Raw genomic sequence first — 113,026 nt, 5'->3', positions numbered from 1 at the left:
CAGTTCGGGGATGCGCAGGCTGCCGCTGCGCCGGGGCAGCAGGGTGATGATCCAGCGGGTGCTGGCGCGGGTTTCGCCGTCGAGGCTGTGCAGGCTGTTGAGCTGGCGTGTGCCGCGCACTTCGAAGTCTTCGTCGAGGGCGCGCAGGTCGGGCTTGCCGAACTGGGTGACGTCCTGGCTTTCCAGGGTCAGCTCCAGGGTTTCGCCGGCCTCCACGCGGGTGCGGTCGACGCTGGCTTGCAGCGCTGGCTGGGCCAGGGCCTGGGTGAGCCAGAGAAGGCTCAGGAGAAAGACGCCGAGGCGACTCATCGTGGGGTTTCCTGATGCAATTGCTGTTCATACCAGAATTTGCGCCGCAGCAGCTGCGCGGGGTTGTCGGGAATCTCCCGCAACCATTGCTCCAGGGCCTGGCGCTGTTCGGCGTCGAGGCCGGTGGAGACCGGTCGCTGTGGCGGCTGGGTGACGCCGTCGTCGTTGCCGGGTTGGTTGCTGGCCTGGGCCTGGTCGTTGCCGGTGTGCTCGCCGGAAGGCTGGGCCTGGGCCGGGTCCTCGTTGCCGGGCGAGCCTTGCACCGGGCTGTTGGCCGAGCTGCTGTTGCCGTCGTTGTCATTGCCGGGCGTGCCCTGGGCCTGGTCGGCGGCCGCTTGCGCCTCGGCCTGGCCCTGGCGCTCCTGCAGCAACTGCTGGACCAGCGCCTGGTTCTGCAACGCCGCTTGCAGGTCGGGCTGGCGCTCCAGCGCTTGCTCATAGGCGTCCAGCGCGGCGTCCAATTCGCCAGCGCGGGCCAGGGCATTGCCACGATTGTAGTGCGCCGCGGCGTCGTTGCCCTGGGCGAACGCCTGGGCGGCGCCTTCGTAGTCGCCGGCCTGGTACAGCGCCAAGCCGCGCCACTGTGGGTCTTCGAAGCGCTTGGCCGCTTCGGCCGGGTGCTGGCGTTGTAACAGGTGTTGGCCTTGCTGGTCGGGGCGGCGCCATAGGTCCTGGAATTCGAAGGCCTGGCTCGGTTGCGGCAGGGCCAGCAGCAGCGGCAGGCAGAACAGCCAACCCCGGCGCCCGGCGCAGGCGGCCAATAGCAGCAGGGGCAGCAGCAACCAGTAGCCCTGGTCGGCCCAGCTGTCCAGTTGCAGGGTCTGGCCGTCGTTGCGCAGGAGTCGCGGGTTGTCGAACAGGCCCAGGCCGCGCAGGTCGAGGTCGTCGATGCGCGCGTGGCGATAGCGCCCGCCGGTCTCGGCGACGAAGCGCTTGAGCCCGGGGCTGTCCAGACGTGGCACGAGGATGCCGCCCTGGGCGTCCTTGAGGAATTCGCCGTTGGCCTGGCGCACGGGCGCGCCGTCGGCACTGCCGATGCCGAGCATCAGCAGCGGCGGGCCCTGGCGGCCCATGGCCTGGGTGATGCCTTGCTGCTCCTGGGGGCTCAGCGACGAGCCGATCAGCAGCAGGCGGCCCTGGCCCAAGCCGCTCTGTGCCAGCAGGGCCAGGCCTTTCTGCACGGCCAGGTCGGCACGCTGGCCAGGCTGCGGCATGATCGACGGGTCGAGTGCCTCGAGCAGGTTGCGCGTGGTTCCCAGGTCGTCCGACAGCGGCACCAGGGTGTGTGCGCTGCCCGCGTAGACCACCAGTGCGGTCTGGCTGTCGCGGCGCTGTTCGAGCAGGTCTAGGACCTTGCGCCGCGCCTGTTCCAGGCGGTTGGGCGGGCTGTCCTCGGCGAGCATCTGCGGGGTCAGCTCGAGCAGGATCACCAGCGGGTCGGCCGGGCGTTGACGGGTTTCTTCAAGGCGCTGCCAACTGGGGCCGAGCAGGGCCAGCACCACCAGCAGCCAGGCCAGGCCCAGGGCGACCCAGGGCAGCTTGCTGGTGCTGCCGCTGCCGCCACCGAGCAGCACGGCGTGGAACTGCGGCGGCAGGATCAATTGCCAGCGCCCGGCGCGCTTGCGCCGGTGCCAGAGCGTGTACAGCAGCCAGCCCAGCAGCGGTAAGACCAGCAGCCAGAGCGGGCGCAGCCATTGTGGCCAGAGGTCGATCATCGCCGCCTCCTCAGGCGCAGACGCTTGAGGCGCTCGCGCCACTGCGGGTGGGGTTGCAGGAAGCGTGGCCGGCGCAGCAGGCGTTGCAGCAGGTTGTCCGGCCACTGCACGGCCACCACCAGCAGCACGCTGAGCAACAGCGCCAGGGCCAGTGGCCAGGCGTACAGGGCCTTGGCGGTGCGCGCCTGGGTCGGCTGCTGGGCCACCGGTTCGAGCTGGTCGAGGGTGTCGCCGATGGCGTTCAACTCCGCGCCGTCATGGGCACGGAAATAGGCGCCATGCGTCAGCTCGGCGATTTCCTTGAGCGAGGCTTCGTCCAGGTCCAGGCTCGGGTTCAGCCCGAGCAGGCCCGGTGTGCCGCTGGCCTCGGGGTCGGCGCCGATGCCGATGGTGTAGATGCGCACGCCTTCCTGGGCGGCCAGGCGCGCGGCGGTCAGCGGGTGGATCTGCCCGCCGTTGTTGGCGCCGTCGGTGACCAGCACCAGCACCCGGCTCTGCGCCGGGCGCTGGCGCAGGCGCTTGACCGCCAGGCCCATGGCGTCGCCGATCGCCGTGTTGCGCCCGGCGATGCCTATTTGCGCTTCGTCGAGGAAGGTGCGCACGGTGCGCCGGTCGAAGGTCAGTGGCGCCTGCAGGTAGGCCTCGCTGCCGAACAGGATCAAGCCCACCCGGTCACCCTCGCGGTCCTGGAGGAAGTCGCCGAGCAGCGCCTTGACCAGTTCCAGGCGGCTGAGTTCGTCGCCGTTCCACTGCATGTCGGGGTAGTCCATCGAGCCCGACACGTCCACCGCCACCAGCAAGTCGCGGCCGCTGGCCGCCACCGGCACCGGCTCGCCCAGCCACTGCGGGCGCGCGGCGGCCAACAGCAGGAGCAGCCAGATCACCACGAACGGCGCTTGCTGGCGCCAGGTCGGCAGGTTCAGCCGCGCGCGACGCCCGGCCAGGCCTTCGAGTTCGTTGAGGAAGCCCACCTTGAGCACCGGCTCGCCGCTGTCGGCTGCCGGCAGCAGCAGGCGCATCAGCCAGGGCAGCGGCAGCACCAGGAAGATCCACGGCCAGGCCAGTTCAAACATGCTTGCGGATCCAGGTTTCGACCGCCTGGGCGAGTCCGGCGATGGCCTTGTCGTCGAGCTTGCACTCGGGTTTGTAGGCACCTTCGACCAGCACCATCCAACGCGTGAGGCCCGCGGCCGGGCAGCGGTTGTCGAGGAAAGCCAGCCATTGGCGGCCATTGAGGGTGTGGCTGTTGGCGCCGGGGTAGTGGCTGCGGCACAGACGCTTGAGCAGGGCGTTGATCTGCTGCAGCCAGGCACCGGCCGGGGCGCCGTCGTAGGGGCGTGGCAGGCGGGCAAGCTCGGCCAGGGCCTCCACGCGCACCGAATCCAACGGCTGCTCGGCGCGCACCACGCGACGCTTGCCGGGGCGCCAGCGACGCAGTCGCCAAAGACCCCAGCCGAGCAGCGGCAGCAGGGCGAGCAGCACCCACCAGCCCGGCGCCGGCGGCCACAGGCCAATGGCCGGCGGGGCGATCAGCGGTTGCAGTTGGTCCAGCGGGTTCATGGGGTGCTTCCCGGGCGCTGGTTGAGGTACTCGCGCAGTTGCTCGATCATTTCGCTCTGGGTGCTCAGTGGCATCAGCAGCACGCGCAACTTTTGCGCCAGCAGCTCCCAGCGCTCGATGCGCGCCTCGGCCTGTTGGTGGTAGAGCTGGCGCAGGTTGGCGTCGAGGGTGTCGAGCTCCAGCTGCGCGCCGCGCTGGGCGAAGCGCAGCAGGCCGGCGGCGGGCAGGGCGTGGTCGAGCGGGTCGCTGATCGGCATCAGCAGCAGGTCGCAGTGGCGCGAGAGCATCGCCAGGTGCTGCTCGACCGATGGCCCCAGGGCGCGTTCATCGCAAATGACGATCGCCAGGCTGCCTGGGCGCAGCACCTCGCGGGCGCGGCGCAGGGCCAGGCCCAGGCTGTCGGGTTGCGGCACGGCCTCGGTGTGCAGCGACTGGTTGACCTTGGCCAGGCGGTTGAGCAGTTGCAGCAGGCTCTGCTTGCTGCGCCGCGGCTTGATTTCGTGGTGCTCGTTGTCGCCGAACACCAGGCCGCCGATGCGGTCGTTGTGCCCCAGCGCGGCCCAGCCGAACAGCGCGGCGGCCTGGGCGGCGAGCACCGACTTGAACATCAGCCCGGAACTGAAGAACAGGCGCTGGCTCTGCTCGACCAGGATGAAGATCGGCCGCTCGCGCTCTTCGTGGAACAGCTTGGTGTGCGGCTCCTGGGTGCGTGCGGTGACCCGCCAGTCGATGTTGCGCACGTCGTCGCCGGCCTGGTACACGCGCACCTGGTCGAAATCCACGCCGCGCCCGCGCAGCTTGGAATGGTGCAGGCCAACCAGCGGGCTGCGTTGGCCGGGCCGGGAGAACAGCTGGATCTCGCGCACGCGATGGCGCATGTCGATCAGCTCGGCCAGGCCGATGCGGATGCCGGGTTCGGCCAGTGGCGCGGTGGGCATGCGGTCAGGCGACGGCGACGACGTCGAGGATGCGCTGGACCACACGGTCCTGGTCGATCCCCGCCGCCTCCGCCTCGAAGGAGAGAATGATGCGGTGGCGCAGCACGTCGAACAGCACCGCCTGGATGTCCTCGGGGCTGACGAAGTCGCGCCCCGCCAACCAGGCGTGGGCCCGGGCGCAGCGGTCCAGGGCGATCGAGCCACGGGGGCTGGCGCCGTAGGCGATCCAGTCGGCCAGCTCGGCGTCGAACTTGGCCGGGGTGCGGGTGGCCATCACCAGTTGCACCAGGTATTCCTCCACCGCATCGGCCATGTACAGGCCGAGGATTTCCTTGCGCGCGGCGAAGATCGCCTGCTGGCTGACCTGGCGCTCGGGCTTGGTCTCGCCATGCAGCGCCTCGCCACGGGCCTGCTGGAGGATGCGTCGCTCCACGGCGGCGTCGGGGAAGCCGATCTTCACGTGCATCAGGAAGCGGTCGAGCTGGGCCTCGGGCAGCGGGTAGGTGCCTTCCTGCTCGATCGGGTTCTGCGTGGCCATGACCAGGAACAGCGGCGACAGCTCGTAGGTGCTGCGGCCCACGCTGACCTGGCGCTCGGCCATGGCCTCGAGCAGCGCCGATTGCACCTTGGCCGGCGCGCGGTTGATTTCGTCGGCCAGTACCAGGTTGTGGAAGATCGGCCCCTGCTGGAACACGAAGCTGCCGGTTTCCGGGCGATAGATCTCGGTGCCGGTGATGTCGGCCGGCAACAGGTCGGGGGTGAACTGGATACGGTGGAACTGCGCCTCGATGCCCTCGGCCAGCTCCTTGATCGCCTTGGTCTTGGCCAGGCCCGGCGCGCCCTCGACCAGCATGTGGCCATCGGCGAGCAGGACGATCAGCAGGCGTTCGACCAGTTTCTCCTGGCCGAGGATCTGGGAAGAGAGAAAAGTGCGCAGCGCGATCAGCGCGTCACGGTGTTCCATCGTAGGCGGTTCCTGGAAATGGGCCGGGCGGGCGCGAAACGGTGCCGGGCGAGGGCTGATACTTTAATCCATCCGGGCCCGTGGCGACCAATGGCGCGGTGGAAAAATCTCCCGGCGCCAACCGTTCAGCGCTCGCTGACGAACGTTCCGGTGCCGTCGAGGATGTTGCGCAGCGTCAGCGCCACTTCGTCCAGGTCGCTGCCGTCGGTGGTCAGGAGAATCTCCAGCTGCGCGTCGCCCTTGAGCGCATCGCGGTCGCCGGGCGCCACTTCGATCAGCAGGCGTGAGGCGCTCAGCGTCACGGTCAGGCCGTCTAGGGTCGAGGGCTCGTCGTCCAGGGTCAGGTCGACGGTGTCTTCGTCCGGGTAGCGGGTGAGCAGGAACATCTGGCCCTTGTCGCTGTGGCAGCACAGGGTCGCCATGTTGTCTTCCTCGTCATCGCAAGGGGTGGCGAAGAGCAGGGCGGTTTTCAGTTGCATGGGCGGCTCGGGTCAGGGAAAGAAGCGGCAAGCTTCGAGCCTGGAGCTTTGGGAGGTCAAGGGGTGTGGTGGAAATACTCGATTGCCTCGCAGCTTTTGGCTTGAAGCTTGCTAATGGCGCTTCAGCGCCATCATTGACCGAATATGTCGCAGCGCTGCAAGCCGCGATGGCCGCACAGTCGTTAAGCTGCCCAGTCGATGGACACCCGTAAAGACACAGCCGCCGGCAGTCGTCTTTGCAGATGCCCATCCCTGGAACGCTGGGCGTGCCGATCACGTCCGACGCCTGGTTTTACCGCCCTGTCGCCACGGGTTGGCTATCGTTGACCCTTGGACGGCGGACGCACGCGACGCTTCACCTATAACAAAGCCCAAGCGGAGTACCACAGATGGCGTTCTTCACCGCAGCCAGCAAAGCCGACTTCCAGCATCAACTGCAAGCGGCCCTGGCGCAGCACATCAGCGAGCAGTCCCTGCCACAAGTGACGCTGTTCGCCGAACAGTTCTTCGGCATCATCTCTCTGGACGAACTCACCCAGCGCAGGCTCTCCGACCTGGCCGGCTGCACCCTCTCTGCCTGGCGCATCATCGAGCGCTTCGACCCCGAGCAGCCGCAGGTGCGCGTCTACAACCCCGACTACGAGCGCAATGGCTGGCAGTCGACCCACACTGTGGTCGAAGTGCTGCACCACGACCTGCCGTTCCTGGTCGACTCGGTGCGCACCGAACTGAACCGTCGCGGCTACAGCATTCACACCCTGCAAACCACCGTGCTCAGCGTGCGTCGCGGCGCCAAGGGCGAGCTGCTCGAACTGCTGCCCAAGGGCACCCAGGGCGAAGGCGTGCGCCATGAGTCGCTGATGTACCTGGAGATCGACCGCTGCGCCAATGCCGCCGAGCTGAACGTGCTGGCCCGGGAGATCGAGCAGGTGCTGGCCGAGGTGCGGGTCACCGTCGCCGATTTCGAGCCGATGAAGGCCAAGCTGCGCGAGGTCGTGGCGCTGGTCGAACAGACCCCGTACGCGCCGTCGCAGCACGACAAGGCGGAGGTCACGGCGTTCTTGGAGTGGCTGCTGGACAACCACTTCACCTTCCTCGGCTATGAGGAGTTCACCGTCCAGGCCGATGCCGACGGTGGCCAGATGGTCTACGACGAGCAGTCGTTCCTCGGCCTGCCGCGCCGCCTGCGCGTGGGCCTGACCGCCGAGGAGCTGCGCATCGAGGACTACGCGGTGGCGTACCTCAACGAGCCGCTGCTGCTGTCGTTCGCCAAGGCCGCGCTGCCCAGCCGCGTGCACCGCCCGGCCTACCCGGACTACGTGTCGATCCGCCAGTTGGACGCCGACGGCAAGGTCATCAAGGAACACCGCTTCATGGGCCTGTACACCTCGTCGGTGTATGGCGAAAGCGTGCATGCCATCCCCTACATCCGCCTCAAGGTCGCCGAGGTCGAGCGCCGCTCCGGCTTCGATCCGAAGGCCCACCTGGGCAAGGAACTGGCCCAGGTGCTCGAAGTGCTGCCGCGCGACGACCTGTTCCAGACCCCGATCGACGAGCTGTTCAGCACCGCCATGTCGATCGTGCAGATCCAGGAGCGCAACAAGATCCGCGTGTTCCTGCGCAAGGACCCGTACGGCCGCTTCTGCTACTGCCTGGCCTACGTGCCGCGCGAGATCTACTCCACCGAGGTGCGCCAGAAGATCCAGCAGGTGCTGATGGAGCGTCTGAAGGCCACCGACTGCGAGTTCTGGACCTTCTTCTCCGAGTCCGTGCTGGCGCGCGTGCAGCTGATTCTGCGGGTCGACCCGAAGAACCGCATCGACATCGACCCGCAGCAGCTGGAAAACGAAGTGATCCAGGCCTGCCGCTCGTGGCAGGACGACTACTCCACCCTGGTGGTGGAGAACTTCGGCGAGGCCCAGGGCACCAACATCCTCGCCGACTTCCCCAAGGGCTTCCCAGCCGGTTACCGCGAGCGCTTCGCCGCGCACTCGGCGGTGGTCGACATGCAGCATGTGCTGGCACTGTCGGAAAGCAAGCCGCTGGCGATGAGCTTCTACCAGCCGCTGACCCAGCTGGGTGAGCGCCAGCTGCATTGCAAGCTGTACCACGCCGATACCCCGCTGGCCCTGTCGGACGTGCTGCCGATCCTGGAAAACCTCGGCCTGCGCGTGCTCGGCGAGTTCCCCTACCGCCTGCGCCACGCCAACGGCCGCGAGTACTGGATCCACGACTTCGCCTTCACCTACAGCGAAGGCCTGAGCCTGGACATCCAGCAGCTCAACGACACCCTGCAGGATGCCTTCATCCACATCGTCAAGGGCGACGCCGAGAACGACGCCTTCAACCGCCTGGTGCTGACCGCCGGCCTGCCGTGGCGCGACGTGGCGCTGCTGCGTGCCTACGCGCGCTACCTCAAGCAGATCCGCCTGGGCTTCGACCTGGGCTACATCGCCAGCACCCTGAACAACCACACCGACATCGCCCGCGAACTGACCCGGTTGTTCAAGACCCGCTTCTACCTGGCGCGCAAGCTCACCCAGGAAGACCTCGACGACAAGCAGCAGCGCCTGGAGCAAGCCATCCTCAGCGCCCTGGACGAGGTCCAGGTGCTCAACGAGGACCGCATCCTGCGTCGCTACCTGGACCTGATCAAGGCCACCCTGCGCACCAACTTCTACCAGCCGGACGCGAACGGGCAGAACAAGTCGTACTTCAGCTTCAAGTTCAACCCGAAACTGATCCCCGAGCTGCCCAAGCCGGTGCCGAAGTTCGAGATCTTCGTCTATTCGCCACGGGTCGAGGGCGTGCACCTGCGCTTCGGCAATGTCGCCCGCGGCGGCCTGCGCTGGTCGGACCGCGAGGAAGACTTCCGCACCGAGGTGCTGGGCCTGGTCAAGGCGCAGCAGGTGAAGAACTCGGTGATCGTCCCGGTCGGCGCCAAGGGCGGCTTCCTGCCGCGCCGCCTGCCGCTGGGCGGCAGCCGCGACGAGATCGCCGCCGAGGGCATCGCCTGCTACCGCATCTTCATCTCGGGTTTGCTCGACATCACCGACAACCTCAAGGACGGCGGCGTGGTGCCACCGGCCAACGTGGTGCGTCACGATGACGACGACCCGTACCTGGTGGTGGCGGCGGACAAAGGCACCGCGACCTTCTCCGACATCGCCAACGGCATCGCCATCGACTACGGCTTCTGGCTGGGCGATGCGTTCGCCTCCGGTGGTTCGGCCGGCTACGACCACAAGAAGATGGGCATCACCGCGCGTGGCGCCTGGGTCGGCGTGCAGCGTCACTTCCGCGAGCGCGGCATCAACGTGCAGGAAGACCCGATCACCGTGGTCGGCATTGGCGACATGGCCGGCGACGTGTTCGGCAACGGCCTGCTGATGTCCGACAAGCTCAAGCTGGTGGCGGCGTTCAACCACCTGCACATCTTCATCGACCCGAACCCGGACCCGGCCACCAGCTTCGCCGAGCGCCAGCGCCTGTTCGACCTGCCGCGTTCGGCGTGGAGCGACTACGACGCCAGCATCATGTCCGAAGGCGGCGGGATCTTCCCGCGCAGCGCCAAGAGCATCGCCATCACCCCGCAGATGAAGGAACGCTTCGCCATCGAAGCCGACCGCCTGACCCCGACCGAGCTGTTGCACGCACTGCTGCAGGCGCCGGTGGACCTGCTGTGGAACGGCGGCATCGGCACCTACGTCAAGGCCAGCAGCGAAAGCCATGCCGACGTCGGCGACAAGGCCAACGACGCCCTGCGCGTGAATGGCAACGAGCTGCGCTGCAAGGTGGTGGGCGAGGGCGGCAACCTGGGCATGACCCAGCTCGGCCGGGTAGAGTTCGGCCTGAACGGCGGCGCCACCAACACCGACTTCATCGACAACGCCGGCGGCGTGGACTGCTCCGACCACGAGGTCAACATCAAGATCCTGCTCAACGAAGTGGTGCAGGGTGGCGACATGACCGAGAAGCAGCGCAACCAGTTGCTGGGCAGCATGACCGATGAAGTCGCCTCGCTGGTGCTGGGCAACAACTACAAGCAGACCCAGGCCCTGTCGCTGGCCGCCCGCCGCGCCCGCGAGCGGATCGCCGAATACAAGCGCCTGATGGCCGACCTTGAGTCGCGTGGCAAGCTCGATCGCGCCATCGAGTTCCTGCCCACCGAGGAGCAACTGGCCGAGCGCCTGGCAGCAGGCCAGGGCCTGACCCGCGCCGAACTGTCGGTGCTGATCTCCTACAGCAAGATCGACCTCAAGGAGCAACTGCTCAAGTCGCTGGTGCCGGACGACGACTACCTGACCCGCGACATGGAGACGGCGTTCCCGCCGTCGCTGGTCAGCAAGTTCGCCGAGGCCATGCGTCGCCACCGCCTGAAGCGCGAGATCGTCAGCAACCAGATCGCCAACGACCTGGTCAACAACATGGGCATCACCTTCGTGCAGCGCCTGAAGGAGTCCACCGGCATGAGCCCGGCCAACGTCGCCGGCGCCTACGTGATCGTGCGTGACATCTTCCACCTGCCGCACTGGTTCCGCCAGATCGAGGCCCTGGACTACCAGGTCCCGGCCGAGATCCAGCTGACCCTGATGGACGAGCTGATGCGCCTGGGGCGCCGCGCCACCCGCTGGTTCCTGCGCAGCCGTCGCAACGAGCAGGATGCCGGGCGCGACAGCGCGCACTTCGGGCCTAAGATCGCCCAGTTGGGGTTGAAGCTCGACGAGTTGCTCGAAGGCCCGACCCGCGAGCGTTGGCAGCAACGCTACCAGGGCTTCGTCGAGGCCGGCGTGCCGGAGCTGTTGGCACGCATGGTCGCCGGCACCACGCACCTGTACACGCTGCTGCCAATCATCGAGGCCTCGGACGTCACCGGCCACGACCCGGCGCAGGTGGCCAAGGCGTTCTTCGCCGTGGGCAGTGCGCTGGACCTGACCTGGTACCTGCAGGAAATCAGCAACCTGCCGGTGGAGAACAACTGGCAGGCCCTGGCCCGCGAGGCGTTCCGCGACGATATCGACCTGCAGCAGCGCGCGATCACCATTTCCGTGCTGCAGATGGCCGACGCGCCGGAGGACATGGACGCTCGCGTGGCGCTGTGGGCCGAGCAGCACCGAGTGATGGTCGAGCGCTGGCGCGCTATGCTCGACGACCTGCGCAATGCCACGGGCACTGACTATGCGATGTACGCGGTGGCCAACCGCGAGCTGGTCGACCTGGCGTTGAGCGGGCAGTCGGTGGTGATTCCGTCCTGAGCCAGCTGAAATGAAAAAGCCCCGCCAGTTCGCACTGGCGGGGCTTTTTCATTCAGCCGTAGCGGCCCCCTCGCGGGCTTCCCCCGCGAGGGGGCCGCTGCAGGCGTTACTTGAACCGCCGCTCCACCCCTTTCTCCACCAGGATCTTCGCGGAAATCTCCTCCACCGAGAAATGCGTGGAGTTGATGTTCGGAATGTTCTCTCGGCGGAACAGGTTCTCCACCTCGCGCACCTCGAACTCGCACTGGGCAAAGCTCGAATAGCGGCTGTTGGGCTTGCGCTCGTGGCGGATGGCCGTCAGGCGGTCGGGGTCGATGGTCAGGCCAAACAGCTTGTTGTGGTGCTTCTTGAGCACCGCTGGCAATTGCAGGCGCTCCATGTCGTCCTCGGTCAGCGGGTAGTTGGCCGCGCGAATGCCGAATTGCATGGCCATGTACAGGCAGGTCGGGGTCTTGCCGCAACGTGACACGCCTACCAGGATGAGGTCGGCCTTGTCGTAGTAGTGGGTGCGTGCGCCATCGTCGTTGTCCAGGGCGAAGTTGACCGCCTCGATGCGCTCCATGTAGTTGGAGTTGCCGCCAATCGAATGGGATTTACCCACGGAATACGACGAATGGGCGGTCAATTCCTGCTCGAGCGGGGATAAAAACGTCGAGAAGATGTCGATCATGAAGCCATTGGACGTGGCCAGGACCTCACGGATGTCTTGGTTGACGATGGTGTCGAAGATGATCGGGCGCACCCCGTCGCGTTCGGCCGCAGTGTTGATTTGCTGGACCATCGTGCGTGCCTTGTCCAGGGTGTCGATGTACGGCCGGGTGAATTTGTTGAAGGGGATGCTATCGAACTGAGCCAGCAGGCTTTGCCCCAGCGTTTCCGCCGTGATGCCGGTACCATCGGAGATGAAGAACGCGGTTCGTTTCATTTGCACCCTGGGCCTTAAGCTGCCGAATGTTTCTGGATATGATAGGTTCGGTTTGCCGAACGCGGTCGTTCGGCATTCTCACTTATTTTCCAGGTCCAGGCCACAAGCGTCCGGCCCAGTCGGCAGAGCCGGCAGGCGGGCGCCCTTGAGCTTTTCCAATACAGTTAGTGGAGAGATCACCTTGGTAGAGTACGTAGTTTCCCTCGATAAGCTCGGCGTCCATGATGTGGAGCATGTGGGGGGCAAGAACGCATCCCTGGGCGAGATGATCAGTAACCTCGCAGGCGCCGGCGTCTCTGTGCCAGGCGGCTTTGCCACTACGGCTCAGGCGTACCGCGACTTTCTCGAACAGAGTGGCCTGAACGACCGCATCCACGCCGCGCTCGACGCGCTGGACGTGGATGACATCAACGCCCTGACCAAGACCGGCGCGCAGATCCGCCAGTGGGTCATGGAGGCCGACTTCCCGGCGCGCCTGGATGCGGAAATCCGCACCGCGTTCGCCGCAATGTCCCAGGGCAACCCGAACATGGCTGTCGCCGTGCGCTCCTCGGCCACCGCCGAAGACCTGCCCGACGCCTCGTTCGCCGGCCAGCAGGAGACTTTCCTGAACATCCGTGGCGTGGACAACGTGATCCGCGCCGCCAAGGAAGTCTTCGCCTCGCTCTTCAACGACCGCGCCATCGCCTACCGCGTGCACCAGGGCTTCGACCACAAGCTGGTCGCCCTGTCCGCCGGCGTGCAGCGCATGGTCCGCTCGGAAACCGGCACGGCCGGCGTGATGTTCACCCTCGACACCGAGTCGGGTTTCCGCGACGTGGTGTTCATCACCGGTGCCTACGGCCTGGGTGAGACCGTGGTGCAGGGTGCGGTCAACCCTGACGAATTCTACGTGCACAAGCACACCCTGCAGGCCGGCCGCCCGGCGATCCTGCGCCGCAACCTGGGCAGCAAGGCGATCAAGATGGTCTACGGCGACGAGGCCAAGGCCGGTCGTTCGGTCAAGACCGTCGAGGTCGACCGTGCCGAGCGTGCGCGTTTCTGCCTGTCCGACGTCGAGGTGGCCGAGTTGGCCAAGCAGGCGATGATCATCGAGCAGCACTACCAGCGCCCGATGGACATCGAATGGGCCAAGGACGGTGACGACGGCAAACTGTACATCGTCCAGGCGCGCCCTGAGACCGTGAAGAGCCGCGCCAGCGCCAACGTCATGGAGCGCTACCTGCTGAAGGAAAAAGGCACCGTATTGGTCGAAGGCCGCGCCATCGGCCAGCGTATCGGCGCTGGCAAGGTCCGCGTGATCCACGATGTGTCCGAGATGGACAAGGTGCAGCCGGGCGACGTGCTGGTCTCCGACATGACCGACCCGGACTGGGAGCCCGTGATGAAGCGCGCCAGCGCCATCGTCACCAACCGCGGCGGGCGTACTTGCCACGCGGCGATCATCGCCCGTGAACTGGGCATCCCGGCAGTGGTCGGTTGCGGCAACGCCACCCAGATCCTCAAGGATGGCCAGGGCGTGACCGTCTCCTGCGCCGAAGGCGACACCGGCTTCATCTTCGAGGGCGAGCTGGGCTTCGACGTGCGCCAGAACTCGGTCGATGCCATGCCCGAGCTGCCGTTCAAGATCATGATGAACGTCGGCAACCCCGACCGCGCCTTCGACTTCGCCCAACTGCCGAACGCCGGCGTGGGCCTGGCGCGCCTGGAGTTCATCATCAACCGCATGATCGGCGTGCACCCCAAGGCGCTGCTCAACTACGCGGGCCTGCCGGCGGACCTGAAAGAGAGCGTCGACAAGCGCGTGGCCGGCTATGCCGACCCCGTCGGCTTCTACGTCGAGAAGCTGGTCGAGGGCATCAGCACCCTGGCTGCGGCCTTCTACCCGAAAAAGGTCATCGTGCGGCTGTCGGACTTCAAGTCCAACGAGTACGCCAACCTGATCGGCGGCAAGCTGTACGAGCCGGAAGAAGAGAACCCGATGCTGGGCTTCCGCGGCGCCTCGCGCTACATCAGCGAGTCGTTCCGCGACTGCTTCGAGCTCGAATGCCGCGCCCTCAAGCGCGTGCGTAACGAGATGGGCCTGACCAACGTCGAGATCATGGTGCCGTTCGTGCGTACCCTGGGCGAGGCCAGCCAGGTCGTCGACCTGCTCGCCGAAAATGGCCTGGCCCGCGGCGACAACGGCCTGCGCGTGATCATGATGTGCGAACTGCCGTCCAACGCCCTGCTGGCCGACGAGTTCCTCGAGTACTTCGATGGCTTCTCCATCGGCTCCAACGACCTGACCCAGCTGACCCTGGGCCTGGACCGCGACTCGGGGATCATCGCCCACCTGTTCGACGAGCGTAACCCAGCGGTCAAGAAGCTGCTGGCCAACGCCATCCAGGCGTGCAACAAGGCCGGCAAGTACATCGGCATCTGCGGCCAAGGCCCGTCGGACCACCCTGACCTGGCCAAGTGGCTGATGGAGCAAGGCATCGAGAGTGTGTCGCTGAACCCGGACTCGGTACTCGAAACCTGGTTCTTCCTGGCCGAGGGCCAGGGCGCGGCCTGATGCGCTGAGCGCGGGGGCGTGCCCCCGCATCGGACCTTGTAGGAGCGGGCTTGCCCCGCGATAGCGCCCGCCGGGCCACCTTGGTTGCCTGGCATGACGCTATCGCGAGGCAAGCCCGCTCCTGCATTTTTTTGTATCCCTGTTCGTTCGTGAATCCATGCAAAGCAGCAGCACCCTTTTTCCCGTGGCCCTGCTCAGTGCCGAGCGCCGCGGTGACCTCAGTGAAGACGTATACCGGATCAAGGCCGGCAACAGCCCCGATGCCAGCGTAGAGCTGGCCGTGACCCGCCTGGGCCCGGCCGACCAGGCGGGCGCCCTGGGCGTGCCGGTGATCCTCCTGCATGGCAGTTTTTCCAACCGGCGCTTCTGGTATTCGCCCAAGGGCGTCGGCTTGGGGGCCTACTTGGCGCGCGCCGGTTTCGATGTGTGGATCCCGGAAATGCGCGGCCATGGCCTGTCGCCGCGCAACCGCCAGTGGCGGCAGAACCGCGTGGCCGACTATGCCCGCTACGACTTGCCAGTGATCGCCGCATTCGTTCAGGAGCAGGCCGGGCGCGCACCGCACTGGCTTGGCCATTCCCTGGGCGGCACCACCCTGGCCGCAGCGCTGGGCGGCGGCTACTTGGACGTCGCGCAGGTGGCCAGCGCGGCATTCTTCGGCACCCAGGTCAGTCGGGTGTACTGGCCGCTGAAGGTGCCGCCGGTGGAATGGGGCGCGCGGCTGCTGCTCAAGCGCTTCGCGCAGCTGTCCGGCCCACGCTTCAAGCGCGGGCCGGAAGACGAGCCGATTGGCCTGGCCTTGGAGAGCCTGCGCTGGCATGGCTTGTTCGGGCGTTTCGGGGTCAGGGAGCGCGACTGGTGGGCTGGGCTGGCCGAGGTGGACGTACCGGTGCTGGCGGTGGCCGGGGCTGGAGATTTCCAGGACCCGGTATGGGCCTGCCGCAAGCTCTACGAGCAATTGGGTGGCAGCCGCAAGCAGTTCCTGCGCCTGGGGCGTGAGGAGGGCTATGACGCCTTCGGGCATGTCGACATGCTGGTCAGCAAGGCTGCGCAAACGCAGGTGTGGCCGGTGGTGGAACGCTGGCTGCGGGATCCGTTGGCGCCGGTGCAAGGGGCCGAGGTGATGGCCGAGTGGGTGGCGGTCGGGTGAGGGGGCCGTAGGCGCGGGCTTGCCCCGCGAGAGGGCCATCACAGGTGACTGCTCAGTCCCAGATGACTGCGATGCTCCCCAGGGTGTAGCCTTGCCCTCAACCCCGCCTTCGTTGTGACTGACAGGAGTTTCCCATGCAGCATTACGTAACCCCCGACCTGTGCGACGCCTACCCGGAGCTGGTGCAGGTCCTCGAACCGATGTTCAGCAATTTCGGCGGCCGCGACTCCTTCGGTGGCCAGATCGTCACCATCAAGTGCTTCGAGGACAACTCCCTGGTCAAGGAGCAGGTCGAGCTCGACGGCAAGGGCAAGGTGCTGGTGGTTGACGGCGGTGGTTCGCTGCGCCGCGCGCTGCTCGGCGACATGCTCGCCGAAAAAGCCGCCAAGAACGGTTGGGAAGGCCTGGTGATCTACGGCTGCGTGCGTGACGTGGACGTACTGGTGCAGACTGACGTCGGCGTGCAGGCCTTGGCCAGCCACCCGCTGAAGACCGACAAGCGCGGCATCGGCGACCTCAACGTGGCCGTGACCTTCGCTGGCGTGACCTTCCGCCCGGGTGAATACGTGTATGCCGACAACAACGGCGTGATCGTTTCGCCAAGCCCGCTGAAAATGCCGGAGTGACGCGCTGCGCGCTGATGGAGCTTTGATGTTCGAGGAAGACAACGCGCAGTGGGGGCTGGTCCACGCCCTGGTGCTCGATGGCAAGGGTGGCGCACGCTCGATTGCCCGCACCGAACTGGACGACCTGCAACTGCAACCCCAGGAGAGCCTCTGGCTGCACTGGGATCGCAGCCATCCCCAGACCCGCTCCTGGCTGCTGCGCGACAGCGGCCTGAGCGCGTTCGCCTGCGAGCTGCTGCTGGAGGAAAACACCCGCCCACGCCTGCTGCCGATGGCCAGCGAGCAATTGTTGCTGTTCCTGCGCGGGGTCAACCTCAACCCGGGCGCCGAGCCCGAGGACATGGTCTCGGTGCGTATCTTCGCCGAGGCGCAGCGGGTCATTTCCCTGCGCCTGCGGCCATTGCGCGCCAGTGACGAGATCCTCCAGCAGTTGGATGAGGGCAGGGGGCCGAAGTCGGCCTCCGAGCTGTTGCTGTTGATGGGGGAGTTGCTCACCGAAAAGGTCCAGGCATTGATCAGCGACCTTTCGGAAGTGGTCGACCTGGAGGAGGAGAAGGTCGAATCCGACGAGCGGTATACCCCGGCCCAGGGCAGCTTGCAGCAGATTCGCCGGCGTGCCGCCGGCCTGCGGCGTTTCCTCGCGCCGCAGCGCGACATCTATGCCCAGCTGTCGCGCCACAAATGGAGCTGGTTCGCGGATGCCGACGCCGACTACTGGAACGAGCTGAACAACAGCCTGATCCGCTACCTCGAAGAGCTGGAACTGACCCGCGAACGCGCCGCGCTGCTGCTGGAGAACGAAGACCGCCGCCGTAGCGAGCGGATGAACCGCACCATGTACCGGTTCGGCATCATTACCTGCATCTTCCTGCCCATGAGCTTCGTCACCGGCCTGCTGGGTATCAATGTCGGCGGCATTCCTGGCTCCGACAGCCCCTACGGTTTCCTCTTCGCCAGCCTGCTGGTGCTGGGCCTGGCCGCCGGGCAATGGTGGCTGTTCCGCCGCCTGCGTTGGGTCTGACCATGTGCCTTTTAGGCGCGGGCTCGCCCCGCGATAGCGCCGGCACAGCCACCCCCTGGGGGGAGCGTGCGAGGCATTTTGAAACACTCGTCCCAGCTCCCGGTGTGACCCGTCGTGCATCACCCTCGTCTTTGACTGACATTGCGCGAGGTGCCCATGCACGATCCGTTTGAAGAATCCCTGCGTGACCTGCTCAAAGCGTCGCCGTCCGGCCAGGACCGCGACGACGCCGCTTGCCTGGGTCGCGTGCTGAAAACCGCCAACCGCCAGGTTGGCGCGGGCGATCTGTTCAGCCTGCTGGGCCGTTGGAGCCAGGCGCTGCTGATCGCTGTGAACAATGGCTCGGCGCATGTCGCGCCGGTGCGTCGCAACCCTGCCGCTGGCAGAACGAAAGCTGATAAGGCCGATTGAATATGGAACTCGATCTCTGGACCCAGAGCCTGGTCACCGCCATGACCGCCCTTTGGACGAAGGTTGCCAACTTCATCCCCAACCTGTTCGGCGCGCTGGTGGTGGTGCTGCTCGGTTTCGTGGTGGCCAAGCTGCTCGACACCCTGTTGTCCAAGCTGCTCGCCAAGCTCGGCCTGGACCGCCTGATGAGCGGCACCGGGCTGACCAAGATGCTTGCCCGGGTCGGCATCCAGGTGCCGATCTCGACGCTGATCGGCAAGATCGTCTACTGGTTCGTGCTGTTGATCTTCCTCGTCTCTGCCGCTGAATCCCTCGGCCTCGAGCGGGTTTCGGCGACGCTCGACATGCTCGCCCTGTACCTGCCCAAGGTGTTCGGTGCCGCACTGGTGTTACTGGCCGGTGTGCTCCTGGCGCAACTGGTCAATGGCCTGGTGCGGGGGGCCGCCGAGGGTATTGGCCTGGAATACGCCGCTGGCGTCGGGCGCATTGCCCAAGGCTTGGTGATCATCATCAGTATCTCGGTGGCCATCAGCCAGCTGGAGGTCAAGACCGACCTGCTCAACCACGTGATCGTCATTGGCCTGATTACCGTTGGTCTGGCCGTGGCCCTTGCGATGGGCCTGGGCAGCCGCGAAATCGCCGGGCAGATCCTGGCCGGCATCTATGTGCGCGAACTCTACCAGGTCGGCCAGCAGGTGCGGATTGGAGAGGTCGAAGGGCACATCGAAGAGATCGGCACGGTGAAAACCACCCTGCTGACCGATGATGGCGAACTAGTGTCGCTGTCTAACCGGGTATTGCTCGAGCAGCGAGTCAATAGCCGCTAACCGCACAAAAGCTGTTAATGTATGCCGCCGCAAAATCGGCCCACGGGGCCGAGCGGCGACATTGACCTGACTGTCGGCCAGATCCGTTTTGAATAAAGTCCACTCGCCGCCCATGCGCTATGACCCACGCGAGCTCACCGACGAGGAGTTGGTGGCGCGTTCGCATGAGGAGCTTTTTCACGTCACCCGCGCCTATGAGGAGCTCATGCGGCGCTACCAGCGGACCTTGTTCAACGTCTGCGCACGTTACCTGGGGAACGATCGAGACGCTGACGATGTCTGTCAGGAGGTGATGTTGAAGGTGCTGTACGGTCTGAAGAACTTCGAGGGTAAATCCAAGTTCAAGACCTGGCTCTACAGCATCACCTACAACGAGTGCATTACCCAGTACCGCAAGGAGCGCCGCAAGCGGCGGTTGATGGATGCCTTGAGCCTGGACCCTGTCGAAGAGGCGTCCGAGGAGAAGGCACCGAAAGCCGAAGAAAAAGGCGGGCTGGACAAATGGTTGGTGCATGTGAACCCGATCGACCGGGAAATCCTGGTGCTTCGATTTGTCGCAGAGCTGGAATTCCAAGAGATCGCAGACATCATGCACATGGGCTTGAGCGCCACGAAAATGCGGTACAAACGTGCGCTCGACAAGCTCAAGGAGAAATTTGCAGGCATGACTGAAACTTAGTCGATTGCAAATTGCTCTAACGAACCGGTGAGTTCTGCTAGACTTGCCGTCGAGTTGTCCCCCGGATTTTGGTGGGACTGCTTAATTATCACCAGATGGGGATTTAACGGATGAAATTGAAAAACACCTTGGGCTTGGCCATTGGCTCGCTCGTAGCTGCTACTTCGTTCGGCGTTCTGGCACAAGGCCAAGGCGCTGTCGAAATCGAAGGTAACGTCACCAAGCAGTACTACGACAGTGAGCGTAACTTCAAGAACGACGGCACCAATCCTGGTGTTCGCCTCGGTTACTTCCTGACCGACGACGTCTCCCTGGACCTGGGCTACAACGAGACCCACAACGCTCGTGGCGAAGTCTTCAACAAAGACATCAAAGGTTCCAAGACCAAGCTGGACGCCACCTACCACTTCGGTACCGTTGGCGACGCGCTGCGTCCTTACGTCTCCGCCGGCTTCGCCCACGAGAGCCTGGGCCAGGCCACCCGTAGCGGTCGTGACCACTCCACCTTCGCCAACGTTGGCGCTGGCGCCAAGTGGTACATCACCGACATGTTCTTCGCCCGTGCTGGCGTCGAAGCCATGTACAACATCGACAACGGCAACACCGAGTGGGGTCCGACCGTTGGTCTGGGTCTGAACTTCGGTGGTAGCGGCGGCAAGCAGCCAGCTCCGGCTCCTGCTCCGGTTGCTGAAGTCTGCTCCGACAGCGACAACGACGGCGTCTGCGACAACGTCGACAAGTGCCCTGACACCCCGGCCAACGTTACCGTTGACGCCGATGGCTGCCCGGCTGTTGCCGAAGTCGTTCGCGTTGAGCTGGACGTCAAGTTCGACTTCGACAAGTCGGTCGTCAAGCCTAACAGCTACGGCGACATCAAGAACCTGGCTGACTTCATGAAGCAGTACCCGCAAACCACCACCGTGGTTGAAGGTCACACTGACTCCGTAGGTCCAGACGCTTACAACCAGAAGCTGTCCGAGCGTCGTGCCAACGCTGTCAAGCAGGTCCTGACCCAGCAGTACGGCATCGAGTCCACCCGTGTTGACTCGGTTGGCTACGGCGAGACCCGTCCGGTCGCCGACAACGCCACTGAAGCTGGCCGCGCCGTTAACCGTCGCGTAGAAGCTCAGGTAGAAGCCCAGGCCAAGTAATTGGTTTGAAGCTTCACGAAAAACCCGGCCTCGGCCGGGTTTTTCTTTTTTTGGGTTTCTGTGACGGCCCAATAACCCTTAGCCCTTCAAGCGAGCCAGCAACACCACCAGGTTGATCAACAGCGACACCAATGCCACCGCCCGCCACACCTTCAGCGGCTCGCGCTCCAGCAGCGGTCGCGCACGCAGCGGCAACTCCTGCCGATCGCCCCGTTCCAGCAACAACAGCCACTGTTCCGCCGTCTCGAAACGCAGTGCGGGCTCCGCTGCCACTGCCTGTTCCAGGTTGCGTTGCAACCATTCCGGCAGGTCGGGGCGATAGCGCGCGGGATTGACCGGGTGGCCGAAGCGCGGGCGCTGGAATGCCTCGACCTCGCCATACGGGTAATGCCCGGTCAGCAGGTGATAGAGCGTCACACCCACCGCGTAGAGGTCTTGGCGCGGGCTCGGCGCCTGGCTCTCGAAGGCTTCCGGAGCGATGAACGATGGTGTGCCGGGCAACTCATGCGGTGCGTCCTCGGACAACCCCGGGCAGTAGGCCAGGCCGAAATCCAGCAGGCGCAGTTGACCGTCGTCGCCCAGGTGCAGGTTTTCCGGCTTGATGTCACGGTGAAGCAGGTTGCGCCGATGCAGCACGCCGACCGCTTGCAACAGCTGGCGTGCCACTTCCAGCCACTGGGGCAGAGGCAATGGGCCGTGCTCGGCCAGTAGGCTGGCCAGCGTGCGGCCCGGGTACTGTCGCATCACGTAGTAAAGGTGCTGGCGCTGGCTGGCGGCATGCACTTCTGGGAAGTGCCGCCCGGCCACACGGCGCAAGAACCACTCCTCCAGCAGCAGGCGCTGCACCGCTTCCGAGTCTGTCTCGCGGGTCTGCGGCAGGGTCTTGAGCAGCCAAGGCTGGCCTTGGCTGTCCGTGACCCGGTACAGCAACGACTGGCGACTCTGCGCCAGCACCCCTTCGACCTGCCAGCCGTCGATGCGCTGGCCGGCGCGCAGGGGAGGGGGTGCCGGCCAGTGTTGCAACTGCGCCAAGGTGTCACCGAGGTTCGCCGGCCCGGGCTGCTCGACCCGCACCAGCAGGGCGCTGGCGTTGTCCTGGCTGCCGCAGTGGTGAGCGGTGGCCACCAGGGTATCAGCCGCCACCTGCAGGTCAGGCTGTTCGCGCAGGATCGAGCGGATCTGCTGCTCGCCCAGGCTGGCCCAGACTCCGTCGCTGAGCAGCACGAAGCACTCGCCGTGCTGCAATTCACCTTCCAGGTAGTCCACCAGCAGATGTTGGTCCAGCCCCAGGGCCCGCTTGAGCACATGCTGCATGCCCGGTTGGTCCCAGACGTGATCCTCACTCAAGCATTGCAAGCGACCGTCGTGCCAGCGATAGGCACGGCAGTCGCCCACGTGCGCCAGGGTGAAGCGCTGCCCGCGCAGCACCAGCGCGGTGAGGGTGGTCAGCAGCGGCTGGCCGCCACCTTGGGCGCGCAGCCAGCGGTTCTGCGCCAGTAGCAGCCGATCCAGGGCCTGGGCCACACCCCAGGTGGCGGGCGTGGCGTAGTAGTCCAAGGCCAGCGCCTGCAGGCTGGCCCGTGCCGCCAGGCCGCCGTCTGCGCATTGGCTGACGCCGTCGGCGAGGGCGAACAGGTAGCCCTTGCTGGCCGCCAGCTCCGGCGCCGGGGTGACCAGGCGCAGGGCGTCCTGGTTTTCCGCGCGCGGGCCGGTGGCGCTGGCCTGGGCGAAACTCAGTCGCAGGCTCATCGTGGTGCTCAGACCCGCGCCGCGGTGACCGCCGCCGAGCCCCAGGTGGTGCGCCAGCGCAGCTTGACGCCGTGCAGGCCGAACCAGGCCAGCAGGCCAAGGCTGGCGAACAGCCACAGGCCCAGCTGGTAGTCTCCGGTGTGCTGCTTGATCGCCCCAAGGCCCGCCGCCAACAGGAAGCCACCGATACCGCCGGCCATGCCGATCAACCCGGTCATCACGCCGATCTCCTGACGGAAGCGCTGCGGCACCAGTTGGAACACCGCGCCGTTGCCAGCGCCCAGGCCGAGCATGGCGCTGACGAACAGGGCCAGGGCCGCTGCGGCACTGGGCAGGTTAAAGCCGACCGCAGCGATGCAGATCGCCGCCACGGTATACATGCCCAGCAGGGTGCGGATACCGCCGAAGCGGTCGGCCAGGGCGCCGCCCAGCGGGCGCATCAGGCTGCCGGCGAACACGCAGGCGGCGGTGTAGTAACCGGCGGTCACCGGGCTCAGGCCGTACTGGTCGTTGAAGTAGCCGGGCAGGGCGCTGGCCAGGCCGATGAAGCCGCCGAAGGTCACGCTGTAGAAGAACATGAACCACCAGCTGTCACGGTCGCCGAGGGCCTTGAAGTAGTCGGCCATGGCCTTGGGCTTGGGGCGCTCGGGGGCGTTGCGCGCCAGCAGGGCGAACAGCACCAGGGTCAGCACCAGTGGGATCACCGCGAAGCCGAACACGTTGTTCCAGCCGAAGCCGGCGGCCAGGGCCGGTGCCAGCAGGGCGGCGAACACCGTGCCGGAGTTGCCGGCGCCGGCGATACCCATGGCTTTGCCCTGGTGTTGCGGCGGGTACCATTGCGAGGCCAGGGGTAGCGACACGGCGAACGAGGCGCCGGCGAAACCGAGGAACACGCCCAGCAGCAGGGCCTGTTCGTAGGTGCGTACGCCCAGGTGCCAGGCACAGGCCAGGGCGACGATCACCACCACCTGGCCGATCAGCCCGGCGGTCTTGGGTGACAGGCGGTCGACCAGCATGCCCATGGCGAAGCGCAGCAGCGCGCCGGCGAGGATGGGTGTGGCGACCATCAGGCCGCGTTGTTGCGCGCTCAGTTGCAGGTCGGTGGCGATCTGCACCGCCAGGGGGCCGAGCAGGTACCAGACCATGAAGCTCAGGTCGAAGTACAGGAAGGCGGCGAACAGCGTGGGCACATGCCCGGATTTCCAGAAGCTCGTATTCATTGAACACCTCGCTCGGCTTGCAACGGTTGTCAGGCCCTTGCCTGTGCAGGGGCGGAAACGAAAAAGACGCCGCTACCCGGTCCATCAGCGTGGAGGGGAGAGCGACGTCTTTGTCGGGGATATGGGGCAACCGCCGTTGGCTACCTGGGAATTGTCGAGCAAGAGGCGGGCCAAGTTCGAGGGGCTGTGTTGGCCACGGCACCGATGCCGTGCCTAGCCCAGCATCTCGTGCATGGCGATGATCTGCTCGGCCACCTGGATCAGCTTCTGCTGGCGGCTCATGGCCTGGCGGCGCATCAGCGTGTAGGCCTGCTCCTCGTTGCAGTCTTTCATCTTCATCAACAGCCCCTTGGCCTGCTCGATGCGCTTGCGCTCGGCCAACTGCTGGTCGCGGGCCAGCAACTGCGCGCGCAGCGCCTGGTCGCTCTCGAAGCGCGCCATGGCCACGTCGAGGATCGGCTGCAAGCGCGCGGCATGGATGCCCTCGACGATATAGGCGCTGACCCCGGCGTGGATCGCCTGGCGCATCACCCCTGGGTCGTGTTCGTCGGTGAACAGCACGATCGGCCGTGGCCGGTCGCGGCTGACCAGCACCACCTGTTCCATCACATCGCGGCCCGGTGACTCGGTATCGATCAGCACCACGTCCGGGCGCACCGTTTCGACGCAGGCGGGCAGGTCGATGGTCAGCCCTGGGGCTTCGATGACCTCGAAGCCGGCTTCGCTCAGCGCGGCCTTCAGGCGGCCGACCTTTTTCTCGGTGTCGTCGATCAGCAGGATGCGCAGCATGGTGGCCTCCTCACGAACCGACGCGCACGCCGGGCGCGTCGCCCAGGGCATGCAGGCGGAAACTACGGGCGTAGGCGTGCGGATCGCTGCCGTCCCAGCGGCTGCCGTCGATCAACAGGCTGCTGCGCATCGGCAGGTCGGCGCACGGCACCCCCACCGCCTCGGCGGCCTCGCGATACAGGGCCAGTTGTTGCACGCGGGTGGCCACGGCCAGGTAGTCGGGGTCGTCGCGCAGCAGGCCCCAGCGGCGGAACTGGGTCATGAACCACATGCCGTCGGAGAGGTAGGGCAGGTTGGCGCGGCCGTGGTCGAACAGGCGTAGGGCGTGGCGATCCTGCCAATGGTGGCCGAGACCGTCGTGGTAGTCGCCGAGCAGGCGCGGCTCGATGCTGCTGGCCGGGGTGTCCAGGTAGGCCTTGCCGCTGAGCAACAGGGCGGTGCTGCGGCGGTTCTCCGGGCTCTGTTCGATGAAGCGGCTGGCGGCGAGCACCGCCTTGACCAGCGCGCGTGCGCTGTTGGGGTATTGTTCGACGAACGCGCGGGCGCAGGCGAGTACCTTCTCCGGGTGATCCGGCCAGATCGACTGGCTGGTGGCCAGCGTGAAGCCCTGGCCTTGCGCCACGGCGTCCGCCGACCAGGGCTCGCCGACGCAGAAGCCGTCGATGCGTCCGGCCTGGAGGTGCGCGAGCATCTGCGCCGGTGGCACCACCACGCTGTCGACGTCGCGCAGGGGGTGGATGCCCTGGCTGGCCAGCCAGTAATACAGCCACATGGCGTGGGTGCCGGTGGGGAAGGTCTGGGCGAAGGTCAGCCGTGCGCCGTTATGGTGCACCAGGTGCGCCAATGCTTCAGGGCTGGTCACACCCTTGCGATGCAGGGCAGGGGACAGGTTGATGGCCTGGGCGTTCTGGTTCAGGCCCATGAGCACGGCCATGTCCTTGGCCGGTACGCCGCCCAGGCCCAGGTGCACGGCGTACACCAGGCCGTACAGGCTATGGGCCGCGTCCAACTCACCGCTGACCAGCTTGTCGCGCAGGCCGGCCCAGGAGGCCTGGCGGCGCAGGTTGAGGGTCAGGCCGTAGGTTTGGGCGAAGCCCTGGGTGGCGGCGACCACGACCGAGGCGCAGTCGGTGAGGGCCATGAAGCCGATGTCGAGGCTGGGTTTTTCCGGCGCGTCGCTGCCGTTGACCCAGGCCAGGGGTGTTGCGGGAGGTGCTGTATCCACGAAAAATCCTCGCCCGTACCGATCGGGCCGTCATCGAGGCGAAGCAACCCATATGCCAAGGCCCTGTCGCCCGGGCGGCGCGCTGGCTATAATCGCGCCCTCACTCACCCCGAGCCTTGCCGACCATGTATACCCTGGCCCGCCAGTTGCTGTTCAAGCTTTCCCCGGAAACCTCCCACGACCTGTCCCTGGACCTGATCGGCGCCGGTGGCCGCCTCGGGCTCAACGGCCTGCTGTGCAAGCGCGCCGCCGCACTGCCAGTGACGGTGATGGGCTTGAACTTCGCCAACCCGGTGGGCCTGGCCGCCGGCCTGGACAAGAACGGCGCGGCGATCGACGGCTTCGCCCAGCTGGGCTTCGGCTTCGTCGAGATCGGCACCATCACCCCGCGCCCGCAGCCGGGCAACCCCAAGCCACGCCTGTTCCGCTTGCCCGAGGCCACGGCGATCATCAACCGCATGGGCTTCAACAACCTCGGCGTGGACCACCTGCTGGCGCGGGTGCGTGCCTCGCGTTATGACGGCGTGCTGGGTATCAACATCGGCAAGAATTTCGACACCCCGGTCGAGCGCGCCCAGGACGACTACCTGATCTGCCTGGAAAAGGTCTACAACGACGCCAGCTACATCACCGTCAACGTCAGCTCGCCCAACACCCCCGGCCTGCGCACCCTGCAGTTCGGCGACTCGCTCAAGCAACTGCTCGATGCCCTGGCCGAGCGCCGCGAGCAACTGACGGGCGAATATGGCAAGCGCGTGCCGTTGGCGATCAAGATCGCCCCGGACATGAGCGACGAGGAAACCGCGCTGGTGGCCTCGGCGCTGGTCGAGTCGGGCATGGATGCGGTGATCGCCACCAACACCACCCTCGGCCGCGAAGGCGTCGAAGGCCTGCCGCATGGTGGCGAGGCCGGTGGCTTGTCGGGGGCGCCAGTGCTGGAGAAAAGCACCCACATCGTCAAGGTGCTGGCAGGCGAGCTGGGCGGCAAGCTGCCGATCATCGCCGCGGGTGGTATCACCGAGGGCCGTCACGCGGCCGAGAAGATCGCCGCCGGCGCCAGCCTGGTGCAGATCTACTCCGGCTTCATCTACAAGGGCCCGGCACTGATCCGCGAGGCGGTCGACGCCATCGCGGCCATGCCCCGGTAACAAACGACGGGCATAAAAAAGGGCCCCGCGAAGGGGGCCCCTGGGCCGTAGCCCGCCGCCCGGATGGGGCGTGCATGGTGACTCGAATTCAGTGTCCTCGTTCAGCCAACGGCGTGATTTTCGTTGAGTCTCTGGATGCCAGCGGTGCCGGTCATACCGTCCCAGTTGTCGCCGCGACCTTCACGCCAGCCGTTGATCCAGGCCTGGCGAACGGATGGCAGGTTGAAGGGGCAAAGTTCGCGGGATTTTCCGGTGACCCCATATTGGTAGCCACGTGAATATGCTCTTTCCAACGGATCACGCTTAAGTCTTCTCATAGGGTGTTGCCCTCACTTGTTGACTGTAATGTCCCGTCGGCCTCTCCGAGGCCGGGCAGAATCTTTCTGCCGGTTTGCGCTCGCTGCCGGCGTCGCGAGCCGAAAGTGCCACTTCATTGCGAGGTGGCCTGAGAGGAGTTCTAACGAATGCGCGTCACAGTGTGAATGATCGATTTGTCATAAGGACGTAACGTTTCCAAGGGTCACAGGATAAGTAAATAAATGCGACTCGACGCGATTCGCCCTTCAGCCCGCTATGATCAGGGTTTGGCCGCACTTGACGTCATTTGGCCATTGGTCGGACTACACCATTTGAAATAACCGGTAATGCGACGAAGGGTCGCTGATGGCCCTTCGATAGACGAAATTTTCACACTGCTCGACGATCAAAGCCTTTTCATGGTTCGCCATGAAAGGCCTGTCGGTCGGGCGGCCCGGCGCTCCCGAGGTTGGGGAGGCCACCCGGATGCCTGCTGGAAGGGTGTCCGGCTAACAGCGGCAGGCACGATGCGTCGGCTTGCCACCGCACAGCCCCTAGGCCCTGGAATACTCATGTCGGACCGTTTCGAACTCTACCTCACCTGCCCCAAGGGCCTCGAAGGCCTGCTCGCCGAAGAGGCACGGAGCCTTGGCCTGCTCGATGTACGCGAGCACACCGCAGCCATTCGCGGCGCGGCCGACATGGAAACCGCCTACCGCCTGTGCCTCTGGTCGCGCCTGGCCAACCGCGTGCTGCTGGTGGTCAAGCGCTTCGCCATGAAGAACGCCGATGACCTCTACGACGGCGTGCATGCCGTCGACTGGGCCGACCACCTGGCCGCCGACGGCACCCTGGCGGTGGAGTTCAGCGGCCATGGCTCGGGCATCGACAACACGCACTTCGGCGCGCTCAAGGTCAAGGACGCCATCGTCGACAAGCTGCGCAACCGTGAAGGCCAGCGCCCGTCGGTGGACAAGCTCGACCCGGACCTGCGCGTGCACCTGCGCCTGGACCGTGGCGAGGCGATCCTGTCCCTCGACCTCTCCGGCCACAGCCTGCACCAGCGTGGCTACCGCCTGCAGCAGGGCGCCGCACCGCTCAAGGAAAACCTCGCCGCCGCCGTGCTGATCCGTGCCGGTTGGCCGCGCATCGCCGCCGAGGGCGGCGCCCTGGCCGACCCGATGTGCGGCGTGGGCACCTTCCTGGTCGAGGCGGCGATGATCGCTGCCGACATCGCACCGAACCTCAAGCGCGAACGCTGGGGCTTCAGCGCCTGGCAGGGCCACGTGCCGGCGCTGTGGCGCAAGGTGCATGACGAAGCCCTGGCCCGCGCCCAGGCGGGGCTGGCCAGGCCGCCGCTGTGGATCCGTGGCTACGAGGCCGACCCGCGGTTGATCCAGCCGGGGCGCAACAACGTCGAGCGTGCAGGCCTGGGCGATTGGGTGAAGATCTACCAGGGCGAGGTCGCCAGCTTCGAACCGCGTCCGGACCAGAACCAGAAGGGCCTGGTGATCAGCAACCCGCCCTATGGCGAGCGCTTGGGCGACGAAGCAAGCCTTCTGTACCTCTACCAGAACCTCGGCGAGCGTCTGCGCCAAGCCTGCATGGGCTGGGAAGCGGCGGTGTTCACCGGCGCGCCGGAGCTGGGCAAGCGCATGGGCGTGCGCAGCCACAAGCAATACGCCTTCTGGAACGGTGCGTTGCCTTGCAAGCTACTGCTGTTCAAGGTCCAACCCGACCAGTTCGTCACCGGCGAGCGTCGCGCGGGCACCGACGACGGCGAAAGCCGCCCGCAGGCCGCCATGGCCGCTGAGCCTGCGCGCCTGTCCGAAGGCGCGCAGATGTTCGCCAACCGCCTGCAGAAGAACCTGCGCCAGTTGGGCAAGTGGGCGCGGCGAGACAATGTGTCGTGCTACCGCCTGTACGATGCCGACATGCCGGAGTACGCCCTGGCGGTCGACCTGTACGAGGAGTGGGTCCACGTGCAGGAGTACGCCGCGCCGCGCTCGGTCGACCCGGACAAGGCCCAGGCGCGTCTGCTCGACGCCCTGGCGGCGATCCCCCAGGCGCTGGGCATCGACCCCCAGCGTGTGGTGCTCAAGCGCCGCGAGCGGCAGAGCGGCACCCGTCAGTACGAGCGCCAGGCCACCGAAGGGCGCTTCCAGGAAGTCAGCGAGGGCGGCGTCAAACTGTTGGTCAACCTCACCGACTACCTGGACACCGGCCTGTTCCTCGACCACCGCCCGATGCGCCTGCGTATCCAGCGCGAAGCGGCCGGCAAGCGCTTCCTCAACCTGTTCTGCTATACCGCCACGGCCACCGTGCACGCGGCCAAGGGCGGCGCGCGCAGCACCACCAGCGTCGACCTGTCGAAGACCTACCTGGACTGGGCGCGTCGCAACCTCTCGCTCAACGGCTTCTCCGAGCGCAATCGCCTGGAACAGGGCGACGTGATGGCCTGGCTGGAAGGTGCTCAGGACAGCTACGACCTGATCTTCATCGACCCGCCGACCTTCTCCAACTCCAAACGCATGGAAGGGGTGTTCGACGTGCAGCGCGACCATGTGCAGTTGCTCGACCTGGCCATGGCGCGCCTGGCGCCGGGCGGGGTGCTGTATTTCTCCAACAACTTCCGCAAGTTCCAGCTCGACGAGCACCTGCAGGCGCGCTACGCCGTGGAGGAAATCAGCGCCCAGACCCTGGACCCGGACTTCGCCCGCAATGGCCGCATCCACCGGGCCTGGCGCCTGCAGCTACGCTGAAACGACGAGGTACGTTGCGGCGCTAATGGCCAATGGCTATAAAACAGCAAAGGGCCGGTAAATTCGCAGGACGCTGACGTGATGAGAATGCTCTATGTCGAGGTATGGCGTGCGCGCGAAGATGTTCGGCCTGATCAGCGAGGAGCTGTCGGCCTGGGTGGTGGCATTGGTGGCGCTGGTCGCGGGCGGTCTGCTGACCGCCGCGCTGGGTTTTGCCGCCCATGCCTTCTACAAGCAGCAGTTGCGCCAGCGCTTCGAGCTGCTGGCCAGTGAGCGCTATAGCCGCATCGCCGAGCGTTTCGAGGACCAGACCCAGCGTCTGGATGGCCTGAGGCGCTTCTTCAGCTACTCCAACGAAATCACCCCTGAGGAATTCGACGGTTACGCCCGCCCACTGCTGCATCGCACCCAGGCGTATTCCTGGGCGCCGCGGGTCGAGGCAGCGCAGCGCGAGGCCTTCGAGCGCCGGGCCAGCGCCTGGCTCGGCCAGCCCTACCAGATCCGTGACCATGATGCGCAGGGCGGCTGGCACCCGGCTGCGCCGCGCGCGTACTACTACCCGGTGCTCTACACCCAGGCCACGCACCAGGAGGAGCAACCCTTCGGTTTGGACCTGGTCGGCCAGGCGCAACGCGCCGACACCCTGGCGCGCGCCGCGACCCCAGGCAGCATGGCGGTCTCGGCGCCGCTGGACATGATCAACGTCGAGCCGGCCTACAGCCGTGGGGTGCTGATCGTTGCCCCGGTGTTCGCCGAGTCGGTCAAGGCCGGCCCGGCCGGTTACGTGATGGCGCTGCTGAGCATGCGTCAGCTGATCGCCGAAGGCCTGCCGACGGCCGCCGACGATAACCTTGCGGTGCGCATCGTCGATCTTTCCAGTCTTCAGGGCCATGAGGTGCTGTACGACTCCGGCAACCCGGCCGCGCCGATCGCGCTGGGGAGCAGCCAACTGCTGAGCCTGGCCGATCATCACTATCAGCTCGAAATCCGCGCCAGCCAGGCGTTCCTGCTGGCGAATCGGTCCTCGGTGGTGCCGACCGTGACTTTGCTGGGCGGGCTGCTGAGCCTGCTGCTCAGTGCCTTGCTCTACAGCTTGTTCAGCCAGCGCCAGCGAGCGCTCACGCTGGTCGAGCAGCGCACTGCGGAACTGCGGGTCAGCGAGCAGTCCTTGCGCGAGACGCACAACCAGTTGCGCAGCGTGCTCGATGCGGCGACCCAGGTGGCGATCATCGCCACCAGTCTGCGCGGGGTCATCACTACCTTCAACGCCGGTGCCGAGCGTTTGCTCGGCTACAACGCCAACGAGGCGATCGGCCGGCTGACCCTCGAAGACCTGGTTGAGCCCGAGGACCTGCGCCAGCGCGCCCATGCCCTGAGCGTGCGCTACGGCCGGGAGATTGCCGGGGGCCAGGCGATGTTCGCCGAAACCGTGCAGGAAGGGGGTGGCGAGCCCGGCGAGTGGACCTTGGTGCGCAAGGATGGCAGTCATCTGCTGGCCAACATGCTGGTCACTGCGGTACTTGACGAGCAGGGGCTGTGGGTGGGCTACCTGGCGATCTGCATCGACGTCACTGAACGCCGGCGCGTGCACGAGGCCCTTGCGGCTCGCGACCGGTTGCTGGAGAAACTCAGCGCCGAGGTGCCCGGCGGCATCTACCAGTACCGCCTGGATGTCGACGGGCACTCCTGCTTCCCCTACGCCAGCCAGGGCCTGCACGACATCTACGAGGTCGACCTGCAGGTGTTGCGCGAGGACGCCTCGGCGGTGTTCGAGCGCATCCACCCCGACGATCTGGAGCGCGTGCGCCGCTCGGTGCGCCAGTCGGCCGAGCGCCTGACACCGTGGCGCGAGGAGTACCGGGTGTGTTTGCCGCGGGCCGGGCTGCGCTGGGTGCGCGGCGAGGCGACGCCGGAGATCGGCGAGGACGGCTGCACCCTCTGGCACGGCTACCTGACCGACATCTCCGACCTCAAGCGTGTGGAGGAGGAGCTGCGCGCGCTGTCGATCACCGATGCCCTGACCGGTATCCACAACCGCCGTTATTTCCAGGAACGCCTGCGCACCGAGCTGGAGCGGGCCCAGCGCGACGGTTGCGACCTGGCGGTGATCATGCTCGACATCGACCACTTCAAGTGCATCAACGACCAGTTCGGCCATGCCGTGGGTGACCATGTGCTGCGCAGCCTGTGCCAGCGCATTGGCCACAGGTTGCGGCGTACCGACGTGTTCTGCCGGTTGGGCGGCGAGGAGTTCATGGTGCTGTGCCCGGGCAGCAATGCCGAGCAGGCGCGCTCGTTGGCGCTGGAATTGTGGCAGGGGGTGCGCAGTGTGCCGGTCGATGGGGTTGGCCGGGTCACGGCGAGTTTCGGGGTGGCCGGCTGGCGATCGGGGGAGGGGGCCGATGCTTTGTTGTTACGGGCCGATGCGGGGGTCTATGTGGCCAAGCAGGCCGGGCGGGATCGGGTGGAGGCGGAGTTGCCCTGAGCCGTGTGGGTGTTGCTGACGGCCCTATCGTGGGGCAAGCCCGCTCTACAGGTACCCCGCCGTTCCTGGACTCAGTGCGGTACCTGTGGGAGCGGGCTTGCCCCGCGATAGGGCTGTGTCATGCCCTCAGGGCACGACGCCGATGGTACCTGCCCCCACTTTCGGCTGCTTGTACAGGTCCAGCAATACCTGGTCCAGTACCTGGGAAGCCCCCCATGGCTTCGGATCGTTGAGGATCGCCGCCACTGCCCAGGTATTGCCGTTGCTGTCGCGGCTGAACCCTGCGATCGCCCGCACGGTGTTCAATGTGCCGGTCTTGATGTGCGCCTCGCCGGTCATGGCGGTGCGCTTGAGGCGCTTGCGCATGGTGCCGTCCATGCCCACCAGCGGCATCGAGCTGATGAACTCGGCCGCATACGGGCTCTTCCACGCCGCCTGCAGCAGTGCCGCCATCTCACGGGTGCTGACCCGCTCGGCGCGCGACAGCCCGGAGCCGTTCTCCATCACCAGGTGCGGCGAGGTGATGCCTTTCTTGGCCATCCACTGGCGCACCACGCGCTGGGCGGCGCGGGCGTCGTCACCGTCGGCATCGGTGCGGAACTGCGCGCCGAGGCTGAGGAACAACTGTTGGGCCATGGTGTTGTTGCTGTACTTGTTGATGTCGCGGATCACCTCGACCAGGTCGGGCGAGAAGGCGCGGGCCAGCAGGCGCGCGCTCTTGGGCACGTTCTCGACGCGGTCGCGGCCCTGGATGCTGCCGCCGAGTTCGTTCCAGATCGCCCGCACGGCGCCGGCGGCGTAGGTTGGGTGGTCGAGCAGCGAGAGGTAGGTCTGCGAGTTGCAGCCGTCGGCCAGCTGGCCGCTGACCGTGACGCTGACGCCGTCCGGCTGCACCACCGGGTTGTAGCGCACGTCGCCGCTGCACTGCTTGCCAGCCACCGGCTTGACCTGGTTGTCGATGCGCACGCTGGCGATGGGTGGCTCGACCGACACCGTGACCTTGCCGCCGTCGTTGCGGGCGACGAAGCGCAGGGCCTTGAGGTTGACCAGCAGCGAGTCGGGCTTGACCAGGAAGGGTTTGTTGACGTCGCCGCCGTCATCGTCGAAGTGCGGCAGGTTGGGCTGCACGAAGTGGCTGCGGTCCAGCACCAGGTCGCCGGTGATGGTGCGCACGCCATTGGCACGCAGGTCACGCATCAGCAGCCACAGTTTTTCCATGTTCAGCTTGGGGTCGCCGCCACCCTTGAGGTAGAGGTTGCCGTTGAGCACGCCGTTGCTCAGGGGGCCGTCGGTGTAGAACTCGGTCTTCCATTGGAAGGTAGGGCCGAGCAGTTCGAGTGCGGCGTAGGTGGTCACCAGCTTCATGGTCGATGCGGGGTTGACCGAGACATCGGCGTTGAAGATGGTCGGTGTGCCAGGCCCATCGAGGGGCAGCATCACCAGGGAGAGGGCGGAATCCTGCAGCTTGTTGGTCTTCAGGGCCTGTTGCACCTTGGCGGGCAGGCTGGTATTGACGGTCGCGGCCTGGGTGGGCAAGGCCAGGGGCAGGAGCAGGCCGGCGAGAAACAGTGGGCGAAGCGTCTTGATCATGAGTGCTGAAACCCTGCGTACGAGGGGAAAAGGACAAGGGGCCGTAAGAAGTGATAACCCCTGAACGAAATATAGTGCGCATTATGCCCCAAGCGTGCGTGGCATGGGCATGTTCGACGGAAAAGCGCCGCGGCGCCGTGGAAACTGGTAAAGTGCCGCGCGTAATTACTCAAGAGGATTGTTTCATGGCCACCAACCGTTCCCGTCGTCTGCGCAAGAAGCTGTGCGTGGACGAATTCCAGGAGCTGGGTTTCGAACTGAACCTGGACTTCAAGGAAGACCTGTCCGATGAGGCCATCGACGCCTTCCTCGACGCCTTCCTGGCAGAAGCCATGGACGCCAACGGCCTGGACTATGTCGGCGGTGACGATTTCGGCCTGGTCTGCCTGGCCAAGCGTGGCTCGGTCAGCGAAGAGCAGCGTGCCACCGTCGAAGCCTGGCTCAAGGGCCGCAGCGAACTGACCAAGATCGAAGTCAGCCCACTGCTGGACGCCTGGTACCCGGACAAGCCGATCAACTCGGTTTCCTGATCCTGCGTCACCGAGCCCTGGCTGGTCGGCTGAGCTGACCAGCCAGGGCTTTCTCCATGCGGCGCATCTGCCGCGCCAGGGTTTGCCGTCGCAGCTTCAGCTGGGCCAGCGGCACTTCACTTTCCTCAAGAGCCTTGCAGGCTATTGCCATCTCCCGAGCCTCCAGCATGTGGGCAACGCTGAGGATCTTGTGCGCCTGCGTGCGAATACCCGTCGCATCGTCTCGCGGGTTCAGGGCCATCAGTATTGCCAGGTCCTGTCTCAGGCTCAGGTGCAGGGCGGCCAGCATGCGTTGATGATCCTCGGGGTTGCTGCCGACGATGGCGGTGAGGTTGCCAGGGCATGAATGTCGACGGCGGGGCCGTTTGCATGGCGCTACTCCCGTGAGGTGCTGCCCTAGCGTGCGCAAAGTGATGGGTTTGAGCAAGCAGTCGTCCATGCCTGCGTTCAGGCAGCGCTGGTGTACCTCGGGTTGGGCATTGGCGGTGTAGCCGAGAAGGGTGCAGCGCGGACGGCCGAGCCGATGTTCCTCGGCGCGCACGGTTTCGGCCAGTTGATAACCGTTCATGCGCGGCATGTTGCAGTCGACGATCAACACGTCGAATTGGCCGCTGCGCCATTTTTCTAGACCTTCCTGGCCGTCGCGGGCGCAATCGTGACGAAGGCCGAGGAAACCGAGTTGTTGTGTCATCAACAGCAGGTTGGCGGGGTGGTCGTCGACCACCAGCACCTCAAGCTCGGTATCCGGCGCCTCGACCACCTTGACCTCGGGGGGCGGCGTCAGCTCGGTGACGCGTTGCAGCGGCAGGTGCATGCGCACCTGGGTGCCGACGCCCTGCAGGCTCTTGAGCAGCAACTGCCCACCCATCATTTCGCACAGGGTATGGCTGATGGCCAAGCCCAGGCCGGTGCCCGCGCGCGCGCCCTCGCTGTGGGGGTTGGCCTGGACGAACGGATTGAACAGCTCTTGCAGGTCGTCCTCATGGATGCCGATACCACTGTCGCGCACCTCCAGGTCGAGGCTTGGCGGTGTGTCCTCCAGCACCCGCGCGTTGATGCGCACATGGCCGTGCTCGGTGAACTTGATCGCGTTGCTGACCAGGTTCGACAACACCTGTTTCAAGCGCAGTGGGTCAAGCAGGGCGTGGCAGCGCGCTGAGGGATCGATGGCCACTTCCAGAGTCAGGCCTTTTTGCCGTGCCTGGCCGTCGAACACCCGTTGCACCGCTTCGATGAGCTCACCGAGGTCGACCGGTTCCGGGGTCAGTGACAGGTGGCCGGACTCGATCCGCACGATGTCGAGGATATCGCCGATCAACCCCAGCAAGTCCTTGGCAGAATGGTAGGCGACATCGATGGCGGGCCGGTCCAGTTGCCCATCGTCGGCACGGCGCAGGGCCAGTTCCAGCATGCCAATCACGGCGTTCATCGGGGTGCGGATCTCATGGCTGATGGTAGCCAGGAAGGTGCTCTTGGCACGGTTGGCATCGTCGGCCTGCTGTTTGGCCAGGCTCAGCTCCTGGATCAGCTTGCGGCGGTCGCTGATGTCGATCCAGCCGCCGATGATGCCTTGGACTTCACCCAGCGAGTCACGGTAGGGCAGGATCCAGTGGTAGATGGTCAATTCCCGGTTCTTCAGGCGCAGGGGGCGATCGACGATCAGGGGCTGTCCGACGGCCATTACCTGCAGGTAGTCGGCATGGATCTGCTGGGTGTAGTCGCAACTGCTGAACAGGGTTTCCTGCAGGCGCTTGCCCATGACCTCGTCGGCGCTGGCGTCCACGGCTTCGAGGTAGCTGTCGTTGCAGCTTTGCAGGCAGCCCTCGCGGTCGCGCACGTACATGGGGTGCGGCGTGCCATTGAGCAGCGCGCGCATGAACGCCAATTGGTCGTTCAAGGCCCGCTCTGCCGTGCGCCGCTGACGGATCTGCCGGCGCAGGTAGGCATTCCAGGTCAGGGCCAGTGCCAGCAGCAGGCCGATGCCCAGCACCATGTAGACCACCAGTCGTTGGTATTCACGCCAAGGGCTGCCGTCGTGGGCGGTGTAGTCACGCCAACGGCTATTGATGACCCCAAGCTCCGAGGGCGAAATGCTCAGCAAGGCCTTGTCGAGTATCGACGCCAGTTCGGTCAGGCGGCCAGCGCTGGCGATGGAGTAGGTGGCGGGTTCGCTGCCGACGGTGCTGCGGATCACCAGGTCGCTGTTGGCCGCCAGGGCGTGGTTGGCATCGATCAGGGTGGTGATTGCCGCGTCCACGGCGCCACTGCCCAGTAGCGCCATGGAGTAGAAAGTGCTGTCGGTTTCCACCGTGCGCAGGTGCGGTTGAGCCTGGGTCAGCGCATCGAACAGAGGCGTGTTGCGGGTCATGGCGACGCGGCGTCCCTGCAGCGTTTCCAGCGAGGAGGGTTGGCGTTCGCCGCTGCGGGTCACCAGCACGTAAGGGCTTTCGAGGTAGGGGCGGCTGATCATCAGGTTGCCACTGGCTTCGTCGTTGCTGGAGAGTGCGGCGATCAGGTCGGCACGGCCGTCCTTGATTCGCGCGACCAGGTCATCGGTATCGGTGGCGCGTTGTACCGTGAAGTGCAGGCCGGTACGCAGGCGGATCAACTCAAGCAGGTCGGCGGTGATCCCGCGGAAGCGCCCGGCATTGTCGAAAAACGACAGGGGGGCGGCGCTGTCGCTGACGGCCACCCGCAGGGTCGTGTTTTGCCGCAGCCATTGCTCCTCGCGTGGGGAAAACTGCAGCTTGCGATCATTCAGCAGCAGTTCGCTGCCCGCGCTCCAGCGCTTGAAGATGGTGGTATCGACGGTATGGGGCTGGCGCTCGAGGACGGCATTGACCAGCCCCATCAGCAACGTGTCCTGGTGGCGCAGGGCGAAGCTGAACCCGACTGCCTCGTGTTTGCCGAAATTGGCCATGCGCAACCCCGGCAGGTGGCTGCGGTTGAGTTGGAAGAGGGTTGAGATGGTGTCGCCGATGAACACGTCGGCTTGGCCGAAGGCCACGGCGTTCAGGGCCTGACTGGTAGAGTTGAAGCTGCGCAGGTCGGCGTTGGGGTAGTCGGAGCGGATCTCATCGACGGGCAAGTAGTGGTAGAGCATGCTCAGGCGCATGCCGCCGAGGCCCCCGTCCAGCAAACGGTTGTCATCCTCGCGGGTAACCAGCACCGGACGGTCGACGGCATACGGACGCGACAGGGCCAGGCCGCGCACCGCCGCTTCGTAGCCATTGGCACTGCCCAGCAGGTCGATGCGACCGGCCTTGAGCGCCTCGACCGCTTCCTGACGACTGGGGAAGCGCAGGACCTTGACCGGCAGGCCCAGGGCTTCGCCGATCAGTGCGGCATATTCGGCGGTCAGGCCTTGATATTCCCCGCCGTTGGTGATGTCGAACGGCGGGTTGTCGGGGGCTGAAGTTCCTAGCACCAGTTGGCGCTGATGGGTGAGCCATTGCCGTTGTTCAGGCGTCAGCGATGGGGGCGTGATGGTGGTCGTGGCGCGCTTGAGCAACGGGTAGGGAATGGCGTTGGCAGGCGCCGCAGAGGCCCCAGGGGTGATTAGCATACTAAGTAGAAATGCCGCGCAACGGAAATACCAACCCATGGGCGACCTCAGACAAGTGCGTTGCGCTTGGCCACTTCGATCAGCTCGACCAAGGTGTTGGCCTGCAATTTCTGCATCAGGCGTTTCTTATAAGTACTGACGGTCTTGTTGCTGAGGAACATGCCCTTGGCGATTTCCTTGTTGCTTCTCCCCTGCGCGAAAAGTTGCAGGACCATCAACTCTCGGTCATTGACCTGACGGAAGAGTTCCATGTCTTCATCGTCGATGTGTTGGCAAGCATTGAATGCCTGGCTGGGGAAGTAGTTGTAACCGGAAAGTACCGCCTTGATAGCGCTGAGCAGCTCGCTCAAGTCTTCTTGCTTGCAAACGAAGCCGGCGGCGCCCGAATGCATGCAGCGCACGGCGAACAGCGCGGGAGACTGGGCGGTCAGGACCAGCACCTTCAGCGGTAGCGCCATGGTCTGGAAGCGTGACAGTACCTCCAGACCATCGAGCTTGGGAATGCTGATGTCGAGGATCACCAGGTCGGGACGGCTTTCGCGGATCATTTGCATGGCATCGACGCCGTTGTCCGATTCGCCGACGATCTTGTAATGCTGGTTTTCCAGCAACATGCGAACGGCCAGGCGGATGACCGGATGGTCGTCGACGATAAATACTGAGTGCATATGGAACTTCCCTGCGGCATGGTCGGAGGCAGGTGCACCTTATCTCAGTTGCCATCCTGCGGGCACGGAAGGTGAGGCTGTAAAAGGGATATGGGAAAATGCCTACAGGCAAAAGATAGAGTGGCTACAAATGTTTATGGTCGTGATGATCTGTCAATTTTTAGTTGGTAACTTTTTATTGGGATTTTTATCTTTTTGTTTATGTGTTGACTGTTGCTGTAGGAACTTTCTTAGAGAGAAAACCCAAGGGCGGGGCAACACCCCGCCATCGCCTGTCTGTCAGGTCGGGCTGGAGCGTCCGGTCATCTCCCTGGCCATTTCGCTGGCGTAGCTGTCGGTCATGCCGGCGATGAAGTCGATCATGCGCAGGAACGCAGTGTGCAGTGAATCGTGCGGGTCCGGGGCATGGTTGCCGATCAGGTCGAGGATGCGTCGGCTCTTGAACGACGGTGTGCGCCCGCCGTGTTGTTCCAGTGCGGCGCCGCAGAAGGCGGTGAGGAGGATCTCCAGCGTGGTGTAGGCACCAATCTCGTGCAGGGTCTTGCGCTTGTCCTGGAAGATCTTCTTGCGCGCCATGTCCTTGGCTTGCAGCACGCAGCGTTTGGCCGGGCCATGCATGTGCTCCACCAGGTCTCCCGTCAGGCGCCCGGCCAGCAGGGCCTGCTGTTGCTCGACGAAAGCGCGAGCGGCGGCGTTGGTGAGGTGCTCGATGGCCTTGCCGCGAAGGATCGCCAGCTTGCGTCGGCGTGACTCGCCTGGGCCGAGCTGACGGTAGGTTTCCGGCAGGTCGTCGCCGACCAGGTCGAGCAGCAACGCCTCGACCTCGCTGTAGTGCAGCAGGTCCATCTCCAAGCCGTCTTCCAGGTCGATCAGGGCGTAGCAGATGTCGTCCGCGGCCTCCATCAGGTACACCAATGGATGGCGTGCCCAGCGCTGCGCTTCCAACTGCGGCAGGCCGAGCTTGCGGGCGATCTGCTCCAGCAAGGGCAACTCGCTCTGGTAGCAGCCAAACTTGTGTTTCTTGTAGCCCAGGGCGTCGGCATGGCGGGCGCTCCAGGGGTATTTGAGGTAGGTGCCGAGCGTGGCGTAGGTGAGCCGGGTACCGCCGTCGAACTGGTGGTATTCCAGCTGGGTCAGCACACGGAAGCCCTGGGCGTTGCCCTCGAAATTGAGGAAGTCGGTGCGCTCGTCGTCGCTCATGTCGTCCAACCAGCCGCGCCCGGCGGCCTGCTGGAACCAGTAGCGGATGGCGTCCTCGCCGGAGTGGCCGAACGGCGGGTTGCCGATGTCATGAGCCAGGCAAGCCGATTGCACGATCATCCCCAGGTCACTGGGTTCGCACCAATCCGGCAGGCTGGCGCGCAAGGTCTCGCCTACGCGCATGCCCAGCGAGCGGCCGACGCAGCTGACTTCCAGCGAGTGGGTCAGGCGGGTATGGATGTGATCGTTGCTCGATACCGGGTGTACCTGGGTCTTGCGCCCCAGGCGGCGGAAGGCGCCGGAAAAGATGATGCGGTCGTGATCCTTGTGGAAGGGGCTGCGCCCCAGCTCCTCGGGGCTGTAGAGGGCTTTGCCCAGGCGTTCGCGGGTCAGCAGGGTGTGCCAGTCCAAGGCTTGATCTCCCGTCAGGTGGTGGCCATAGCTTCCCGTGTCGGGCGCGCCCACGCAAGCGGGGCGCGCGACGGTTCAAGGGCGTCGGCCATTCTGCAGGAACAGGCGCACCAGGGGTGCCAGGCTGGTACCCAGGCGCAGCAGGCGAGCCAGGTTGCCGCTGCGTACGCCCTTGCCGGTGAGAAAGCCCAACGCGACGACCGCGCCGATGCCCCACAACGGTGCATGCTTGATGCCCAGGCCGTCGTTGAGCGACGAGCCCATGCCGCGCAGGCGCGTGACCGGTTCCAGCAAGCGTGCCGATTCCTGGCGGATTTCCTGGCGGTGCATCTCCAGGCGCAAGCGCAGCAGCGCCTTGCGCAGCTCGCGTGGGTTACGGGTGTTTGGCAGTTCAGGCAGGCTCATGGCAACAGGCGCTCCCGATCCTTGGCCAGTTCTTCGAGGGTCGCGCTGAATGGCGAGGACTCGTCGAACACCGCCGCCTTCAAGCGCAGCCCGCAATACAGCGCCGCGACGCCGTAGAACACGCAAAGGCCGATGATGCCGGCCAGGCGGTAGCTATCCCACAGCAGCACCAGCAACAGCCCCGACAGTGCGGTCAGCAGCAGCAAGGCGAACACCAGGGCCAACCCCGCGAACAACAACAGCCTCAGCGTGCGGCCTTTCTGTTCCTGCAGCTCGATGCCGAACAGTTCGATATGGCTGTGCAGCATGCCGAGCACGGCAGCGCCCAGGCGTTTGCCCGAGGCGCCGATGGCATCGTTTTCCATGAGCGACCTCAGCGCCGATTGGCCAGCAGGCCGATCAGCAGGCCCACGCCGGCGGCGATGCCGATCGCTTGCCAGGGGTTCTCCTGCACGTATTGCTCGGCGCTGCCCAGGGCTGCCTGGCCACGTTCGCGCACCGAGTCCTGGGTCAGTTGCAGGGTTTCGCGGGCTTGCACGAGGCGGTCGTGGATCTGGCCGCGCAGTTCATCGGCCTGGTCCCCGGCCAGGTTGGCGGTATCGGCGAGCAGCTTCTCGGTGTCGCGTACCAAGGCCTGGAAGTCAGCCATCAATATCTCTTGTGCAGTCTTTGCCGATTTGCTGGCCATGGGCCTCTCCCTGTGAGTGTGTGTGGCTATTTCGAGTGATGGGCGTTGCGGAAGGTTCAGTGCAAGGTCGCTGGTACGGCCCTTGCTACTTGCCGGGGCGTAGACGCCCTGGCCTGCGCCGATTTCGTGCAGGGCCTTGGCAGATACCGATAAACCTTAACCCAATCCATGACAAACCCAAGAAAAAACGCTCACCGTCGCCCTTGTTCACCGGGACAGGACGACAGGAAAGCACCGAACAGGTGCGTGGGCACTGCTTTTTGAACTGTCCTGGTGCACTTTTCAGCAGGTCTGCCCATTCCATGGAAAACACGCAAAGCGCGATGGACGCTCTCGTCCACGGCTCCAACACCCTGTTCATCCTCATGGGGGCCATTCTGGTCCTGGCCATGCACGCCGGCTTCGCCTTCCTGGAGGTCGGCACCGTACGGCACAAGAACCAGGTCAACGCCCTGTGCAAGATCCTCAGCGACTTTGCGGTCTCGGCGCTGGTGTACTTCTTCATCGGCTACTGGGTCGCCTATGGCGTGAACTTCCTCCAGCCGGCCACGGTACTGGCCGCCGACCACGGCTACGCGCTGGTCAAGTGCTTCTTCCTGCTGACGTTCGCCGCGGCGATCCCGGCGATCATCTCCGGCGGTATCGCCGAGCGCGCGCGGTTCGCTCCGCAACTGTGCGCCACGGCGTTGATCGTGGCGTTCGTCTACCCGTTCTTCGAAGGCTTGGTATGGAACGGAAACTTTGGCCTGCAAGGCTGGCTGCAGGCGCGTTTTGGCGCGCCGTTCCATGATTTCGCCGGCTCCGTGGTGGTGCACGCCATGGGCGGCTGGCTGGCGCTGGCGGCGGTGCTGCTGCTCGGCGAGCGCCGCGGGCGCTACCGCGAGGGCCGGTTGGTGGCGTTCGCACCGTCGAGCATCCCGTTCCTGGCGCTGGGCTCGTGGATCCTGATTATCGGCTGGTTCGGTTTCAACGTCATGAGCGCCCAGACCCTGCAAGGGGTTAGCGGGCTGGTGGCGATCAACTCGCTGATGGCGATGGTCGGTGGGACCCTGGCGGCCCTGGCGGTGGGGCGCAACGACCCGGGCTTCCTGCACAACGGCCCGTTGGCTGGGTTGGTGGCGGTTTGCGCGGGCTCCGACCTGATGCACCCGATCGGTGCGTTGGCCACCGGATTGGTGGCCGGGGCGCTGTTCGTCTGGTGCTTCACCGCCTCGCAGAACCGCTGGAAAATCGATGACGTGCTCGGTGTCTGGCCGCTGCACGGCCTCTGCGGGGTGTGGGGTGGTATCGCCTGTGGCGTCTTTGGTCAGGCCGCGCTGGGCGGGCTGGGCGGCGTCAGCTTGGTCAGCCAGTTGCTCGGTAGCCTGGCCGGTGTGCTGGTGGCGCTGGCCGGCGGTTTCGCCGTGTACGGGCTGGTCAAGGCGCTGCATGGGCTGCGGCTGAGCCATGAGCAGGAGTTCCAAGGGGCCGACCTGTCGGTGCATCGCATCGGTTCCACCAGCCAGGACTGACCGACAGATGCGTGGTATCCGGCGTGGACCTAGAATGAGCACTTCTGGAGCTGACGCGGGAATTGTCCATGCTGCCTGAATGCCAACTGTTCGGCACCTTGGGGTGCCACCTGTGCGAAGTCGCCGAGGCCATGCTGATGCCCTTCGTCGAGCACGGCCTGCTGGTGGAACTGGTCGACATCGCTGACAGTGAAGCGCTGTTCGAGCGCTATGGGCTGAGCATCCCGGTGCTGCGCCGCTGCGACAACGGTGCCGAACTGGCCTGGCCGTTCGAGGCCGAGCAGGTGGTGGCGTTCCTCCGTTGAGGGGCTTTCCCTCAGCCTACGCACGGGGTGCCTGGTCGATGATGTGGGGCCGGTCTTGACGGACCGGGCCCGTTCACTCGCCAGGAGCTCTTTCCATGCACCTCACACCGCATTTCACACTCGAAGAAATGACCGCCTCGCAGTTGGCTGCGCGCGACGGCCTGGACAACCACCCTGACGCGACCGCTCAGGCCAACCTGGTGCTGGTGTGCCAGGCCCTCGAACAGGTGCGCAGCTTGGTGGGCGCACCGATTCTGGTGAGCAGCGGCTATCGCTGCCCCGAGGTCAACCGCCGGGTTGGCGGCTCGCCCGACAGCGCCCATCAGCGCGGCCTGGCCGCGGACTTCTCGGCGGTGGGCCTGACCCCGCGCGAACTGGCGCGGCGCATCGACGCCAGCCCCTTGATGTTCGACCAGCTGATCCTCGAGTTCGACCGCTGGGTGCACCTGGCCGTCTCGGTCGATGCGCCACGGCGCCAGACCCTGACGGTGCGGCGGGGCACCGGCTACCTGCCGGGTATCTGTTGATTGACGGCGGCCGAAGCCACTCCGTATGCTGTATATGGATACAGTATTCGAGGTGAGCGATGCTCAATGTCGAGCAATTGAAGTACAGCATCAACCGCATGGCACCCGCGCAGGTGCTCGACGCCGTGGTGGAACTGCGCCTTGAAGGCCTGGTCACGGACGAGCGCACGCCGTTCGGCAAAGTCCACTTCAATACCTGCTTCGCCGAGATCGAAGCGCTGTTCCAGCGTGCCGGCTATCACCGGCCGCTGGACGTGGTTGGCTACCAAGGGCTGGTCTACGCCCTCTACGACCCCAGTCGCTGGGACGCGGTGCAGGTGTTGCGCTGGCTCAAGGCGCGTAGCGAGATGGCTTCCGAGGCTGGTTGACCTGTCAGGCATCGGGGATAATGCCCCCTTTGATACCCGAGCCCGCCATGACCACGCCTTTCGATCCCGCTCATCAGCAAGCCAGCACGGTCTGCCTGCCGCCCGGCAACTGGGCGACGGTGCTCGATTGCCTGTGCGATTACTTCAAGGCCGTGGGCCGAGAGCAGTGGCTCGATCGCTTCGCCCGCGGGCGGGTGCTCGATGCCCAGGGCCAGCCGGTCGTGGCGGGGCTGGCGTATCGACGGGGCATGCGCCTGCATTACTTTCGCGAGGTGCCGGACGAGAAGCCGATCCCGGTGCATGAAGCGATCCGGCACATCGACGAGCACCTGGTGGTGGCCGACAAACCGCATTTCCTGCCGGTAACACCCACTGGCGAATATGTCGAGCAAACCCTGCTGCGCCGCCTCATCCGTCGTTTGGACAACCCGCATCTGGTGCCGCTGCACCGCATCGACCGGCACACGGCGGGCCTGGTGCTGTTTTCCGCCAACCCGCAGAGCCGCGGCGCTTACCAGCGGCTGTTCCCCGAGCGGCGTATCGACAAGCGTTACCAGGCCATCGCCGCTGCGCTGCCGGAGCGGGCATTTCCGCTGGTGCACAAGAGCCGGCTCGAACATGGCGAGCCGTTCTTCCGCATGCACGAGGTGGAAGGGGCCGCCAACAGCGAGACCCTGGCGCAGGTGCTGGAGACCAACGGTGAGCTGTGGCGCTATGGGCTGTCGCCGGTGACCGGCAAGACCCACCAGTTGCGGGTGCACATGGCCGCGTTGGGGGCAGGGATCTGCAACGATCCGTTCTACCCGGTGCTGCGTGACCAACAGGACGATTACACGCGGCCGTTGAAGTTGCTGGCGCAGAGTTTGCGCTTCAGCGACCCGCTTACGGGGGAGGAGCGGTACTTCGAGAGTCGATTGCAACTGGAGTGGTGAACGAGGGGAGTCCATCGCGGGGCATGCCCGCTCCTACAAGGACCGCATCGTTTTCATGAGCGGCCCGGTGTTGGTAGGAGCGGGCTTGCCCCGCGATGCGTTCAGCGGTTGAACCGCTCCACCAGCGAGTACTGGGTGCCGGCCGTGCTCGTCAGCTCCTCGCTGAGCTGCGCCGAGTGCTGGGCCTGTTCGGCGGTCTGGTCGGCCAGGTCGGCGATGGTGCTGATATTGCGGCTGATCTCGTCGGCCACCGCGGTCTGTTCCTCGGTGGCGGCGGCGATCTGCGTGGCCATGTCGGTGATGTGCGCCACGGCCTCGCTGATACCCACCAGTGCCTGGTCGGCCTGCATCACCCGCTCGACGCCTTCCTGGGCTTGGCGATGGCCGGTTTCCATGGTCTGCACCGCGTTGTTGGCGGTCTGTTGCAGCTTGGCGATCAAGGTGTGGATCTGCCCAGTGGACTCGGCGGTGCGCTGGGCCAGTTGGCGGACTTCATCGGCGACCACGGCAAAGCCACGGCCCATCTCGCCGGCACGGGCCGCTTCGATGGCGGCGTTGAGCGCCAGCAGGTTGGTTTGGTCGGCAATGCCCTTGATCACGTCGACCACGCCGCCGATCTCGTCGCTGTCCTTGGCCAGCTGGGTGACGGTCTGCCCGGTCTGGCCGACCGCGGTGGACAAGCGCGAGATGGCCTCGCGGGTTTCCCCGGCGATCTGCCGGCCTTCGCTGGTCAGGCGGTTGGCTTCCTGGGTAGCGTCGGCGGTGCGCTGCACGTGGTTGGCCACTTCCTGGGTGGTGGCCGCCATCTGGTTGACTGCGGCGGCTACCTGCTCGGTCTCCACGCGCTGGCGCTCCAGGCCCGAGGAGCTCTTGTGCGCTAGTTCATCGGACTGGCGCGCCTGCTCGCTCAGGTGTTCGGCGCTATCCTGCAGACGGGTCAGGCAGGTCTTCAGGCGCGATTCCTGGCTGAGCATGGCCATTTCCAGGCGTGCCTGCACGCCACGGCTGTCGGTGAACATCTGCGCGATCAGCGGGTCGGAGGTGGTCTGTTCAGCCAGGCGCAGCAGGCGCTTGAGGCCGCGCTGCTGCCAGCTCAGGCCGAGCAGGCCCAACGGTACCGAGAGGGCGGCGGCCAGGGCAAAGCCCCAGGAGTGGCCTAGCCAGTTGCCGATCAGGAAGCCGACCTGGCTGATCAGGATGAACGGCAGCCAGTCTTGCAGCACCGGCAGCCATTTATCGCGACGCGGCACTGCGGGCTTGCCCTGGTTGAGGCGCTGGTACAAGGCTTCGGCGCGGCGGATCTGCTCGGCGGTTGGCTTGACCCGCACCGACTCGAAGCCGACGACCTGGTTATTTTCGAAGATCGGGGTGACGTAGGCGTTGACCCAGTAATGGTCGCCCGACTTGCAGCGGTTCTTGACGATGCCCATCCAAGGCTGGCCCTGCTTGAGGGTTTGCCACATGTGGGCGAACACTGCCGATGGCACGTCAGGGTGGCGCACCAGGTTGTGCGGCGCGCCGTTCAGCTCCTCGCGGGAGAAGCCGCTGATCTCGATGAAGGCATCGTTGCAATAGGTGATCACGCCTTTGGCGTTGGTCGTGGAGATCAACCGCTGCTGGGCAGGGAAAGTCCGTTCTCTCTGGGTAATCGGTTGGTTGTTACGCATTGGCTGCTCAATCCGCAAGGCTTTCGACAGGTATCGGCAAGCCCCTGCTTTTATTGAATGAATATTTAAATGTGCTTGACCTGGCGCAAGGCGCACCCCGCCTCCATGCACTAGGCGCGCGCTTGTTCGAGTGTTTTGCCGTCAATGTTTCAGTTTTCAAGCGATTATGACGGCAGGCCCATGATGGCCGTTTGTTCAGGAGGGGGACAGCATCGGATAGGTGAACGCAGCGAAATGCATCAGGTTGACCAGGAAGTGGCACAGCACCGCAGCGGCCAAACCGCCGTGGCGGTAGGCCAGGCCGTAGCCAATGCCGGCCAGGCTGGCCAGGTAGAACCACTGCCAGCCTGCGTCCAGGTGGGCCAGCCCAAACAGCAGGGCGGCCGCCACTAGCGCCAGGCCTGGGTGGCCGAACAGGCGTTGCAGGCCGCCCTGTATGTAGCCGCGGAACAGCAGCTCCTCGGTCAGGCTGACCAGCAGCAGGTTATTGAGCATCCACAGCCAGGACTGTTCCGGCCATTTCGGTGCCCAGGCCACCATGCCCAGCGACCAGGCTCCTCCCAGGCAGGCGAGCAGCGTCAGCGGCAGGATCAGCCCCAGGCGCGTCAGCCCACCGCGACGGGACAAGACCAGCAGCCACGGGCAGGCCAGCAGCAGCCAGAAGCCAATAAGCGGCTTGTCGAGATTCAGGTACATCGTGAAGGGTACGGCGCCTTCGCTGAACACGGCCTTGTCGATCACCTTGGCGCCCTGGAAACCGGGCAGCCAGTGCTGGGTCAGGGCGAGGGCCAGGACGATGAACGAGGCGTGGCCCAGTGCCTGCTGCCAGCGGGGTTGGTGGCGCACCAGCAGGCCGGCGACGAGCAGGGCGAAGAAGGCGGGGAGGGTGGTCGGGGCCAGGCTGCCATGGGCGAGGGCCAGCAGGTATCCGAGCGTGAGCAGGAGCAGGGTGATCCAGTGGGGGCGGGACATTGGCATTCCATTCGGCAGACGGTCCGCCGGGATTCTAATCGCCGTTCGTCGGTGAGGCCATCGCGGGGCAAGTCGGATCGCCGCTCCCACAGGTACCCCGCTGTGTTCACATTCAACGGTGTACCCGGGCGGACTTGCCCCGCGCTGAACGCCCAGGCGCTCTAGCGCCCAGCGATCAATTGCCGCAGCACGTAGTGCAGAATCCCCCCCGCCTTGAAGTACTCCACTTCATTGAGCGTATCGATGCGGCACAGCACCTTGATCTCCTCTCGCCGCCCATCCTCGCGGGTGATGTGCACCGGCAGGCTCATGCCCGGCCGCAACTGCGCGCCCGACAATCCACCCACCTCGACCCGCTCGCGCCCGGTCAGGCCGAGTTGCTTGCGGTCCTGCCCGGCGCTGAACTGCAACGGCAGCACACCCATGCCCACCAGGTTGGAGCGGTGGATGCGCTCGAAGCTCTCCGCCAGCACCGCCTTGACCCCCAGCAGGTTGGTGCCCTTGGCCGCCCAGTCGCGGCTGGAGCCTGTGCCGTACTCCTGGCCGGCGATCACCACCAGCGGCGTGCCTTCGGCTTGGTAGCGCATGGCCGCGTCGTAGATCGACAGCTTCTCGCCACTGGGCACGTGCAGGGTGTTGCCGCCTTCCTCGCCGCCGAGCATCTCGTTGCGGATACGAATGTTGGCGAAGGTGCCGCGCATCATCACCTCATGGTTGCCACGTCGCGAGCCGTAGGAGTTGAAGTCGCGTGGCTCCACGCCCTTGCCGCGCAGGTAGCGGCCGGCCGGGCTGTCGGCCTTGATGTTGCCGGCCGGCGAGATGTGGTCGGTGGTGACCGAGTCGCCAAGCAGGGCGAGAATGTGCGCGTCGCGGATATCGGTGATCGCCGGCAGCGGCCCGCCGATGTCGTCGAAGAACGGCGGGTGCTGGATGTAGGTGGAATCGTCCTGCCAAACATAGGTGGCGGCTTGTGGCACCTCGATCGCCTGCCACTGGGCGTCACCGGCGAACACCTCGGCGTATTCCTTGTGGAACATGGCGGTGTCGACGCTGGCCACGGCATCGGCGATCTCACGTTGGCTCGGCCAGATGTCGCGCAGGTACACCGGCTGGCCGTCCTTGCCAGTGCCCAGTGGGTCTTGGGTCAGGTCGATGCGCACGCTGCCGACCAGGGCATAGGCCACCACCAACGGCGGCGAGGCCAGCCAGTTGGTCTTGACCAGCGGGTGCACGCGGCCTTCGAAGTTGCGGTTGCCCGAGAGCACCGAGGCCACGGTCAGGTCGGCGCCGCTGATGGCTTTCTCGATGGCCTCGTCCAGCGGGCCTGAGTTGCCGATGCAGGTGGTGCAGCCATAGCCGACCAGGTCGAAGCCCAGTTGGTCGAGATAGGGCGTCAGGCCCGCGGCCTTGAAGTAGTCGGTGACCACCTTCGAGCCCGGCGCCAGCGAGCTCTTGACCCAGGGCTTGCGCACCAGGCCCTTTTCCACGGCTTTCTTGGCCACCAGGCCGGCGGCCATCATCACGCTGGGGTTGGAGGTGTTGGTGCACGAGGTGATGGCGGCGATCACCACGGCGCCGTCGCGCAGGGTGTGGGTCTGGCCGGCGTGGGTGTAGCTGACCTCGCCGGCCTGGTCGGCGTTGCCCACCGCCACGCCACCGCCGCCTTCGCTTTCCAGGCGCCCGACTTCCTTGGCCAGGGGCTTGGGTTGCAGCTCGATGAAGCCGTCGAAGGCCTGGCGCACATTGCCCAGGGCCACCCGGTCCTGCGGCCGCTTCGGCCCGGCCAGGCTCGCCTCGACCTCGGCCATGTCCAGCGCCAAGGTGTCGCTGAATAGCGGCTCCTGGCCTGGCAGGCGCCACAGGCCTTGAGCCTTGCAATAGGCTTCGACCAGTTGCACGGTCTGCGCCGGGCGGCCAGAAAGGCGCAGGTAATCGAGGGTGATGTCGTCGACTGGGAAAAAGCCGCAAGTGGCGCCATATTCCGGGGCCATGTTGGCGATGGTGGCGCGGTCGGCCAACGGCAGGTCGGCCAGGCCGTCGCCGTAGAACTCGACGAACTTGCCCACCACACCCTTCTTGCGCAGCATCTGCGTGACCGTCAGCACCAGGTCGGTGGCGGTGATGCCTTCGCGCAGTTTGCCGGTTAGCTTGAAGCCGATTACCTCGGGGATCAGCATCGACACTGGCTGGCCGAGCATCGCCGCCTCCGCTTCGATGCCGCCGACGCCCCAGCCGAGCACGCCCAGGCCGTTGATCATGGTGGTGTGCGAGTCGGTGCCGACCAGGGTGTCGGGGAAGGCGTAGGTGCGCCCGTCTTCTTCGCGGGTCCACACGGTGCGGCCGAGGTATTCGAGATTGACCTGGTGGCAGATGCCGGTGCCCGGCGGTACCACGCGGAAGTTGTCGAAGGCGCTCTGGCCCCAGCGCAGGAAGGCGTAGCGTTCGCCATTGCGCTGCATCTCGATGTCGACGTTCTCGGTGAAGGCGGCGGGGCTGGCGTAGCGGTCGACCATCACCGAGTGGTCGATCACCAGGTCCACCGGCGATAGCGGGTTGATCCGCTGTGGGTCGCCGCCGGCCTTGGCCATCGCCGCGCGCATCGCGGCCAGGTCGACCACGGCGGGCACGCCGGTGAAGTCCTGCATCAGCACCCGCGCCGGGCGATACTGGATCTCGCGGTCCGAGCGGCGTTCCTGCAGCCAGGCGGCGAGGGCGCGCAGGTCGTCGCCGGTGACGGTCTCGCCGTCTTCCCAGCGCAGCAGGTTTTCCAGCAGCACCTTGAGCGACATCGGCAGGCGCTGCAGGTCGCCAAGTGCCTGCGCGGCATCGGCGAGGCTGAAATAGTGGTAGGTGGTGTCTTGAACCGTCAGGGTCTTGAGGGTGTTCAGGCTATCGAGCGAGGGCATTGCCAACTCCTTCTGCGCCGGTGCCCGACGGTGCTGCGCGCCCGTCGGTGTCACCGCTCTGTATCGGCCCGCACGGCACGGGCCTGGCTGAAACGTCAGGTTAGACCGGTTTGGCCGGCCCGACCTTGTTCTGGACCGGTGGGACGTGTCGCAGGTTCCGATCTTCCTTTATCATTCGCCGCCCTGGCGGCACCTGCGCCAGTGATGTGGAGTGAGAAATGAATACCCTGTTCATGCATTGCCGCCCCGGCTTCGAGGGCGAGGTCTGCGCCGAAATCAGCGAACACGCGGCCCTGCTGGGCATCGCTGGCTATGCCAAGGGCAAGCCGCAGAGCGCCTGTGCCGAGTTCGTCTGCAGCGAGGAGGGCGGCGCCGAGCGGTTGATGCGTGAGCTGCGCTTCGAGCGGCTGATCTTCCCGCGCCAGTGGGCCCGGGGTGGCTTCGTCGAGCTGCCGGAAAGCGACCGTATCAGCGTGCTGCTGGAGCACCTGGCCGGGGTGGTGTGCGGCAGCCTATGGCTGGAAGTACTGGACAGCAACGACGGCAAGGAACTCTCGACCTTCTGCCGCAAGTTCGAGGTACCGCTGCGCAAGGCTTTGGAGAAGGCCGGGCGGCTGGTCGACGATGCGCGCCGGCCACGCCTGCTGCTGACCTTCATCAGTGGCCGCCGGGTGTTCGTCGGCCTGGCCGAGGGCGACAACTCGGCGCTGTGGCCGATGGGCATCCCGCGCCTGAAATTCCCGCGCGAGGCGCCGAGCCGCTCGACCCTCAAGCTGGAGGAGGCCTGGCACCAATTCATCCCACGTGAGCAGTGGGACCAGCGCCTGAACGACGACATGACCGGCGTCGACCTCGGTGCCTCGCCAGGCGGTTGGACCTACCAACTGGTCAAGCGCGGCATGCTGGTGACCGCCATCGACAACGGCCCGATGGCCGAAAGCCTGATGGACACCGGGTTGGTGCAGCACCTGATGGCCGATGGCTTCACCTGGAAGCCGAAGCAGACGGTGGACTGGATGGTCTGCGACATCGTCGAGAAGCCGGCGCGCACCGCTTCGTTGATCGAGACCTGGCTGGGCGAGGGGCTGTGCCGCGAGGCGGTGGTCAACCTCAAGCTGCCGATGAAGCAGCGCCATGCCGAGGTGCGCAAACTGCTGGATCGCATGGAAGCGGCGTTCAAAGCGCGCAAGGTGAAAGTGTCGATCGCTTGCAAGCAGCTGTATCACGACCGTGAGGAAGTGACCTGCCACCTGCGCAGGCTGGATCTGAAACCGCGGTGAGGCCATTGCGGGGTGCTGGCGATAGCCGCTTGGACCCCGCCCGCCGATACGCCACAATGACCCCATTCAGCGGAGCTACCCATGACCGACTTCACCCCCGACGCCATCCTCGACGCCACCGGCCTGAACTGCCCGGAGCCTGTGATGATGCTGCACCAGCACGTGCGCGACCTGGCCGCTGGCGGCCTGCTCAAGGTCATCGCCACCGACCCCTCGACGCGCCGCGACATCCCCAAGTTCTGCACCTTCCTCGGCCACGAGCTGCTGCAGCAGCAGGAAGAGGCCGGCACCTACCTGTACTGGATTCGCAAGAAGGCCGACTGAGCCAGGCTGGATCGCGTCCGGCACAGCGCCTACACTGCGTTCCCCTGACAGGAGAGCGCCATGCTGATAGTTGCCGACGAGAATATCCCGCTGCTCGATGCCTTCTTCGAAGGCTTCGGTGAAATCCGTCGATACCCGGGGCGCGCCATCGACGCAGCCTGCGTCAAGGACGCCGACGTGTTGCTGGTGCGCTCGGTGACCCGGGTCGATCGGCAACTGCTCGACGGTAGCCAGGTGCGTTTCGTCGGCACCTGCACCATCGGCACCGACCATCTCGACCTCGACCACTTCGCCCAGGCTGGCATCCACTGGAGCAGCGCCCCCGGCTGCAACGCCCGTGGCGTGGTGGACTACGTGCTCGGCAGCTTGCTGACCCTGGCCGAACTCGATGGCGTGGACCTGGCCAAGCGGGTGTATGGCGTGGTCGGTGCCGGCGAGGTCGGTGGGCGCCTGGTGCGTGTGCTGCATGGTCTGGGCTGGAAGGTGCTGGTCTGCGACCCGCTGCGCGAAGCCCGCGAAGGGGGGGATTTCGTCAGCCTCGAAACGATTCTCGAACAGTGCGACGCGATCAGCCTGCACACGCCGTTGCAGCGCGGTGGCGAGCACCCGACCTGGCACCTGCTCGGCGAGGCGCAACTGGCCCGTCTGCGTGCCGGTGCGTGGCTGGTCAACGCCGCCCGCGGCCCTGTGGTGGACAACGCCGCCCTGCGCGAGCTGCTGCTCGAGCGCGACGATGTGCACGCGGTGCTGGACGTCTGGGAGGGCGAGCCACAGGTGGATTTGGCCCTGGCTGACCTGTGCACCCTGGCCACCCCGCATATCGCCGGCTACAGCCTGGATGGCAAGCAGCGTGGCACGGCACAGATCTACCAGGCGTTCTGCCGCTGGCAGGGCATCGCCGACCAGGTGCGCCTGGCCGACCTGCTGCCGCCACCGGCGCTGGCCCGGCTCGACCTGGATGCCAGCGCCGACCCGACCTGGGCGTTGGCCACCGTGTGCCGTGCGGTGTATGACCCGCGCCGTGACGATGCGGATTTGCGCCGTAGCCTGAGCGAGGATGTCAGCGCACAGCGCGCGGCCTTCGACCTGCTGCGCAAGCATTACCCGGCGCGGCGCGAGATCGAGGGGCTGGCCGTGCACCTGCATGGCGAGTCGCCGCAGTTGGCGCAGATGGTCAGTGCGTTGGGTGGGGTGTTGGTCTGAGGGACGAGTGGTATGGCGTGCGGCCCTATCGCGGGCTTGCCCCGCGATAGGGCCCTGACAGCCACCTCAGAATGCAAAAACCCGGCGCAAGCGCCGGGTCGGAAGAATTCGTTGGCCTCAGCCCTTGCGCGGTCGCTCGGCCCGGCTCTTCTCCAGGTCTTCGCACGCCTGCTGGATCATCTGCTCGGTGATCGGAATCTCGCGACCTTTGCCGTCGATGATCGAACCGCATACCTGAGGTTGCGGCGGGTTCGGGTTTTTCGGCGTTTCGCTGCTCTGTTGCAAGCTCATTTCCTGTCTCCTCTTCAGGTTGCAAGCTCAGGGTAATACCGTGCCGTGACTGGCCTGTGACAGCTCCTGCGGCGTCGCGACAGCCACAGTCCACCAGAAAGCGCGGCAAAGCTCCAGTGACACGTTAGACCGAAAAGCTATAGGCGATAACCGACGCTTCCCGGTCTGCATTCCGAGGGTTGACGGCGTGGCGGAGTTCCGTGGTGACGGATGAATGGTAGTCTGCAGGCTCCCCCAGCCACTTGGCCGCGCCCATGCCCGAACCGGTCTCTTCCCGTCAACGCCGCGCACTGCGACTGGCTTGGCAGTTCATTCGTCCCTATCGTCGCCAGGCGCTGCTGGCCTTGCTGGCGCTGGTCGTGACCGCCGGTATCACCCTGTCCATGGGCCAGGGCATCCGCCTGCTGGTCGACCAAGGCTTCATGACCCGCTCGCCGCACCAGCTCAACCAGACCATCGGCCTATTCATGGTGCTGGTGCTGGCCCTGGCGCTAGGCACCTTCAGTCGCTTCTACCTGGTGTCGTGGATCGGCGAGCGCTGCGTGGCTGACATTCGCCGCGCGGTGTTCGACCACTTGGTCGGGCTGCACCCGGGCTTCTTCGAAGACAACCGCAGCTCGGAGATCCAGTCGCGGCTGACCACCGACACCACCTTGCTGCAATCGGTGATCGGCTCGTCGCTGTCGATGTTCCTGCGCAACGCGCTGATGGTGGTTGGCGGGGTGGTACTGCTGTTCGTCACCAACCCCAAGCTCACCAGCATCGTAGTGCTGGCCTTGCCTCTGGTACTGGCGCCGATCCTGCTGTTCGGTCGACGGGTGCGCAGCCTGTCGCGGCAAAGTCAGGACCGCGTGGCCGATGTCGGCAGCTACGTGGCCGAGACCCTGGGGCAGATCAAGACGGTGCAGGCCTACAACCACCAGGCGCGTGATCGCGAGCTGTTCGCCGGTACCGTCGAGGCGGCATTCGCCGTGGCCCGGCGACGCATCGTCCAGCGCGCCTGGTTGATCACCCTGGTGATCGTCCTGGTGCTCGGTGCGGTCGCGGTGATGCTCTGGGTCGGTGGCATGGACGTGATCGGCGGGCGCATTTCGGGCGGCGAGTTGGCAGCGTTCGTGTTCTACAGCCTGATCGTCGGCAGCGCCTTCGGCACCCTCAGCGAGGTGATTGGTGAACTGCAACGGGCCGCCGGCGCCGCCGAGCGCATCGCTGAGCTGCTGGCGGCCAGCAGCGCGATCCTTGCGCCCAGCGAGCCGGTTGGGCTGCCAAGCATGAGGGCCAGTGGCCGTATCGAACTGCGCGAGGTGCGCTTCACCTACCCGTCGCGCCCGCAGGTGGCGGCTGTCGACGGCCTGAGCTTGGTCATCGAGCCAGGGCAGACGGTAGCGCTGGTGGGGCCTTCGGGGGCCGGCAAGTCGACGCTGTTCGACCTGCTGCTGCGCTTCTACGACCCTCAGGGCGGCGAGATTCTGCTCGATGGCCAGGCGATCACCGGGCTCGATCCGCTGGATCTGCGTCGCCAGTTCGCCTTGGTGGCGCAGAGCCCGGCGCTGTTCCGCGGTACGGTCGAGGCCAACATCCGCTATGGCCGCCCCGAGGCGACCCGGGCCCAGGTCGAGTCGGCGGCGCGCAGCGCCCATGCCCATGAATTCATCGAGCAGCTGCCACAGGGCTACCAGACGCTGCTGGGCGAGGGCGGCATTGGCTTGTCCGGTGGGCAGCGCCAGCGCCTGGCGATTGCCCGGGCGCTGCTGGTCGATGCCCCGGTGCTGCTGCTCGACGAGGCCACCAGCGCCCTCGATGCGCAAAGCGAGCACCTGATCCAGCAAGCCCTGCCGCAACTGATGGCAGGGCGCACCACCTTGGTGATCGCCCACCGCCTGGCGACCGTGCAGCACGCCGAGCGCATCGCGGTAATCGACAAGGGGCGTCTGGTGGCGATCGGCACCCATCGCCAATTGATCGAGCAGAGCCCGTTGTACGCGCGCCTGGCGGCGTTGCAGTTCACCACGGGCTAGCCTGTCGTGGATCCGTAACATTCCTATAGCAATTGCCTGGAATTATTGGAATCATCTGGCCTGTAAGTGCTCGACCTGGCTGCCGTCTCTCGATGGCAGCTTTTTTGGCTTGCGAACGAGGACATGGATGTCTGCACGACGGCATCGCGTACGTGCCGTTTTCCTTCTCCTGGTTCGAGACCTCCCGATGTTGCGTAAATCCCTTCGTGTGCAAATCCTCACCCTGCTGGGCGGTAGTCTGGCGGCGATGCTGTTGATCGCCCTGGTGTGCTTCCAGTTCCTGTCGTCGAGCGTGCGGGGCTATGCCGCGCTGGTCGATGGCCCCTTGCGTGCCTCACAACTCATCGACGAGGCCAACCTGCAGTTCAAGGTGCAGGTCCAGGAGTGGAAGAACGTGCTGCTGCGGGGGCGCCAGCCGGCCGAGCTGGACAAGTACTGGCAGCAGTTCCAGGACCGCGAGCGACAGGTTCAGGACGTACTCGGGCAGTTGATCGACGGTAGCGACGGCGAGTTGAAGGCGCGCCTGCAGCAATTGCGCGACAGCCACCGCCAGTTGGGCCAGGCCTATGGGCAGGGCCGGCAGGCGTTCCTTGCCGCAGGTGGCGACCCGGTGGCGGGCGATCAGGCAGTCAAGGGCGTGGATCGTGTCGCCAGCGAGCAGATGAGCGCGCTAGTCGAGCACCTGCGCGCCGACGCCAGCACCCGCGCCAGCGCTATCAGCGCCGGGGCCGAGCGCACAGTGTGGCTGGGCATGCTGGTGATGCTCGGCTCGGCGCTGTTGGTCGGGCTGCTGAGTTTGTGGCGGGTCAATCGCAGTCTGGTGGAGCCGATTCGCCAGTTGATCGAATACGTCGCTCAACTCAGCCAGGGGCGCTTCGCGGCGCGGGTCGAAAGCCTGCGCCAGGATGAGCTGGGCCGCCTGGCGCGGGCCGCCAACACCTTGCGCGACTTTCTCGCCGACACGGTGGGGAGCCTGAAGGACAACGCCGAGGAACTGGACCGCGCCAGCGGCCAGCTACGCCATATCGCCAGCGACATGGCGGCTGGCACCCACGACCAGTTCCAGCGCACCGACCAGGTGGCCACGGCGATGCACGAGATGTCCGCCACCGCCCAGGAGGTGGCGCGGCATGCGGCCCAGGCGGCGCGGGCGGCGGACGAGGCCGACCACAGCGCCCAGGCTGGCGGGCAGGTGATGCAGCAGACCATCGACATCATTGGTGTGGTCAACCGCGAGATTGCGGGCACCGCTGCGGTGATCCGCCACCTTGAGAGCGACAGCACGCGCATCGGCAAGGTGTTGGAAGTGATCCGTGGCATCGCCGAGCAAACCAACTTGCTGGCGCTCAACGCCGCCATCGAGGCTGCTCGTGCCGGCGAGGCCGGGCGTGGCTTCGCGGTGGTCGCCGACGAGGTGCGCAGCCTGGCCCAGCGCACGGCAGCGTCGATCGCAGAGATCCACCAGATCATCGAGGCCGTGCAGCAGGGCGCGTTGGAGGCCGTGAAGGCCATCGAAAGTGGCCAGCAGCGCAGCGAGGAGGGCGCCGAGCAGGTGCAGCAGGCTGGGCAGATGCTGCAACGCATCACCGTGGCGGTGGAGGCGATCCGCGACATGAACCGGCAGATCGCCACGGCGGCGGAGGAGCAGACCAGCGTGGCCGAGGACATTTCGCGCAACCTGGTGGAGATCACCCGCATCGCCACCGCCAACCAGCAGGCGGTGCAGCACACCGAGCAGGCCGGGCAGCGGCTGCATGGGTTGTCCGGGCAGTTGGGCGAGGTGACGTCGCGGCTGAGTACCTGACGCGCGACGCATCACGGGGCGAGCCCGCAGGCGCCCCATCGTTCTTCATGTGAGCGGTGAACCTGGAGCTGGCTTGCCCCGCGATGAGGCCGGCACTGATCAAACGAAGATGCTTGCTTCCGCAGGCGCTGGTCTGCCCCATGAGGGTTTTCCTGGCACAACAAAAAGCCCGCGCAAGGCGGGCTTTTTGGGGAGTTTGGTCGGAGAGACAGGATTCGAACCTGCGGCCTTCTCGTCCCGAACGAGACGCGCTACCTGGCTGCGCTACACTCCGATTTCCAAAATCCTACTGCATACCTTTTTTGAACGCAAGCCCTTGTTGTGAAAAGGGCGTTTGCCAAAATCGGTCGCCAGATCAGAGCTCTTTCACGGTGCGGATCTGGTCTTTGTTGATGCGCGTGCGCTTGCCGTCAAGCTGTTCGAATTCGTAGAAACCGGAGTCTTCGTCATAGGAAGGGGTGTCCACTGCCTGAATCTCGCGGCCGTCGTTCAGCGTGATGACGGTCGGCGAGGCGCAGCCGGCGAGGGCGCCCAGGCCCAGGGCAAGCAGGAAGGCGGGAAGGGTCCGTTGGATCATCGTGTTTCTCCAGTGCGATGGTGCTAGATGACTTTAAGACGCAGCGCGTCTGCGCAAGTTCCTTGCACAGTGCAGCATAGCGGCAAAGCGCTGGTATTGACCAAGGGCAAGCCCCGCCCGCAGGCGGGTGCCGCCCTGTGATATAACAGCCGGCATCCCTTCCCCCTGCGACGGACTCCCATGAAAGCCAAGGCCGATACCCCCTTCGTGCCGCTGAACATCGCCGTGCTGACGGTCAGCGACACCCGTACCTTCGACACCGACACCTCCGGGCAGCTGTTCGTCGACCGCCTCAGCGCTGCTGGCCATCGCCTGGCCGAGCGTGTGCTGCTCAAGGACGACCTGTACAAGATCCGCGCCCAGGTCGCCACCTGGATCGCCGATGACCAGGTACAGGTGGTGCTGGTCACGGGTGGTACCGGCTTTACCGGCCGCGACAGCACCCCTGAGGCGGTCGTCTGCCTGCTGGACAAGCAGGTCGATGGCTTCGGTGAGTTGTTCCGGCAGATCTCGGTGCCTGATATCGGCACCTCCACCGTACAGTCGCGCGCCCTGGCGGGCCTGGCCAACGGCACCCTGGTGTGCTGCCTGCCGGGTTCGACCAATGCCGTGCGCACCGGCTGGGACGGTATCCTCGCCGAGCAGTTGGATGCCCGCCACCGGCCGTGCAACTTCGTGCCACACCTGAAGCAGGCCGAGGCCTGCGAAAGCCGTGGTTGAGGCGGTGCCGAGCCGGCCGCTGATGCCGGTGGAAGAAGCCCTGGAACGGTTGCTGGCGCTGGCCGAAGCGGCGCCGATTAGCGAAGCCGAAGAGCTGGCCCTGGCCGACGCCGACGGGCGCATTCTCGCCGAGGACCTGGTCGCGTCCCTCGACCTGCCGCCGTGGCCGAACAGTGCCATGGACGGCTATGCCCTGCGTCTGGCCGACTGGCGGGGCGAGCCGCTGCCGGTGAGCCAGCGGGTCTTTGCCGGGCACGCGCCAGCGCCTTTGCAGCCGGGCACCTGTGCGCGGATCTTCACCGGCGCGCCGCTGCCCGAAGGTGCCGATTGCGTCGAGATGCAGGAAAACGCCGAGGTGCTCGAAGATGGCCGGGTGCGCTTGCTCGAAACCCTGGTCGTCGACCAGAACGTACGCCCCAAGGGCCAGGAGACCCGCGCCGGCGAGCAGGTGCTGAGCGCCGGCACGCGACTGGGCCCGATCGAGCTGGGCCTGGCCGCGACCCTCGGTCATGACCGCCTGAAGGTGGTGCGCCGGGCGCGGGTGGCGGTGCTGTCCACGGGCGACGAGCTGGTCGAGCCGGGGCTGCCCCTCGGCCCTGGGCAGATCTACAACAGCAACCGCCGCCTGCTGGTCAGCTGGTTGCGGCGCATGGGCTGCGAGGTGATCGATGCGGGCATCCTGGCTGACGACCTGGCGTTGACCCGCCAGTGCCTGGCCGAGTTGGGCGACGTCGACCTGATCCTCTCCACCGGCGGTGTATCGGTGGGCGAGGCCGACTACCTGGGCATGGCCCTGCGCGAGGCCGGCGAACTGGCCTTGTGGAAATTGGCGATCAAGCCTGGCAAGCCGCTGACCTTCGGGCATTTCCGCGGTGTGCCGGTGATTGGCCTGCCCGGCAACCCGGCGTCGACACTGGTGACCTTCGCCTTGCTGGCCCGGCCCTACCTGCTGCGCCGCCTGGGCGTGGCCGAGGTCACGCCGCTGCGCTTCGATGTGCCGGCCGGCTTCGATTGGCCCAAGCCGGGCAATCGCCGCGAGTACCTGCGCGCGCGCATCGAGCAGGGCCGGGTGCGCATCTACAGGAACCAGAGCTCTGGTGTGCTGCGCAGCGCGGCCTGGGCCGAGGGGCTGGTGGAGGTGCGCGAGGGCTGCACGGTGAGCCAGGGCGACAGCGTGCCGTTCATTCCCTTCAGCGAGCTACTTGGCTGAACGCCCCAGTAGCACCGCGCTTATCGGTGCGGGGTGTGCCGGCGCCAGCTGGGTCAGGCGCATGTGCACGTTCTCCAGCTGTTGGGCGGCCACGCTCCAGTCGTGGTGCTGGCGCACCAGTTGGCGCCCGGCTTCGCCCAGCTGGCTCATGCGCCAGGGTTGGTTGAGCAGTTGGGTGAGCAGCAGTGCCAGGTGGTCGCCGTCGTCACTGCCCAGGTAGTGCTCGCCGTTGTTTACGGCAAGGCCGGAAACACCCTTGCCGGTCGTCACCACCGGTAGCCCGGCGGCCATGGCCTCGAGGATCTTCACTTTGGAGCCGCCAGCGTGGCGCAGCGGCGCGAAGAACAACGCCGAGCGCCGTTGCAACTCGCGCAGGTCGGGGCGGTAGCCGATCCATTCGATGCGTGGGTCGTTCCAATGCAGTTTCCAGTGCGCTGGCAAGGCGTGACCAGCGATGGCCAGGCGCACCGCGGGGTTGCTCAACCAGACCTGCGGCAGGATCTCCTCAAGTGCCCACTCGATGGCTTCCAGGTTGGCGCCATATTCGAAGTTGCCGACGAACAGCAGCCGCTGGCTGTGCAGGGCCGGCCGCACCTCCTGGTAGTAGTCACAGTCCACGCCATTGACCACCACGTTCACCGGTCGGCCACTGATCTGGCTGATCAGTTCGGCATCGTGGGCACTGACCGCCACCACCTCGCTGGGTTGGCGCAGCACACGCTGCTCCCAACGGCGATAGCGCCAGCGGTCGAAGGCGTTGAGCGGCCGCAACCACAGCGGCAGGCGGTCGTGGCAGGCCGCACCCATCACCGATTCGAGGGTGTGCTCGCTGAGCATGTAGGGCAGGCCGCGTGCCTGCAGGGCTTTCTCAAACGGCTGGAAGGCGTAGCTGTGCTCGATCTGGATCACGTCCCAGGGTTCGTCCAGCAACTGCTCGAAGCGATGCCGCAGGCACGGTGCCAGGCCGTTGATGATGGTGCGCATGGGGTAGTCGATGATCGGCGATGCCAGCAAGTTGAGCGGGCTGTGCACGGGGCGTCGGGGCAGGACGATCAGGCGTTCGAGAAAAGGCTCCAGGGCTTGGCGGGCGAGGTCGGACAACGGTACTTTCGATTGCACCAGCAAGGTGATCCGGTGGCCGTGCCGCGCCAGCTCGCGCAGCAGGTGGAATTGCCGGGTCTTGCTGCCGCTGGTGGTGGGCCAGGGCAAGTAGGGCAGTGTCCAAAGTATGCGCATGGCCCCGCTCCTGTCAGGTGTTTGGCAGCAGTTTGTCAATAATATGACGTGTTTGGGTTCTCCTATTAAGGATAGCCAAGGATTTGTCGAACGGGGTGTGCTGTTCGTCTGCGCGACTTTCTGCCCGAGGCGTGCAGCAATTGTGCGATGGCGGTGGTCGAGATTGGGGTGGCCCTTTTACGGAGATGCTTCGATGGATGCGCGCAAGGCGATGTTGATCCTGCATGGCAAGCAAGCCCTGAACGACGAGGTGCGCGCCGCCGTGGCCGACCTGCGCGAGCGAGGCTGGACGCTGGATGTTCGCCTGACCTGGGAGGGCGGCGATGCCGAGCGCCTGGTTGGCGAGGCGCTACAGGCCGGATACGACCAGGTGATCGCCGGTGGGGGGGATGGCACCCTGCGTGACGTCGCCGAAGCCATGGGGTTGGCCAACGCCAAGGCCAGCCTGGCGCTGTTGCCCCTGGGCACCGCCAATGACTTCGCCAAGGCTGCGGGCATTCCCCTGGAGCCCGCCGCCGCGCTGGCACTGCTGGAACTGCCGGCGCGCCCCATCGACCTGGGCAAGGTCGGCGGGCAGATGTTCCTCAACATGGCCACAGGCGGCTTCGGCAGCCAGGTCACGGCCAGCACCTCGGAAGACCTGAAGAAAGTGCTGGGCGCTGCCGCCTACCTGTTCACCGGGCTGTCGCGTTTCAGCGAGCTGCAGGCCGCGTCGGTGGAGCTGCAGGGGCCGAATTTTCACTGGCAGGGCGAGTTGTTGGCACTGGGCATTGGCAACGGGCGCCAGGCTGGGGGCGGGCATGTGCTGTGCCCCGATGCGGTGGCCGATGATGGTTTGCTGGATATCGGTATCTTGCCGGCGCCGCAGGAGATGGTCGGTGCCTTGCGTGACCTGCTGGCCGGTGAAGGCCTGTTCGTTCGTGCTCGTCTGCCTTGGGTGGAGATAAAGAGCTCCCAGGGGTTGGACATCAACCTCGACGGTGAACCGTTGCAGGCCGACAGCCTGCGCTTCGAGGCGTGCCCGGCAGCGCTGCGCGTGCACCTGCCGGCCGATTCGCCGCTGCTCAGTCGTCCAGGCTGATGATCTTCTCGCGCACGGCGAACAGCACCAGGCCCGCCACGTCGTAGATCTGCAGGCGTTTCATGATTTGTGAACGGTGGGTTTCCACGGTCTTGATCGACAGGCCCAGGCCGGCGGCGATTTCCCGGGTCGACTTGCCGCGCACGATCAGGCGCAGGATCTCCAGCTGGCGGGCGGTCAGGTTGTGGCGCTCGCTGGGGGGCTGCTTGCCGCTCTGCGCGCGCAGCAGGGCCTGGCTGATCACGGTGTGGGCAATGGCCGGGCTGAGGTAGCGCTCGTCATTGCTCAGGGCCTCCAGGGCCTGTTCCAGTTCGGTGGCGGTGGTGTCCTTGAGCAGGTAGCCATGGGCGCCGTTCTCCAGGGCACGCATGATCAGTTCCGGGTCGGTGTGCATCGATAGAATCAGCACCTTGCTGTCGCACCCGCTGGCGCGCAGTTGGGTCAGGGCGTCGAGGCCACTGGTGGAGCGCATGGAAATGTCCAGAAGGATGATGTCCGGGGCCACCTGCTGGACCATGCCCAGCAGTTGGTTACCGTCGTCGGCTTCGCCGACTACTGTGTAGCCCGGAATGTCCGAGACCAGTGCACGCACGCCTGCGCGGATCAGCGAATGGTCATCGACCAGCAGCAGTTTAATCATGTGGGGAGGAGGTCCTGGCGCGTTCGTGGCTGCGTGGTGGCCACGGGAACAGCGCGTCGATGCGCGTGCCCTGGTCGGGCTGGCTGGTAACGGTCAAGGTGCCTTGCAGGGCCGTGGCACGTTCCAGCATGCCGGCCATGCCACGTTGGCCCGCGTCGGCGGGGCTGCCGACGGGCACGAAGCCCAGGCCATCGTCCTCGATGTGCAGGGCCAGGCCCGCCGGGGTGCGTTGCAGGCGAATGAGCAGGTTGCGCGCCTGGGCGTGGCGCAGCATGTTGGTGACCGCTTCCTGGGTGATGCGAAAAGCCGCGATGGCCACATCTTCGGAGATGCCGCCCAGGCGCTGCTGGCACTCCAGGCTCCAGCGCACGTTGCTGTTCTCAAGGGCGCGCACCAGATGGGCGCGTAGGCTGGCTTCCAGGCCAAGGCTGGCGAGCTGGCGCGGGTTGAGCAGCGCGGAGACGTCGCGCACGTTGGTCAAGGTGTTATCCAGCGTCCCACGCAGGGTGGCGAGCTGCGCTTGCAGATCGTCGGGTACACGACGTTGCAACCACTCCACCTGCAACTTCGCAGCGGTGAGCAGTTGGCCAATGTCATCGTGCAGCTCACGGCTCAGGTGCTGGCGTTCACTTTCCTGGACCTTGAGCATGCGGTCGGCCAGTTCCGCCGGGCGCAGGTTGATGGACCTGGCCCAATGGCGCAGGTGCCAGCCGATCCCGATCATGGCGGCCATTTGCAGCAGCAGTACGCCCGCCGACAGTGGCCGACCATGCATGTAGTGCAGAAGGTTGACGGCCAGCGATACCACGCACAGCAAGGCAGTCGCCCAACGCAGCAAGGAGGTGCGAGAGCAGCAGCGCTGGGTGATCTTCAAGCGTGGGAGCATAGATAGGAAAGCCACTGAATTATTGCGGTCGCAGGCCGCGCGTCTGGGGACAGAGGCTTTGGCATCCTGCTTTCGATCAAGGCCATGCACACCCCGATGGATGTGTATATCCGACGGAAGTGCTCGCTTGCGCGCATGGTATCACTTCAAGTTGTTTTGGTCGCGACTGGCTAGTTGCCGTAAACCTCGGAATCTGCGGGGCGGATCGAGGTGCAGTCCGATCCGGTAAGTAGCAGAGTGCCATTATTGATTGAAATGGCGGAAACTTCCAAGTGCAACTAACGCGCCAACACGACAGCGATCATAGACAGAACTTGTACAACTTCCCTAGTTGCACATTGCGAAGGCTTGAACAGTACGGTTAGTTCCGTGGCCAGTGCATGTTCGAGGTTGGCCTAGTTGGGGTATTGAGCGCTTCGTTGCTGCGGAGGATGTTCAGGTGTTGGCGCGTGGTCGGCCGCCTCAGGGGGCGCACACGATTGCGGGCTCGGGCGGCCGAGTGCAGAGGCCAGTTCGCCCAGTAGCAGTTGCTGTTCCGTGGTGTCGAGGTTCAGCCGTCCGGTGTGCGGGTCGACCAGCTCCAGCTGCCAGGCGAGCAAGGTGAGACAGGCGTCCACCGTGTTCAACGCATCGCCTTGCAAGCGTCCGCTGGTGCAGGCGGGGGCGAGCAGCCGTTGCAGGTCAGCGCTGTACTGCGCCACCTCGAACAGTGCCAGGGCTTCGGCTCGGCGGGCGAGAGTGCCGAGGCTGTCGTTCAGGCCATGGCAGGCATCGGGGTCGTTGGTGATCAGCTCCAGGTGCAACAGGCACTCCTGGCACTGGGTCAGCAAGACCTGCGCGTCCAGCAGGAAATCCTGCAGGGCACTGTTCGATGGCGCGCGTTCCATCAGGAGGCTCCCAGACGGGCTGTGGGAGCAGGGGTGGGCCACACCAAGACAATCGCTGACAAAAGCCTGACTCCGTTCATGCATTGAGATTGGCGTCACATTAATGGCTATTGGATATCGCGAATATCAGGTTGCACCCGATTGCCACTAGGGGTTTCCCTGATGGGGGATTGAGGGCGGAGGGACGTCGCGGGGGACGCGGTCGCGGAGGGAGTCGCGGAGGGATATGTCGTCAGTAAAGCATGATGGTAAAGTGATATCAATCAGCTTCACAGCATTTTACGACAGGGGTCAAGCTGTGGAAGTTTGCGCCGATACAGGGCAGATGCAATCACTTTTTCCGCTTCAGAGCCTGGGGGTCGTCCAATGGCTGGCATTCTCGACACGGTAGACCAACGCACGCAACTGGTGGGTGAGAACCGCCTGGAAATTCTCATGTTCCGCCTGGCGGGCCGGCAGTTGTTCGCCATCAACGTGTTCAAGGTCCAGGAGGTGCTGCAACTGCCCAAGCTGACCCTGATGCCGCAGCGCCACTCGTTCGTCTGCGGGGTGGTCAACCTGCGTGGCCAGACCCTGCCGGTGATCGACCTGTCGCAGGCGATTGGCATGCGCCCGCTGCAGCCGGGGCCGGACAGTACCATCATCGTCACTGAATACAACCGTTCGGTGCAGGCGTTCCTGGTCGGTGGCGTGGACCGCATCGTCAACATGAACTGGGAAGCCATCATGCCGCCGCCGACCAGCGCGGGTCGTCAACACTACCTGACGGCGATCACCAAGGTCGATGAAAAGCTGGTGGAAATCATCGATGTGGAGAAGGTGCTGGCGGAAATCGTGCCCTATAGCGCCAAGGTCTCCCGCGACAAGCTCGCCGACCCGGTGCTGGCCCGCGCGCGCGGTTGCGAAGTACTGCTGGTGGACGACTCCAACGTGGCGCTGGCGCAGTTGCGCGACACACTGTCGCAATTGGGCATGAAGCTGCATGTGGCCAGCGATGGCCTCAAGGCCCTGCGTCTGCTCAAAAGCTGGGCCGATGCCGGCGAGAATGTCTGTGAGAAACTGCTGATGGTCTTCACCGACGCGGAAATGCCCGAGATGGACGGCTACCGCCTGACCACCGAGATCCGCACCGACCCGCGTCTGCGCGGGCTCTACGTGGTGCTTCACACCTCGCTGTCGGGCAGTTTCAACGAGTCGATGGTGAAGAAGGTCGGTTGCGACAACTTCCTCTCCAAGTTCCAGCCCGACCGGCTGGTGGACGTGGTGCGTGAGCGCCTGATGCTCGATCGCACCACTGTCTGAGACCTGCACGCGCCGCCTGCCGGGTATAAGCTTGGCTTTTCGACTGGCACAAGGCGGGTAGGGATGTTTCTCAGTGCGTTGTATCGATATCCGGTGAAGTCGGGGCAGGCCCAGTGCCTGCCCGAGTCCCTGGTGGACCCCATGGGGCTGAAGGGCGATCGCCGCTGGATGGTGGTGGAGGAAGACAATGGTCGTTTCCTCACCCAGCGCGCCTGGCCGCGGCTGGGTCAGCTCAAAGCCAGCTACACCGATGACGGGCAGTTGCTGCTCGAATGCCCCGGGCAGGCGCCGTTGTCAGTGGAGGTGCCCGCCGCTGACGAGGATCTGCGCGGTGTGACCATCTGGCGCGATACCCTGCGCGTGCCCGATGCCGGAGATGCCGCGGCCGCCTGGCTTAGCCAATTGCTCGGCAAGGCGGTGCGCCTGGTGCATTGCCCCGAGCAGCGGGCGCGCTATCTGCCCAGCGGTTACGGCCTGAACAGTGACCGTGCAGCGTTTCCCGATGGTTTCCCGCTGCTGCTGATCGGCCAGGCCTCGCTCGACGAGCTTAATCGGCGGATCGGCCGGCCCATGGAGATGCTGCGCTTTCGTCCGAACCTGGTGGTCGAGGGCGGCGAGGCATTCGCCGAGGATGGCTGGAAGCGGATTCGTATCGGCGACATGACCTTCCGGGTACTGAAGCCTAGCGTGCGCTGCATCCTTACGACCCTGGACCCGCATACGGGCGAGCGCAGCCTCGACCGGGAGCCGTTGACGACCTTGAAGACCTTCCGTGAGCGGGAGGGGGATGTGTTGTTCGGGCAGAACGTGGCGGTGGATGGGGCGGGGCGCCTGGAGATGGGAATGCCGGTCGAGGTGTTGGAGTAGGGGGTGGATTGCGGGCCTTATCGTGGGGCAAGCCCCCACACATTGGTTCCTGTGGGAGCGGGCTTGCCCCGCGATAGGGCCCGTAAATTTCTCACATATCGTCGAAATAGCGCTCGTGCCAATCCACCAACGGCTGCGGCGAATTGAGCTTCTGCCCGTAGATCACCGAGTACGACAGCACGTTCTGCACGTATTGGCGCGTCTCGTCGAACGGGATCGATTCCACCCATACATCGAAGCTCAGGTGCTTGGCACCCTTGAGCCACTGGCGCACGCGACCGGGGCCGGCGTTGTAGGCTGCCGAGGCCAGCACGCGGTTGCCGTTGAACTGGCTGTGCACCTGGCTCAGGTAGGCCGCGCCGAGCTGGATGTTCTTGTCCGGGTTGAACACCTGGGTCGGGGAGGCCAGCGGGATGTTGAACTTGCGCGCGGTCTCCTTGGCGGTGGCGGGCATCAGCTGCATCAGGCCGCTGGCCCCGACGCTGGAGCGGGCGTCCTCCATGAACGCGCTCTCTTGGCGGGTGATGGCGAACACCCAGCTTGAATGCAGGCCGCGTACCTTGGCCTCGCGTACCAGGGTGTCGCGATGGGCCATCGGGAAGCGAATGTCCAGGTCGTCCCAGTATTGCGCCTGGCTGATGGTGCGGATGGCCGGGAAGTACCAGCGCATGTCGTAGGCCAGGCGCGCTTGGGCGACCATTTCGTCGCGGTTGAAGTGGCGGCTGACGTGGTACCACTCGCGACGGCCCTCGACGATCTGGCCGCGGGCATGGAACTCCAGGGCGCGACGCACGCCCGGGGTGTTGCGCACTTTGTTCATCAGTTGCTGGCTGAGCACCAGCGGTTTGTTGTTGAGCTGGTACGGGGTTTGCGCACGGTCGGCGGCGAGGAAGCCGTAGAAGTCGCGCTCGCGCGCCACGTTCTTGTACAGCAATGGGATCTGCGGGTTGTTCGGTTGTGCCAGCTCCAGGCTGCGTGCCTGCCAGTAGCGCCAGCGGCTGCTGTCGGCGAGGTCTTGGGGCAGGCGGCGGGTCAGCTCGTAGGCTTCTTCCCAGCGGCCCAGGCGCAGCAGCAGGCGCAGGCGCCATTCGCTGACGGTGTTGTCGCGCAGTTCGGGGTCGTAGCGAGTCATCAAGTCGAGCGCGCGCGGGTCGTAGCGGCGGGCCAGGGTCAGGCCGACCTCGCGGGCGATCGCGACCTTCTCGTCACGGGAGAAGTGCATGCGCTGGGCGTAATCGTCGAGCAACGCCATGGCTTGCTCCGGGTCCTGGCGAGCCAGGCGGCGCAGGCCAAGGCTGACCACGTCGGACATCGCTTCGCTGACCGGGGTGAAGCGTGACGGTTGGTTGAGCAGCTCGGGCTTCTGCGCCACGTCGACCAGTAGCTTGCCCTGCGGTGCCAGCGTGGTCAGCGAGTTGACCAGGTTGTTGGCCAGCCCGTAGTTGCGAGCCTGGGCCGCGAGCTTGGCGCGCTGCCAGCGCTTGGCCTCGGTGAGCTGGCCTTCGGCGGCCCACATGCCGAACAGGGTGTCGCAGGCCGCCGGTTGCGACTTGCCGACGTTCCACAGCTTCTCGGCGGTGGCGAAGCCTTCGGCGCGCAGGCCGTGGCTCAGCTGGTACTGGCCGTTGAGGCAGTCCAGTTCGGTGAAGTTGAGCTTGGGGTCGTAGTATTTGACGAAGGGCTTCCAGTCGCCGCGTTCGGCCAGCCAGCGCAGCCAGCGCAGTTTCATCCAGTTGGCCTGTGGCAGGTCGCCGTGCTTGGCGAGAAAGCCCTCGATTTCCTCGTTGCTGGCGGTCTTGAGGCGCGCAGTGAGCTCGTCGTAGGCCAGGTAGGGCGTCAGCGGGTAGTCGCTCAGCGCTTGGGCGTAGCGCAGGTAGGGGGCCTTGTCGCCCTTGGCCAGGGCGCGCTTGGCCTCGTCGTAGTACTGGCGTTGCTGGGTGATGTCGATGGCGTGTGCCGCGCCCGCGGTGGTGGCGGTGAGCACGAGACAGGAAACGAGTTGGAACAGGCGGCTGCGCATGATACGTCCGGGCAGTTGAACCATGAAAAGTGACGGCGTAGCCAGCACTGTTTGAAGTCTATTGCCCTTAGCTTAGCTGTTTGCCGGCGCTGGATGAAAGCACTGTGCTTGTATCGAATCGTTAACACCGACCAGGCGTCGCAAAGCGCCTCGGCCGCCTTTCGGCGCATGCCTTCCAAGGGCAAGTCAGGTAGAATGCGCGCCCGGTTTTTGGAGATGATCATGACCCTGCTCAAATTCAGCGATGTGTCCCTCGCGTTCGGCGCCATGCCGCTGCTGGACAAAGTGTCCTGGCAGATCGCCCGTGGCGAGCGGGTGTGCATCATCGGCCGCAACGGCACGGGCAAGTCGAGCATGCTGCGCCTGGTAAAAGGTGAGCAGAAACCCGATGACGGCGAGATCTGGCGCGCCCCGGGCTTGAAGATCGGCGAGCTGCCGCAGGAGCTGCCGGTGGCCGACGAGCGTTCGGTATTCGACGTGGTGGCCGAGGGCCTGGACGGCGTCGGCGCGCTGCTTGCCGAGTATCATCACCTCAGCCAGAACATCCACGGTGACGAAGACCTGGAAAAGCTCATGCACGTCCAGCATGAGCTGGAAGCGCGCGACGGCTGGCGCCTGCAGCAGGTGGTGGAGAGCACCCTGAGCCGTCTGCAACTGCCGGCCGACAAAACCCTCGCCGAGCTCTCCGGTGGCTGGCGCCGCCGTGTGCTGCTGGCCCAGGCGCTGGTATCCGAGCCCGACCTGCTGCTGCTCGACGAGCCGACCAACCACCTGGATATCGGTGCCATCGCCTGGCTCGAAGACGCCCTGAGCGGTTTCAATGGCGCCGTGCTGTTCATCACCCACGACCGTTCCTTCCTGCAGAACCTGGCCACGCGCATCCTTGAGCTGGACCGCGGCGGCCTGATCGACTGGAACGGCGATTACGCCAGCTTCCTGGTGCACAAGGAGGCCGCGCTGGCCGCCGAGGAAACCGCCAACGCGCTGTTCGACAAGCGCCTGGCCCAGGAAGAGGTGTGGATCCGCCAGGGCATCAAGGCCCGTCGCACCCGCAACGAAGGCCGCGTGCGCGCCCTCAAGGCGCTGCGCGTGGAGCGCGGCGAGCGCCGTGAGCGCCAAGGCAAGGCGAACATCCAGATCGAGGTGGCCGACAAGTCCGGCAAGCAGGTGATGGTGCTGGAGAACGTCAGCTTCGCCCACCCGGAGGGGCCGAAGCTGGTCAAGGACTTCTCCATGGTGCTGCAGCGCCAGGATCGCATCGGCCTGCTGGGCGCCAACGGCACCGGCAAGACCACCTTGCTCAAGCTGATGCTCGGGGACCTGGAGCCGACCACCGGCAAGGTCGACCGTGGCACCAAGCTGGAGGTCGCCTACTTCGACCAGATGCGCCACCAGCTGGACCTGGAGAAAACGGTGATCGACAACCTGGCCGAAGGCCGGGACTTCATCGACATCGACGGGCAGAGCCGTCACGTGCTGAGCTACCTGGGCGACTTCCTGTTCAGCCCGCAACGTGCGCGCACCCCGGTCAAGGCATTGTCGGGCGGCGAGCGCGCGCGCTTGCTGCTGGCCAAGCTGTTCAGCAAGCCGGCCAACCTGCTGGTGCTGGACGAACCGACCAACGACCTGGATGTGGAAACCCTCGAGCTGCTCGAGGAGGTGCTGTCGAACTTCAAGGGTACCGTGCTGATGGTCAGCCACGACCGGGCCTTCCTCGACAACGTGGTCACCAGCACCCTGGTGTTCGAAGGCGAGGGCCGGGTGCGTGAATACGTGGGCGGCTACGAGGACTGGATCCGCCAGGGCGGCTCGCCAAAGTTGCTAGGGGTGAGCGAGAGCAAGGGCGGCAAGTCCGAGTTGGGCAGCGCGGTGGTCGAGAAGGTGGTGGCCGAGGCGGCGGCGCCGACGCCCGTGGCTGCGCCGGTTGCCGATGCCAACAAGAAGAAGCTCAGCTACAAGCTGCAGCGCGAGCTGGAGGCGCTGCCGGGGCAGATCGATGCGCTGGAGCAGAAGATGGCGGCGGCCCAGGAAGAGGTCAATGCGCCAGGCTTCTACCAGCGGCCGATTGGCGAAACCTCGGCGGTGCTGGCGAAGCTGGAGCAGATGCAGGCCGAGCTGGATGGGCTAGTGGAGCGTTGGGCCGAATTGGAAGGGTAGAGGCTTGTCGCGGGGCGAGCTCATTCCGGAGGGGTTGCCGCCAACCCTTTAGGAATGGGCTTGCCCCGCGATGGGTTCAACTCATTCCTTCTTCTGCAAGCGCACCGCCAGCACATCGCATGGCGCGCCGTGCAGTACGTCGTTGGCGGTCGAGCCCAGCAGCAGCGCCAGGCCGTGCCGGCCATGGCTGCCGACCACGATCAGGTCGCACTTCTGGTCCTTGGCCAGTTGGTGGATTTCCTGGCGCGGCTGGCCGTAGACCAGGTGCGAGTCGCCTTTCTGGATGTCCGGATACTTGTTGAACAGGCGTTCCATGCGTTCCTTGGCCTGGTCGAACTGCTGCTGTTGCAACTGCGACAGGTCCATTGGCACGTCGCCGCCGAATGCCATGGCCATCGGTTCGACGATGTGCACCAGTGACACCTTGGCGGCGGAGGCCAGGGCCAGGGCCTTGGCCCGCTTGATCACCGGGTCGCACTCCTCGGTCAGGTCGACGGCAACCAGAATATGTTCGTAGGACATGAGTGGTACTCCTGACAGTCGCGATAGTAGAAGTATGGTCGCTTTCCGGCGGATGCTGCGTGAAACCGGCTAACCCGCTTATTTGCAACGCTTTATGGGAACTACAGATATGACGGTATGGCTGGTGGTGTCAATCCTCGCGCTGATCCTCAGCCCGCTGGCCTGGCTACGCCCCTCGCGCAAGCAGAGCGAGCAGATGAGCCTGCGCCTGGAGGGCCGGCGCATGGGCCTGGCCATGCAACTGGCGCCCCAGCAGTGGCCACACTGGCTGGAAAACGAGCCGCCCAGCCCGTGCCCGCAGTACCACCGTGCCCGCCGCCGCGGCCACGAAGATGCCTGGTGCTACTGGCAGGTCAGCCCGGGCGTGTGGTGGAACCAGTGGCGCGAACCCTGCGCAGACCTGCGCCTCGGTGAGTGCTTCGCACGCCTGCCGGCAAGCGTCTACAAGGTCGAGGCCGACAGCCGGATGATCGCCCTGTACTGGAGTGAGCGTGGCGATAAATCTGTATTGCAGGATATTGCCCGCACCCTCGAAAGCCTCGCCTGACCCGTATTCATTCCCCATAACGACATAGCGGCGGTCCCCTACAAGGGTACCGCCGCTATGCGTTCCGCTCGCGCGAAAAGGCCAGGCAGGCCGGGAAACAGGTTTTATCCAGACGCAGTGTAGCCGCACTGCGTGAACGTGTTTGTAAAATTTTCCGCGCCGCCCCTCGCCCAGGGTTTATCGCTGACATGAATGATCGGCGATCACTGTCATCAGGGTTTATCCCCCCAGGAGTACAAAATGACTGGAAAGTCGCGTTTTTCGGGTGCTTTCGAGCATTTGACAATGCCGACCTTTTCGGAGAATGTGTGCGTACCCAAATCAAACGGGCGTATGAATTGAGCGTTTGTATGTCAGACTGCTCTTACAGAATCCCGACTAGCGCGCTGGCGGGTGTGCCTGGGCAAGGGGCGGCAAGCCCTCTCTGCACCAGCGTTCGGCGTGTACAGTTCAGCTTCCATATCGTGGAGATCAGTTGATGATTTACGAAGGTAAAGCCATCACGGTTAAGGCTCTTGAAAGCGGCATCGTCGAATTGAAGTTCGACCTCAAGGGTGAGTCCGTCAACAAGTTCAACCGCCTCACCCTGAACGAGCTGCGTCAGGCGGTGGACACCATCAAGGCCGACGCGTCCATCAAGGGTGTGATCGTCAGCAGTGGCAAGGACGTGTTCATCGTCGGCGCCGACATCACCGAATTCGTCGACAACTTCAAGCTGCCCGAGGCCGAGCTGGTCGCCGGCAACCTGGAAGCCAACCGTATCTTCAACGACTTCGAAGACCTCGGCGTACCTACCGTCGTAGCCATCAACGGTATCGCCCTGGGCGGCGGCCTGGAGATGTGCCTGGCAGCCGACTACCGGGTAATGTCCAGCAACGCCAAGATCGGCCTGCCGGAAGTCAAGCTGGGCATCTACCCGGGCTTCGGCGGCACGGTACGCCTGCCGCGCCTGATCGGTTCGGACAACGCCATCGAGTGGATTGCCTCTGGCAAAGAGAACCGCGCCGAGGACGCCCTGAAGGTCGGCGCCGTCGACGCTGTGGTCGCCCCCGAGCTGTTGCAGGCCGGTGCCCTGGACCTGATCAAGCGCGCCATCAGCGGCGAGCTGGACCACAAGGCCAAGCGCCAGCCCAAGCTGGAAAAGCTCAAGCTCAACGCCATCGAGCAGATGATGGCCTTCGAGACGGCCAAAGGCTTCGTCGCAGGCCAGGCCGGCCCGAACTACCCGGCACCGGTCGAAGCCATCAAGACCATCCAGAAAGCCGCCAACTTCGGCCGTGACAAGGCCCTGGAAGTCGAAGCCGCCGGTTTCGCCAAGCTGGCCAAGACCTCGGTCGCCGAAAGCCTGATTGGCCTGTTCCTGAATGACCAGGAGCTCAAGCGCAAAGCCAAGGCCCATGACGAGATCGCCCATGACGTGAAGCAGGCCGCCGTGCTCGGCGCCGGCATCATGGGTGGCGGCATCGCCTACCAGTCGGCGGTCAAGGGCACCCCGATCCTGATGAAAGACATCCGCGAGGAAGCTATCCAGCTGGGTCTGAACGAGGCCTCCAAGCTGCTCGGCAAGCGCGTCGAGAAGGGCCGCCTGACCCCGGCGAAGATGGCCGAGGCACTCAACGCCATTCGTCCGACCCTGTCCTACGGCGACTTCGGCCAGGTCGACATCGTCGTCGAGGCCGTGGTCGAGAACCCGAAGGTCAAGCAGGCCGTGCTGGCGGAAGTGGAAGCCCAGGTCAAGGAGGGGGCGATCCTCGCCTCCAACACCTCGACCATCTCCATCAACCTGTTGGCCAAGGCCCTCAAGCGCCCCGAGAACTTCGTCGGCATGCACTTCTTCAACCCGGTGCACATGATGCCGCTGGTGGAAGTCATCCGCGGCGAGAAGTCCAGCGAAGTGGCGGTCGCCACCACCGTGGCCTACGCCAAGAAAATGGGCAAGAACCCGATCGTGGTCAACGACTGCCCAGGCTTCCTGGTCAACCGTGTACTGTTCCCGTACTTCGGCGGCTTCGCCAAGCTGGTCAGCGCCGGTGTCGACTTCGTGCGCATCGACAAGGTCATGGAGAAATTCGGCTGGCCCATGGGGCCGGCCTACCTGATGGACGTGGTCGGCATCGACACCGGCCACCACGGTCGTGACGTGATGGCCGAGGGCTTCCCCGAGCGCATGAAGGACGACCGCCGCTCCGCCGTCGACGCCCTGTACGAGGCCAATCGCCTGGGCCAGAAGAACGGCAAGGGCTTCTACGCCTACGAGACTGACAAGCGTGGCAAGCCGAAGAAGGTCGCCGACCCCTCCGTGCTGGAGGTGCTCAAGCCGATCGTTTTCGAGCAGCGTGAAGTGAGCGACGAGGACATCATCAACTGGATGATGGTGCCACTGTGCCTGGAAACCGTGCGTTGCCTGGAAGACGGCATCGTCGAGACCGCCGCCGAGGCGGACATGGGCCTGGTCTACGGCATCGGGTTCCCTCCCTTCCGCGGTGGCGCGCTGCGCTACATCGATTCGCTCGGGGTCGCCGAGTTCGTCGCCCTGGCCGACAAGTACGCCGATCTGGGGCCGCTGTACCACCCGACCGCGAAGCTGCGTGAAATGGCCAAGAACGGCCAGCGCTTCTTCAACTGAGTGGCCAACGAGCTAGAGCGAGATTATTGATATGAGCCTGAATCCAAGAGACGTGGTGATTGTCGACTTCGGTCGCACCCCGATGGGCCGCTCCAAGGGTGGCATGCACCGCAATACCCGCGCCGAAGACATGTCGGCGCACCTGATCAGCAAACTGCTGGAACGCAACGACAAGGTCGACCCGAAGGAAGTCGAGGACGTCATCTGGGGCTGCGTCAACCAGACCCTGGAGCAGGGCTGGAACATCGCCCGCATGGCCTCGCTGATGACCCAGATCCCGCACACTTCCGCGGCTCAGACCGTCAGCCGCCTGTGCGGTTCGTCGATGAGTGCGCTGCACACCGCCGCCCAGGCGATCATGACCGGCAACGGTGATGTGTTCGTGGTCGGTGGCGTCGAGCATATGGGCCACGTCAGCATGATGCATGGCGTCGACCCGAACCCGCACCTGTCCTTGCACGCCGCCAAGGCTTCCGGGATGATGGGCCTCACTGCCGAGATGCTCGGCAAGATGCACGGCATCACCCGTGAGCAGCAGGACCTGTTCGGCCTGCGTTCGCACCAGTTGGCGCACAAGGCCACGGTCGAAGGCAAGTTCAAGGACGAGATCATCCCCATGCAGGGGTATGACGAGAATGGCTTCCTCAAGGTCTTCGACTACGATGAAACCATTCGCCCGGAAACCACCCTTGAAGGCCTCGCGGCGCTCAAGCCGGCGTTCAACCCGAAAGGGGGCACTGTCACCGCCGGTACCTCGTCGCAGATCACCGATGGCGCCTCGTGCATGATCGTCATGTCCGGCCAGCGCGCCATGGACCTGGGTGTCCAGCCGCTGGCTGTGATCCGCTCCATGGCCGTTGCTGGTGTGGACCCTGCGATCATGGGCTACGGCCCGGTGCCTTCGACCCAGAAGGCGCTCAAGCGCGCAGGCCTGAGCATCGCTGACATCGACTTCTTCGAGCTCAACGAAGCCTTCGCCGCACAGGCCCTGCCGGTGCTCAAGGACCTGAAAGTGCTCGACAAGATGGATGAGAAGGTTAACCTGCACGGCGGCGCGATTGCTTTGGGCCACCCGTTCGGTTGCTCCGGTGCGCGGATTTCCGGCACCCTGCTCAACGTCATGAAGCAGAACGGCGGTACCCTGGGCGTCGCCACCATGTGTGTCGGCCTGGGCCAAGGCATCACCACTGTCTTCGAACGCGTCTGATCGCATCGCAAGGCAGCAGCCGGGGCCATGTGCCCCGGTTTTTGTTTTTTCAGGATTTGTTCAAGAGGGTGAGCGACATGCAGATACTGCCAGGTGTGTACCGGCACTACAAAGGGCCTGAGTATCGTGTGTTTGGCGCGGCGCGCCACTCCGAGACCGAGGAATGGCTGGTGTTCTACCAGGCCTTGTACGGCGAGTTCGGGCTTTGGGTGCGGCCGCTTTCGATGTTCCTGGAGTCCGTCGAGGTTGACGGCGAGCAGGTGCCACGCTTTGCTTTGGTCAGTGTCGAAGAAGGGTTGTCCGGGCTGCTGGCCAAGGCGAGCGACTGAGCGTCCACGCTTGACCTCACTCTTTTGCCACTATATATAGCGGTGCCGCGTCCGGCACCTGACGCGTTTTTCATCTTCAGATTCAGGAATACTCCGATCCATGGGCAAATCGCTGGTCATTGTGGAATCCCCGGCCAAGGCCAAGACCATCAACAAGTATCTGGGCAGCCAGTACGTGGTGAAGTCGAGTATCGGCCACATCCGTGACCTTCCCACCAGCGGTTCGGCCAGTACGGCCAAGGAACCGGCTGCCAAGCGCGGCAAGACCGCAGGTGAGGCACCGGCCCTGTCGCCGAAGGAGAAGGCTCGCCGCCAGTTGGTGACGCGCATGGGCGTCGACCCGGAGGCCGGCTGGAAGGCCAAGTACGAGATCCTTCCCGGCAAGGAGAAGGTGATCGAAGAACTGCGCCGCCTGGCCAAGGATGCCGACACCATCTATCTCGCAACCGACTTGGACCGCGAAGGGGAGGCCATCGCCTGGCACCTGCGCGAGGCCATTGGTGGTGACGACAGCCGCTACAAGCGCGTGGTGTTCAACGAAATCACCAAGAAGGCCATCCAGGAGGCCTTCTCCCAGCCGGGCGACCTCGACATCGACCGGGTCAATGCCCAGCAGGCGCGACGTTTCCTCGATCGCGTGGTCGGCTACATGGTTTCGCCGCTGCTGTGGGCGAAGATCGCCCGTGGCCTGTCGGCTGGCCGCGTGCAGTCGGTGGCGGTGAAGCTGGTGGTCGAGCGCGAGCGCGAGATCCGTGCGTTCAACCCGGAAGAATACTGGGAAGTGCACGCCGACCTTGGCACCGCCAAGAACGCCAAGGTGCGTTTCGAGGTGGCGCGCGAAAACGGCGAAGCCTTCAAGCCGCTCAACGAGGCCCAGGCCATGGCGGCCCTGGAGAAGCTCAAGGCCTCCAGCTACAGCGTGACCAAGCGCGAGGACCGGCCGACCAGCAGCAAGCCGTCGGCGCCGTTCATCACCTCGACCCTGCAGCAGGCTGCAAGCAACCGCCTGGGCTTCGGCGTGAAGAAGACCATGATGATGGCCCAGCGTCTCTACGAAGCGGGCTACATCACCTACATGCGTACCGACTCGACCAACCTGTCGACCGACGCCCTGGACATGGCCCGCAGCTACATCGAACGTGAGTTCGGCAAGCAGTACCTGCCCGCCGCACCGGTGGTCTACGGCAGCAAGGAGGGTGCCCAGGAGGCGCACGAGGCGATCCGTCCTTCCGACGTGAACACCCACCCAAGCAAGCTCAGCGGCATGGAGCGTGACGCCGAGCGCCTGTACGAGCTGATCTGGCGCCAGTTCCTGGCCTGCCAGATGCCGCCCGCCCAGTACCTGTCCACCAGCGTCACTGTGGCCGCTGGCAGCTTCGAGCTGCGCGCCAAGGGGCGGATCCTCAAGTTCGACGGTTACACCCGCGTGTTGCCGCAGCAGAGCAAGCCTGGCGAGGACGACGTGTTGCCGGAGATGGCCCAGGGCGAGTCGCTCAAGCTGATCCAGCTCGACCCCAGCCAGCACTTCACCAAGCCGCCGGCACGCTACACCGAGGCCAGCCTGGTCAAGGAGATGGAAAAGCGTGGTATCGGCCGCCCGTCGACCTACGCTGCGATCATTTCCACCATCCAGGACCGTGGCTATGTGACCCTGCACAACCGTCGCTTCTACTCCGAGAAGATGGGCGACATCGTCACCGAGCGCTTGTCCGAAAGCTTCTCCAACCTGATGGACTACGGCTTCACCGCTGGCATGGAAGAGCACCTCGACGACGTTGCCCAGGGCGAGCGTGACTGGAAGAACGTGCTCGACGAGTTCTATGGCGATTTCAGCAAGAAGCTGCTGACCGCCGAGTCCACTGAGAGCGGCATGCGCGCCAACCAGCCGACCATGACCGACATTCCGTGCAAGGAATGCGGCCGGCCGATGATGATCCGCACGGCTTCCACTGGCGTATTCCTCGGCTGCTCGGGCTACAGCCTGCCACCGAAGGAGCGCTGCAAGGCCACCGTCAACCTGGTGCCGGGCGATGAAATCGCCGCCGACGACGAAGGTGAATCCGAGTCGCTGGTGCTGCGTGGCAAGCATCGCTGCCCGATCTGCGCCACGGCGATGGATGCCTACCTGCTGGACGAGAAGCGCAAGCTGCACATCTGTGGCAACAACCCGGATTGCGCGGGCTACGAGATCGAAGAGGGCAACTACCGCATCAAGGGGTACGAAGGGCCGAGCCTGGAGTGCGACAAGTGCGGCAGCGAGATGCAGCTCAAGACCGGTCGTTTCGGCAAGTTCTTCGGGTGCACGAATCCGGCATGCAAGAACACCCGCAAGTTGCTCAAAAGCGGCGAAGCGGCGCCACCGAAGATGGACAAGGTGGATATGCCTGAGCTCAAGTGCGAGAAGGTCGACGACACCTACGTGCTGCGCGATGGCGCCTCGGGCTTGTTCCTGGCTGCCAGCCAGTTCCCGAAGAACCGCGAGACCCGTGCGCCGCTGGTGCTGGAAATCATCCCGCACAAGCATGAGATCGATCCGAAGTACCACTTCCTCTGCGATGCGCCGCAGAAGGACCCAGAGGGGCGCCCGGCGGTGATTCGTTACAGCCGCAAGACCAAGGAGCAGTACGTGCAGTCCGAGGTCGAGGGTAAGCCGACGGGTTGGAAGGCGTTCTACGACGGCAAGGCGTGGAAGGTCGAGGACAAACGCTGACCTGAGCGTTCTGTGCTGATTGGGGCCGCTTCACGGTCCATCGCGGGCGCGCCCGAGATGGGGCGTGAAGCGGCCCCAATTACATTCCGCCGCCGCTTGCGGGAAGGCCACGCAATCCTCGACACTCATCCCATCGCCTTGCATCCCTGAGGGAGGTCACTCGAAATGGCCCAGGAACTCTACACCCGCACCAACCAGAAGCTGTTCTTCGCCGGCCTTGCCCTGGAATCCCTGGCCCAGGCCGAGCAAAGCCGTGCGATGAACGCCCAGGGCCTGATCCAGGCCGAGCGCGAATCGGCGCTGTTCCACCTGTACGGCGCGTTACTGGGCTTGTGCCATGAGATCGCCGGCTTCTATCGTCTGCCGCAGGCCGGCGCGCCACGTGCCGAGCTGCTGCTCAATGACGAGGTGCTGCACAGCGTGGCCATCCCGGAAATGGCCGAGATGCTGGAGCTGGCCCGCCAGCCGGAGACCTGGTTGGCGCGACTGATCGAAGCTTATGCCGATTTGTTCCGACCGCCGGTCGTGAAAAAAACCGTGAAGACCGACGTCACCCAGCCGTTGATCCAGGCCGTCGACCTTGACGCTGTCGAGCAACCCCTGCTGTCGCGGGAGGAATTGGAGAGCTGGCGGCAGAACCTCAAGGACCTGGTGAGACGTTTCCGCGACGCGCTGAGTGAGTGCTGATAGCCGCTTGCGCTGGTACAATGATCGCCTTTCGTGGAGAGCAGGCCCTATATGTCAACGTCCTTTCTAGAAATTGTCGAGTTGCCTGATGGCCGGATCGAACTGCGCCGCGCTGAGGACGAGGGCTCACTGGTGACCTTGGACTTCTCCGAGGATGCCAAGGCGTTCCTTCAGGGACAGCATGTGGAAGTGGCCAAGGCCATGCTCAGTGTCGGTGTACAGATGGCCGGCAAACTGATCGAAGGTGACTTCGAGCGTGACGAGGGGCCGCGCGTCCTGCACTGAGGCGCCCCTTGCTGCGGGATGGTTCAAGGGATTACAGGCAAGGCCTGGACATCAGCTGAGGCGGATGTTCAGGCTTTGTGCGTTTCCGGTGGTGGCGGCGCGTACCAGTTGTTGGCGCGCGTTGGCGTTGGTGTTGTCCAGCCAACTGACCACGGTGTGGCTGTGGCCCAGGCGCAGAGCCTCGCAGGCCAGTTGCAGCGCGCTCTGATTGCTGCCTGGCTGCAGCAGCAGGATGCGCTCACGGTTCAGCCCCGCGTCGCGCAGCCAGGCCTGAGTCAGGCTGGAGGGCGGGGCGATCAGCGTCAACCAGCGGTTGTCATCCTCTTCGCTCAGCTCGCGCAGCACCGGCGCCAGCAGGCTCTGGCAGTGCCCCGGCGCACCACGCAGGGCCAGTTCGCTGAACAGGTCGGGCTGGGCGGATTTGCGCGAGGGCTCACGGGCCTTCAGGCCTGGCAGCACTGGCTGCGCCAGGAAGGCTTCGAACAAAGGAAGCTGCGCTGGCTGGGATAGGTGAATGGACTGCTGCATGACGCCTCCTGGATCAGCGGCGAATGACGCCGACACTCAAGCCCTCGATCACCAGTTCCTGCTCTTTCAGGTCGACTTCGATGGGGGCGAATTCGGGGTTCTCGGCGAGCAGCCAGACCTTGCTGCCGTCGCGCTTGAAACGTTTGACCGTGACTTCGTCACCGATGCGCGCGACCACCACCTGGCCGTTGCGGGCCTCGCGGGTGGTGTGCACGGCCAGCAGGTCGCCGTCGAAGATGCCGATGTCCTTCATGCTCATGCCGTGCACGCGCAACAGGTAGTCGGCGCGAGGATGGAAGAACGCGGGGTTGATGTTGCAGGATTCCTCGATGTGCTGTTCGGCAAGGATCGGCGCGCCAGCGGCGACCCGACCGATGATAGGCAGGCCGTTGTCCTCGGCCTTGGGCTCCAGGCCGGGGATGCGGATGCCGCGCGAAGCGCCCGGTGTCATCTCGATCGCGCCCTTGCGGGCCAGGGCCTTGAGGTGCTCCTCGGCGGCGTTCGGCGACTTGAAACCGAGCTCCTGGGCAATTTCCGCGCGGGTGGGCGGGAAGCCGTTGTCTTCGAGGCAGCGTTTGATGAAAGCCAGAATCTCGGCTTGGCGTGGCGTCAGTTTCAGCATGGCGAGGGGCTCTGTCTTTTTATACAGTGACTGGGATTATATACAGTGGGTTGCGAGCTGCAAGCTGTAAGCCTCAAGAAAAAGCGCCATGCGATGACCTCGCGGCAGCGCCGTGGCTTGCAGGTGTTTATCCACGTTTCATGCATCCCTTGTGTCATGTGGCTTGCAGCTTGTAGCTCGGGGCTTTTAAAGTGCGACCGCCGGGTCACCGAACCTTGACAGATGAAAGCTTGAAACGTATGTTTCAAACAACTGTTTGTCAGGCGGATAAGTCATGGCCCAATCGGAAACCGTTGAACGCATTCTCGATGCTGCCGAGCAGCTGTTCGCGGAAAGGGGGTTCGCCGAAACCTCGCTGCGCCTGATCACCAGCAAGGCCGGGGTCAACCTGGCGGCGGTGAACTACCACTTCGGCTCGAAGAAGGCGCTGATCCAGGCGGTTTTCTCGCGCTTCCTCGGGCCCTTCTGCGCCAGCCTCGAGCGTGAGCTGGAGCGCCGCCAGGGCCGCCCGGAGCACAAGCCGAGCCTTGAAGAGCTGCTGGAGATGCTGGTGGAGCAGGCCCTGGCCGTGCAGCCGCGCAGCAACAATGACCTGTCGATCTTCATGCGCCTGCTGGGCCTGGCCTTCAGCCAGAGCCAAGGGCACCTGCGCCGCTACCTCGAAGACATGTACGGCAAGGTGTTCCGCCGCTACATGCTGCTGGTGCACGAGGCCGCGCCCCGCGTGCCGCCGCTGGAGCTGTTCTGGCGTGTGCACTTCATGCTTGGCGCCGCGGCGTTCAGCATGTCGGGCATCAAGGCCCTGCGCGCCATCGCTGAAACCGACTTCGGCATCAACACCTCGATCGAACAGGTGATGCGCCTGATGGTGCCGTTCCTGGCCGCTGGCATGCGCGCCGACAGTGGCGTCACCGACGAGGCCATGGCCAGCGCGCAACTGCGCCCACGCAGCAAGAGCACTGGCGCCAGCGCGCCCGCCAAGGCCTGAGCACTGGGCGGGGCAGGGCGCTTCGGCTAAGCTAGGCGCCCATGTACGACCTCGATTTCCTGCATATTTCCCTCGCTGATCAATGCCTCTACGGTTTCGCCTGTGGGCGCTTGCGCGTGCGCCTGGCGGTCTCTACCGCGCACAATGGCGCAGGCGAGCGCAATGGCTCTGGCTGCACGCCGCGCGGCCTGCACCAGGTGCGGGCGAAGATCGGCACGGGCCTGCCCGTGGGCGCTGTGCTGTGCAGCCGACGCTGGACTGGCGAGGTCTGGTCGCAGGCGTTGCATACCCAATACCCTGGGCGCGACTGGATCCTCACCCGCATTCTCTGGCTCAGCGGCTGCGAGCCGGGCGTCAACCGCCTGGGCGAGGTCGATACCTTCCGCCGTTACATCTACCTGCACGGCACACCGGACACCGAACCCTTGGGCGTGCCGCTGTCCCATGGCTGCGTGCGCCTGCGCAACCGAGACCTGCTGGACCTGTTCGAACGCGTGCCGCCCCATTGCCCGGTGCGCATCGACGAGGCCGCCTGCCCCCAATGGGCCTCCCTGGACCTCCAATGAAGGACACCCTATGACTGCCCGCCTGCAAGGCTCCCTGATGGTCGATATCGCCGGCAAATGGCTGACCGCCGAGGACCGCCACCTGCTGCGCCAGCCCGAAGTGGCCGGCCTGATCATCTTTGCCCGCAACATCGACAGCCCGCGCCAGGTGCGTGAGCTGTGCGCGTCGATCCGCGCCATTCGCCCCGAGCTGATTCTCGCCGTCGACCAGGAAGGCGGCCGCGTGCAGCGGCTGCGCCAGGGCTTCGTGCGCCTGCCGGCGATGCGCGCGATCGCTGACAACGCCAACGCCGAGCAACTGGCCGAGCACTGTGGCTGGCTGATGGCCACCGAGGTGCTGGCGGTCGGCCTGGACCTGAGCTTCGCCCCGGTGCTGGACCTCGACCACCAGCGCAGCGCAGTGGTCGGCAGCCGTGCCTTCGAAGGCGACCCTGCGCGTGCCACGCAACTGGCAGGGGCGTTCATCCGTGGCATGAACGCCGCAGGCATGGCGGCCTGCGGCAAACACTTCCCGGGGCATGGCTGGGCCGAGGCCGACTCTCACGTGGCCATTCCCACCGACGAGCGCAGCCTGGAGCAGTTGCGCCAGGCTGACCTGGTGCCGTTTACCCGTTTGAGTGGACAGTTGGCGGCGGTGATGCCGGCGCATGTGATCTACCCGCAGGTCGACAGCCAGCCGGCCGGGTTCTCGCGGCGCTGGTTGCAGGACATCCTGCGTGGCGAGCTGGGCTTCAAGGGCGTGATCTTCAGCGATGACCTGTCCATGGCCGGTGCGCATGTGGTGGGCGATGCGGCCAACCGTATCGAGGCGGCGCTGAGTGCGGGTTGCGACATGGGGCTGGTGTGCAACGACCGGGCGGCGGCGGAGCTGGCCTTGAGCGCGGCGCAGCGGCTGAAGGTGGCGCCATCGCCAAGGATCGCGGGGATGCGTGGGCGTGGGTTCGCGCGTACCGATTATCGTCAGCAGCCGCGTTGGTTGGAGGCGTTGGGAGCGCTGAAGGAGGCGCAGCTGGTCGATTGAGGTGTTGGCCTTATCGCGGGCTTGCCCCGCGATAAGGCCGCTACAGGCATTCGCCGCACGCCTCAGCGGCTGCGCTTGCCCGGCAACGGCGCAAACAGCGCTTCGATCTCCTCATCCCCCAGCCGCCACTGCCCGGCCTCGCCGCCATCCAGCAACCCGGCCGCCAGCGCCGCCTTCTCCTGCTGCAACTGCTGGATCTTCTCTTCCACCGTACCCCGGGTGATCAGCTTGTAGACGAACACCGGCTTGTCCTGGCCGATGCGGTACGCGCGGTCGGTGGCCTGGTTCTCGCTGGCCGGGTTCCACCAAGGGTCATAGTGGATCACCGTGTCGGCGGCGGTCAGGTTCAGGCCGGTGCCGCCGGCCTTGAGGCTGATCAGGAACACCTCGCTGTCGCCGTTCTGGAACTGCTGCACCGGCGCGCGGCGGTCGCGGGTCTCGCCGGTCAACAGGCTATAGCGGATGCCACGCTTCTCCAGTTCTGCTTCGATCAACGCCAGCATCGAGGTGAATTGCGAGAACAGCAGCACCTTGCGGCCCTCGCTGAGCAGTTCCTCAAGCATTTCCAGCAGGCTGCCGAGCTTGCCCTTGTCGGCGAAGCTGCCCTTGGCCTCGGCACCCTTGACCAGGCGCAGGTCGCAGCAGACCTGGCGCAGCTTGAGCAGGGCGTCGAGGATGACGATCTGGCTGCGCGCCGCGCCATTGCGAGCGATCTCGTCGCGGACCTTCTTGTCCATCGCCACCCGGACCGCCTCGTAGGTGTCGCGTTGCGCGTCGCTGAGCTCGACCCAGTGCACCATCTCGGTCTTCGGCGGCAGTTCGCGGGCGACCTGTTCCTTGGTGCGACGCAGCAGGAACGGGCGAATGCGGTTGGCCAGGTGGGTCATGCGCTCGCGGTCGCCCTGGCGCTCGATGGGCGTGCGGTAGTCCTGGGTGAAGCGCTTGCTGTCGCCCAGCCAGCCGGGCATCAGGAAATGGAAGATCGACCACAGCTCGCCCAGGTTGTTTTCCATCGGCGTGCCGGTCAGGCACAGCCGCTGGCCCGCCTGCAGCTCACGCACCGCCTGCGCGGCCTTGCTGGTGCTGCTCTTGATGTTCTGCGCTTCGTCGAGCACCAGCACGTGCCAGTGCTGCGCGCGCAGGTGTTCGAGGTCGCGCGGGGCGAGGGCGTAGGTGGTCAGCACCAGGTCGTAGTCGTGCAGGGTGGTGAAGTGCTTGGTCCGGCTCGGACCGTGCAGGGCCAGCACACGCAGGCTTGGGGCGAACCGCTGGGCCTCGTCGAGCCAATTGGGCACGAGACTTGTGGGCATCACCGCCAGGGCTGGCTGGACAAGACGCCCGGCTTCTTTCTCCAGCAGCAGGTGGGCGAGGGTCTGCAGGGTCTTGCCCAGGCCCATGTCGTCGCCCAGGATGCCGCCGGTGCCCATCTCGCGCAGGGCCTGCAGCCAGTTCAGGCCCTGCTGCTGGTAGGGGCGCAGCGTGGCGGCCAGGCCTTGGGGTGGCGCCACCTGCAGGTCACGGGCATCCCGCAGGCGACGCCCGAGGTCGCGTACGTGGGCGCCGCCTTCCCAGTGCAGCGGCAGTTGGTCGATGTCGTTCAGGCGCGCGGCGTCAGCGCGGTCCAGGCGCAGGCTCGGGCCGACCACCTCCTCGTGCAGGTACAGCTCGCCGAGGGTGCCCATCAGCGCCTTGATGCGGCCATAGGGCAGGGCGACGCGCAGGGCGGGGCTGTCCTGGCGCAGGCGGTTGAGGTCGACCAGCAGGTGTTCGTCGTCGCCGCGCCGGGCCAGTTCGCTGGGGCGCAGCAGTTCGGGGTTGCTGCGCAGCAGGTGCAGCACGATCGGCAGCAGACTGTGGCGCTGGCCATCGACGACGATGCCCAGCTCCAGGTCGAACCATTCATGGCCCGGTGCTTCCTGGACCGTAGCGTACCAGTCGTCGACCTCCTGCAAATTGAAGGCGAAGTCGCGGTGCGGGTCGATCTGCCAGCCCGCTTGGCGCAACCGCGGCAGGTCCTCGCGGGCGAAACGCAGCCAGGCTTCGTCGTCGGCCAGTTGGAACATTTCCCCGGCGCTGTCGGCCAGGGCCTTGCTTTGCCGGGTGGCGGGCTTGAAGCCGAGCTTGCGCAGGGTATCGCGCAGGCGTTGCTCGGCCTGGGGCTGGCGGCGGATGCGCTGGCTGGTGGCATCCACCAGGCGGGTCAGCGGCTTGTCGTCGTTGGCGCTGGTGCGCAGGCCGTCGTAGTCGAAGGCCAGCGCGGCGCGGTGCTGCATTTGGCGCTGCATGCGACCGGTCTTGGGCATGTAGGCGCTGAATTCGATGCTGCCCAGGGTCAGCCGCGGTGTCGGCGGGATATCGCTGATGTCTTCGCTGCGTACGGTGGTGGGCGTGGGCACCTGGCGGTTCAGGGCGTTGAGGCGATGGCTCAGCGGCACGACCAGGCGTTCGGGCACCACGGGCGCGCGGGCGAGCTGGCTGGCGATGAAGGGGTCGAGGCCATGCTCCAGCTCGCCGCTTTGCCAGGTCTGCGGATCGACGTAGTACAGCGGCTCCAGCGGCAGGGCGCGCAGCGTGGGCCGCTCGTCATGGTGCCAGGCGCTGCGGTAGCTGCCGTTCTCCAGGCGAACCCAGCGGAACTCGGCGTGCAGCGTCGGGCCTGGGGTGAGCGGCGTGGTGTTGTCTTCGAACAGCATGCGGCCGGTGCCCAGCGCGTATTTGAACAGCTCGGCGCCCGGCTTGCCCGCCAGTGCCACGCTGGGGCCGGTCGCGCCCTTGCTGCGGGCGTCGATCAGGCGCAGCAGGCGCGCATCGTCCTCGGTCACGTAGCGCGGGGTGTAGTAGATCATCTCGGGCAGCGAGGTGATTCGCCCCAGTTTCAGCTCGCCGTCGGCCTGGCGGGTGCCCTTGAGGACTTTCAGCAAGCATTGGTCACGCTCGAAGCTGACCTGGTAGTACAGCGCCGGCCCTTTGCGTGCAGGCTCGCGAGGCCCTGCATCGGGTGTGGGGTTGGCCAGCCCCTCGACCCACTTGCTCAGGTCGTGGGGCAAGGACAGCGCGGCTTGCTCGGGCGGCAGGTGCTCTTCCTTGTCGCGTTGCAGGAAGAACAGCACGGCTGCGCAATGCTTGCAGTTGAGCCCGACCGGGCAGGAACAGCGTCCGAGCACGCGCAGCGTGCCCGCGTTCATCATCAGGTGGATGGTCTGGCTGTAGCGGTTGCCGGGTGAGCCCTCGCACACCGACTCGACCAATAGCTGACTCGCCGCATGCAGGGTCACTCGGCCTTGCCCGGCATATTCCCGTCCGCGACCGAGCGCCCCGCTGTCGAAGTTCTGGGTCCATGACTCGTGCGTCAGCAGCAGCTCCCGTGCTTCGTGTTCGCTCACCTCACTGCTCCATCATCTCCGGGTCGATCACCGGCACCTTGCGCAGGCCGGCGGGGGCGACCTTGATCAGCACGGCCAGGTGGCCGCCGTCGAGGAAGGTCAGCTGGTTGGCCTTGACGTTGCTGTTGCTCTGCTTGAACTGCTCGCTTTGCAGCACGCTGCCGTTGCCGTCGAGCTGGTTGACCCAGAAGTTGGCCTCGACGCTGATGAAACGACCTTCGGCGATGCTCAGGTTGCCCTCGATGGGGAAGTGGCCGAACTGCTCGTTCCCGGCGCCCAGGGCAATGCGGCTCGGTTCGCTGCCGACCTGTTGCTGCCAAGCCTTGTGCAGCAACACGGTGTAGCCGGGGGTTGCCTCCAGGCGAGTGGCCTCGTCGCTCAGGGCCAGTGGGCGTTCGTCGGCCTTGTCCAGGCGTGGGGCGCTAGCGCTCCAGTCCTCCGGGGCGAACGGGCTGGTCACCGCCGGCACGGCGTTCTGCCGCAGCAGGAGCATTTCCACCTGATAGGGGCCTTCGGCGAAGGCGGCTGGCGCGATCAGCGTCAGCAACAAGGTCAGGCAACGGATGGCACGCATGGATCTTCCTTCAGGCAGGCTGCGGGGTCAGGCGCTCGAACAGCGCCTCCAGGGTATTGAAGCGTTCGTCTGGGCGTTCCATCGGCACCAGGAAGCGGAACTGGGTGGCCCCTTCGAACTTGTAGCGCTTGGGCTGGCCCTGAATCAGCTTGATCAGGGTCAGCGGGTCGACCGGCGTTTCGGCCTCGAACTCGAGCTTGCCGCCATTGGGGCCGGCGTCGACCTTCTTGATCCCGAGCTTCTCGGCCTGCAGCTTGAGCTGGGTCAGGCGCATCAGGTTCTTGGTCGGCTCGGGCAGCAGGCCGAAGCGGTCGATCATCTCCACCTGCAGGTCTTTCAGGCCGTCCTCGTCGGCTGCCGAAGCGATGCGCTTGTAGAGGATCAGGCGAGCGTGGACGTCGGGCAGGTAGTCTTCGGGGATCAGCGCCGGCAGGCGCAGGTTGATCTCTGGGCCGCCACCCAATGGCTGCTCGAGGTTCGGCTGGTTGCCCTTGCGGATGGCCTTGACCGCGCGTTCGAGCATTTCCATGTAGAGGGTGAAACCCACCGCCTGGATCTGCCCGCTCTGGCCCTCGCCGAGTAGTTCGCCGGCGCCGCGGATCTCCAGGTCGTTGGTGGCCAGCACGAAACCCGCGCCGAGGTCCTGGGTGTTGGCGATCGCTTCCAGGCGTTTCTCGGCATCGCTGCTGATCTGCTGGCGCGGTGGCGTGAGCAGGTAGGCGTAGGCCTGGTGGTGGCTGCGCCCGACCCGGCCGCGCAACTGGTGCAGCTGGGCCAGGCCGAACTTGTCGGCGCGCTCGATGACGATGGTGTTGGCGCTGGGCACGTCGATGCCGGTCTCGATGATGGTCGAGGCCACCAGCACGTTGAAACGCTTGTGGTAGAAGTCGCTCATCACCTGTTCGAGCTCACGCTCGCGCATCTGCCCGTGGCCGATGCCGATGCGTGCCTCGGGCACCAGTTCGGCCAGCTCGGCGGCGCATTTCTCGATGCTTTTCACGTCGTTGTGCAGGTAGTACACCTGGCCGCCGCGCAGCAGCTCGCGCAGCAACGCCTCCTTGACCGTGCTCTTGTTCTGTTCCATGACGAAGGTGCGCACCGACAGGCGCCGCGCCGGCGGCGTGGCGATGATCGACAGGTCGCGCATGCCCGACACCGCCATGTTCAGCGTGCGCGGGATCGGCGTGGCGGTCAGGGTGAGGATGTCCACCTCGCTGCGCAGGGCCTTCAGTTGCTCCTTCTGGCGCACGCCGAAACGGTGTTCCTCGTCGATGATCGCCAGGCCCAGGTCTTTGAAGCGCACGTCGTCCTGCAGCAGCTTGTGGGTGCCGATGAGGATGTCGATCTTGCCCTCGGCCAGTTGTGCCGCGGCGCTGGCGACTTCCTTGGCCGACTTGAAGCGGCTCATCACCTCGACCGTCACTGGCCAGTCGGCGAAGCGGTCGCGGAAGCTGTTGTAGTGCTGCTGGGCGAGCAGGGTGGTGGGCACCAGCACCGCCACCTGGCGGCCGCTGTGCACCGCGATGAAGGCCGCGCGCATGGCCACTTCGGTCTTGCCGAAGCCGACATCGCCGCACACCAGGCGGTCCATCGGCTTGCCGGCGAGCATGTCCAGGCGCACGGCCTCGATGGCCGATTGCTGGTCGGGGGTTTCCTCGAAGGGGAAGCCGGCGCTGAAGGTGGCGTAGTCGGCGGCCGGGTCGGCGAAGGCGTAGCCCTTGCGCGCGGCGCGCCGGGCATAGATGTCGAGCAGCTCGGCGGCGACGTCGCGGACCTGCTCGGCGGCCTTGCGCTTGGCTTTCTGCCAGGCCTCGGAGCCCAGCCGGTGCAGCGGCGCCAGGGCGTCGTCGCTGCCGGTGTAGCGGGCGATCAGGTGCAGGTTGGCCACCGGCACGTAGAGCTTGGCGCCCTCGGCGTATTCCAGGGTGAGGAATTCGGCGACCTGGTTGTCCACTTCCAGCGTGGCCAGGCCCAGGTAGCGGCCCACGCCGTGGTCGATGTGCACCACCGGGGCGCCTTCGCGCAATTCGGTGAGGTTCTTGATCACCGCGTCGTTGGCCGCCTCGCCGCGCTTCTCGCGGCGCCGGCGCTGCATCACGCGCTGGCCGAACAGCGGGCTCTCGGCCACCAGGGCCAGGGCCGGGTCGTCCAGCAGCAGGCCGTCGTCCAGCGGGGCGATGGTGATCGCCAGGCGCTCCTTGCCGGTGATGAAGTCGGCCCAACCCTCGACCGTCTGCGGGCGCAGCTTCAGGCGCTCGAGCAGCTCCAGCAGCACTTCGCGACGGCCCGCCGATTCGGCGGTGAACAGCACGCGGCCGGGGAACTGGTCGAGGAAGTTGGCCAGTTCGGCAAGCGGCTGGTTGGCCTTGGCCTCGATGGCCAGGTTGGGAAGCGCGCGCGCCGGGAAGCGCTCGCGGCCCACGCCGGGCTCCACCTCGTCGGCGCCGACCAGCACGCGCGGCCACTGCTTGAGCCGGGCGAAGCAGTCTTCCACTGGCAGGAACAGCTCGGCGGGCGGCAGCAGCGGGCGGGTGAGGTCGCCGCGGCGCTCTTCGAAGCGCCCGCGCACGTCGTTCCAGAAATGCTCGGCGGCCTGTTCCACACCGGGCAGGGAGAACACCTGGGTGTCCGCCGGCAGGTAGTCGAACAGGGTCGAGGTTTCTTCGAAGAACAGCGGCAGGTAGTACTCGATGCCGGCGGGGATGATGCCGCTGGTGAGGTCCTGGAAGATCGCGCTGCGGCGGAAGTCGACGTCGAAGCGTTCGCGGAAGCGCGCCTTGAAGCGCGTCACTTCCTCCTTCTGCATGGGGAACTCGCGCGCCGGCAGCAGGCGCACCGAATCGACCTTGTCGATCGAGCGCTGGGTCTCCGGGTCGAAGGTGCGCAGGGTCTCGATCTCGTCATCGAACAAATCGATGCGGTAGGGCAGTTTGCTGCCCATGGGGAACAGGTCGATCAGCGCGCCGCGCACGGCGAACTCGCCATGCTCGTAGACCGTGTCGACGCAGCGGTAGCCGCTGGCTTCCAGGCGCGTACGCATCTGCTCGACGTCGACCTTCTGGCCGATGTCCAGCACCAGGCTGCTGCCCAGCAGGAAGCGCGTCGGCGCCAGGCGGTGCAGGGCGGTGGTCACCGGCACCACGAGGATGCCGTGGTCCAGCTCCGGCAGCCGGTACAGGCTGGCGATGCGCTGGGAAATGATGTCCTGGTGCGGCGAGAACAGGTCGTAGGGCAGGGTTTCCCAGTCCGGGAACGGCAGCACCGGCAGCTCCGGGGCGAAGAACCGCAGTTCCTGCTCGAGGCGGTCGGCGGCCTGGCTGTCGGCGGTCAGCAGCAGGGTGAAGCGGCCCGCGCTGCTGGCGGCCTCGGCGATGGCCAGGCTCAGGGCGGCACCGGGGAGGTTGCCCCAGGTTTGTTTGCCGGCCGTGGCCGACAGTTTCGGTAGGCGCAGAACTGACACGGGAGATTGGACTCCAAGCGTTGCGGCAAAGAGATCGATTGTACCGGCGCGCGTGCCGGCTGTCAGGCTCGCGAGGGCATGGTGGCGGGCTTTGGCGGCGGCGACAGGCGCTCATTGCCCGATACGCCGTGGGGCGTCATAATGTAGCCCCTTTTTTCTCCCCCTACATGTGGAAGGTTCCCGTGACTCAGAAGCCCGACCAGTGTCTTGGTGAGTGGATCGATCGTGAAGCCCTGGCTGAAGCGATGATCCCGCTTATCGGTCAGCTCTACCGCAATAACAACGTGGTGAGCTCGATCTATGGCCGCAGCCTGATCAACCGTTCGGTTATCTCGATCCTCAAAGCCCACCGCTTTGCTCGTCACCGCCAAACCGACGAGACCGAACTGTCCGTGCACGAGACATTCCCCCTGCTCAAGGCCATGAGCGAGCTGAAACTGGGCGCCGCTTCGGTCGACCTGGGCAAGCTGGCCAACAAGTTCAAGCAGGAAGGCAACGGCCGCAGCGTAGAGCAGTTCGTCCGTGAAGAACTGGCCGACGTGGTTGGCCAGCAGAACGCTTCGGCGCGCAAGGGCACCGACGTCGTTCTGTACGGTTTCGGCCGCATCGGCCGCCTGCTGGCGCGCATCCTCATCGAGAAGACCGGTGGCGGCGACGGCCTGCGCCTGCGCGCCATCGTCGTGCGCAAGGGCGCCGAGAACGACCTGGTCAAGCGTGCCAGCCTGCTGCGTCGTGACTCGGTACACGGCCCGTTCGATGGCACCATCACCATCGATGAAGCCAACAACACCATCACCGCCAACGGCAACCTGATCCAGGTCATCTACGCCAAGAGCCCGAGCGAAGTCGACTACACCCAGTACGGCATCGAGAACGCGCTGATCGTCGACAACACCGGTGTATGGCGTGACGCCGACGGCCTGGGCCAGCACCTGGCCTGCCCGGGCGCCGCCCGCGTGATCCTCACCGCGCCTGGCAAGGGCGCGCTGAAGAACATCGTGCACGGCATCAACCACGCCGACATCACCGCCGAAGACAAGATCGTCTCCGCCGCCTCCTGCACCACCAACGCCATCGTGCCGGTGCTCAAGGCGATCAACGACCAGTACGGCATCGTCAACGGCCACGTCGAGACCGTTCACTCGTTCACCAACGACCAGAACCTGATCGACAACTTCCACAAGGGCAGCCGTCGTGGCCGCGCCGCGCCGCTGAACATGGTCATCACCGAGACCGGTGCCGCCACCGCCGCCGCCAAGGCGCTGCCGGTGCTCAAGGGCAAGCTGACCGGCAACGCGATCCGCGTACCGACGCCGAACGTCTCGATGGCCATCCTGAACCTGAACCTGGAAAAGCCAACCACCCGCGACGAGATCAACGAGTACCTGCGCCAGACCGCCATGCACTCGGAGCTGCACAAGCAGATCGACTACGTCAGCTCGCAGGAAGTGGTATCCACCGACTTCGTCGGTTCGCGCCACGCCGGTGTGGTCGACGCCGAGGCGACCATTGCCAACGACAACCGTGTTGTCCTGTACGTCTGGTACGACAACGAGTTTGGCTACAGCTGCCAGGTCGTTCGCGTGATGGAAGACATGGCCGGTGTGAACCCGCCAGCGTTTCCACGCTGATAGGCTTGTAAGGCAATGAAAAAACGGGAACCTTCGGGTTCCCGTTTTTTTTTGGCCTATGTTGTGTCTGTGCCGGCCCTATCGCGGGGCAAGCCCGCTCCTAAAGGCTCAGCGCCGGTTTCATGGCCGGTGCCGGAGCGGGCTTGCCCCGCGATAGGGCCGGCACCGCCGACCGAGAGATCGAACTTGCGCACGACCTTGCTGTTTTTCCTGCTGCTGCTGTCAGCCTGCAACCCGCGCCCCACCGTCGAACGCCTGGGCGGCCCGACCATGGGCAGCAGCTACAGCATCCAGTACGTCCGCGACCCCGGCGGCCCCGCCCCGGAACAGGTGCAGCATGCCGTCGAGGCCGTTCTCCAGGACATCGACCGGCTCTATTCCACCTACCGCGGCGATTCCGTGGTCAGCCGCTTCAACCAGTTGCCTGCCAACCACTGCCTGGCCATCCCCGCCGACATGCTCGAACTGGTCACCTTCGGCCAGCACCTGGCCGATCTCAGCGGCGGCGCCTACGACCTCACCGTAGAACCCTTGCTCGATCTTTGGGGCTTCGGCCCGCAAGCCCGTCAGGAACACGTACCCGACCCCCAGGCACAAGCCCTGGCCCGCGAGCGCGTGGGCTTTCGCAAGTTGCGCATCGAAGGCCAGCAACTGTGCAAGGACGCTGCCCTGGAGCTGGACTTCAACAGCATCGCCGCCGGCCACGCCGTCGACCTGATCGCCGTGCGCCTGGGGGCGATGGGCGTCGGAAGCTTCCTTGCTGAAGTCACCGGTGAGCTCAAGGCGGTCGGCCGCAAGCCCGATGGCAGCCCCTGGCGGGTGGCCCTGGAGCTGCCCCGCGAGGACCGCCAGATCGCTCGCCAGGTGTTGGCCGTGGACGGCCTTTCGGTCTCGACCTCGGGTGACTATCGCAACTATTTCGAGGAGAATGGCCGGCGCTATTCGCACACCTTCGATGCCCGCCTCGGGCGCCCGGTGGCGCATGCCCTGGCCGCGGTCACCGTGCTTGACCGCTCGGCACTGGTCGCCGATGGCTATTCCACGCTGCTGCTGATCCTGGGCCCGGAGCGTGGCTGGGCGTTCGCCATGGCCCACGGTATCGCCGCGGTGCTGGTGACCCGCGTCGAGGGTGGCTTCGTCTCCCGGTCCACGCCGGGTTTCGAGCGGGCGGTGAAAGGCGAATGAAAGGCAAGGCACGGATGATCGCCGCCAGGGAATCGGTGCAAGACATGTAGTGCAGGCAAAGTTGGCCTACGACGCGACCAAGGGTTAATGTGCGCGGCGTTCACGCTTGATTAGACTGCACCCGAATTTTTTCATGGCGCTCTGGCGACATGATCGAGCCCCGCGGCCAGCCGGCCGGCGGGCCAGTTCTGAAGGAGTACGCATGGCTGTCTACAACTACGACGTAGTGGTGCTGGGTTCCGGCCCGGCCGGAGAAGGTGCGGCAATGAATGCCGCCAAAGCGGGGCGCAAGGTCGCGATGGTCGACAGCCGTCGCCAGGTCGGCGGCAACTGCACCCACCTTGGCACCATTCCCTCCAAGGCGCTGCGTCACTCGGTGCGGCAGATCATGCAGTTCAACACCAACCCGATGTTCCGTGCCATCGGCGAGCCGCGCTGGTTCTCCTTCCCCGACGTGCTCAAGAGCGCCGAGAAGGTGATCTCCAAGCAGGTCGCCTCGCGTACCGGCTACTACGCGCGCAACCGCGTCGACGTGTTCGTCGGCACCGGCAGCTTCGCCGACGAGCAAACTGTCGAAGTGGTCTGCGCCAACGGCGTGGTCGAGAAGCTCAACGCCAAGCACATCATCATCGCCACCGGCTCGCGCCCGTACCGCCCGGCGGACATCGACTTCCACCACCCGCGCGTCTACGACAGCGACACCATCCTCAGCCTCAGCCACACCCCGCGCAAGCTGATCGTCTACGGCGCCGGGGTGATCGGTTGCGAATACGCGTCGATCTTCAGCGGCCTGGGCGTGTTGGTGGAACTGGTCGACAACCGTGGCCAGTTGCTGAGCTTCCTGGATTCGGAAATCTCCCAGGCGCTGAGCTACCACTTCAGCAACAACAACATCACTGTGCGCCACAACGAGGAATACGAGCGGGTCGAAGGCTTGGACAACGGTGTGATCCTGCACCTGAAGTCGGGCAAGAAGATCAAGGCCGACGCCTTGCTGTGGTGCAACGGCCGCACCGGCAACACCGACAAACTGGGGCTGGAGAACATCGGCATCAAGGTCAACAGCCGTGGCCAGATCGAGGTCGACGAGGCCTACCGCACCAGCGTGCCGAACGTCTATGGCGCTGGTGACGTGATCGGCTGGCCGAGCCTGGCCAGCGCCGCCCACGACCAGGGCCGCTCGGCGGCTGGCAGCATCATCGACAACGGCAGCTGGCGTTTCGTCGATGACGTGCCGACCGGCATCTACACCATCCCGGAGATCAGCTCGATCGGCAAGAACGAGCAGGAGCTGACCCAGGCCAAGGTGCCCTACGAAGTGGGCAAGGCCTTCTTCAAGAGCATGGCCCGCGCGCAGATCGCCGGTGAGCCGCAAGGCATGCTGAAGATCCTGTTCCACCGCGAGACCCTGCAGATCCTTGGCGTGCACTGCTTCGGCTACCAGGCCTCGGAGATCGTGCACATCGGCCAGGCGATCATGAACCAGCCGGGCGAGCTGAATAACCTGAAGTACTTCGTCAACACCACCTTCAACTACCCGACCATGGCCGAAGCCTATCGGGTAGCGGCCTACGACGGCCTGAACCGGCTTTTTTGAGCGGCTCCGGCCGGTGGCCTGAGCCGGTCGGGGAGACCGATTTCAGTCCTTCCCAAGGGTGGTCTTGGCCAAACCGGGAAAGTCTGTAATCAGGCTGTCCACGCCAAAGTCGGCGAGTCGGCGCATCAGTGCCGGCTCGTTGACCGTCCACACCGACACGTGCAAACCCTGGCGCTGCGCCTTGAGCAGGCGCTCGGGGGTGCACAGCGTCCAGTTCAGCGCGAGCATCTCGCAGCCGTAGTTCTGCGCGACCTTCAGCGGGTCGAGCCAGGCGTATTCGGCCACCAGCCCACGGGATACGTCCGGCACCAGCTCCTGGGCGGCGCCCAGCACTTCCCGTGAACTGGAGGTGATGGTGACTTTGTCCAGCAGGCCGTATTGCTGGGCCAGCTCGCGGATCGCCAGCACCGTGCTCGCCGCGCGGGTGCGCGAGGCGCTCTTGACCTCCAGTTGCCAGTGGGTGAAGGGGCATTTCTCGAACAGCTCTTCCAGGCGCGGGATCGGGCACGGGTGCACATGGCCTGGGCCGCCCTTGCGCGCGTCGTAGGTGGCAAGCTCCGCCGCGGTATGCTCGACCACCTTGCCGCGTCGGCCAGTGGTGCGCTTTAGGGTAGGGTCGTGGATCACCATCAGCTCGTTGTCGGCCGACAGGTGCAGGTCCAGCTCGCAACGGTCGATGCCATGGGACAGGCACTGGCGGAAGCTGGTCAGGGTGTTCTCGGGCGCTTCGCCCTTGGCGCCGCGATGGCCGTAGATCAGGGTCACGTTCGTTCCTTCAGGTCAAAAAGAGAAAAGGCTCAGGGGGCAGGGTCGCTCTGTTCCAGTTGCTGGCGCCGCTGCTGTTGCTGGCGCTGCAGGATATAGCGCGCCAGCAGCTGGCGCTGGGCGTCGGTCATGTCGGTGAACTCGGTGCCGACCTCGAAGTCGCCAGCGGGTCGCGGGTCGCAGTGGGTGACCCGGCCGCGCAACAGCAGGCCATGGGCACGGGGCATCAGCACCATCTTGACCTTTACCCGGGTGCCAGGGGCGATCTTCTGCGCCTGGGCGAACTCGATGCCGCCTTCGGAGATGATCACCCGCTGCGGTTGGCCGATCTCGCCGATCAGGGTTTGCGCGACCACCGCGCTGAGCAGGTCCAGGCGGCGGTTCTGCGCGCGCAGGAAGGCCGCGAGGGTGCGGTCCTTTTCGCTGAGCTGGCGCAGCAGATGCTGGGATTCGAAGTCGGACAGGTGCAGCTCGCTGAGCAGGCTGAACAGCGGTGAATCATCCTGCAACAGTTCTGTCTCAAGGGCTTCGGCCGCGCTCAGGGGGCTTATTTCCAGTGCGATCCGGTCTTCGATGCGGTAGTATTCGCGGCGATCTTCTTCGTCTAGTGTCGTCATGGCGAACCCATGGTAGCGGCGGTGGTCCGAGTGTAAAGCCGCCGTAGGCGCCTCGCCACAAGGACGTTCCCATTCATCCGAACAAGCCCCGACATGTTCAGACCTCTCTTCGTATTCATCGGTACGCGTTACACCCGTGCCAAGCGTCGCAACCATTTCGTCTCGTTCATTTCGCTCACCTCGATGATCGGCCTCGCCCTGGGCGTGGTGGTGATGATCGTGGTGCTCTCGGTGATGAATGGCTTCGACCACGAGATGCGTACCCGCGTGCTTGGGATGATCCCTCATGCCACGCTGGAGTCCGGCCAACCGATCAACGACTGGCCGGCCCTCGCCACTCAAGTAAAGCAGAATCCGCAAGTGCTGGCGGTGGCCCCGTTCACCCAGATGCAGGGCCTGCTGACCCATGACGGCAAGGTGCAGAAGGTGCTGCTCAACGGCATCGACCCACCCCGCGAGCGCGAGGTGTCGATCATCGACAACTTCGTGCGCGAAGGCAGCCTCGACAAGCTGGCGCCAGGCGAGTGGGGCATCATGATCGGCGACAAGGCCGCGGCCAAGCTGGGGGTGAGCATCGGCGACAAGGTCACCTTCGTCGCCCCGGAGGTCAGCGTGACCCCGGCCGGCATGTTCCCGCGCATGAAGCGCTTCACCGTGGTCGGCACCTTCCATGTCGGCGCTGGTGAGATCGACGGCTTCCTCGGGCTGACCAACCTTTCCGACCTGTCGCGCCTGCACCGCTGGAAGCCCGACCAGGTCCAGGGCCTGCGCCTTAAGTTCGACGACCTGTTCCAGGCCCCGCGCGTGGCCTGGGACATCGCCCAGCGCCTGGGCGACCAGGAGTTCTACGCCCGCGACTGGACCCGCACCCACGGCAACCTGTACCAGGCGATCCGCATGGAGAAGGCGATGATCGGCCTGCTGCTGCTGCTGATCGTCGCGGTGGCGGCCTTCAACATCATTTCCACCCTGGTGATGGTGGTCAACGACAAGCGCGGCGATATCGCGATCCTGCGCACCCTGGGCGCCACGCCCCGGCAGATCATGGCCATCTTCATGGTCCAAGGCACGGTGATCGGCGTGGTCGGCACGCTGATCGGCGCCGTGGTCGGAATTCTCGCCGCGCTCAACGTCAGTGCGGCGATCGCCGGCCTCGAGACGCTGATCGGGCACAAGTTCCTCAACGCCGATGTGTACTTCATCGATTACCTGCCCTCGCAGATCATGGCCGAAGACGTGTGGATGGTCTGTGGTGCGGCGCTGGTCCTGAGTTTCTTCGCCACCCTGTACCCGGCCTGGCGTGCCGCGCGCACCCAGCCTGCAGAGGCGCTACGTTATGAGTGAGTCGCGCATGAGTGATAAAGCCGTACTGAGTTGCCGCAACCTGGGCAAGTCCTATGACGAAGGCCCGGAGTCGGTGCAGGTGCTGTCCGGGTTGAGCCTGGAGCTGCTCCCGGGTGAGCGGGTGGCCATCGTCGGCAGCTCGGGGTCGGGCAAGAGTACCTTGCTCAACCTGCTGGGCGGCCTCGACACCCCAACCCAGGGCAGCGTCTGGCTGGCCGGCGAGGAGCTGTCGGCCCTGGGCGAGCGCGCGCGTGGCCTGCTGCGCAATCGCGCGCTGGGCTTCGTCTACCAGTTCCACCACCTGCTGCCGGAGTTCACCGCGCTGGAGAACGTCTGCATGCCGCTGCTGATCGGCCGCACGGCGATCCCTGAAGCCCGCGAGCGTGCCGAGGCGTTGCTCAAGCGCGTGGGCCTGGGGCACCGGCTCAGTCACAAGCCGGCCGAGTTGTCCGGCGGTGAGCGCCAGCGTGTGGCGATCGCCCGGGCGTTGGTCAACCGACCGGGCCTGGTGATGCTCGACGAGCCGACCGGCAACCTCGACCATCACACCGCCCAAGGCATCCAGGAGTTGATGCAGGAGCTGTCCACGGCTTCGCGCACCGCGTTCCTGGTGGTCACCCACGACCTCAACCTGGCGCGCCAGATGGACCGCGTGCTGCGTCTGGAAGATGGGCGACTGGTCGCCATCTGACCGATTGCACGGGGCCGCGTTGGCTGCCCCGTTTTCTTTTTTCATTGGGTAATGCCACACATGTTCAGACCCTTGCCCTTGTTCATCGGTGCTCGCTACACCCGTGCCAAGCGCCGCAACCACTTCATCTCGTTCATTTCCATGACCTCGATGATCGGCCTGTCCCTGGGCGTGCTGGCGATGATCGTGGTGCTGTCGGTGATGAACGGCTTCCAGCGCGAGATGAGCTCGCGCATCCTCGGCCTGGTGCCGCATGCCGCGATCCTCGGCGCGCAGCCGCTGGACAACTGGCAGCAGGTGGCCGACCGCGCGCTGAAGAACCCCGCGGTGATGGCCGCCGCGCCGCTCACCGAGATGGAGGGCATGCTCTCCTACAAGGGCGCGATGCAGCCGATCCAGGTCAGCGGCATCGACCCGGCCCAGGAGGGCAAGGTGTCCATCGTCGGCCAGCACATCGTCCAGGGCGCGTTACAGAACCTGCTTCCGGGCGAGTACGGCGTGGTCCTTGGCGAGCTGACCGCGCGGCGCTTTCGCCTGAACACCGGCGACAAACTGACGCTGATCGTGCCTGAGGTGAGCAAGGCGCCGGGCGGCATCACCCCGCGCATGCAGCGCCTGACCGTGGTCGGCATCTTCAAGGTCGGCGCCGAGCTGGATGGCTCGCAGGCTTACATCCATGTCGCCGATGCCGGTGAGATGCAGCGCTGGGCGCCAGGCCAGGTGCAGGGCGTGCGCCTGAAGCTGCATGACCTGTATGCCGCGCCGCAGGTGTCCAAGGCGATCGCCACGGGGCTAGGGGAGGGGTATCACGCCGATGACTGGTCGCACACCCAGGGCAGCCTGTTCAGTGCGATGAAGATGGAAAAGACCATGATCGGCCTGCTGCTGATGATGATCATCGCTGTGGCGGCGTTCAACATCATCGCCACCCTGGTGATGGTGGTGAACGACAAGGGGGCGGACATCGCGATCCTGCGCACCATTGGCGCCACGCCATCGCAGATCATGGGCACGTTCATGGTCCAGGGGACGTTGATCGGTATCGTCGGCACGGTGCTGGGCGGCGTGCTCGGGGTAGTCGCGGCGCTGAATGTCAGCGAGATCGTCGGCTGGCTGGAGCGGGTGACCGGGCAGCACATCTTCACTTCTGACGTGTATTTCATCAGCAGCCTGCCGTCGCAGTTGCAATGGGGCGACGTGGCGATCATCTGCACCGCAGGGTTGGTGATGAGCTTCCTCGCCACGCTGTATCCGGCGTACCGGGCGTCGCAGGTGGAGCCGGCGATGGCGTTGCGCTACGAGTGATCGAAGGGGGGGGGCGCGCAGCGGCCCCCTTGGTCATGACGCCTCGGGCAACTCGATCAGAAACCGCGTCCAACCCCCTTCACATTCCACCCGAATGTTCCCGCCATGAGCCTGCACGATCGACCGGGTGATCGCTAGCCCCAACCCCGCATGCTCGCTGCTGCCTTCCTGGCGCGCCGGGTCCGCCCGGTAGAAACGGTCGAACAAGCGCGGCAGTGCCTGCGGCGCGATCGCTGGCCCCGTATTGCCCACGCTGATGCGCAATCCCGGCTCCAGCACCACTTCCACCGTCCCGCCCTTGGGCGCGAAGCGCAGGGCATTGTCCAGCAGGTTGGAGAGCGCGCGGCGCAGCATGTGTCGATCGCCCTCGGTGCGCGCGTTGCCCACCCGATGCAGGGTGATGCCGGCATCCTCGGCCAGTGGCGCGTAGTACTCCAGCAATGCATCGGTTTCCAGCCCCAGGTCCAGCGGCTGGCGGCAGGGCATCAGCAGGCCGTGGTCGGCCTTGGCCAGGAACAGCATGTCGTTGACCATCTGCGCCATCCATTGCAGTTCCTCGAGGTTGCCGTGCAGGGCCTCGCGGTACTCTTCCAGGCTGCGTGGGCGGGTGAGGGTGACCTGGGTGTGGGTCAGCAGGTTCGACAGCGGCGTGCGTAGCTCATGGGCGATGTCGGCGGAGAATGCCGACAGGCGCTGGAACGCATCGTCCAGGCGCTGCAGCATGGCGTTGACGGTCTCACCCAGCTCGGCCAGCTCCTCAGGCAATTGCGCCACCGGCAGGCGCGTCGTCAGCGAGCGTGCGCTGACGCTGGCGGCCACCGCGCCCATCTGGCGTAGGGGTTGCAGGCCACGACGCGCGGCCCAGGCGCCGAGCAGCGCGGTGGCCAGCGCCGAGAGGCCGACGGTGAGCCAGATCAGTTGTTGCATGCGCTGCAGGAAGTGCTGGTGGTGGGTGATGTCGAGGAACAGGGTCAACTGCGGGGAGCGCGTGTCGCCGTCGCGCAGTTGCACGCACAGGCTGCGGTAGTCGACGCCGTCGGCGTGCAGGGTTGCCAGGCCCGTGCGCGGTGGCGAGTCCGGCAGTGCGGCGCGGCTGTCGAACCACAGGGCGCCATCGGCGCCGCGCACGCGCAGGGCCAGGTCGGCCTGGTGGCTGAGTTCGTTGCGCACCGCTGGCAGGCGAGTGGCCAACTGCTCGGCGCTGGTTACCCCGTCGAGCTGGGTGCGCATCAGTGAGGCGCGGGCGTCGAGCAACTGTTGGTCGAGTTCGATGAAGTGCTGTTCGCTGGCGCGGTTGAACAGCAACCCCGCAGTCAGTGAGACGGCTGCGGTGCAGGCGGCGAACAGCAGGGCCAGGCGGCCTCCGAGGGAAAGCCGGCGCATCAGTCGTGGCGCTCCTCGAGCACGTAGCCCATGCCGCGCACGGTATGGATCAGCTTGTTCGGGTGGCTGTCGTCGATCTTCAGGCGCAGGCGGCGGATAGCCACCTCGATGACGTTGGTGTCGCTGTCGAAGTTCATGTCCCACACCTGCGAGGCGATCAGCGACTTGGGCAGCACCTCGCCCTGGCGGCGCAGCAGCAGTTCAAGCAGGGCGAACTCCTTGGCGGTCAGGTCGATGCGCTGGCCGGCGCGTTCGGCGCGGCGGCGGATCAGGTCCAGGCGCAGGTCGGCCAGGGTTAGGGTGGTGTCCTGGCTGGGGCTGGCGCCGCGGCGCAGCAGGCTGCGCACACGGGCCAGCAGTTCGGAGAAGGCGAAGGGCTTGATGAGGTAGTCGTCGGCGCCGAGTTCCAGGCCGTGTACACGGTCTTGCACGGCGTCGCGGGCGGTGAGGAACAGCACGGGAGTGTCCAGGCCGGCCTGACGCACGGCCTGGAGGATCTGCCAGCCGTCGCGGCCAGGCAGCATCACGTCGAGGATCAACAGGTCATGGTCGCCGGTCAGGGCCAGGAATTGCCCGGTTTCGCCGTCGCTGGCCAGTTCGGTGGCGAAGCCCGCTTCGCTCAGGCCTTGGCGCAGATACTGTCCTGTCTTGGCCTGGTCTTCGACGATCAGTAGTTTCATGGCAGTCCCTTGTGTTGCGCGCTTGGTGGGGGCGGAGGTGCGGTTGCGCAAATGATACGTGACGCCTGAGCACCGTGCCCCAGCTGACAAAGTTGTAATCTGCCTGTCAGGTGGCCGCCAGTCACGCCCTCCTAGAGTGGTGACATTCCCGCCGAACACCCCGGAGCACACATGAAAAAACTGATCCTCGCCGCCGCACTCGCCGTGGGTAGCCTGCCGGCGTTCGCCGACAGCGCCAAGGCCTTCGCCTTTGGCGAACCAGCGCCGGCCTCGAAGGCCACCCGCAGCGTCGATGTGGTGCTCAAGGACATCGCCTTCGAGCCCAAGAGCCTCAAGGTCAAGGCTGGCGAGACCATACGTTTCGTGATCGTCAACCAGGGCCAACTGGCGCATGAGTTCAACTTGGGCGAGAAGGCCATGCATGTCGAGCACCAGAAGGAAATGGCCGCCATGCAGGGCATGGACCACGCCAGCATGGTCGGCATGGACCATGGTCAAATGGGCCATGGCCACGCTGCGGGCAACACCGTGCTGGTGCAGCCCGGTCAGCGCGCCGACTTGACCTGGACCTTTCGCAAGTCGGCGCCCATCGAGTTCGCATGCAACGTGCCAGGGCACTACCAGGCTGGCATGGTCGGTGACTTGACCATCGAGTGACATCAGCCCCAAGGCAGGGTGCAAAACCGGTAGAATGGTTTCATTTTGAACCTTCAGGTCAGGTCCATGCATCCCGCCGCCGAACATTCCCCGCTGGGCAAGTCCAGCGAATACATCGCCACCTACAGCCCCGAACTGTTGTTCCCCATCCCGCGCACGGCGAAATGGGCGGAACTGGGCGTGACTGCCCAGACCCTGCCATGGCAGGGCGTGGATTACTGGAACTGCTTCGAGCTGTCCTGGCTACTGCCGTCGGGCAAGCCGGTGGTGGCGATCGGCGAGTTCGCCATCCCGGCGGACTCGCCGAACATCATCGAATCCAAGTCGTTCAAACTCTACCTCAACTCGCTGAACCAGACCGTATTCAGCAGCACCGACGAGCTGCAGAGGTGCCTGGAGAAGGACCTGTCGGCCGCGGCTGGCAAGCCGGTGCAGGTGCGCGTGCGCAGCCTGGGCGAGGTCGAGGCGCAGGGTGTGGTGGCACTGCCGGGGCTGTGCATCGATGCGTTGGACGTGAGCATCAGCAATTACGAGCAGCCACAGCCTGAACTGCTGCGTTGCTCGGCCGACCGCGTGGTGGAGGAGACGTTGCACAGCCACTTGCTCAAATCCAACTGCCCGGTCACCGGCCAGCCGGACTGGGGCAGCGTAGTGGTGGAATACAAGGGCAGGGCCCTGGACCACGCCAGCCTGCTGACCTACCTGGTGAGCTTCCGCCAGCATGCCGATTTCCATGAGCAGTGCGTCGAGCGCATCTATCTGGACCTGTTGCGCCTGCTGGCGCCAGAGCATTTGACGGTGTATGCGCGTTACGTGCGCCGGGGCGGGCTGGACATCAACCCCTACCGCAGCACCGGCGCGGTGCGGCCGGCGAATGGGCGATTGGTTCGGCAGTGAGGATGAGGGGCCGCGTTGCGGCCCCTCATGTGTCAGATCCCCATGCTGTGCAGGTGATTGGCGATACTGCGCAGCGTCGCGGTGAGGTCGGGGTGATCGACTTCGAAACGTTCGATGGCCAGGTTCACGCCATCGACCAGGTTGTTGTCGGGCGTGGCTTCCTCGAGCTTGAGCTGCGCCTCTATCTGTCGCGCTTCTTCATGAAGACTGGCGAGCTCTTCTTCTGAAAGCGGCACATTGCGATCCAGTTGCTCGCGCAGGCTATTGAGTCGCTCTTGCAGTTCGCGGGCAGGCATTGGTTGTTCTCCGTCCATTACTAGGCAAGCCATGGACCACTGCGCGAGCGCAAAGGTTCTGGCCTGCCTTCAAGCGTAATCCACCCGGTGCGGCTTTGCATGATTGGCGTCAACGCCGCTGTGTCAGGGTTTTTCACCCTTGCGCCGGCGTTGAGCGATGTCGGCCAGGCAGGTGTCCAGCGACTCCAGGTGGTCGATCACCGAATGCACGCCAAAGCCGAACAGCTCGAGGGTCGCCTTGCCGCGGGCCAGTTCCTGCTCCTGCTGGCTCAAGGCCTGCCAGTGCGCCGAGGCGGTGTCGCAGGACGGGCTGCACGCCGCCAAGCCCACGGTCCACAGGCCAGCGTTGAGCCCCGACTGCAGCAGCCGTGGCTCGCCGCTGACCAGCACGCAACCGTCCAGGCGCTCGCTTTGCAAGGCCATCAGGGCTTGCCAGCAGGCGTTCGGTGCGGGCCAGGTTGAGCCGTTGCTGAGCTGGCCAGGCAGCCAGTCGGGAAGCACACCGGCCAGTTGCTTGCCCTGGCGGGCGCTGAGTTCGTCGAGCCAGATGCACGGCACTTGTTGACGGCGCAGGCCATCGAGGGTTTCCAGGGCGCCGGGCGCGGGCAGGGGGCTGCCCTCGGCGTGCTGAACCAGGCAGCCGCGCAATCCGAACAGCACAGCGGTGAAGGCAGGTGCATCGTGCATGGCAACGTCCCTGAAATAGTCCGCAGGCTAAAAGGGGATTGTTACCATCCAATGACTGCCGCAATAGTTGTTCACAAAATGTTGAGCAAAGATGTGTAAAGCTTTTTATCAGCGTAGGAGCCATTATACTGGCGCCTTGTCAGCAGCGCGCCGTGGGCGCCTGCCCTGTGAAATCCGATGGAGAAACATCTATGCAGAGGATCGGTGCCGGCGTGATCGAGCGCATCGCCCAGGCCTGTGTCTGCGCCAGCCTGTTGCTGGCGCCGGTGGCTGCCACCCAGGCCGCGACCGAGGAAGATCCCTGGGAAGTGGTCAACCGACCGATCTTCAGGTTCAACGACACCGTGGACACCTACGCCCTCAAACCGCTGGCCAAGGGTTACCAGGCGATTACCCCGCAGTTCCTCGAGGAGGGTATCCACAACATGTTCCGGAACCTCGGGGACGTCACCAACCTGGCCAACAACATCCTCCAGCTCAAGCCCCACGCCGCAGGCGTGGATACGGCGCGGCTGATCGTCAACACCACCTTCGGCCTGGGCGGCTTCTTCGATGTGGGCACCCGCATGGGCTTGCAGCGCAACGACGAGGACTTCGGCCAGACCCTGGGCTACTGGGGCGTGCCGAGCGGCCCGTACGTGGTGATCCCGCTACTGGGGCCAAGCACCGTGCGTGACGGCCTGGCCAAGTATCCGGACACCTACACCGAACCCTACCGCTACATCGATCATGTGCCGACGCGCAACTCGATCTTCGCGCTGGACATCATCGATACCCGCGCCAACCTGCTGTCGGCCGAGAGGCTGATCCAGGGCGACAAGTACATCTTCATCCGCAACGCCTACCTGCAGAACCGCGAGTTCAAGGTCAAGGATGGGGAAGTCGAAGACGACTTCTAGGGTGTTCTGCAACGTCCTGCCCACTCCTTCAACAGGAGTGGGCGCCGGCCCTCAATGCATCGCCAGGATGCGCAGGCCGAACTTCTGTTGATCGCCGGGCAAGTCGGCGATCCACACCACCTCGGTGCTGGCGTGCAGCCCCTTGAGCGCGGGGTGGTCCGACTCCAGCTTCACCTCGATACGTTCCCCCACTTGGAAACGCTGCGGCGCGCGCACTTGCATGCCGCCGCTGGAGAGGTCCAGGCACACCGCGGTGATCACCTGGCCAGCCTGCAGCAGGCTGACCTCGGCGTCGATGCGCATACGGATGAAGTCGCGTTTTTCACTGTGGTCGGTGGGGGTCTGAGGCATGCTGCATCCTTCCCATCGGGTAATGGCCAGTTGGGGTTGGGCCTGGGGTGTCGAGCCTGATCATACGTCCGGGCAAAACCTTCCGGCAATGCGTCGATTCGCTGTTCGGCTATGCACAACGGTAAGCGAAACCGAGGTGCTAATAACCGGCGGTGATTAGCGTCACCCAGCCGACGTTCGCATGCTTGAAACGCCCGGCGGATGGGAGTACCGTCTGCGCCTTACAGGGCACCACTGCTATTTGCCGGGCAAGACATCTTGTCCTACAACTCAGGTAGAAGTGGTCACAACGTATTCCTGTAGCCGTTCGTCGGTGTCCCCGATGCCTGCTACACCCAACCCAAATCGGCGCCGTTCGCCCACATGCAGAAAACCAGTGCAACGCTGCTGATCATCGATGACGACGACGTGGTCCGTGCCAGCCTCGCCGCCTATCTGGAAGACAGCGGTTTCAGCGTCCTTCAGGCTGCCAATGGCCAGCAGGGCCTCCAGGTCTTCGAAGCACACCAGCCCGACCTCGTGATCTGCGATCTGCGCATGCCGCAGATGGGTGGTCTCGAGCTGATCCGCCGGGTCAGCGAGATCGCCCCCCAGTTGCCGGTGATCGTGGTGTCCGGTGCCGGCGTCATGAGCGATGCGGTCGAGGCCTTGCGCCTGGGCGCGGCCGACTACCTGATCAAGCCCCTCGAAGACCTCGCCGTGCTCGAACACTCGGTGCGCCGGGCCCTGGATCGCGCGCGCCTGGTGCTGGAAAACCAGCGCTACCGCGACAAGCTGGAGGCGGCCAACCGCGAGCTGGAAGCCAGCCTGCACCTGTTGCAGGAAGACCAGACCGCCGGGCGCCAGGTGCAGATGAACATGCTGCCGGAAAAGCCCTGGGTTGCTGGCGACCTGTCGTTCGACCACCAGATCATCCCATCGCTGTACCTCTCGGGCGATTTCACCGATTACTTCCGCGTTGACGAGCGGCGCATCGCCTTCTACCTGGCCGATGTCTCCGGCCATGGCGCGTCGTCGGCATTCGTCACCGTGCTGTTGAAGTTCATGACCACCCGCCTGCTGTTCGAATTCAAGCGCAGCGGGCGCATGCGCGAGTTCAAACCTTCGCAGGTGCTGGCGCACATCAACCGCGGCTTGATCAACTGCAAGCTGGGCAAGCATGTGACCATGGTCGGCGGTGTGATCGATGAAGAGACGGGACTGATGACCTACAGCGTCGGCGGCCATCTGCCGCTGCCGGTACTGTACTCCCCCGGCCAGGCGCGCTACCTGGAAGGCCGTGGCCTGCCGGTGGGGCTGTTCGACGAGGCCACTTACCAGGACCACGTGCTGGAGCTGCCGTCGAGCTTCAGCCTGACCTTGATGTCCGATGGCATCTTGGATCTTTTGCCTGGGGACACACTCAAAGATAAGGAAGCGACCTTGCCGCAGATCGTCAAGGAAGCGGGCGGTAGCCTGGACGGGCTGCGCCAACGATTCGGATTGGCTACGCTTGGGGAGATGCCGGATGATATCGCCCTATTGGTGTTGAGCAGGAACCTTCAATGAGTACCGGTAGAATCCAGTTCGCCGAGCAGAGCGGGACCTTCGTGCTGAAGTTCGTCGGTGAAGTGCGCCTGACCCTGTGTTCGGCCTTGGATGCGACGATCGAGAAGATCTTCACCGCGCTGAACTTCTCGGCCATCGTCATCGACTTGACCGAAACCGAGAGCATCGACAGCACCACCTTGGGCCTGCTGGCCAAGCTGTCGATCCTGTCGCGCCAGAAAGTCGGCCTGTTGCCGACCGTGGTGACCACCAACCCGGACATTTCGCGGCTGTTGCAGTCCATGGGCTTCGACCAGGTGTTCAACATCGTCGATCGGCCGCTGCCATGCCCTGATTGCCTGACCGACCTGCCGTCCCAGGACCAGAATGAGGATGTGGTGCGCTCCAAAGTGCTGGAGGCGCACAAGATCCTGATGGGGCTGAACGACTCCAACCGCGAAGCCTTCCACGACTTGGTGAGCGCGCTCGAACGTTCCTGAGCGCTGCGCTCCTTGGTAGGCGCGGTGTCTCAGTCGCGCACGAATTCGGTCGCCGGCGCACCATCGGCATTGAGTTGGAACACCCGCGCTGGCCGCCCCTCGCCATCGAAGAACACCTGCCCCAGCCCCGCACTGTTCCACAGCCGTTCACCCGCCCGGCTGTGATTTGGCGTGCGCGGTACCACCTCCATGCGCCGCCGCTGGGTGAACCAGTTGAGCGGCGAACGCGGCGAGTACAGCCAGCGATTGAGGCGGTCGAGCACGTCCAGCAGGCGCCGGGGGAACTCGTTCTTGATGCCACTGCTGGTCACCTGCCACAAATGCGGGCTGCGCTGGCGGTGGCGGATCAGCACTTCATAGACGAAGGAGTAGTGCACGTCCCCCGACAGCACCACGTAATGCCCTGGCGTGCGCGAGTGACCGAAGATGTTCAGGATCACTTGCGCCGCGCCGCGGTGGGCCATCCAGTTCTCCGCGTCCACCAGCAACGGGTAGCCCAGGGCGCTGAACACCCGCTGCACCGTCTCGATCAGCTTGACCCCGAAGATCGGCGCCGGTGACACGATGATCGCCGAAGGGTGGTCCAGCAGCGCCTGCTGCAATTCGCACAGGGCCTCCCAGTCGAGCAGGCCGGAGGGTTTCTTCAGGCTGCTTTCGCTGCGCCAGCGGCGTGTGCGGGTGTCCAGCACCAGCAGCGGCGGGTCGCTGGGCAGGTGGTATTGCCAGCCCTGGAAGCGCAGCAGCTCGCCGATCAGTCGGTCCAGCGCCTCGCCATCCAGGCGGTTCGCAGCGCTGGGCAGTTGCGCGCAGGCGCTGGCCAGGGCGCCACAGGCGTCGGGATCGTTGCCCCAGCCTTGGCACAACAAGTAACCGAGCAAGGCGTTGCCTATGATCCGCCGCGAGAATGGGTGCCCGTAGGCTGTCTCTTCCCACTGTGCCGAGAGGTTCCAGTCGTCGGTGATGTCGTGGTCATCGAAGATCATCAGGCTGGGCAGGTGGGCCATGGCCCGCGCAACCGGGCCCAGCCCATCTCGGAATGCCTCGATGCGCGGTAACTCCTCCTGGAAGCGTGCCTGGCGGTCGGGCGTGAGGCCGTGTGGCGGCGTCATGCGCACCAGCGTCCAGGGCACTGGCGACCAGACCAGCAGGTACATGGCCATGACTTCGGCGAAGGTCACCAGGTGGTTGTCGGCGTTGCTCGACGAGAAGATCGGCTTGCGCTTGCCGCGGAAGAAGCGCCGACGTAGCGGCTCACTGGCTTGTTCGGCGGGCAGCAGGTCAGCGCGGTGGTAGTAGCAGGCCGGGTGGCGGTAGAGCGCGGCGCCGTCGTCGACCAAGGCGCCGTCCAGCGGTTCGTCGAACAGGCCCAGGCGCTCGATCAGCCCGTGGATGGCGCGCAAGGTCGGGCCTGCGACGTCGTCGGCGTAGACCTGGTCGCCGCTCATCAGCAGCAGGGCCGGGCGCTCTGCGGGCACCTGGCAGGCTTGCAGCAGGCGGTCGGCGCAGAGCAGGCCGTCGGCCACCGGGTGGTGGGGCTTGCGGCAGGAACCGTGGAGCACGTGGTCGAGGCGCGCGCGCAGCACGAAGTTCGGGCGCTGGGCGCCGGGGTAGAGCAGGTGCGGGGCCCAGTCAGCGATACGCTGGCCGTCGGGCAGGCACAGGTCGTAGTCGATGAAGGTGTCGCTGGGCAAGGGCTGGTCGAAGTGGATGTCCAGCAGGTGGATGAAGGCGTGCAGGCCGATGGCGACCACCTGGCGTTCGAGGCGTGCGCCGGAGGGGGCGATGCCTAGGGTGAATTGCAGGTCCAAGGGGCGTGAGCCGACCAGCCAGATGGCCAGGCGCTGAGGTTCCAGGCGGCGGAGCACGGGGCCGGCGAGGACGGCGGGGAGAGCAGTGGTCATGGGCGGTTCTGGTGGTGGCGGGGAGGGCCCTATCGCGGGGCATGCCCGCTGCTACAGGTATCGCACAATGAAAAACGGGCGGGAAATACTCGGTATTTCCCGCCCGTCGAACAAACCGGATTTGTATCAGGCTTTTTCCGAGAGCAGGGCTTCCAGTTTCTCCTGGTCACGGGCGAACTGGCGGATGCCCTCTGCCAGCTTCTCGGTGGCCATCGCGTCCTCGTTCATCGCCCAACGGAACTGGCTTTCGTTCAGTTGGCGCTTGGCCTCGCCAGCGTTGCCCGGCTTTAGCAGGCGCGGCAGCTCGCCCTGGTCGTCGCTCAACTGCTGCAGCAGCTCGGGGCTGATGGTCAGGCGATCGCAGCCGGCCAGTTGCTCGATCTGGCCGATGTTGCGGAAGCTCGCGCCCATCACCACGGTCTCGTAGCCGTTGGTCTTGTAGTAGTCGTAGATGCGCGTCACCGATTGCACGCCAGGGTCTTCGGCGCCCACGTATTCCTTGCCGGTGCTCTTCTTGTACCAGTCGTAGATACGGCCCACGAACGGCGAGATCAGGAACACCCCGGCATCGGCGCAGGCCTGGGCTTGGGCGAAGGAGAACAGCAGGGTGAGGTTGGTTTGGATGCCTTCCTTTTCCAGCTTCTCGGCGGCGCGGATGCCTTCCCAGGTGGAGGCCAGCTTGATCAGCACGCGATCACGCCCGATGCCAGCGGCCTCGTACAGCTCGATCAGTTGGCGCGCCTTCTTCAGCAGCGCTGGCTCGTCGAACGACAGGCGCGCGTCCACCTCGGTGGAGATGCGCCCAGGGATGACCTTGAGGATGCCTGCGCCCACGGCCACGGCGAACTTGTCGCAGGCCAGGTCCACGTTGCCCTTGGCGTCGGCCTTGACCTGCTTGAGCAGGTCGGCGTAACCGGGAATGGTCGCGGCCTTGAGCAGCAGGGAAGGGTTGGTGGTGGCATCGACCGGCTTGAGGCGGGTGATGGCGTCCAGGTCTCCGGTGTCGGCGACCACGGTGGTGAACTGCTTGAGTTGTTCCAGCTTGGAGGTCATTGGCGTGCTCTGTCCTGTGCAATTGTCTGACATTACCCGAGCCCCGACGGCCACTCAAGGCCGGCGTGGGTCCAGGGTTTGCCCGGCGGTGGGCCGCGCCGCGACCCGATTGAATGCGAAGGTCAAGCTTCGAGCCCAGCGCACCTCCAAGGTTCCCCTCAACGCCCTTGCAGCAGCTCGGCGGCCTTATCGAGAACGGCCAGCGGGTCGTCGGTCTTGTGGATGTCTGCCGACAGCAACTGACGAAAGCGGCGCGCGCCGGGGAAGCCTTGCCCAAGCCCGAGGATATGCCGGGTGATGTGATGGATCGCGCCACCGCTTTGCATGTGCGCCACGATGTAAGGCCGCAGGCGCGCCAGCGCCTCGCTGCGGCTGACCACTGGCGCCTCGCTGCCGAACAGTTGCTGGTCGACTTCGGCCAGCAGGTAAGGGTTGTGGTAGGCCGCGCGCCCGAGCATCACACCGTCGAAGGTCTCAAGGTGCGTGCGGCATTCGTCGAGGGTCTTGATGCCGCCGTTGAGCACGATTTCCAGGTCCGGGAAGTCGGCTTTCAGTTGCGCCGCCACGTCGTAGCGCAGCGGCGGGACTTCGCGGTTCTCCTTGGGCGACAGCCCTTCGAGGATGGCGATGCGGGCATGCACGGTAAAGCTCTTGCAGCCCGCTTCGCGCACCTGGCCGACGAAATCGCACAGCTCGGCATAGCTGTCGCGGCCGTTGATGCCGATGCGGTGCTTGACCGTCACCGGAATCGCCACGGCGTCGCGCATGGCCTTGACGCAGTCGGCCACCAGCGCCGGGTGGCCCATCAGGCAGGCGCCGATCATGTTGTTCTGCACCCGGTCGCTGGGGCAGCCGACGTTGAGGTTGACCTCGTCATAGCCGGCCCCCTCGGCCAACCGCGCGCAGGCCGCCAGCTCTGCCGGCACGCTGCCGCCCAGTTGCAGGGCCAGCGGGTGTTCGCTGTCGTCGTGGCGCAGGAAGCGCTCGGGGTCGTTGTGCAGCAGCGCGCCGGTGGTGACCATCTCGGTGTAGAGCAGGGTGTGGCGCGAGAGCAGGCGCAGGAAGAACCGGCAGTGGCGGTCGGTCCAGTCCATCATCGGGGCGACGGAGAAGCGGCGGGATGGCTCAGGGCACGTAGTTTGTGGCTTTGAGTTTTTTTCTAGGGGCATTCTGGCCTACACGGTTTTGTACCATTTCTCGCGGTTTGGGGACGTTTTTGGTATGACGGTGGTACGATGTACCACCGCCAATCACGCGTGTACCACTGGAAATCATGGCTACTATCAGGGCAAGGAAAAAGGCCGATGGAACGGTCAGCTACACCGTCCAGATCCGCCTTAAGAAAAAGGTGTCCTAGTCTACCAAGAGTTCCAGACATTCGCCCGCAAGCAGGCTGTTCAAGCCTGGGCGAAGCGACGAGAGACCGAGCTGGCAGAGCCAGGCGCGATCGAGCTGGCCAGCCGTGGTGGGCACGCGGTCAAGGACATGATCAATCGCTACCTAGGCTCTGTCTGAAAAAAGCCGTCGCATACACCGCATGACACAAGCCAGCGAGACCATCGCGGCATAACTTTTCGCGAGCTTGTCGAAGCGCGTGACGATTCGGCGGTTCTCTTTCAGCCAGCCAAACATGCGTTCGATGATGTTGCGCTGTCGGTATTTGGGCCGGTCGAACAGTCTGGGCAAGCCAGGCTTGGGCTTGCGCTTCATCGAGCGCAGCGGGATGACGGGTTGCATTCGATATTGGTCGCAGTAGCGGCGTAGCGCTTCGGCGTCGTAGCCCTTATCGGCAAGCAGCCATTTACAGCGCTTGCGCGGGCGGCCACGTTGGCTCGATGGAATGCCGACCTCGTCCAACAGTGGTTGTGCGTAGCTGATGTCACTGGCTTGACCACCAGAGAGAAGGAAGCGCAACGGTATCCCGTTGGCGTCGCAGAGCATGTGGATTTTGGTTGTCAGGCCGCCACGGCTGCGGCCTAGAGCGTGATCGGCAGGCTCGTCAGGCCCCCTTTTTT

The 113,026-nt window shown here is 65.3% G+C and carries 97 protein-coding genes, 1 tRNA gene and 2 pseudogenes (1 of these 100 cut by a window edge); 52 read left to right on the top strand and 48 right to left on the bottom strand.

Annotated features, from left to right (window positions below):
- The 7 genes from P0Y43_RS17505 to P0Y43_RS17475 form a co-directional block, all read right to left on the bottom strand.
- On the bottom strand, positions 1-309 hold the 5' portion of the coding sequence (locus tag P0Y43_RS17505) for a BatD family protein (RefSeq protein WP_275638530.1). Its footprint begins 1,317 nt before the window's first position; only the first 309 of its 1,626 coding nucleotides appear in the window; it begins with the start codon at positions 307-309; the stop codon falls past the left edge of the window.
- Positions 306-2,024, bottom strand: a complete 1,719-nt coding sequence (locus P0Y43_RS17500) for a VWA domain-containing protein (protein WP_275638529.1) — start codon at positions 2,022-2,024, stop codon at positions 306-308. The genes P0Y43_RS17505 and P0Y43_RS17500 overlap by 4 nt, the downstream gene beginning before the upstream one ends.
- Positions 2,021-3,097 carry a vWA domain-containing protein gene (locus P0Y43_RS17495; RefSeq protein WP_275638528.1) on the bottom strand — a complete coding sequence of 359 codons (1,077 nt, stop codon included), beginning with the start codon at positions 3,095-3,097 and terminating at the stop codon, positions 2,021-2,023. Before P0Y43_RS17495 ends, P0Y43_RS17500 begins: the two co-directional genes overlap by 4 nt.
- A complete protein-coding gene (locus tag P0Y43_RS17490; protein WP_275638527.1) occupies positions 3,090-3,584 on the bottom strand; it encodes a DUF4381 domain-containing protein in 495 nt (164 codons plus the stop codon). The genes P0Y43_RS17495 and P0Y43_RS17490 overlap by 8 nt, the downstream gene beginning before the upstream one ends.
- Entirely contained in the window at positions 3,581-4,522 is a 942-nt protein-coding gene (locus P0Y43_RS17485; RefSeq protein ID WP_275638526.1) for a DUF58 domain-containing protein, read from the bottom strand. The genes P0Y43_RS17490 and P0Y43_RS17485 overlap by 4 nt, the downstream gene beginning before the upstream one ends.
- Positions 4,523-4,526: 4 nt before the next feature.
- Positions 4,527-5,486 carry an AAA family ATPase gene (locus P0Y43_RS17480; RefSeq protein ID WP_275638525.1) on the bottom strand — a complete coding sequence of 320 codons (960 nt, stop codon included), beginning with the start codon at positions 5,484-5,486 and terminating at the stop codon, positions 4,527-4,529.
- Between the two features lie 125 nt (positions 5,487-5,611).
- Positions 5,612-5,965, bottom strand: coding sequence for a hypothetical protein (locus P0Y43_RS17475; RefSeq protein ID WP_275638524.1), 354 nt, complete (start codon positions 5,963-5,965; stop codon positions 5,612-5,614).
- Between the two features lie 389 nt (positions 5,966-6,354).
- Between P0Y43_RS17475 and P0Y43_RS17470 the strand changes: the two genes are divergently transcribed.
- Positions 6,355-11,220, top strand: coding sequence for an NAD-glutamate dehydrogenase (locus P0Y43_RS17470; protein ID WP_275638523.1), 4,866 nt, complete (start codon positions 6,355-6,357; stop codon positions 11,218-11,220).
- Positions 11,221-11,326: 106 nt separating this feature from the next.
- Here P0Y43_RS17470 and ppsR read toward each other — a convergent pair whose 3' ends face one another.
- Positions 11,327-12,145: a posphoenolpyruvate synthetase regulatory kinase/phosphorylase PpsR gene (ppsR, locus tag P0Y43_RS17465; protein ID WP_275638522.1), complete on the bottom strand. Its 819-nt coding sequence runs from the start codon at positions 12,143-12,145 to the stop codon at positions 11,327-11,329.
- Between the two features lie 181 nt (positions 12,146-12,326).
- On the opposite strand from ppsR, the gene ppsA reads away from it, so the two are divergent.
- The 8 genes from ppsA to P0Y43_RS17425 all read left to right on the top strand — a co-directional run bounded on the left by ppsA (position 12,327) and on the right by P0Y43_RS17425 (position 20,567).
- Entirely contained in the window at positions 12,327-14,702 is a 2,376-nt protein-coding gene (gene ppsA, locus P0Y43_RS17460; RefSeq protein WP_275638521.1) for a phosphoenolpyruvate synthase, read from the top strand.
- A gap of 157 nt (positions 14,703-14,859) precedes the next feature.
- The gene (locus tag P0Y43_RS17455; RefSeq protein WP_275638520.1) at positions 14,860-15,852 is read left to right on the top strand and encodes an alpha/beta fold hydrolase; all 993 of its coding nucleotides are present in this window, start codon (positions 14,860-14,862) and stop codon (positions 15,850-15,852) included.
- A gap of 134 nt (positions 15,853-15,986) precedes the next feature.
- Positions 15,987-16,478: a ribonuclease E activity regulator RraA gene (rraA, locus tag P0Y43_RS17450; protein WP_275638519.1), complete on the top strand. Its 492-nt coding sequence runs from the start codon at positions 15,987-15,989 to the stop codon at positions 16,476-16,478.
- A gap of 25 nt (positions 16,479-16,503) precedes the next feature.
- Positions 16,504-17,499 (top strand): zinc transporter ZntB, encoded by a 996-nt coding sequence (locus P0Y43_RS17445; protein ID WP_275638518.1) that lies wholly within the window; start codon positions 16,504-16,506, stop codon positions 17,497-17,499.
- A 156-nt stretch (positions 17,500-17,655) separates the two neighbouring features.
- A complete protein-coding gene (locus tag P0Y43_RS17440) occupies positions 17,656-17,910 on the top strand; it encodes a CrfX protein (RefSeq protein WP_275638516.1) in 255 nt (84 codons plus the stop codon).
- Between the two features lie 2 nt (positions 17,911-17,912).
- Complete coding sequence (locus tag P0Y43_RS17435) at positions 17,913-18,737, top strand: mechanosensitive ion channel family protein (protein ID WP_275638515.1); 825 nt, start codon at positions 17,913-17,915, stop codon at positions 18,735-18,737.
- Positions 18,738-18,849: 112 nt separating this feature from the next.
- Positions 18,850-19,416 (top strand): RNA polymerase sigma factor SigX, encoded by a 567-nt coding sequence (gene sigX, locus P0Y43_RS17430; RefSeq protein ID WP_275638514.1) that lies wholly within the window; start codon positions 18,850-18,852, stop codon positions 19,414-19,416.
- Positions 19,417-19,526: 110 nt separating this feature from the next.
- Positions 19,527-20,567, top strand: a complete 1,041-nt coding sequence (locus tag P0Y43_RS17425; protein ID WP_275638513.1) for an OmpA family protein — start codon at positions 19,527-19,529, stop codon at positions 20,565-20,567.
- Positions 20,568-20,645: 78 nt separating this feature from the next.
- Here the strand turns inward: P0Y43_RS17425 and P0Y43_RS17420 are convergent, their stop codons facing one another.
- From P0Y43_RS17420 to P0Y43_RS17405, 4 genes are all read right to left on the bottom strand, one after another.
- A complete protein-coding gene (locus P0Y43_RS17420) occupies positions 20,646-22,316 on the bottom strand; it encodes a bifunctional protein-serine/threonine kinase/phosphatase (protein WP_275638512.1) in 1,671 nt (556 codons plus the stop codon).
- Between the two features lie 8 nt (positions 22,317-22,324).
- The gene (locus P0Y43_RS17415) at positions 22,325-23,536 is read right to left on the bottom strand and encodes a nitrate/nitrite transporter (RefSeq protein WP_275638511.1); all 1,212 of its coding nucleotides are present in this window, start codon (positions 23,534-23,536) and stop codon (positions 22,325-22,327) included.
- Positions 23,537-23,749: 213 nt separating this feature from the next.
- Positions 23,750-24,325 carry an ANTAR domain-containing response regulator gene (locus P0Y43_RS17410; protein WP_275638510.1) on the bottom strand — a complete coding sequence of 192 codons (576 nt, stop codon included), beginning with the start codon at positions 24,323-24,325 and terminating at the stop codon, positions 23,750-23,752.
- Between the two features lie 10 nt (positions 24,326-24,335).
- Positions 24,336-25,550 carry a CmpA/NrtA family ABC transporter substrate-binding protein gene (locus P0Y43_RS17405; protein ID WP_275638509.1) on the bottom strand — a complete coding sequence of 405 codons (1,215 nt, stop codon included), beginning with the start codon at positions 25,548-25,550 and terminating at the stop codon, positions 24,336-24,338.
- A gap of 125 nt (positions 25,551-25,675) precedes the next feature.
- On the opposite strand from P0Y43_RS17405, the gene P0Y43_RS17400 reads away from it, so the two are divergent.
- Complete coding sequence (locus tag P0Y43_RS17400) at positions 25,676-26,698, top strand: quinone-dependent dihydroorotate dehydrogenase (RefSeq protein ID WP_275638508.1); 1,023 nt, start codon at positions 25,676-25,678, stop codon at positions 26,696-26,698.
- A 101-nt stretch (positions 26,699-26,799) separates the two neighbouring features.
- Here the strand turns inward: P0Y43_RS17400 and rmf are convergent, their stop codons facing one another.
- On the bottom strand, positions 26,800-27,015 hold the full coding sequence (gene rmf / locus P0Y43_RS17395; protein WP_080642046.1) for a ribosome modulation factor: 216 nt from the start codon (positions 27,013-27,015) through the stop codon (positions 26,800-26,802).
- Positions 27,016-27,567: 552 nt separating this feature from the next.
- Here rmf and rlmKL point away from each other — a divergent pair.
- Together rlmKL and P0Y43_RS17385 are read left to right on the top strand one after the other, a co-directional pair.
- Positions 27,568-29,757, top strand: a complete 2,190-nt coding sequence (gene rlmKL, locus P0Y43_RS17390; protein ID WP_275638507.1) for a bifunctional 23S rRNA (guanine(2069)-N(7))-methyltransferase RlmK/23S rRNA (guanine(2445)-N(2))-methyltransferase RlmL — start codon at positions 27,568-27,570, stop codon at positions 29,755-29,757.
- Positions 29,758-29,851: 94 nt separating this feature from the next.
- Entirely contained in the window at positions 29,852-32,242 is a 2,391-nt protein-coding gene (locus tag P0Y43_RS17385) for a sensor domain-containing diguanylate cyclase (RefSeq protein WP_275638506.1), read from the top strand.
- A 126-nt stretch (positions 32,243-32,368) separates the two neighbouring features.
- On the opposite strand, the gene dacB is transcribed toward P0Y43_RS17385, so the two are convergent.
- Positions 32,369-33,832 (bottom strand): D-alanyl-D-alanine carboxypeptidase/D-alanyl-D-alanine endopeptidase, encoded by a 1,464-nt coding sequence (gene dacB / locus P0Y43_RS17380; RefSeq protein WP_275638505.1) that lies wholly within the window; start codon positions 33,830-33,832, stop codon positions 32,369-32,371.
- Between the two features lie 185 nt (positions 33,833-34,017).
- Here dacB and P0Y43_RS17375 point away from each other — a divergent pair, with 185 nt between their 5' ends.
- Positions 34,018-34,362, top strand: coding sequence for a YggL family protein (locus P0Y43_RS17375; protein WP_275638504.1), 345 nt, complete (start codon positions 34,018-34,020; stop codon positions 34,360-34,362).
- 7 nt (positions 34,363-34,369) lie between these two features.
- On the opposite strand, the gene P0Y43_RS17370 is transcribed toward P0Y43_RS17375, so the two are convergent.
- The 6 genes from P0Y43_RS17370 to P0Y43_RS17345 form a co-directional block, all read right to left on the bottom strand.
- Positions 34,370-37,927, bottom strand: a complete 3,558-nt coding sequence (locus P0Y43_RS17370) for an ATP-binding protein (RefSeq protein ID WP_275638503.1) — start codon at positions 37,925-37,927, stop codon at positions 34,370-34,372.
- 47 nt (positions 37,928-37,974) lie between these two features.
- Entirely contained in the window at positions 37,975-38,595 is a 621-nt protein-coding gene (locus tag P0Y43_RS17365; protein ID WP_275638502.1) for a response regulator transcription factor, read from the bottom strand.
- 279 nt (positions 38,596-38,874) lie between these two features.
- Positions 38,875-40,206: a deoxyguanosinetriphosphate triphosphohydrolase gene (locus P0Y43_RS17360; protein WP_275638501.1), complete on the bottom strand. Its 1,332-nt coding sequence runs from the start codon at positions 40,204-40,206 to the stop codon at positions 38,875-38,877.
- Between the two features lie 75 nt (positions 40,207-40,281).
- Positions 40,282-40,611: a hypothetical protein gene (locus P0Y43_RS17355; RefSeq protein ID WP_275638500.1), complete on the bottom strand. Its 330-nt coding sequence runs from the start codon at positions 40,609-40,611 to the stop codon at positions 40,282-40,284.
- A complete protein-coding gene (locus tag P0Y43_RS17350; RefSeq protein ID WP_275638499.1) occupies positions 40,608-40,976 on the bottom strand; it encodes a phage holin family protein in 369 nt (122 codons plus the stop codon). Before P0Y43_RS17350 ends, P0Y43_RS17355 begins: the two co-directional genes overlap by 4 nt.
- Positions 40,977-40,984: 8 nt before the next feature.
- Positions 40,985-41,299, bottom strand: coding sequence for a DUF883 family protein (locus P0Y43_RS17345; RefSeq protein ID WP_275638498.1), 315 nt, complete (start codon positions 41,297-41,299; stop codon positions 40,985-40,987).
- A gap of 302 nt (positions 41,300-41,601) precedes the next feature.
- Here P0Y43_RS17345 and P0Y43_RS17340 point away from each other — a divergent pair, with 302 nt between their 5' ends.
- From P0Y43_RS17340 to P0Y43_RS17320, 5 genes are all read left to right on the top strand, one after another.
- Complete coding sequence (locus tag P0Y43_RS17340; protein WP_275638497.1) at positions 41,602-42,810, top strand: ammonium transporter; 1,209 nt, start codon at positions 41,602-41,604, stop codon at positions 42,808-42,810.
- Between the two features lie 68 nt (positions 42,811-42,878).
- The gene (locus P0Y43_RS17335; protein WP_275638496.1) at positions 42,879-43,115 is read left to right on the top strand and encodes a glutaredoxin family protein; all 237 of its coding nucleotides are present in this window, start codon (positions 42,879-42,881) and stop codon (positions 43,113-43,115) included.
- Positions 43,116-43,210: 95 nt separating this feature from the next.
- On the top strand, positions 43,211-43,642 hold the full coding sequence (locus tag P0Y43_RS17330; RefSeq protein WP_275638495.1) for a D-Ala-D-Ala carboxypeptidase family metallohydrolase: 432 nt from the start codon (positions 43,211-43,213) through the stop codon (positions 43,640-43,642).
- A 59-nt stretch (positions 43,643-43,701) separates the two neighbouring features.
- Complete coding sequence (locus P0Y43_RS17325) at positions 43,702-44,010, top strand: transcriptional regulator (protein ID WP_275638494.1); 309 nt, start codon at positions 43,702-43,704, stop codon at positions 44,008-44,010.
- A gap of 47 nt (positions 44,011-44,057) precedes the next feature.
- Positions 44,058-44,942 carry a pseudouridine synthase gene (locus P0Y43_RS17320; protein WP_275638493.1) on the top strand — a complete coding sequence of 295 codons (885 nt, stop codon included), beginning with the start codon at positions 44,058-44,060 and terminating at the stop codon, positions 44,940-44,942.
- A 101-nt stretch (positions 44,943-45,043) separates the two neighbouring features.
- Here the strand turns inward: P0Y43_RS17320 and P0Y43_RS17315 are convergent, their stop codons facing one another.
- The 3 genes from P0Y43_RS17315 to acnA all read right to left on the bottom strand — a co-directional run bounded on the left by P0Y43_RS17315 (position 45,044) and on the right by acnA (position 50,487).
- A complete protein-coding gene (locus P0Y43_RS17315) occupies positions 45,044-46,609 on the bottom strand; it encodes a methyl-accepting chemotaxis protein (protein WP_275638492.1) in 1,566 nt (521 codons plus the stop codon).
- A 195-nt stretch (positions 46,610-46,804) separates the two neighbouring features.
- Positions 46,805-47,581 (bottom strand): CPBP family intramembrane glutamic endopeptidase, encoded by a 777-nt coding sequence (locus P0Y43_RS17310; protein ID WP_275638491.1) that lies wholly within the window; start codon positions 47,579-47,581, stop codon positions 46,805-46,807.
- 161 nt (positions 47,582-47,742) lie between these two features.
- Complete coding sequence (gene acnA, locus P0Y43_RS17305; protein WP_275638490.1) at positions 47,743-50,487, bottom strand: aconitate hydratase AcnA; 2,745 nt, start codon at positions 50,485-50,487, stop codon at positions 47,743-47,745.
- 218 nt (positions 50,488-50,705) lie between these two features.
- Between acnA and rlmM the strand changes: the two genes are divergently transcribed.
- From rlmM to pdxB, 3 genes are all read left to right on the top strand, one after another.
- Positions 50,706-51,767, top strand: coding sequence for a 23S rRNA (cytidine(2498)-2'-O)-methyltransferase RlmM (rlmM, locus tag P0Y43_RS17300; protein WP_275638489.1), 1,062 nt, complete (start codon positions 50,706-50,708; stop codon positions 51,765-51,767).
- A gap of 81 nt (positions 51,768-51,848) precedes the next feature.
- Entirely contained in the window at positions 51,849-52,091 is a 243-nt protein-coding gene (gene tusA, locus P0Y43_RS17295) for a sulfurtransferase TusA (protein ID WP_275638488.1), read from the top strand.
- A 60-nt stretch (positions 52,092-52,151) separates the two neighbouring features.
- Positions 52,152-53,294: a 4-phosphoerythronate dehydrogenase PdxB gene (gene pdxB / locus P0Y43_RS17290; protein WP_275638487.1), complete on the top strand. Its 1,143-nt coding sequence runs from the start codon at positions 52,152-52,154 to the stop codon at positions 53,292-53,294.
- Positions 53,295-53,411: 117 nt separating this feature from the next.
- Here the strand turns inward: pdxB and P0Y43_RS17285 are convergent, their stop codons facing one another.
- Entirely contained in the window at positions 53,412-53,585 is a 174-nt protein-coding gene (locus P0Y43_RS17285; protein WP_275638486.1) for a PA1571 family protein, read from the bottom strand.
- Between the two features lie 254 nt (positions 53,586-53,839).
- Here P0Y43_RS17285 and P0Y43_RS17280 point away from each other — a divergent pair, with 254 nt between their 5' ends.
- From P0Y43_RS17280 to P0Y43_RS27080, 3 genes and pseudogenes are all read left to right on the top strand, one after another.
- Positions 53,840-55,603, top strand: coding sequence for an ABC transporter transmembrane domain-containing protein (locus tag P0Y43_RS17280; protein WP_275638485.1), 1,764 nt, complete (start codon positions 53,840-53,842; stop codon positions 55,601-55,603).
- Between the two features lie 127 nt (positions 55,604-55,730).
- Positions 55,731-56,474 (top strand): annotated as a pseudogene (locus tag P0Y43_RS27085) (methyl-accepting chemotaxis protein); the annotation flags it as partial.
- 165 nt (positions 56,475-56,639) lie between these two features.
- On the top strand, positions 56,640-57,407 hold the full coding sequence (locus tag P0Y43_RS27080; protein WP_430540258.1) for a methyl-accepting chemotaxis protein: 768 nt from the start codon (positions 56,640-56,642) through the stop codon (positions 57,405-57,407).
- A 197-nt stretch (positions 57,408-57,604) separates the two neighbouring features.
- Here P0Y43_RS27080 and P0Y43_RS17270 read toward each other — a convergent pair.
- Positions 57,605-57,681, bottom strand: a tRNA-Pro gene (locus P0Y43_RS17270).
- An 81-nt stretch (positions 57,682-57,762) separates the two neighbouring features.
- On the bottom strand, positions 57,763-57,984 hold the full coding sequence (locus P0Y43_RS17265) for a YgdI/YgdR family lipoprotein (protein ID WP_043206706.1): 222 nt from the start codon (positions 57,982-57,984) through the stop codon (positions 57,763-57,765).
- A gap of 180 nt (positions 57,985-58,164) precedes the next feature.
- Here P0Y43_RS17265 and moaB point away from each other — a divergent pair, with 180 nt between their 5' ends.
- A complete protein-coding gene (gene moaB, locus P0Y43_RS17260) occupies positions 58,165-58,704 on the top strand; it encodes a molybdenum cofactor biosynthesis protein B (protein ID WP_275638483.1) in 540 nt (179 codons plus the stop codon).
- A gap of 22 nt (positions 58,705-58,726) precedes the next feature.
- Positions 58,727-59,914, top strand: coding sequence for a molybdopterin molybdotransferase MoeA (locus tag P0Y43_RS17255; RefSeq protein ID WP_275638482.1), 1,188 nt, complete (start codon positions 58,727-58,729; stop codon positions 59,912-59,914).
- Here the strand turns inward: P0Y43_RS17255 and P0Y43_RS17250 are convergent.
- Positions 59,903-61,150 (bottom strand): glycosyltransferase family 4 protein, encoded by a 1,248-nt coding sequence (locus P0Y43_RS17250; RefSeq protein WP_275638481.1) that lies wholly within the window; start codon positions 61,148-61,150, stop codon positions 59,903-59,905. The two genes, P0Y43_RS17255 and P0Y43_RS17250, sit on opposite strands and share 12 nt — an antisense overlap.
- Positions 61,151-61,343: 193 nt before the next feature.
- On the opposite strand from P0Y43_RS17250, the gene yegS reads away from it, so the two are divergent.
- Entirely contained in the window at positions 61,344-62,231 is an 888-nt protein-coding gene (gene yegS, locus P0Y43_RS17245) for a lipid kinase YegS (RefSeq protein ID WP_275638480.1), read from the top strand.
- Here the strand turns inward: yegS and P0Y43_RS17240 are convergent.
- From P0Y43_RS17240 to P0Y43_RS17230, 3 genes are all read right to left on the bottom strand, one after another.
- Positions 62,215-62,871, bottom strand: coding sequence for a response regulator (locus tag P0Y43_RS17240; protein WP_275638479.1), 657 nt, complete (start codon positions 62,869-62,871; stop codon positions 62,215-62,217). The genes yegS and P0Y43_RS17240 overlap by 17 nt on opposite strands.
- Positions 62,864-63,757, bottom strand: a complete 894-nt coding sequence (locus P0Y43_RS17235) for a sensor histidine kinase (RefSeq protein WP_275638478.1) — start codon at positions 63,755-63,757, stop codon at positions 62,864-62,866. The genes P0Y43_RS17240 and P0Y43_RS17235 overlap by 8 nt, the downstream gene beginning before the upstream one ends.
- 395 nt (positions 63,758-64,152) lie before the next feature.
- Positions 64,153-64,644, bottom strand: a complete 492-nt coding sequence (locus tag P0Y43_RS17230; protein ID WP_275638477.1) for a histidine kinase — start codon at positions 64,642-64,644, stop codon at positions 64,153-64,155.
- A gap of 366 nt (positions 64,645-65,010) precedes the next feature.
- Between P0Y43_RS17230 and P0Y43_RS17225 the strand changes: the two genes are divergently transcribed.
- Positions 65,011-65,946, top strand: a complete 936-nt coding sequence (locus P0Y43_RS17225) for a chemotaxis protein CheV (RefSeq protein ID WP_275638476.1) — start codon at positions 65,011-65,013, stop codon at positions 65,944-65,946.
- A 63-nt stretch (positions 65,947-66,009) separates the two neighbouring features.
- Entirely contained in the window at positions 66,010-66,813 is an 804-nt protein-coding gene (locus P0Y43_RS17220; RefSeq protein ID WP_275638475.1) for an MOSC domain-containing protein, read from the top strand.
- Between the two features lie 91 nt (positions 66,814-66,904).
- Here P0Y43_RS17220 and P0Y43_RS17215 read toward each other — a convergent pair whose 3' ends face one another.
- A complete protein-coding gene (locus tag P0Y43_RS17215) occupies positions 66,905-68,833 on the bottom strand; it encodes a transglycosylase SLT domain-containing protein (protein WP_275638474.1) in 1,929 nt (642 codons plus the stop codon).
- A gap of 222 nt (positions 68,834-69,055) precedes the next feature.
- Between P0Y43_RS17215 and P0Y43_RS17210 the strand changes: the two genes are divergently transcribed.
- The gene (locus tag P0Y43_RS17210) at positions 69,056-70,990 is read left to right on the top strand and encodes an ATP-binding cassette domain-containing protein (RefSeq protein WP_275638473.1); all 1,935 of its coding nucleotides are present in this window, start codon (positions 69,056-69,058) and stop codon (positions 70,988-70,990) included.
- Between the two features lie 81 nt (positions 70,991-71,071).
- On the opposite strand, the gene P0Y43_RS17205 is transcribed toward P0Y43_RS17210, so the two are convergent.
- Positions 71,072-71,512 (bottom strand): universal stress protein, encoded by a 441-nt coding sequence (locus tag P0Y43_RS17205; RefSeq protein WP_275638472.1) that lies wholly within the window; start codon positions 71,510-71,512, stop codon positions 71,072-71,074.
- Between the two features lie 109 nt (positions 71,513-71,621).
- Between P0Y43_RS17205 and P0Y43_RS17200 the strand changes: the two genes are divergently transcribed.
- The 7 genes from P0Y43_RS17200 to P0Y43_RS17170 all read left to right on the top strand — a co-directional run bounded on the left by P0Y43_RS17200 (position 71,622) and on the right by P0Y43_RS17170 (position 79,903).
- Positions 71,622-72,059, top strand: coding sequence for a hypothetical protein (locus P0Y43_RS17200; RefSeq protein WP_275638471.1), 438 nt, complete (start codon positions 71,622-71,624; stop codon positions 72,057-72,059).
- A 478-nt stretch (positions 72,060-72,537) separates the two neighbouring features.
- On the top strand, positions 72,538-74,685 hold the full coding sequence (fadB, locus tag P0Y43_RS17195) for a fatty acid oxidation complex subunit alpha FadB (RefSeq protein WP_275638470.1): 2,148 nt from the start codon (positions 72,538-72,540) through the stop codon (positions 74,683-74,685).
- A 31-nt stretch (positions 74,686-74,716) separates the two neighbouring features.
- On the top strand, positions 74,717-75,892 hold the full coding sequence (gene fadA / locus P0Y43_RS17190; RefSeq protein ID WP_275638469.1) for an acetyl-CoA C-acyltransferase FadA: 1,176 nt from the start codon (positions 74,717-74,719) through the stop codon (positions 75,890-75,892).
- Positions 75,893-75,969: 77 nt separating this feature from the next.
- A complete protein-coding gene (locus P0Y43_RS17185) occupies positions 75,970-76,221 on the top strand; it encodes a DUF1653 domain-containing protein (protein WP_275638468.1) in 252 nt (83 codons plus the stop codon).
- Positions 76,222-76,321: 100 nt separating this feature from the next.
- Positions 76,322-78,931, top strand: a complete 2,610-nt coding sequence (topA, locus tag P0Y43_RS17180) for a type I DNA topoisomerase (protein ID WP_275638467.1) — start codon at positions 76,322-76,324, stop codon at positions 78,929-78,931.
- Positions 78,932-79,096: 165 nt separating this feature from the next.
- The gene (locus P0Y43_RS17175) at positions 79,097-79,618 is read left to right on the top strand and encodes a DUF6586 family protein (protein WP_275638466.1); all 522 of its coding nucleotides are present in this window, start codon (positions 79,097-79,099) and stop codon (positions 79,616-79,618) included.
- 51 nt (positions 79,619-79,669) lie between these two features.
- The gene (locus tag P0Y43_RS17170; RefSeq protein WP_186666313.1) at positions 79,670-79,903 is read left to right on the top strand and encodes a hypothetical protein; all 234 of its coding nucleotides are present in this window, start codon (positions 79,670-79,672) and stop codon (positions 79,901-79,903) included.
- A 51-nt stretch (positions 79,904-79,954) separates the two neighbouring features.
- Here P0Y43_RS17170 and sulA read toward each other — a convergent pair whose 3' ends face one another.
- Together sulA and lexA are read right to left on the bottom strand one after the other, a co-directional pair.
- On the bottom strand, positions 79,955-80,431 hold the full coding sequence (sulA, locus tag P0Y43_RS17165) for an SOS-induced cell division inhibitor SulA (RefSeq protein ID WP_275638465.1): 477 nt from the start codon (positions 80,429-80,431) through the stop codon (positions 79,955-79,957).
- Between the two features lie 13 nt (positions 80,432-80,444).
- Entirely contained in the window at positions 80,445-81,053 is a 609-nt protein-coding gene (gene lexA, locus P0Y43_RS17160; protein WP_275638464.1) for a transcriptional repressor LexA, read from the bottom strand.
- A 274-nt stretch (positions 81,054-81,327) separates the two neighbouring features.
- Between lexA and P0Y43_RS17155 the strand changes: the two genes are divergently transcribed.
- Genes P0Y43_RS17155 through nagZ form a run of 3 tightly spaced genes read left to right on the top strand, consistent with a single transcriptional unit; the run spans position 81,328 to position 83,628 of the window.
- Positions 81,328-82,041 (top strand): TetR/AcrR family transcriptional regulator, encoded by a 714-nt coding sequence (locus tag P0Y43_RS17155; protein WP_275638463.1) that lies wholly within the window; start codon positions 81,328-81,330, stop codon positions 82,039-82,041.
- Positions 82,042-82,082: 41 nt separating this feature from the next.
- Entirely contained in the window at positions 82,083-82,607 is a 525-nt protein-coding gene (locus P0Y43_RS17150) for a L,D-transpeptidase (RefSeq protein WP_275638462.1), read from the top strand.
- Between the two features lie 22 nt (positions 82,608-82,629).
- Complete coding sequence (nagZ, locus tag P0Y43_RS17145; RefSeq protein ID WP_275638681.1) at positions 82,630-83,628, top strand: beta-N-acetylhexosaminidase; 999 nt, start codon at positions 82,630-82,632, stop codon at positions 83,626-83,628.
- A gap of 62 nt (positions 83,629-83,690) precedes the next feature.
- Here nagZ and P0Y43_RS17140 read toward each other — a convergent pair whose 3' ends face one another.
- Genes P0Y43_RS17140 through mfd form a run of 3 tightly spaced genes read right to left on the bottom strand, consistent with a single transcriptional unit; the run spans position 83,691 to position 91,045 of the window.
- On the bottom strand, positions 83,691-87,011 hold the full coding sequence (locus tag P0Y43_RS17140; RefSeq protein ID WP_275638461.1) for a DEAD/DEAH box helicase: 3,321 nt from the start codon (positions 87,009-87,011) through the stop codon (positions 83,691-83,693).
- Between the two features lies 1 nt (position 87,012).
- On the bottom strand, positions 87,013-87,585 hold the full coding sequence (locus P0Y43_RS17135; protein ID WP_275638460.1) for a peptidoglycan binding protein CsiV: 573 nt from the start codon (positions 87,583-87,585) through the stop codon (positions 87,013-87,015).
- 10 nt (positions 87,586-87,595) lie between these two features.
- Positions 87,596-91,045 carry a transcription-repair coupling factor gene (gene mfd, locus P0Y43_RS17130; RefSeq protein WP_275638459.1) on the bottom strand — a complete coding sequence of 1,150 codons (3,450 nt, stop codon included), beginning with the start codon at positions 91,043-91,045 and terminating at the stop codon, positions 87,596-87,598.
- A gap of 167 nt (positions 91,046-91,212) precedes the next feature.
- Between mfd and P0Y43_RS17125 the strand changes: the two genes are divergently transcribed.
- The 3 genes from P0Y43_RS17125 (at position 91,213) to sthA (ending at position 95,458) form a co-directional block, all read left to right on the top strand.
- The gene (locus P0Y43_RS17125) at positions 91,213-92,676 is read left to right on the top strand and encodes a glyceraldehyde-3-phosphate dehydrogenase (RefSeq protein WP_275638458.1); all 1,464 of its coding nucleotides are present in this window, start codon (positions 91,213-91,215) and stop codon (positions 92,674-92,676) included.
- Positions 92,677-92,862: 186 nt separating this feature from the next.
- On the top strand, positions 92,863-93,861 hold the full coding sequence (locus P0Y43_RS17120; protein ID WP_275638457.1) for an FAD:protein FMN transferase: 999 nt from the start codon (positions 92,863-92,865) through the stop codon (positions 93,859-93,861).
- A gap of 202 nt (positions 93,862-94,063) precedes the next feature.
- Complete coding sequence (gene sthA, locus P0Y43_RS17115; RefSeq protein WP_275638456.1) at positions 94,064-95,458, top strand: Si-specific NAD(P)(+) transhydrogenase; 1,395 nt, start codon at positions 94,064-94,066, stop codon at positions 95,456-95,458.
- A 42-nt stretch (positions 95,459-95,500) separates the two neighbouring features.
- Here the strand turns inward: sthA and P0Y43_RS17110 are convergent, their stop codons facing one another.
- Both P0Y43_RS17110 and P0Y43_RS17105 read right to left on the bottom strand, forming a co-directional pair.
- The gene (locus P0Y43_RS17110; protein WP_275638455.1) at positions 95,501-96,223 is read right to left on the bottom strand and encodes a glycerophosphodiester phosphodiesterase; all 723 of its coding nucleotides are present in this window, start codon (positions 96,221-96,223) and stop codon (positions 95,501-95,503) included.
- 32 nt (positions 96,224-96,255) lie between these two features.
- Positions 96,256-96,840, bottom strand: a complete 585-nt coding sequence (locus P0Y43_RS17105; protein WP_275638454.1) for a PilZ domain-containing protein — start codon at positions 96,838-96,840, stop codon at positions 96,256-96,258.
- A gap of 93 nt (positions 96,841-96,933) precedes the next feature.
- Between P0Y43_RS17105 and P0Y43_RS17100 the strand changes: the two genes are divergently transcribed.
- Genes P0Y43_RS17100 through P0Y43_RS17090 form a run of 3 tightly spaced genes read left to right on the top strand, consistent with a single transcriptional unit; the run spans position 96,934 to position 100,180 of the window.
- Entirely contained in the window at positions 96,934-98,184 is a 1,251-nt protein-coding gene (locus tag P0Y43_RS17100) for a lipoprotein-releasing ABC transporter permease subunit (RefSeq protein WP_275638453.1), read from the top strand.
- Positions 98,185-98,191: 7 nt separating this feature from the next.
- A complete protein-coding gene (gene lolD, locus P0Y43_RS17095) occupies positions 98,192-98,875 on the top strand; it encodes a lipoprotein-releasing ABC transporter ATP-binding protein LolD (RefSeq protein WP_275638452.1) in 684 nt (227 codons plus the stop codon).
- 60 nt (positions 98,876-98,935) lie between these two features.
- Entirely contained in the window at positions 98,936-100,180 is a 1,245-nt protein-coding gene (locus tag P0Y43_RS17090; RefSeq protein WP_275638451.1) for a lipoprotein-releasing ABC transporter permease subunit, read from the top strand.
- Positions 100,181-100,213: 33 nt separating this feature from the next.
- On the opposite strand, the gene P0Y43_RS17085 is transcribed toward P0Y43_RS17090, so the two are convergent.
- Positions 100,214-101,563, bottom strand: a complete 1,350-nt coding sequence (locus tag P0Y43_RS17085) for a heavy metal sensor histidine kinase (protein ID WP_430540254.1) — start codon at positions 101,561-101,563, stop codon at positions 100,214-100,216.
- Complete coding sequence (gene cinR, locus P0Y43_RS17080; protein ID WP_275638450.1) at positions 101,563-102,243, bottom strand: two-component system response regulator CinR; 681 nt, start codon at positions 102,241-102,243, stop codon at positions 101,563-101,565. The genes P0Y43_RS17085 and cinR overlap by 1 nt, the downstream gene beginning before the upstream one ends.
- Before the next feature lie 171 nt (positions 102,244-102,414).
- Here cinR and P0Y43_RS17075 point away from each other — a divergent pair, with 171 nt between their 5' ends.
- Positions 102,415-102,900, top strand: a complete 486-nt coding sequence (locus tag P0Y43_RS17075; protein WP_275638449.1) for a cupredoxin domain-containing protein — start codon at positions 102,415-102,417, stop codon at positions 102,898-102,900.
- 66 nt (positions 102,901-102,966) lie between these two features.
- A complete protein-coding gene (gene queF / locus P0Y43_RS17070) occupies positions 102,967-103,797 on the top strand; it encodes an NADPH-dependent 7-cyano-7-deazaguanine reductase QueF (protein ID WP_275638448.1) in 831 nt (276 codons plus the stop codon).
- A 32-nt stretch (positions 103,798-103,829) separates the two neighbouring features.
- On the opposite strand, the gene P0Y43_RS17065 is transcribed toward queF, so the two are convergent.
- Positions 103,830-104,093: a DUF4404 family protein gene (locus P0Y43_RS17065; protein ID WP_275638447.1), complete on the bottom strand. Its 264-nt coding sequence runs from the start codon at positions 104,091-104,093 to the stop codon at positions 103,830-103,832.
- Between the two features lie 123 nt (positions 104,094-104,216).
- Positions 104,217-104,780 (bottom strand): phosphonoacetaldehyde phosphonohydrolase-related protein, encoded by a 564-nt coding sequence (locus P0Y43_RS17060; protein WP_275638446.1) that lies wholly within the window; start codon positions 104,778-104,780, stop codon positions 104,217-104,219.
- Positions 104,781-104,971: 191 nt separating this feature from the next.
- Between P0Y43_RS17060 and P0Y43_RS17055 the strand changes: the two genes are divergently transcribed.
- Positions 104,972-105,679, top strand: coding sequence for an MlaA family lipoprotein (locus tag P0Y43_RS17055; RefSeq protein ID WP_275638445.1), 708 nt, complete (start codon positions 104,972-104,974; stop codon positions 105,677-105,679).
- Between the two features lie 51 nt (positions 105,680-105,730).
- Here P0Y43_RS17055 and P0Y43_RS17050 read toward each other — a convergent pair whose 3' ends face one another.
- Positions 105,731-106,030 carry a PilZ domain-containing protein gene (locus P0Y43_RS17050; protein WP_275638444.1) on the bottom strand — a complete coding sequence of 100 codons (300 nt, stop codon included), beginning with the start codon at positions 106,028-106,030 and terminating at the stop codon, positions 105,731-105,733.
- A 363-nt stretch (positions 106,031-106,393) separates the two neighbouring features.
- Here P0Y43_RS17050 and rssB point away from each other — a divergent pair, with 363 nt between their 5' ends.
- Positions 106,394-107,578 carry a two-component system response regulator RssB gene (gene rssB, locus P0Y43_RS17045; protein WP_275638443.1) on the top strand — a complete coding sequence of 395 codons (1,185 nt, stop codon included), beginning with the start codon at positions 106,394-106,396 and terminating at the stop codon, positions 107,576-107,578.
- Positions 107,575-108,057, top strand: coding sequence for an anti-sigma factor antagonist RssC (rssC, locus tag P0Y43_RS17040; protein ID WP_275638442.1), 483 nt, complete (start codon positions 107,575-107,577; stop codon positions 108,055-108,057). Before rssB ends, rssC begins: the two co-directional genes overlap by 4 nt.
- A 29-nt stretch (positions 108,058-108,086) precedes the next feature.
- Here rssC and P0Y43_RS17035 read toward each other — a convergent pair whose 3' ends face one another.
- The 3 genes from P0Y43_RS17035 to dusA form a co-directional block, all read right to left on the bottom strand.
- Complete coding sequence (locus tag P0Y43_RS17035; RefSeq protein WP_275638441.1) at positions 108,087-109,958, bottom strand: alkaline phosphatase D family protein; 1,872 nt, start codon at positions 109,956-109,958, stop codon at positions 108,087-108,089.
- A gap of 126 nt (positions 109,959-110,084) precedes the next feature.
- Complete coding sequence (gene tal, locus P0Y43_RS17030) at positions 110,085-111,011, bottom strand: transaldolase (RefSeq protein WP_275638440.1); 927 nt, start codon at positions 111,009-111,011, stop codon at positions 110,085-110,087.
- 158 nt (positions 111,012-111,169) lie between these two features.
- On the bottom strand, positions 111,170-112,180 hold the full coding sequence (gene dusA, locus P0Y43_RS17025; protein WP_275638439.1) for a tRNA dihydrouridine(20/20a) synthase DusA: 1,011 nt from the start codon (positions 112,178-112,180) through the stop codon (positions 111,170-111,172).
- Positions 112,181-112,284: 104 nt separating this feature from the next.
- On the opposite strand from dusA, the pseudogene P0Y43_RS17020 reads away from it, so the two are divergent.
- Positions 112,285-112,514 (top strand): annotated as a pseudogene (locus P0Y43_RS17020) (site-specific integrase); the annotation flags it as partial.
- On the opposite strand, the gene P0Y43_RS17015 reads toward P0Y43_RS17020, so the two are convergent.
- On the bottom strand, positions 112,512-113,026 hold a 515-nt coding region (locus P0Y43_RS17015), incomplete at its 5' end, for an IS5 family transposase (RefSeq protein WP_275638438.1). The pseudogene P0Y43_RS17020 and the gene P0Y43_RS17015 overlap by 3 nt on opposite strands.

Source organism: Pseudomonas entomophila, assembly GCF_029193575.1.
In the GTDB taxonomy this organism is placed as follows: domain Bacteria; phylum Pseudomonadota; class Gammaproteobacteria; order Pseudomonadales; family Pseudomonadaceae; genus Aquipseudomonas; species Aquipseudomonas entomophila_G.
Note: the sequence above shows the minus strand (reverse complement) of the source record. Positions and strands in the feature narration are given on the sequence as shown.

Excerpts from the sequence above, each read along its gene's own strand:
- P0Y43_RS17455 (WP_275638520.1), top strand. The coding sequence starts at position 14,860 with ATGCAAAGCAGCAGCACCCTTTTTCCCGTGGCCCTGCTCAGTGCCGAG.
- lolD (WP_275638452.1), top strand. The coding sequence starts at position 98,192 with ATGAGTGATAAAGCCGTACTGAGTTGCCGCAACCTGGGCAAGTCCTAT.
- topA (WP_275638467.1), top strand. The coding sequence starts at position 76,322 with ATGGGCAAATCGCTGGTCATTGTGGAATCCCCGGCCAAGGCCAAGACC.
- P0Y43_RS17475 (WP_275638524.1), bottom strand. The coding sequence starts at position 5,965 with ATGCAACTGAAAACCGCCCTGCTCTTCGCCACCCCTTGCGATGACGAG.
- cinR (WP_275638450.1), bottom strand. The coding sequence starts at position 102,243 with ATGAAACTACTGATCGTCGAAGACCAGGCCAAGACAGGACAGTATCTG.
- P0Y43_RS17250 (WP_275638481.1), bottom strand. The coding sequence starts at position 61,150 with ATGCGCATACTTTGGACACTGCCCTACTTGCCCTGGCCCACCACCAGC.
- P0Y43_RS17100 (WP_275638453.1), top strand. The coding sequence starts at position 96,934 with ATGTTCAGACCTCTCTTCGTATTCATCGGTACGCGTTACACCCGTGCC.
- P0Y43_RS17340 (WP_275638497.1), top strand. The coding sequence starts at position 41,602 with ATGGAAAACACGCAAAGCGCGATGGACGCTCTCGTCCACGGCTCCAAC.
- P0Y43_RS17400 (WP_275638508.1), top strand. The coding sequence starts at position 25,676 with ATGTATACCCTGGCCCGCCAGTTGCTGTTCAAGCTTTCCCCGGAAACC.
- P0Y43_RS17240 (WP_275638479.1), bottom strand. The coding sequence starts at position 62,871 with ATGATTAAACTGCTGCTGGTCGATGACCATTCGCTGATCCGCGCAGGC.
- P0Y43_RS17035 (WP_275638441.1), bottom strand. The coding sequence starts at position 109,958 with ATGACCACTGCTCTCCCCGCCGTCCTCGCCGGCCCCGTGCTCCGCCGC.
- fadA (WP_275638469.1), top strand. The coding sequence starts at position 74,717 with ATGAGCCTGAATCCAAGAGACGTGGTGATTGTCGACTTCGGTCGCACC.
- P0Y43_RS17420 (WP_275638512.1), bottom strand. The coding sequence starts at position 22,316 with ATGAGCCTGCGACTGAGTTTCGCCCAGGCCAGCGCCACCGGCCCGCGC.
- acnA (WP_275638490.1), bottom strand. The coding sequence starts at position 50,487 with ATGCCCTCGCTCGATAGCCTGAACACCCTCAAGACCCTGACGGTTCAA.
- P0Y43_RS17445 (WP_275638518.1), top strand. The coding sequence starts at position 16,504 with ATGTTCGAGGAAGACAACGCGCAGTGGGGGCTGGTCCACGCCCTGGTG.
- P0Y43_RS17230 (WP_275638477.1), bottom strand. The coding sequence starts at position 64,644 with ATGGAACGCGCGCCATCGAACAGTGCCCTGCAGGATTTCCTGCTGGAC.
- P0Y43_RS17150 (WP_275638462.1), top strand. The coding sequence starts at position 82,083 with ATGTACGACCTCGATTTCCTGCATATTTCCCTCGCTGATCAATGCCTC.
- fadB (WP_275638470.1), top strand. The coding sequence starts at position 72,538 with ATGATTTACGAAGGTAAAGCCATCACGGTTAAGGCTCTTGAAAGCGGC.
- P0Y43_RS17385 (WP_275638506.1), top strand. The coding sequence starts at position 29,852 with ATGTCGAGGTATGGCGTGCGCGCGAAGATGTTCGGCCTGATCAGCGAG.
- lexA (WP_275638464.1), bottom strand. The coding sequence starts at position 81,053 with ATGCTGAAACTGACGCCACGCCAAGCCGAGATTCTGGCTTTCATCAAA.
- P0Y43_RS17285 (WP_275638486.1), bottom strand. The coding sequence starts at position 53,585 with ATGAGCTTGCAACAGAGCAGCGAAACGCCGAAAAACCCGAACCCGCCG.
- P0Y43_RS17220 (WP_275638475.1), top strand. The coding sequence starts at position 66,010 with ATGTTTCTCAGTGCGTTGTATCGATATCCGGTGAAGTCGGGGCAGGCC.
- P0Y43_RS17415 (WP_275638511.1), bottom strand. The coding sequence starts at position 23,536 with ATGAATACGAGCTTCTGGAAATCCGGGCATGTGCCCACGCTGTTCGCC.
- P0Y43_RS17055 (WP_275638445.1), top strand. The coding sequence starts at position 104,972 with ATGCAGAGGATCGGTGCCGGCGTGATCGAGCGCATCGCCCAGGCCTGT.
- P0Y43_RS17205 (WP_275638472.1), bottom strand. The coding sequence starts at position 71,512 with ATGTCCTACGAACATATTCTGGTTGCCGTCGACCTGACCGAGGAGTGC.
- sulA (WP_275638465.1), bottom strand. The coding sequence starts at position 80,431 with ATGCAGCAGTCCATTCACCTATCCCAGCCAGCGCAGCTTCCTTTGTTC.
- P0Y43_RS17325 (WP_275638494.1), top strand. The coding sequence starts at position 43,702 with ATGCTCAATGTCGAGCAATTGAAGTACAGCATCAACCGCATGGCACCC.
- P0Y43_RS17470 (WP_275638523.1), top strand. The coding sequence starts at position 6,355 with ATGGCGTTCTTCACCGCAGCCAGCAAAGCCGACTTCCAGCATCAACTG.
- rlmM (WP_275638489.1), top strand. The coding sequence starts at position 50,706 with ATGAATACCCTGTTCATGCATTGCCGCCCCGGCTTCGAGGGCGAGGTC.
- P0Y43_RS17370 (WP_275638503.1), bottom strand. The coding sequence starts at position 37,927 with ATGCTAATCACCCCTGGGGCCTCTGCGGCGCCTGCCAACGCCATTCCC.
- P0Y43_RS17065 (WP_275638447.1), bottom strand. The coding sequence starts at position 104,093 with ATGCCTGCCCGCGAACTGCAAGAGCGACTCAATAGCCTGCGCGAGCAA.
- sigX (WP_275638514.1), top strand. The coding sequence starts at position 18,850 with ATGCGCTATGACCCACGCGAGCTCACCGACGAGGAGTTGGTGGCGCGT.
- dusA (WP_275638439.1), bottom strand. The coding sequence starts at position 112,180 with ATGCCCCTAGAAAAAAACTCAAAGCCACAAACTACGTGCCCTGAGCCA.
- P0Y43_RS17255 (WP_275638482.1), top strand. The coding sequence starts at position 58,727 with ATGCCGGTGGAAGAAGCCCTGGAACGGTTGCTGGCGCTGGCCGAAGCG.
- P0Y43_RS17135 (WP_275638460.1), bottom strand. The coding sequence starts at position 87,585 with ATGCGTGCCATCCGTTGCCTGACCTTGTTGCTGACGCTGATCGCGCCA.
- P0Y43_RS17090 (WP_275638451.1), top strand. The coding sequence starts at position 98,936 with ATGTTCAGACCCTTGCCCTTGTTCATCGGTGCTCGCTACACCCGTGCC.
- P0Y43_RS17085 (WP_430540254.1), bottom strand. The coding sequence starts at position 101,563 with ATGCGCCGGCTTTCCCTCGGAGGCCGCCTGGCCCTGCTGTTCGCCGCC.
- P0Y43_RS17485 (WP_275638526.1), bottom strand. The coding sequence starts at position 4,522 with ATGCCCACCGCGCCACTGGCCGAACCCGGCATCCGCATCGGCCTGGCC.
- P0Y43_RS17075 (WP_275638449.1), top strand. The coding sequence starts at position 102,415 with ATGAAAAAACTGATCCTCGCCGCCGCACTCGCCGTGGGTAGCCTGCCG.
- sthA (WP_275638456.1), top strand. The coding sequence starts at position 94,064 with ATGGCTGTCTACAACTACGACGTAGTGGTGCTGGGTTCCGGCCCGGCC.
- P0Y43_RS17185 (WP_275638468.1), top strand. The coding sequence starts at position 75,970 with ATGCAGATACTGCCAGGTGTGTACCGGCACTACAAAGGGCCTGAGTAT.
- P0Y43_RS17235 (WP_275638478.1), bottom strand. The coding sequence starts at position 63,757 with ATGCTCCCACGCTTGAAGATCACCCAGCGCTGCTGCTCTCGCACCTCC.
- P0Y43_RS17310 (WP_275638491.1), bottom strand. The coding sequence starts at position 47,581 with ATGTCCCGCCCCCACTGGATCACCCTGCTCCTGCTCACGCTCGGATAC.
- yegS (WP_275638480.1), top strand. The coding sequence starts at position 61,344 with ATGGATGCGCGCAAGGCGATGTTGATCCTGCATGGCAAGCAAGCCCTG.
- P0Y43_RS17345 (WP_275638498.1), bottom strand. The coding sequence starts at position 41,299 with ATGGCCAGCAAATCGGCAAAGACTGCACAAGAGATATTGATGGCTGAC.
- P0Y43_RS17440 (WP_275638516.1), top strand. The coding sequence starts at position 17,656 with ATGCACGATCCGTTTGAAGAATCCCTGCGTGACCTGCTCAAAGCGTCG.
- P0Y43_RS17280 (WP_275638485.1), top strand. The coding sequence starts at position 53,840 with ATGCCCGAACCGGTCTCTTCCCGTCAACGCCGCGCACTGCGACTGGCT.
- dacB (WP_275638505.1), bottom strand. The coding sequence starts at position 33,832 with ATGATCAAGACGCTTCGCCCACTGTTTCTCGCCGGCCTGCTCCTGCCC.
- rssB (WP_275638443.1), top strand. The coding sequence starts at position 106,394 with ATGCAGAAAACCAGTGCAACGCTGCTGATCATCGATGACGACGACGTG.
- P0Y43_RS17170 (WP_186666313.1), top strand. The coding sequence starts at position 79,670 with ATGTCAACGTCCTTTCTAGAAATTGTCGAGTTGCCTGATGGCCGGATC.
- P0Y43_RS17490 (WP_275638527.1), bottom strand. The coding sequence starts at position 3,584 with ATGAACCCGCTGGACCAACTGCAACCGCTGATCGCCCCGCCGGCCATT.
- rmf (WP_080642046.1), bottom strand. The coding sequence starts at position 27,015 with ATGAGAAGACTTAAGCGTGATCCGTTGGAAAGAGCATATTCACGTGGC.
- P0Y43_RS17500 (WP_275638529.1), bottom strand. The coding sequence starts at position 2,024 with ATGATCGACCTCTGGCCACAATGGCTGCGCCCGCTCTGGCTGCTGGTC.
- P0Y43_RS17315 (WP_275638492.1), bottom strand. The coding sequence starts at position 46,609 with ATGCGTAACAACCAACCGATTACCCAGAGAGAACGGACTTTCCCTGCC.
- moaB (WP_275638483.1), top strand. The coding sequence starts at position 58,165 with ATGAAAGCCAAGGCCGATACCCCCTTCGTGCCGCTGAACATCGCCGTG.
- P0Y43_RS17410 (WP_275638510.1), bottom strand. The coding sequence starts at position 24,325 with ATGCTGCGCATCCTGCTGATCGACGACACCGAGAAAAAGGTCGGCCGC.
- P0Y43_RS17060 (WP_275638446.1), bottom strand. The coding sequence starts at position 104,780 with ATGCACGATGCACCTGCCTTCACCGCTGTGCTGTTCGGATTGCGCGGC.
- P0Y43_RS17365 (WP_275638502.1), bottom strand. The coding sequence starts at position 38,595 with ATGCACTCAGTATTTATCGTCGACGACCATCCGGTCATCCGCCTGGCC.
- P0Y43_RS17175 (WP_275638466.1), top strand. The coding sequence starts at position 79,097 with ATGGCCCAGGAACTCTACACCCGCACCAACCAGAAGCTGTTCTTCGCC.
- P0Y43_RS17210 (WP_275638473.1), top strand. The coding sequence starts at position 69,056 with ATGACCCTGCTCAAATTCAGCGATGTGTCCCTCGCGTTCGGCGCCATG.
- rlmKL (WP_275638507.1), top strand. The coding sequence starts at position 27,568 with ATGTCGGACCGTTTCGAACTCTACCTCACCTGCCCCAAGGGCCTCGAA.
- P0Y43_RS17335 (WP_275638496.1), top strand. The coding sequence starts at position 42,879 with ATGCTGCCTGAATGCCAACTGTTCGGCACCTTGGGGTGCCACCTGTGC.
- P0Y43_RS17050 (WP_275638444.1), bottom strand. The coding sequence starts at position 106,030 with ATGCCTCAGACCCCCACCGACCACAGTGAAAAACGCGACTTCATCCGT.
- tal (WP_275638440.1), bottom strand. The coding sequence starts at position 111,011 with ATGACCTCCAAGCTGGAACAACTCAAGCAGTTCACCACCGTGGTCGCC.
- P0Y43_RS17105 (WP_275638454.1), bottom strand. The coding sequence starts at position 96,840 with ATGACGACACTAGACGAAGAAGATCGCCGCGAATACTACCGCATCGAA.
- P0Y43_RS17495 (WP_275638528.1), bottom strand. The coding sequence starts at position 3,097 with ATGTTTGAACTGGCCTGGCCGTGGATCTTCCTGGTGCTGCCGCTGCCC.
- P0Y43_RS17375 (WP_275638504.1), top strand. The coding sequence starts at position 34,018 with ATGGCCACCAACCGTTCCCGTCGTCTGCGCAAGAAGCTGTGCGTGGAC.
- ppsR (WP_275638522.1), bottom strand. The coding sequence starts at position 12,145 with ATGAAACGAACCGCGTTCTTCATCTCCGATGGTACCGGCATCACGGCG.
- queF (WP_275638448.1), top strand. The coding sequence starts at position 102,967 with ATGCATCCCGCCGCCGAACATTCCCCGCTGGGCAAGTCCAGCGAATAC.
- tusA (WP_275638488.1), top strand. The coding sequence starts at position 51,849 with ATGACCGACTTCACCCCCGACGCCATCCTCGACGCCACCGGCCTGAAC.
- P0Y43_RS27080 (WP_430540258.1), top strand. The coding sequence starts at position 56,640 with ATGGCGGCTGGCACCCACGACCAGTTCCAGCGCACCGACCAGGTGGCC.
- P0Y43_RS17320 (WP_275638493.1), top strand. The coding sequence starts at position 44,058 with ATGACCACGCCTTTCGATCCCGCTCATCAGCAAGCCAGCACGGTCTGC.
- P0Y43_RS17350 (WP_275638499.1), bottom strand. The coding sequence starts at position 40,976 with ATGGAAAACGATGCCATCGGCGCCTCGGGCAAACGCCTGGGCGCTGCC.
- P0Y43_RS17125 (WP_275638458.1), top strand. The coding sequence starts at position 91,213 with ATGTGGAAGGTTCCCGTGACTCAGAAGCCCGACCAGTGTCTTGGTGAG.
- P0Y43_RS17480 (WP_275638525.1), bottom strand. The coding sequence starts at position 5,486 with ATGGAACACCGTGACGCGCTGATCGCGCTGCGCACTTTTCTCTCTTCC.
- P0Y43_RS17155 (WP_275638463.1), top strand. The coding sequence starts at position 81,328 with ATGGCCCAATCGGAAACCGTTGAACGCATTCTCGATGCTGCCGAGCAG.
- rraA (WP_275638519.1), top strand. The coding sequence starts at position 15,987 with ATGCAGCATTACGTAACCCCCGACCTGTGCGACGCCTACCCGGAGCTG.
- P0Y43_RS17200 (WP_275638471.1), top strand. The coding sequence starts at position 71,622 with ATGACGGTATGGCTGGTGGTGTCAATCCTCGCGCTGATCCTCAGCCCG.
- P0Y43_RS17215 (WP_275638474.1), bottom strand. The coding sequence starts at position 68,833 with ATGCGCAGCCGCCTGTTCCAACTCGTTTCCTGTCTCGTGCTCACCGCC.
- P0Y43_RS17355 (WP_275638500.1), bottom strand. The coding sequence starts at position 40,611 with ATGAGCCTGCCTGAACTGCCAAACACCCGTAACCCACGCGAGCTGCGC.
- P0Y43_RS17265 (WP_043206706.1), bottom strand. The coding sequence starts at position 57,984 with ATGATCCAACGGACCCTTCCCGCCTTCCTGCTTGCCCTGGGCCTGGGC.
- P0Y43_RS17425 (WP_275638513.1), top strand. The coding sequence starts at position 19,527 with ATGAAATTGAAAAACACCTTGGGCTTGGCCATTGGCTCGCTCGTAGCT.
- rssC (WP_275638442.1), top strand. The coding sequence starts at position 107,575 with ATGAGTACCGGTAGAATCCAGTTCGCCGAGCAGAGCGGGACCTTCGTG.
- P0Y43_RS17435 (WP_275638515.1), top strand. The coding sequence starts at position 17,913 with ATGGAACTCGATCTCTGGACCCAGAGCCTGGTCACCGCCATGACCGCC.
- pdxB (WP_275638487.1), top strand. The coding sequence starts at position 52,152 with ATGCTGATAGTTGCCGACGAGAATATCCCGCTGCTCGATGCCTTCTTC.
- P0Y43_RS17330 (WP_275638495.1), top strand. The coding sequence starts at position 43,211 with ATGCACCTCACACCGCATTTCACACTCGAAGAAATGACCGCCTCGCAG.
- P0Y43_RS17225 (WP_275638476.1), top strand. The coding sequence starts at position 65,011 with ATGGCTGGCATTCTCGACACGGTAGACCAACGCACGCAACTGGTGGGT.